This window comes from Phycicoccus sp. Soil803 (assembly GCF_001429685.1).
Taxonomy (GTDB): Bacteria; Actinomycetota; Actinomycetes; order Actinomycetales; family Dermatophilaceae; genus Pedococcus.
In genome coordinates this window covers 456,526-566,755 of sequence record NZ_LMST01000001.1, presented here as the reverse complement: position 1 = coordinate 566,755, position 110,230 = coordinate 456,526, and the positions used below count along the sequence as shown (strand labels likewise).

General features: G+C 71.1%; 116 protein-coding genes, 4 tRNA genes, 1 pseudogene and 1 riboswitch (2 of these 122 running past the window's edge). Of the genes and pseudogenes, 48 read left to right on the top strand and 73 right to left on the bottom strand.

From position 1 onward, the window contains the following. The 3 genes in view from mshA to ASG95_RS02690 are tightly spaced (at most 30 nt apart) and all read right to left on the bottom strand, a layout consistent with a single transcriptional unit that may run on beyond the window. Positions 1-363 carry the beginning of a D-inositol-3-phosphate glycosyltransferase gene (gene mshA, locus ASG95_RS02700; protein WP_057376470.1) on the bottom strand. 951 nt of this gene lie to the left of the window's left edge, so 363 of the gene's 1,314 nt are visible here — the first part of the coding sequence; its start codon is at positions 361-363; its stop codon lies beyond the left edge, outside the window. A gap of 30 nt (positions 364-393) precedes the next feature. After that, a complete protein-coding gene (locus ASG95_RS02695; protein ID WP_057376469.1) occupies positions 394-1,272 on the bottom strand; it encodes a hypothetical protein in 879 nt (292 codons plus the stop codon). Continuing rightward, positions 1,269-1,949, bottom strand: a complete 681-nt coding sequence (locus ASG95_RS02690) for a TetR/AcrR family transcriptional regulator (RefSeq protein WP_057376468.1) — start codon at positions 1,947-1,949, stop codon at positions 1,269-1,271. The genes ASG95_RS02695 and ASG95_RS02690 overlap by 4 nt, the downstream gene beginning before the upstream one ends. 56 nt (positions 1,950-2,005) lie before the next feature. Here ASG95_RS02690 and ASG95_RS02685 point away from each other — a divergent pair, with 56 nt between their 5' ends. Both ASG95_RS02685 and ASG95_RS02680 read left to right on the top strand, forming a co-directional pair. Then, on the top strand, positions 2,006-2,767 hold the full coding sequence (locus ASG95_RS02685; RefSeq protein ID WP_082592273.1) for a DUF4386 family protein: 762 nt from the start codon (positions 2,006-2,008) through the stop codon (positions 2,765-2,767). 101 nt (positions 2,768-2,868) lie between these two features. Next, positions 2,869-3,678, top strand: coding sequence for a hypothetical protein (locus ASG95_RS02680; protein ID WP_057376467.1), 810 nt, complete (start codon positions 2,869-2,871; stop codon positions 3,676-3,678). On the opposite strand, the gene ASG95_RS02675 is transcribed toward ASG95_RS02680, so the two are convergent. The 9 genes from ASG95_RS02675 to ASG95_RS02635 form a co-directional block, all read right to left on the bottom strand. Continuing rightward, a complete protein-coding gene (locus ASG95_RS02675; protein WP_082592272.1) occupies positions 3,660-4,049 on the bottom strand; it encodes a phosphomannose isomerase type II C-terminal cupin domain in 390 nt (129 codons plus the stop codon). The two genes, ASG95_RS02680 and ASG95_RS02675, sit on opposite strands and share 19 nt — an antisense overlap. A 55-nt stretch (positions 4,050-4,104) precedes the next feature. Then, a complete protein-coding gene (locus ASG95_RS02670; protein ID WP_056922081.1) occupies positions 4,105-4,440 on the bottom strand; it encodes a DUF2516 family protein in 336 nt (111 codons plus the stop codon). Positions 4,441-4,475: 35 nt separating this feature from the next. Continuing rightward, positions 4,476-4,901, bottom strand: a complete 426-nt coding sequence (gene dtd, locus ASG95_RS02665; RefSeq protein ID WP_056922080.1) for a D-aminoacyl-tRNA deacylase — start codon at positions 4,899-4,901, stop codon at positions 4,476-4,478. A gap of 6 nt (positions 4,902-4,907) precedes the next feature. Beyond that, complete coding sequence (locus tag ASG95_RS02660) at positions 4,908-5,888, bottom strand: asparaginase (protein ID WP_057376466.1); 981 nt, start codon at positions 5,886-5,888, stop codon at positions 4,908-4,910. 194 nt (positions 5,889-6,082) lie between these two features. Further along, positions 6,083-6,769, bottom strand: coding sequence for a hypothetical protein (locus ASG95_RS02655; RefSeq protein WP_057376465.1), 687 nt, complete (start codon positions 6,767-6,769; stop codon positions 6,083-6,085). Between the two features lies 1 nt (position 6,770). Beyond that, complete coding sequence (locus ASG95_RS02650) at positions 6,771-7,226, bottom strand: helix-turn-helix transcriptional regulator (RefSeq protein WP_056922077.1); 456 nt, start codon at positions 7,224-7,226, stop codon at positions 6,771-6,773. 220 nt (positions 7,227-7,446) lie between these two features. Continuing rightward, positions 7,447-8,298: a 3-keto-5-aminohexanoate cleavage protein gene (locus tag ASG95_RS02645; protein ID WP_057376464.1), complete on the bottom strand. Its 852-nt coding sequence runs from the start codon at positions 8,296-8,298 to the stop codon at positions 7,447-7,449. Positions 8,299-8,349: 51 nt separating this feature from the next. Next, positions 8,350-9,408, bottom strand: a complete 1,059-nt coding sequence (locus ASG95_RS02640; protein WP_057376463.1) for a folate-binding protein YgfZ — start codon at positions 9,406-9,408, stop codon at positions 8,350-8,352. Further along, the gene (locus ASG95_RS02635) at positions 9,393-9,809 is read right to left on the bottom strand and encodes a Fur family transcriptional regulator (protein WP_200961258.1); all 417 of its coding nucleotides are present in this window, start codon (positions 9,807-9,809) and stop codon (positions 9,393-9,395) included. The genes ASG95_RS02640 and ASG95_RS02635 overlap by 16 nt, the downstream gene beginning before the upstream one ends. Before the next feature lie 56 nt (positions 9,810-9,865). Between ASG95_RS02635 and ASG95_RS02630 the strand changes: the two genes are divergently transcribed. Further along, positions 9,866-10,888: an LCP family protein gene (locus ASG95_RS02630; protein WP_057376462.1), complete on the top strand. Its 1,023-nt coding sequence runs from the start codon at positions 9,866-9,868 to the stop codon at positions 10,886-10,888. Positions 10,889-10,925: 37 nt separating this feature from the next. Here the strand turns inward: ASG95_RS02630 and ASG95_RS02625 are convergent, their stop codons facing one another. After that, positions 10,926-11,534: a low molecular weight phosphatase family protein gene (locus tag ASG95_RS02625; RefSeq protein ID WP_057376461.1), complete on the bottom strand. Its 609-nt coding sequence runs from the start codon at positions 11,532-11,534 to the stop codon at positions 10,926-10,928. 9 nt (positions 11,535-11,543) lie between these two features. Further along, entirely contained in the window at positions 11,544-12,041 is a 498-nt protein-coding gene (locus tag ASG95_RS02620; protein WP_057376460.1) for an FABP family protein, read from the bottom strand. A 122-nt stretch (positions 12,042-12,163) separates the two neighbouring features. Here ASG95_RS02620 and ASG95_RS02615 point away from each other — a divergent pair, with 122 nt between their 5' ends. Further along, positions 12,164-12,532 carry a DsrE family protein gene (locus ASG95_RS02615; RefSeq protein ID WP_057376459.1) on the top strand — a complete coding sequence of 123 codons (369 nt, stop codon included), beginning with the start codon at positions 12,164-12,166 and terminating at the stop codon, positions 12,530-12,532. A 130-nt stretch (positions 12,533-12,662) separates the two neighbouring features. Here the strand turns inward: ASG95_RS02615 and ASG95_RS02610 are convergent, their stop codons facing one another. After that, entirely contained in the window at positions 12,663-13,520 is an 858-nt protein-coding gene (locus ASG95_RS02610) for a hypothetical protein (protein ID WP_057376458.1), read from the bottom strand. A 16-nt stretch (positions 13,521-13,536) separates the two neighbouring features. Further along, positions 13,537-13,797: a MoaD/ThiS family protein gene (locus tag ASG95_RS02605; RefSeq protein ID WP_057376457.1), complete on the bottom strand. Its 261-nt coding sequence runs from the start codon at positions 13,795-13,797 to the stop codon at positions 13,537-13,539. A 113-nt stretch (positions 13,798-13,910) separates the two neighbouring features. On the opposite strand from ASG95_RS02605, the gene ASG95_RS02600 reads away from it, so the two are divergent. Beyond that, complete coding sequence (locus ASG95_RS02600) at positions 13,911-14,615, top strand: response regulator transcription factor (RefSeq protein WP_056922068.1); 705 nt, start codon at positions 13,911-13,913, stop codon at positions 14,613-14,615. Positions 14,616-14,721: 106 nt separating this feature from the next. Here the strand turns inward: ASG95_RS02600 and ASG95_RS02595 are convergent, their stop codons facing one another. Beyond that, positions 14,722-16,605, bottom strand: a complete 1,884-nt coding sequence (locus ASG95_RS02595) for a bifunctional UDP-sugar hydrolase/5'-nucleotidase (protein WP_057376456.1) — start codon at positions 16,603-16,605, stop codon at positions 14,722-14,724. 100 nt (positions 16,606-16,705) lie between these two features. On the opposite strand from ASG95_RS02595, the gene mshD reads away from it, so the two are divergent. The 7 genes from mshD to pstB all read left to right on the top strand — a co-directional run bounded on the left by mshD (position 16,706) and on the right by pstB (position 25,169). Next, positions 16,706-17,677 carry a mycothiol synthase gene (gene mshD / locus ASG95_RS02590; protein WP_235543271.1) on the top strand — a complete coding sequence of 324 codons (972 nt, stop codon included), beginning with the start codon at positions 16,706-16,708 and terminating at the stop codon, positions 17,675-17,677. Positions 17,678-17,751: 74 nt separating this feature from the next. Then, a complete protein-coding gene (locus ASG95_RS02585; protein ID WP_082592270.1) occupies positions 17,752-20,013 on the top strand; it encodes an RNA degradosome polyphosphate kinase in 2,262 nt (753 codons plus the stop codon). Then, positions 20,010-20,966, top strand: a complete 957-nt coding sequence (locus ASG95_RS02580; RefSeq protein ID WP_057376455.1) for an NUDIX hydrolase — start codon at positions 20,010-20,012, stop codon at positions 20,964-20,966. Before ASG95_RS02585 ends, ASG95_RS02580 begins: the two co-directional genes overlap by 4 nt. 196 nt (positions 20,967-21,162) lie before the next feature. Then, the gene (gene pstS, locus ASG95_RS02575) at positions 21,163-22,290 is read left to right on the top strand and encodes a phosphate ABC transporter substrate-binding protein PstS (RefSeq protein WP_057376454.1); all 1,128 of its coding nucleotides are present in this window, start codon (positions 21,163-21,165) and stop codon (positions 22,288-22,290) included. Positions 22,291-22,394: 104 nt separating this feature from the next. Then, entirely contained in the window at positions 22,395-23,402 is a 1,008-nt protein-coding gene (gene pstC / locus ASG95_RS02570; RefSeq protein ID WP_056922065.1) for a phosphate ABC transporter permease subunit PstC, read from the top strand. Beyond that, positions 23,399-24,310 carry a phosphate ABC transporter permease PstA gene (pstA, locus tag ASG95_RS02565; protein WP_057376453.1) on the top strand — a complete coding sequence of 304 codons (912 nt, stop codon included), beginning with the start codon at positions 23,399-23,401 and terminating at the stop codon, positions 24,308-24,310. The genes pstC and pstA overlap by 4 nt, the downstream gene beginning before the upstream one ends. 82 nt (positions 24,311-24,392) lie before the next feature. Continuing rightward, a complete protein-coding gene (pstB, locus tag ASG95_RS02560) occupies positions 24,393-25,169 on the top strand; it encodes a phosphate ABC transporter ATP-binding protein PstB (RefSeq protein WP_057376452.1) in 777 nt (258 codons plus the stop codon). A gap of 107 nt (positions 25,170-25,276) precedes the next feature. Here the strand turns inward: pstB and ASG95_RS02555 are convergent, their stop codons facing one another. From ASG95_RS02555 to ASG95_RS02530, 6 genes are all read right to left on the bottom strand, one after another. Beyond that, positions 25,277-26,197: a hypothetical protein gene (locus ASG95_RS02555; protein WP_157581696.1), complete on the bottom strand. Its 921-nt coding sequence runs from the start codon at positions 26,195-26,197 to the stop codon at positions 25,277-25,279. A gap of 354 nt (positions 26,198-26,551) precedes the next feature. Next, positions 26,552-27,553, bottom strand: coding sequence for an inorganic phosphate transporter (locus ASG95_RS02550; protein ID WP_056922061.1), 1,002 nt, complete (start codon positions 27,551-27,553; stop codon positions 26,552-26,554). Between the two features lie 8 nt (positions 27,554-27,561). Further along, positions 27,562-28,188 carry a DUF47 domain-containing protein gene (locus ASG95_RS02545; RefSeq protein ID WP_056922060.1) on the bottom strand — a complete coding sequence of 209 codons (627 nt, stop codon included), beginning with the start codon at positions 28,186-28,188 and terminating at the stop codon, positions 27,562-27,564. 106 nt (positions 28,189-28,294) lie between these two features. Next, positions 28,295-28,519, bottom strand: coding sequence for a hypothetical protein (locus tag ASG95_RS02540; protein ID WP_057376450.1), 225 nt, complete (start codon positions 28,517-28,519; stop codon positions 28,295-28,297). Between the two features lie 500 nt (positions 28,520-29,019). Beyond that, the gene (locus tag ASG95_RS02535) at positions 29,020-29,667 is read right to left on the bottom strand and encodes a hypothetical protein (RefSeq protein WP_057376449.1); all 648 of its coding nucleotides are present in this window, start codon (positions 29,665-29,667) and stop codon (positions 29,020-29,022) included. A 61-nt stretch (positions 29,668-29,728) separates the two neighbouring features. Continuing rightward, complete coding sequence (locus tag ASG95_RS02530; protein ID WP_082592269.1) at positions 29,729-30,079, bottom strand: zf-TFIIB domain-containing protein; 351 nt, start codon at positions 30,077-30,079, stop codon at positions 29,729-29,731. A gap of 117 nt (positions 30,080-30,196) precedes the next feature. On the opposite strand from ASG95_RS02530, the gene ASG95_RS02525 reads away from it, so the two are divergent. Further along, a tRNA-Lys gene (locus ASG95_RS02525) sits at positions 30,197-30,272 on the top strand. A gap of 349 nt (positions 30,273-30,621) precedes the next feature. Here ASG95_RS02525 and ASG95_RS02515 read toward each other — a convergent pair. Beyond that, entirely contained in the window at positions 30,622-31,125 is a 504-nt protein-coding gene (locus ASG95_RS02515; protein ID WP_057376446.1) for an ArsI/CadI family heavy metal resistance metalloenzyme, read from the bottom strand. A gap of 78 nt (positions 31,126-31,203) precedes the next feature. Between ASG95_RS02515 and ASG95_RS02510 the strand changes: the two genes are divergently transcribed. Next, positions 31,204-31,581 carry a metalloregulator ArsR/SmtB family transcription factor gene (locus ASG95_RS02510; RefSeq protein ID WP_235543269.1) on the top strand — a complete coding sequence of 126 codons (378 nt, stop codon included), beginning with the start codon at positions 31,204-31,206 and terminating at the stop codon, positions 31,579-31,581. Positions 31,582-31,718: 137 nt separating this feature from the next. Then, positions 31,719-32,246, top strand: a complete 528-nt coding sequence (locus ASG95_RS02505) for a DinB family protein (RefSeq protein ID WP_057376445.1) — start codon at positions 31,719-31,721, stop codon at positions 32,244-32,246. 47 nt (positions 32,247-32,293) lie between these two features. Here ASG95_RS02505 and ASG95_RS02500 read toward each other — a convergent pair whose 3' ends face one another. Beyond that, entirely contained in the window at positions 32,294-32,974 is a 681-nt protein-coding gene (locus ASG95_RS02500) for a GNAT family N-acetyltransferase (RefSeq protein WP_057376444.1), read from the bottom strand. Positions 32,975-33,027: 53 nt separating this feature from the next. Next, positions 33,028-33,324, bottom strand: a complete 297-nt coding sequence (locus ASG95_RS02495) for a hypothetical protein (RefSeq protein WP_057376443.1) — start codon at positions 33,322-33,324, stop codon at positions 33,028-33,030. A 338-nt stretch (positions 33,325-33,662) separates the two neighbouring features. On the opposite strand from ASG95_RS02495, the gene ASG95_RS02490 reads away from it, so the two are divergent. From ASG95_RS02490 to ASG95_RS02480, 3 genes are read left to right on the top strand one after another with little or no spacing between them, the layout of a single operon-like run. Then, entirely contained in the window at positions 33,663-34,694 is a 1,032-nt protein-coding gene (locus ASG95_RS02490; RefSeq protein ID WP_057376442.1) for an iron ABC transporter substrate-binding protein, read from the top strand. A gap of 42 nt (positions 34,695-34,736) precedes the next feature. Continuing rightward, a complete protein-coding gene (locus ASG95_RS02485; RefSeq protein ID WP_235543260.1) occupies positions 34,737-36,230 on the top strand; it encodes an iron ABC transporter permease in 1,494 nt (497 codons plus the stop codon). Next, positions 36,227-37,300 carry an ABC transporter ATP-binding protein gene (locus ASG95_RS02480; RefSeq protein WP_056922044.1) on the top strand — a complete coding sequence of 358 codons (1,074 nt, stop codon included), beginning with the start codon at positions 36,227-36,229 and terminating at the stop codon, positions 37,298-37,300. Before ASG95_RS02485 ends, ASG95_RS02480 begins: the two co-directional genes overlap by 4 nt. Here ASG95_RS02480 and ASG95_RS02475 read toward each other — a convergent pair. Both ASG95_RS02475 and ASG95_RS02470 read right to left on the bottom strand, forming a co-directional pair. Continuing rightward, the gene (locus ASG95_RS02475) at positions 37,270-39,939 is read right to left on the bottom strand and encodes an AMP-binding protein (RefSeq protein WP_057376440.1); all 2,670 of its coding nucleotides are present in this window, start codon (positions 39,937-39,939) and stop codon (positions 37,270-37,272) included. The two genes, ASG95_RS02480 and ASG95_RS02475, sit on opposite strands and share 31 nt — an antisense overlap. 28 nt (positions 39,940-39,967) lie before the next feature. Further along, positions 39,968-40,813: an alpha/beta fold hydrolase gene (locus ASG95_RS02470; RefSeq protein WP_057376439.1), complete on the bottom strand. Its 846-nt coding sequence runs from the start codon at positions 40,811-40,813 to the stop codon at positions 39,968-39,970. Positions 40,814-40,890: 77 nt separating this feature from the next. Between ASG95_RS02470 and ASG95_RS02465 the strand changes: the two genes are divergently transcribed. From ASG95_RS02465 to ASG95_RS02435, 7 genes are all read left to right on the top strand, one after another. Then, a complete protein-coding gene (locus ASG95_RS02465) occupies positions 40,891-41,880 on the top strand; it encodes a pirin family protein (protein WP_057376438.1) in 990 nt (329 codons plus the stop codon). Continuing rightward, positions 41,877-42,947, top strand: a complete 1,071-nt coding sequence (locus ASG95_RS02460; RefSeq protein ID WP_057376437.1) for a hypothetical protein — start codon at positions 41,877-41,879, stop codon at positions 42,945-42,947. Before ASG95_RS02465 ends, ASG95_RS02460 begins: the two co-directional genes overlap by 4 nt. Before the next feature lie 47 nt (positions 42,948-42,994). Continuing rightward, positions 42,995-43,228 carry a hypothetical protein gene (locus tag ASG95_RS02455; protein ID WP_056922039.1) on the top strand — a complete coding sequence of 78 codons (234 nt, stop codon included), beginning with the start codon at positions 42,995-42,997 and terminating at the stop codon, positions 43,226-43,228. Positions 43,229-43,282: 54 nt separating this feature from the next. Further along, positions 43,283-44,335, top strand: coding sequence for a PHP domain-containing protein (locus ASG95_RS02450; RefSeq protein ID WP_057376436.1), 1,053 nt, complete (start codon positions 43,283-43,285; stop codon positions 44,333-44,335). After that, complete coding sequence (locus ASG95_RS02445) at positions 44,332-44,706, top strand: GntR family transcriptional regulator (RefSeq protein ID WP_082592267.1); 375 nt, start codon at positions 44,332-44,334, stop codon at positions 44,704-44,706. The genes ASG95_RS02450 and ASG95_RS02445 overlap by 4 nt, the downstream gene beginning before the upstream one ends. A 166-nt stretch (positions 44,707-44,872) precedes the next feature. After that, positions 44,873-44,945 (top strand) — tRNA-Glu (locus ASG95_RS02440). Positions 44,946-44,965: 20 nt separating this feature from the next. After that, positions 44,966-45,039, top strand: a tRNA-Asp gene (locus tag ASG95_RS02435). A gap of 91 nt (positions 45,040-45,130) precedes the next feature. On the opposite strand, the gene ASG95_RS02430 is transcribed toward ASG95_RS02435, so the two are convergent. The 8 genes from ASG95_RS02430 to ASG95_RS02400 all read right to left on the bottom strand — a co-directional run bounded on the left by ASG95_RS02430 (position 45,131) and on the right by ASG95_RS02400 (position 52,213). Then, a complete protein-coding gene (locus ASG95_RS02430) occupies positions 45,131-46,027 on the bottom strand; it encodes a TauD/TfdA family dioxygenase (protein ID WP_057376435.1) in 897 nt (298 codons plus the stop codon). Beyond that, complete coding sequence (locus ASG95_RS02425) at positions 46,024-47,397, bottom strand: LLM class flavin-dependent oxidoreductase (protein ID WP_057376434.1); 1,374 nt, start codon at positions 47,395-47,397, stop codon at positions 46,024-46,026. Before ASG95_RS02425 ends, ASG95_RS02430 begins: the two co-directional genes overlap by 4 nt. 50 nt (positions 47,398-47,447) lie before the next feature. Continuing rightward, positions 47,448-48,311, bottom strand: coding sequence for an ABC transporter permease (locus ASG95_RS02420; RefSeq protein ID WP_057376433.1), 864 nt, complete (start codon positions 48,309-48,311; stop codon positions 47,448-47,450). Next, entirely contained in the window at positions 48,311-49,156 is an 846-nt protein-coding gene (locus ASG95_RS02415; protein ID WP_057376432.1) for an ABC transporter ATP-binding protein, read from the bottom strand. Before ASG95_RS02415 ends, ASG95_RS02420 begins: the two co-directional genes overlap by 1 nt. Next, on the bottom strand, positions 49,153-50,199 hold the full coding sequence (locus tag ASG95_RS02410) for an ABC transporter substrate-binding protein (protein ID WP_057376431.1): 1,047 nt from the start codon (positions 50,197-50,199) through the stop codon (positions 49,153-49,155). The genes ASG95_RS02415 and ASG95_RS02410 overlap by 4 nt, the downstream gene beginning before the upstream one ends. Next, complete coding sequence (ssuE, locus tag ASG95_RS02405) at positions 50,199-50,774, bottom strand: NADPH-dependent FMN reductase (RefSeq protein ID WP_057376430.1); 576 nt, start codon at positions 50,772-50,774, stop codon at positions 50,199-50,201. Before ssuE ends, ASG95_RS02410 begins: the two co-directional genes overlap by 1 nt. 132 nt (positions 50,775-50,906) lie before the next feature. Continuing rightward, positions 50,907-51,011, bottom strand: a complete 105-nt coding sequence (locus tag ASG95_RS22290) for a putative leader peptide (protein WP_369820349.1) — start codon at positions 51,009-51,011, stop codon at positions 50,907-50,909. A gap of 29 nt (positions 51,012-51,040) precedes the next feature. Beyond that, positions 51,041-51,155: riboswitch (SAM riboswitch) on the bottom strand. A 131-nt stretch (positions 51,156-51,286) separates the two neighbouring features. After that, a complete protein-coding gene (locus ASG95_RS02400; protein WP_057376429.1) occupies positions 51,287-52,213 on the bottom strand; it encodes an NADP-dependent oxidoreductase in 927 nt (308 codons plus the stop codon). Positions 52,214-52,371: 158 nt separating this feature from the next. On the opposite strand from ASG95_RS02400, the gene ASG95_RS02395 reads away from it, so the two are divergent. Further along, positions 52,372-52,448 (top strand) — tRNA-Phe (locus ASG95_RS02395). A gap of 154 nt (positions 52,449-52,602) precedes the next feature. Next, positions 52,603-55,893, top strand: coding sequence for a response regulator (locus ASG95_RS02390; protein WP_057376428.1), 3,291 nt, complete (start codon positions 52,603-52,605; stop codon positions 55,891-55,893). A gap of 160 nt (positions 55,894-56,053) precedes the next feature. Here ASG95_RS02390 and ASG95_RS02385 read toward each other — a convergent pair whose 3' ends face one another. The 3 genes from ASG95_RS02385 to ASG95_RS02375 form a co-directional block, all read right to left on the bottom strand. Continuing rightward, positions 56,054-56,443, bottom strand: coding sequence for a hypothetical protein (locus ASG95_RS02385; RefSeq protein ID WP_057376427.1), 390 nt, complete (start codon positions 56,441-56,443; stop codon positions 56,054-56,056). Between the two features lie 121 nt (positions 56,444-56,564). Continuing rightward, on the bottom strand, positions 56,565-57,695 hold the full coding sequence (locus ASG95_RS02380) for a CaiB/BaiF CoA-transferase family protein (RefSeq protein WP_057376426.1): 1,131 nt from the start codon (positions 57,693-57,695) through the stop codon (positions 56,565-56,567). Positions 57,696-57,780: 85 nt separating this feature from the next. Beyond that, positions 57,781-57,969, bottom strand: coding sequence for a BldC family transcriptional regulator (locus ASG95_RS02375; RefSeq protein ID WP_056922026.1), 189 nt, complete (start codon positions 57,967-57,969; stop codon positions 57,781-57,783). Positions 57,970-58,208: 239 nt separating this feature from the next. Between ASG95_RS02375 and ASG95_RS02370 the strand changes: the two genes are divergently transcribed. From ASG95_RS02370 to ASG95_RS02355, 4 genes are all read left to right on the top strand, one after another. Beyond that, on the top strand, positions 58,209-59,336 hold the full coding sequence (locus ASG95_RS02370; RefSeq protein WP_235543257.1) for a Glu/Leu/Phe/Val dehydrogenase dimerization domain-containing protein: 1,128 nt from the start codon (positions 58,209-58,211) through the stop codon (positions 59,334-59,336). A gap of 221 nt (positions 59,337-59,557) precedes the next feature. After that, positions 59,558-59,755: a DUF3073 domain-containing protein gene (locus ASG95_RS02365; protein WP_056922025.1), complete on the top strand. Its 198-nt coding sequence runs from the start codon at positions 59,558-59,560 to the stop codon at positions 59,753-59,755. Between the two features lie 155 nt (positions 59,756-59,910). After that, entirely contained in the window at positions 59,911-61,401 is a 1,491-nt protein-coding gene (locus ASG95_RS02360) for a cytosine permease (protein WP_057376425.1), read from the top strand. Continuing rightward, the gene (locus ASG95_RS02355) at positions 61,398-61,940 is read left to right on the top strand and encodes a cysteine hydrolase family protein (RefSeq protein ID WP_057376424.1); all 543 of its coding nucleotides are present in this window, start codon (positions 61,398-61,400) and stop codon (positions 61,938-61,940) included. Before ASG95_RS02360 ends, ASG95_RS02355 begins: the two co-directional genes overlap by 4 nt. Here ASG95_RS02355 and ASG95_RS02350 read toward each other — a convergent pair. From ASG95_RS02350 to purM, 4 genes are all read right to left on the bottom strand, one after another. Then, positions 61,937-62,437: a hypothetical protein gene (locus tag ASG95_RS02350; RefSeq protein ID WP_057376423.1), complete on the bottom strand. Its 501-nt coding sequence runs from the start codon at positions 62,435-62,437 to the stop codon at positions 61,937-61,939. The genes ASG95_RS02355 and ASG95_RS02350 overlap by 4 nt on opposite strands. An 8-nt stretch (positions 62,438-62,445) precedes the next feature. After that, positions 62,446-62,955, bottom strand: coding sequence for a hypothetical protein (locus ASG95_RS02345; protein WP_057376422.1), 510 nt, complete (start codon positions 62,953-62,955; stop codon positions 62,446-62,448). A 157-nt stretch (positions 62,956-63,112) separates the two neighbouring features. Next, positions 63,113-63,604: a hypothetical protein gene (locus tag ASG95_RS02340; protein WP_057376421.1), complete on the bottom strand. Its 492-nt coding sequence runs from the start codon at positions 63,602-63,604 to the stop codon at positions 63,113-63,115. Between the two features lie 69 nt (positions 63,605-63,673). Beyond that, positions 63,674-64,789, bottom strand: coding sequence for a phosphoribosylformylglycinamidine cyclo-ligase (gene purM, locus ASG95_RS02335; protein ID WP_057376420.1), 1,116 nt, complete (start codon positions 64,787-64,789; stop codon positions 63,674-63,676). A gap of 96 nt (positions 64,790-64,885) precedes the next feature. On the opposite strand from purM, the gene ASG95_RS02330 reads away from it, so the two are divergent. Beyond that, positions 64,886-65,758 (top strand): hypothetical protein, encoded by an 873-nt coding sequence (locus ASG95_RS02330; protein WP_057376419.1) that lies wholly within the window; start codon positions 64,886-64,888, stop codon positions 65,756-65,758. 66 nt (positions 65,759-65,824) lie between these two features. On the opposite strand, the gene ASG95_RS02325 is transcribed toward ASG95_RS02330, so the two are convergent. From ASG95_RS02325 to ASG95_RS02315, 3 genes are all read right to left on the bottom strand, one after another. Beyond that, entirely contained in the window at positions 65,825-66,691 is an 867-nt protein-coding gene (locus ASG95_RS02325; protein ID WP_057376418.1) for a hypothetical protein, read from the bottom strand. A 220-nt stretch (positions 66,692-66,911) separates the two neighbouring features. Then, positions 66,912-68,456 (bottom strand): amidophosphoribosyltransferase, encoded by a 1,545-nt coding sequence (gene purF, locus ASG95_RS02320; protein WP_057376417.1) that lies wholly within the window; start codon positions 68,454-68,456, stop codon positions 66,912-66,914. Between the two features lie 63 nt (positions 68,457-68,519). After that, entirely contained in the window at positions 68,520-68,744 is a 225-nt protein-coding gene (locus ASG95_RS02315; protein ID WP_056922015.1) for a hypothetical protein, read from the bottom strand. A gap of 80 nt (positions 68,745-68,824) precedes the next feature. Between ASG95_RS02315 and ASG95_RS02310 the strand changes: the two genes are divergently transcribed. From ASG95_RS02310 to ASG95_RS02295, 4 genes are all read left to right on the top strand, one after another. Beyond that, the gene (locus ASG95_RS02310) at positions 68,825-70,450 is read left to right on the top strand and encodes a molybdopterin-dependent oxidoreductase (protein WP_057376416.1); all 1,626 of its coding nucleotides are present in this window, start codon (positions 68,825-68,827) and stop codon (positions 70,448-70,450) included. A 188-nt stretch (positions 70,451-70,638) separates the two neighbouring features. Next, complete coding sequence (locus ASG95_RS02305) at positions 70,639-71,271, top strand: fasciclin domain-containing protein (protein WP_057376415.1); 633 nt, start codon at positions 70,639-70,641, stop codon at positions 71,269-71,271. 25 nt (positions 71,272-71,296) lie between these two features. Then, positions 71,297-71,893: an ECF RNA polymerase sigma factor SigK gene (gene sigK / locus ASG95_RS02300; protein ID WP_235543255.1), complete on the top strand. Its 597-nt coding sequence runs from the start codon at positions 71,297-71,299 to the stop codon at positions 71,891-71,893. Further along, positions 71,890-72,672, top strand: a complete 783-nt coding sequence (locus ASG95_RS02295; RefSeq protein WP_057376414.1) for an anti-sigma factor domain-containing protein — start codon at positions 71,890-71,892, stop codon at positions 72,670-72,672. Before sigK ends, ASG95_RS02295 begins: the two co-directional genes overlap by 4 nt. A 108-nt stretch (positions 72,673-72,780) precedes the next feature. Here the strand turns inward: ASG95_RS02295 and ASG95_RS02290 are convergent, their stop codons facing one another. Further along, a complete protein-coding gene (locus ASG95_RS02290; RefSeq protein WP_057378677.1) occupies positions 72,781-73,644 on the bottom strand; it encodes an LLM class flavin-dependent oxidoreductase in 864 nt (287 codons plus the stop codon). 68 nt (positions 73,645-73,712) lie between these two features. Here ASG95_RS02290 and ASG95_RS02285 point away from each other — a divergent pair, with 68 nt between their 5' ends. The 3 genes from ASG95_RS02285 to ASG95_RS02275 all read left to right on the top strand — a co-directional run bounded on the left by ASG95_RS02285 (position 73,713) and on the right by ASG95_RS02275 (position 76,698). After that, positions 73,713-74,759, top strand: a complete 1,047-nt coding sequence (locus ASG95_RS02285; RefSeq protein ID WP_057376413.1) for a zinc-dependent alcohol dehydrogenase family protein — start codon at positions 73,713-73,715, stop codon at positions 74,757-74,759. 18 nt (positions 74,760-74,777) lie between these two features. After that, positions 74,778-75,581: a spermidine synthase gene (locus ASG95_RS02280; protein ID WP_057376412.1), complete on the top strand. Its 804-nt coding sequence runs from the start codon at positions 74,778-74,780 to the stop codon at positions 75,579-75,581. A gap of 82 nt (positions 75,582-75,663) precedes the next feature. Then, positions 75,664-76,698: a Gfo/Idh/MocA family protein gene (locus ASG95_RS02275; protein WP_057376411.1), complete on the top strand. Its 1,035-nt coding sequence runs from the start codon at positions 75,664-75,666 to the stop codon at positions 76,696-76,698. A 13-nt stretch (positions 76,699-76,711) separates the two neighbouring features. Here ASG95_RS02275 and ASG95_RS02270 read toward each other — a convergent pair whose 3' ends face one another. From ASG95_RS02270 to purS, 5 genes are all read right to left on the bottom strand, one after another. Beyond that, positions 76,712-77,104 (bottom strand): VOC family protein, encoded by a 393-nt coding sequence (locus ASG95_RS02270; protein ID WP_057376410.1) that lies wholly within the window; start codon positions 77,102-77,104, stop codon positions 76,712-76,714. 111 nt (positions 77,105-77,215) lie between these two features. Beyond that, a complete protein-coding gene (locus tag ASG95_RS02265; RefSeq protein WP_056922007.1) occupies positions 77,216-77,578 on the bottom strand; it encodes a sterol carrier family protein in 363 nt (120 codons plus the stop codon). A 260-nt stretch (positions 77,579-77,838) separates the two neighbouring features. Further along, entirely contained in the window at positions 77,839-80,154 is a 2,316-nt protein-coding gene (gene purL / locus ASG95_RS02260) for a phosphoribosylformylglycinamidine synthase subunit PurL (protein WP_057376409.1), read from the bottom strand. Further along, complete coding sequence (gene purQ, locus ASG95_RS02255) at positions 80,151-80,822, bottom strand: phosphoribosylformylglycinamidine synthase subunit PurQ (RefSeq protein ID WP_056922005.1); 672 nt, start codon at positions 80,820-80,822, stop codon at positions 80,151-80,153. Before purQ ends, purL begins: the two co-directional genes overlap by 4 nt. Then, positions 80,819-81,079 (bottom strand): phosphoribosylformylglycinamidine synthase subunit PurS, encoded by a 261-nt coding sequence (gene purS, locus ASG95_RS02250; RefSeq protein ID WP_056922004.1) that lies wholly within the window; start codon positions 81,077-81,079, stop codon positions 80,819-80,821. Before purS ends, purQ begins: the two co-directional genes overlap by 4 nt. A gap of 213 nt (positions 81,080-81,292) precedes the next feature. Between purS and ASG95_RS02245 the strand changes: the two genes are divergently transcribed. Continuing rightward, the gene (locus ASG95_RS02245; protein WP_057376408.1) at positions 81,293-81,709 is read left to right on the top strand and encodes a nitroreductase/quinone reductase family protein; all 417 of its coding nucleotides are present in this window, start codon (positions 81,293-81,295) and stop codon (positions 81,707-81,709) included. On the opposite strand, the gene ASG95_RS02240 is transcribed toward ASG95_RS02245, so the two are convergent. After that, complete coding sequence (locus ASG95_RS02240) at positions 81,710-82,618, bottom strand: phosphoribosylaminoimidazolesuccinocarboxamide synthase (RefSeq protein ID WP_057376407.1); 909 nt, start codon at positions 82,616-82,618, stop codon at positions 81,710-81,712. It lies immediately after the preceding gene. Between the two features lie 143 nt (positions 82,619-82,761). Here ASG95_RS02240 and ASG95_RS02235 point away from each other — a divergent pair, with 143 nt between their 5' ends. Then, the gene (locus ASG95_RS02235) at positions 82,762-84,237 is read left to right on the top strand and encodes an MFS transporter (protein WP_057376406.1); all 1,476 of its coding nucleotides are present in this window, start codon (positions 82,762-82,764) and stop codon (positions 84,235-84,237) included. A gap of 31 nt (positions 84,238-84,268) precedes the next feature. Here ASG95_RS02235 and purD read toward each other — a convergent pair whose 3' ends face one another. Further along, the gene (purD, locus tag ASG95_RS02230; protein ID WP_057376405.1) at positions 84,269-85,552 is read right to left on the bottom strand and encodes a phosphoribosylamine--glycine ligase; all 1,284 of its coding nucleotides are present in this window, start codon (positions 85,550-85,552) and stop codon (positions 84,269-84,271) included. 315 nt (positions 85,553-85,867) lie between these two features. On the opposite strand from purD, the gene ASG95_RS02225 reads away from it, so the two are divergent. Beyond that, positions 85,868-86,977, top strand: coding sequence for a helix-turn-helix transcriptional regulator (locus ASG95_RS02225; RefSeq protein WP_057376404.1), 1,110 nt, complete (start codon positions 85,868-85,870; stop codon positions 86,975-86,977). A 127-nt stretch (positions 86,978-87,104) separates the two neighbouring features. Next, positions 87,105-89,342: an ATP-binding domain-containing protein gene (locus ASG95_RS02220; RefSeq protein WP_057376403.1), complete on the top strand. Its 2,238-nt coding sequence runs from the start codon at positions 87,105-87,107 to the stop codon at positions 89,340-89,342. 44 nt (positions 89,343-89,386) lie between these two features. Here the strand turns inward: ASG95_RS02220 and ASG95_RS02215 are convergent, their stop codons facing one another. From ASG95_RS02215 to ASG95_RS02170, 10 genes are all read right to left on the bottom strand, one after another. Then, complete coding sequence (locus tag ASG95_RS02215) at positions 89,387-89,887, bottom strand: DUF402 domain-containing protein (protein ID WP_157581693.1); 501 nt, start codon at positions 89,885-89,887, stop codon at positions 89,387-89,389. Between the two features lie 43 nt (positions 89,888-89,930). Next, entirely contained in the window at positions 89,931-91,232 is a 1,302-nt protein-coding gene (locus ASG95_RS02210) for an adenylosuccinate synthase (RefSeq protein WP_057376401.1), read from the bottom strand. Between the two features lie 99 nt (positions 91,233-91,331). Beyond that, positions 91,332-92,171, bottom strand: a complete 840-nt coding sequence (locus ASG95_RS02205) for a hypothetical protein (RefSeq protein WP_057376400.1) — start codon at positions 92,169-92,171, stop codon at positions 91,332-91,334. A 213-nt stretch (positions 92,172-92,384) separates the two neighbouring features. Continuing rightward, the gene (locus ASG95_RS02200; RefSeq protein WP_056921994.1) at positions 92,385-92,789 is read right to left on the bottom strand and encodes a DUF3151 domain-containing protein; all 405 of its coding nucleotides are present in this window, start codon (positions 92,787-92,789) and stop codon (positions 92,385-92,387) included. After that, a complete protein-coding gene (gene fbaA, locus ASG95_RS02195) occupies positions 92,786-93,814 on the bottom strand; it encodes a class II fructose-bisphosphate aldolase (RefSeq protein ID WP_056921993.1) in 1,029 nt (342 codons plus the stop codon). Before fbaA ends, ASG95_RS02200 begins: the two co-directional genes overlap by 4 nt. A 135-nt stretch (positions 93,815-93,949) precedes the next feature. Next, entirely contained in the window at positions 93,950-95,245 is a 1,296-nt protein-coding gene (locus tag ASG95_RS02190) for an RNA polymerase sigma factor (RefSeq protein WP_235543253.1), read from the bottom strand. A gap of 4 nt (positions 95,246-95,249) precedes the next feature. After that, the gene (locus ASG95_RS02185) at positions 95,250-95,609 is read right to left on the bottom strand and encodes a YciI family protein (RefSeq protein WP_057376399.1); all 360 of its coding nucleotides are present in this window, start codon (positions 95,607-95,609) and stop codon (positions 95,250-95,252) included. A gap of 77 nt (positions 95,610-95,686) precedes the next feature. Beyond that, the gene (locus ASG95_RS02180) at positions 95,687-96,046 is read right to left on the bottom strand and encodes a YciI family protein (protein ID WP_057376398.1); all 360 of its coding nucleotides are present in this window, start codon (positions 96,044-96,046) and stop codon (positions 95,687-95,689) included. Positions 96,047-96,118: 72 nt separating this feature from the next. Then, the gene (locus tag ASG95_RS02175) at positions 96,119-96,811 is read right to left on the bottom strand and encodes a TrmH family RNA methyltransferase (RefSeq protein WP_057376397.1); all 693 of its coding nucleotides are present in this window, start codon (positions 96,809-96,811) and stop codon (positions 96,119-96,121) included. Continuing rightward, the gene (locus ASG95_RS02170; RefSeq protein WP_057376396.1) at positions 96,804-97,214 is read right to left on the bottom strand and encodes a VOC family protein; all 411 of its coding nucleotides are present in this window, start codon (positions 97,212-97,214) and stop codon (positions 96,804-96,806) included. Before ASG95_RS02170 ends, ASG95_RS02175 begins: the two co-directional genes overlap by 8 nt. A 79-nt stretch (positions 97,215-97,293) precedes the next feature. Here ASG95_RS02170 and ASG95_RS02165 point away from each other — a divergent pair, with 79 nt between their 5' ends. The 4 genes and pseudogenes from ASG95_RS02165 to ASG95_RS02150 form a co-directional block, all read left to right on the top strand. After that, a complete protein-coding gene (locus ASG95_RS02165; protein ID WP_082593009.1) occupies positions 97,294-98,223 on the top strand; it encodes an LLM class flavin-dependent oxidoreductase in 930 nt (309 codons plus the stop codon). A gap of 61 nt (positions 98,224-98,284) precedes the next feature. Continuing rightward, positions 98,285-99,595 carry an acyltransferase family protein gene (locus ASG95_RS02160; RefSeq protein ID WP_057376395.1) on the top strand — a complete coding sequence of 437 codons (1,311 nt, stop codon included), beginning with the start codon at positions 98,285-98,287 and terminating at the stop codon, positions 99,593-99,595. Between the two features lie 108 nt (positions 99,596-99,703). Continuing rightward, the gene (locus ASG95_RS02155; protein ID WP_057376394.1) at positions 99,704-101,635 is read left to right on the top strand and encodes a translation factor GTPase family protein; all 1,932 of its coding nucleotides are present in this window, start codon (positions 99,704-99,706) and stop codon (positions 101,633-101,635) included. A 134-nt stretch (positions 101,636-101,769) separates the two neighbouring features. Then, positions 101,770-102,261 (top strand): annotated as a pseudogene (locus tag ASG95_RS02150) (DedA family protein); the annotation flags it as partial. Between the two features lie 227 nt (positions 102,262-102,488). Here the strand turns inward: ASG95_RS02150 and ASG95_RS02145 are convergent. From ASG95_RS02145 to pyrE, 9 genes are all read right to left on the bottom strand, one after another. After that, positions 102,489-104,000 carry a multicopper oxidase family protein gene (locus ASG95_RS02145; protein ID WP_235543251.1) on the bottom strand — a complete coding sequence of 504 codons (1,512 nt, stop codon included), beginning with the start codon at positions 103,998-104,000 and terminating at the stop codon, positions 102,489-102,491. Then, positions 103,990-104,472 carry a hypothetical protein gene (locus ASG95_RS02140; RefSeq protein ID WP_057376392.1) on the bottom strand — a complete coding sequence of 161 codons (483 nt, stop codon included), beginning with the start codon at positions 104,470-104,472 and terminating at the stop codon, positions 103,990-103,992. Before ASG95_RS02140 ends, ASG95_RS02145 begins: the two co-directional genes overlap by 11 nt. Before the next feature lie 163 nt (positions 104,473-104,635). Then, positions 104,636-105,262 (bottom strand): response regulator transcription factor, encoded by a 627-nt coding sequence (locus tag ASG95_RS02135; RefSeq protein ID WP_057376391.1) that lies wholly within the window; start codon positions 105,260-105,262, stop codon positions 104,636-104,638. Further along, on the bottom strand, positions 105,259-106,488 hold the full coding sequence (locus ASG95_RS02130; protein WP_057376390.1) for a sensor histidine kinase: 1,230 nt from the start codon (positions 106,486-106,488) through the stop codon (positions 105,259-105,261). Before ASG95_RS02130 ends, ASG95_RS02135 begins: the two co-directional genes overlap by 4 nt. 7 nt (positions 106,489-106,495) lie before the next feature. Further along, entirely contained in the window at positions 106,496-107,203 is a 708-nt protein-coding gene (locus tag ASG95_RS02125; protein ID WP_235543249.1) for an ABC transporter permease, read from the bottom strand. Further along, positions 107,172-107,306, bottom strand: coding sequence for a hypothetical protein (locus ASG95_RS22190; protein ID WP_255358310.1), 135 nt, complete (start codon positions 107,304-107,306; stop codon positions 107,172-107,174). The genes ASG95_RS02125 and ASG95_RS22190 overlap by 32 nt, the downstream gene beginning before the upstream one ends. Then, a complete protein-coding gene (locus ASG95_RS02120) occupies positions 107,303-108,193 on the bottom strand; it encodes an ABC transporter ATP-binding protein (protein ID WP_057376389.1) in 891 nt (296 codons plus the stop codon). The genes ASG95_RS22190 and ASG95_RS02120 overlap by 4 nt, the downstream gene beginning before the upstream one ends. A 189-nt stretch (positions 108,194-108,382) precedes the next feature. Then, positions 108,383-109,072, bottom strand: a complete 690-nt coding sequence (locus ASG95_RS02115; protein WP_057376388.1) for a LemA family protein — start codon at positions 109,070-109,072, stop codon at positions 108,383-108,385. A gap of 46 nt (positions 109,073-109,118) precedes the next feature. Continuing rightward, on the bottom strand, positions 109,119-109,673 hold the full coding sequence (gene pyrE / locus ASG95_RS02110; RefSeq protein ID WP_056921979.1) for an orotate phosphoribosyltransferase: 555 nt from the start codon (positions 109,671-109,673) through the stop codon (positions 109,119-109,121). 126 nt (positions 109,674-109,799) lie between these two features. On the opposite strand from pyrE, the gene ASG95_RS02105 reads away from it, so the two are divergent. Further along, positions 109,800-110,230, top strand: partial view of a DUF3500 domain-containing protein gene (locus ASG95_RS02105; protein WP_057378674.1) — the beginning only. Its footprint extends 532 nt past the window's final position; 431 of the gene's 963 nt are visible here — the first part of the coding sequence; it begins with the start codon at positions 109,800-109,802; its stop codon lies off the right edge, out of view.

Below are 110,230 nucleotides of genomic sequence, written 5' to 3'. Positions count from 1 at the left end.
CGAGAGCCAGTAGTGCGAGTGGACCAGGCTGTAGTGCCCCTCGGGCTCGTGCGCGCCGGTGCGCATCACGCCGGCGGCGAAGGCGCAGAGCTGGCCGGGCAGGTCGTCCTTGCCGAGGCCTTCGTACGGCCCGGCCGTCACGTGGCGCACCGTGACGCCGGGCTCCATCTCGACGGTCGGCGGGAGGTCCGCGGTCGTGGTGCGGGTGAAGATCTCGACCTCGACGCCGCGCTTGGCCAGCTGGTGGGCGACCTCGACGACGTAGACGTTCATGCCCCCGGCGTCACCGGTGCCGGGCTGCTCCAGCGGGGAGGTGTGGACGCTGAGCATCGCGACGCGGTCGATGCGTTCGCAGCAGCCCATGTCGCGAGTCTGCCACGCGTCCCCGGACGCTTACGAGGTGGAGGTCGGTGCGGGGCGCGCCTGCGAGGAGACCGTGAGGAAGCACGCTGCGGTCCAGACGTGGATGTCGGTACGCCCGTCCTCGCGGATGTCGACGCCGCGGGCCACCCGTTGCGGACCCACCCCGACGTCCGTGCCGAGCAGCGTGGAGAACACCGCGCGCCCCTCGATCGTGTCGGGGTCCACCCAGTTGGCGGTCTTGCGCAGGTTCACGGCTGGCAAGCCCGGACGGATGCCGACCGTCAGCGGCTCGCGGTTGAGGTGCCAGACGACCCCGTCGGCGCCGCCGACCGACGCGCCGACCCGGATCACGCCACCGCCGGCCTCGATGCGCAAGGTCAGCGGGAGGGTCCGGGTCCCGTCACCGACCGTGCCGAAGTAGGTGGCCCGCCCGGGCAGGAAGTCCAGCTCGGTGATGCTGACGTTGTCGAACTGGTGCGTCACCCGCTCCTGCGTGTGCCCGTCGCCGCCGGTCGTGGCGCTGCCCTCGACGGCGGACAGCATCGACCCGCCGATGACGGTCTGCAGCAGGAGCGTGTTGTCGCGGCTTATCCGCAGGCCGTCGGAGTAGAGCGACACGGTCACCCCACCGCCCAGGGTGGCGACCCCCTTGGCGTCGTCCTTCACCGTGAGCAGGCCGGGCGGCACGTCGACGAAGCCCTCCCCGCGGCCGATCCAGCCCGGCACGTTGGTGGCCAGGCCCAGCAGGGCGAGGGCGGCCAGCGAGGCCACGAGCGCGACCATGCTGCGGCTGATGTCGCGCTCTCGCCAGTGCAGCTCGGGCCACCTGGGGGTCGACCACCTCCTCGACGCCGCGTGGTTCGACGGCTGGTTCGACGGCTGGTTCGACGGCTGGTTCGACGGCGTCATGGCGCGTCCGCCAGGGCGGCGAAGCCCTCCAGGAGACGGTCCACCGACCAGCGCAGCTGCGCCTCCCCCACCCACGCGGCCGCGGTGTCGCGGGTGGCCGCGGTCAGCGGGTGCGTCTCGGCCGGCACGAACTCCAGTCCCGCGCGCCGTCCTGCGATCCGCTCGGACTCGGGCGTGAGCGGCACCGTGCCGTCCGTCTCGGCCATGGCGAGGGCGGCGAAGCCGATCACCTGGACGATCAAGGTGTATGCCGCGCGGCTGGCCTGCGCGGGCGGCAGGCCGGCCTTGGTCAGCTCGCGGAGCAGCCCCTCGCCGAGCTCCATCGCCTGCGGTCCGTCCATCGGCGCGTTCATGAACAGCTGGGCCGCCCCCGGGTGCCGCACCAGGGCCGCGTGCACGTCGAGGCACAGCCCGCGGATCCGCGACTGCCAGGTGCCACGGCTCGCGCGGTGCGGGACCTCGGCCAGCACCGACTCGACGACCAGGCGCTCGAGGTCCTCCCGACTGCGCACGTAGGTGTACAGCGCATTGGGGTTGATGCCCAGCTCGGTGGCCACGGCGCGCACGGACAGCCCGGCCGCGCCTCGCTCGTCCAGCACCCGCAGGGCCGTCAGGGCGACCTGCTCGGTGCTGAACCCGCGGCGCGTCGAAGGTTTCTTCGGCGCAGGGGGTGACATGCGGCTACTGTACACCGTACAGTTTGCTGTACACCGTACAGAGAAAGGCGGACACCATGTCCCTCCAGTCAGCTCCCTCCCTTCCGTCAGTCCCCTCCGCGGGCCCCTCCTCAGGTCCCTCCTCACCGCTGGCCGTCGCCTCGGCTGTCGACTCCGACCTGGTGACCGTGCCGCGTCGGCGCACCGCGGTCCTCGTCGTGGCCGCGACGGTCACGCTCAACGCCGCCTTCACTGTGCTGGGCAGCGTCCTGGGCTACCCCGACGTGCTCGCCGAGCCGGCCGCCGACGTGCTGGCCCTCGTCGACGCGCACCGCACCGAGGTGGTCACGTGGTTCGCCCTGCTGACCGCCGGCGCGCTCCTCATCGCCCCGATCGCCCTCGGCCTGGCACCGGCGGTCGACCTCCGGTGGCGTCGCGCGAGTGTCGTGCTGGGCGTCGCGGCAGCCACCGCGCAGGCGATCGGCCTGAGCCGGTGGGTGTGGCTGGTGCCGTTCCTGGCCGAGCACCCGACCGCTGACGACGAGCAGACCTACCGCCTCGCGGCGACCGTCCTCGGCACGGGGCTCGGCGAGACCACCGGCTACCTCCTCACCGCGGCGTGGACCGTCACGCTCTGCCTCGGCGCGCGCGCCCTCCTCCCCACTGGCCTCCGCTGGGCCGGGGTCGCCTGCGCTGCCGCCATCGCGGTCGGCGCCCTCGTGCCCCTCGACGTCCCGGGCGCCGACACCGTCAACTTCATGGGGTACGTCGCGTGGTCGGTCTGGCTGCTCGTCCTCGCCGGCCGGATCCTGTGGCTGCGTCGCGGCCGCATCGCCTGACCCACCCCCGACGTGTTGCCACCTGTGCCTCACGGATCCCCCGATCGCGGGGCCTGGTGAGGCACCAGTGGCAACAAGTGGGCTGGCTCTAGGCTGCGGAGGTGGCTCGGCAGCGCCCGGTGGGCACCATCACCCGCGGCACCACCAACCCCAACCGGCTGCGACGAGTCGACCGCTGGCTCGCCGGCCCGCAGGCGTGGCGACTCCGCCGACCGGGGCCGGCGCCGGTCGTGGTCGACCTCGGCTACGGCGCCTCACCCGTGACGGCGGTCGAGCTGCACGACCGGCTCAGGCGCGTCCGGCGCGACGTCGAGGTGGTGGGCATCGAGATCGAGCCCGACCGGGTCGCGCTCGGCCAGCCGCTCGAACGCGAGGGCCTGTCGTTCCGGTTGGGCGGGTTCGAGGTGCCGCTGGACGGTCGCCAGGCGACCGTGGTCAGAGCCTTCAACGTGCTGCGGCAGTACGACGAGTCAGAGGTGGCCGCGGCCTGGGCCACCGTGCAGCAGCGACTGACCCCCGACGGGCTCCTCGTCGACGGCACCTGTGACGAGCTCGGTCGGCGCAGCGCCTGGATCGCCGTCGACCGGTCGGGTCCGGTGTCCCTCAGCCTGTCCTGGCGTCTGCGCGGGCTGGACCGGCCCTCCGACATCGCCGAGCGGCTGCCCAAGTCGCTGATCCACCGCAACGTCGAGGGCGAGGCCGTGCACGACTGGCTGCGAGCGCTCGACGAGGCCTGGCTCCGGGCCGCGCACCAAGCCAGCTTCGGGGTGCGCCAGCGCTTCCTGGCCGCCGTGGAGACGGTCCGTGCCGAGGGCTGGCCGGTCAACGACGGGCCCGCCCGGTGGCGGTTGGGCGAGGTCACGGTCGACTGGTCTGCCGTCGCCCCTGCGGGTCAGGCGTCGCGGGCGTAGTCGTCCTCGAGGCGGACGATGTCGGCCTCGTCGAAGTCGCCGTACGCGATCTCCAGCAGTCGACCGGCCTGCTCACCCTGGTTGGCCATCCGGTGCACGGCATTGCAGGGCACCCAGACGGCCTCACCGGGCTGTGCGGTCCAGGTGCGGTCCCCAACCGTCACGACGATCGGCACGTCGAGGACCTGCCAGAACTCGCCCCGGTGGTCGTGGGTCTGCAGCGACAGCCGGTGTCCCGGCTCGACCGTGATGATCTTGACGGTGACCCGCTCGTTGGAGACGAACTGCTGGAACTGCCCCCAGGGCCGGTGCTGCGTGAAGATCCCGTCGCGCGGATCGGGCATCTCGGTCACGTCGGTCCCCTCGGTCATGCTTGCCACTCTGTAACCTCTGCGATTCCGGCCCGGCCGGCGCCGCACCCCTCGGTCACCACGGTCCGTACGGTCCCATGTGCTGGCCCCCACCGCGACCACCGCTGACCTGTCGGAGCGCCGGTCGGACGTCAGCGAGGTAGATCCCTGCGGCCACGACGGCGATCAGGCCGATGGAGAAGGTCAGCTGGCTCCCCACCGACACGAAGCCGAGCAGGACGGCGATCCCGAGGACGATCGACCAGAACTGCTTGGTGCGCTTGCCCGCCGCGACGAACGCGTCCGGACGGTGTCGCACGCAGTCGACGAGGGCGAACACCTCGGCGGCGAAGGCGGCGAGCCCCAGCAGCAGGGTGACGATGCCCTGGGCGGTGAACAGTCCGTTGAACATGGGGACAGCCTAAGGGTCAGCAGACACCCGCACGATCAGACCTCGACGACCAGCGTGACCGGACCGTCGTTGACGAGCATGACCTCCATCATGGCCCCGAAGCGGCCGGTCGCCACCTCGATCCCGCGACCGCGCAGCGCCGCCACGACCGCCTCGACCAGCGGCTCGGCGACCGGGCCGGGGGCTGCGGCGCCCCACGACGGACGCCGCCCCTTGCGCGTGTCGGCGTACAACGTGAACTGGCTGACCACGAGCACCGGGGCACCCTCGTCGACCACGGACCGCTCGTCGCGCAGGATCCGCAGGTCGCCGATCTTGCGGGCGAGCGCCTCCGCCTGGTCGGGACCGTCGTCGTGGGTCACCCCGACCAGCGCCAGCAGCCCGGGGCGGTCGATCGACCCGACGACCTCACCCTCGACCGTGACCGAGGCGCTGGTCACCCGCTGCAGGACGGCGCGCACCGTGGCTCAGAGGTTGACGGCGACGATCGCACCGACAGGTTCGCCGTGGCCCAGCACCGGGGAGTGCTCGAGCTGCTCGAGCGCCGCCGACTCGACCCCGAGGCGCCGCAGGGCGGCCGCGAGGATGACCGGCTTGGCCCGCGGGTAACCGTCGGCGACCTTGACGGCGACGCCGCGCCCGTCGGCCAGCCCCACGGCATACACCGACTCGGCGCCGTCCTTGGCGATCAGTCCGGGCGTCGCCTCGATGAGGGCCGTGACGTCGCGTCCAGTGCCGCCGAGGTATGCCGGGTTGCCCCGGATCGCGTCGGCGACCTCCGCTTCGTGCGTGCCCGGCTCCGCGGCGGCCATCCGGCCGAAGGCGCGCGCGAGACCGGCCAGGGTCACCGCCATGACGGGCGCACCACAGCCGTCGACCGCGACCGCCGTGATCTCGTCGCCAGTCAGCTCGGCCAGGGTCTGGGAGATGGCCTGCTGGAGCGGGTGTCCGGGGTCGCGGTAGGTGGCGGTGTCCCAGCCGTTGACGACGCAGGTCGCCAGCATGGCGGCGTGCTTGCCCGAGCAGTTCTGGGTGATCGGGAGCTTGCCGCCACCGGCGCGCAGCACCGCCTCACGGGCCTCCTCGTTCACGGGGTAGTCCGGGGTGTTCTGGAGCGCACCCTCGGTCAGCCCGGCGGAGGCGAGCATCTCGCGCACCGCGGCCACATGGAAGTCCTCGCCCGAGTGGCTGGCCGACGCGAGCGCGAGGTGGGCGGGCGGCATACGCAGGCCTGCGCGCACCATCGCCAGCGTCTGGATCGGCTTGTTGGACGACCGCGGGAAGATCGGGTCGTCGACGGCGCCGAGGGCGAGCAGGTGGCTCCCGTCCGGTGCGGTCGCGACCACGGAGGCACGGTGGGCCGACTCCACGAAGCCACCCCGCACGTAGTGCGCGAGGACCGGGGCCTGGTCGAGGGCGGGCGGGGTCAGGGTATGCGGCGTGCTCACCGTCCGAGCCTAGCCACCGCCCCACCCCACCTCCCCTGCCCCACCTTTATCGGGTCTAGGGACAAGGTTGACCTTCACCCCGGAACCGTTCCGGGGTGAAGGTCAACCTTCCGGGGTGGAGCAGGTCGCGCCGGGCAGGCAAACGGCCCCCTCCCGGTGCACGGGAGAGGGCCGAATGGCTGGGGGGCGAAGCGTCAGTCGCCGACCTTCTTGGCGGCAGCGGTGCTGGCCTTCTTGGTGGCGGTGGCGGTCTTCTTCGCGCTGGTGGTCGCGCCCTTGGTGGCCGACTTGGTCGCGGCAGCCGACTTCTTGGTGGTGGTCGCGGTGCGCTTGGCGGCGGTGCGGGTCGCGGCAGCGGACTTGGTGACGGTCGCGGTGGCCTCGGTGGCCTCCTCGACGACGGAGTCGGCGATGGCGTCGGCGACGACGACGGCCTGCTTGCGGCCGGTGGTCAGCGTGGCCTTGGCCGAGCGCTGGATGTCGGTGGCGGACTTGCGCACCGTGGTGACGGCACCCTTGCCCAGGGCGAAGGTGGCCTCGGCCTGCGCGAGCAGGTCCTTGGTCGACTTCTGGGTGCGGACGCGCTTGACGAGCTTCTCGCCACGGGCGGCGACGGTCTCGTAGGTCTCCTGCGCCTTGCCGGCGATCTCGAGGCCGCGGTTGAGGGCGAGAGCGGGGAGCTCCTGCGCCTGCTCGGCAGCCTCGGTCACGCGCGCCTGGGCCTTGGCCTGGAGCTTGGTGGCGTCGAGGTCGATGCGCACCGCGCTGGCCTTGACGCGCGCGTCGCGGACCTTCTCCACGGCGAGGTCGGTCAGGCCGACTGCGGCGAAGACGGGGGTGGTGTCGATGACGTTCTTGCGGATGTCGGCAACGAGTGCCATGTCAATCTCCTTGTGTGCGAGGGGTCTTGGTGGACTGCTTTGAACGTGACTGCGTGGTCGAACGCCGACGGGGCGGTGCAGCCTCGGTGCCCACGAACGAGTCGTAGATGTCGAGGAGCGCTGCCTTCTGACGGTCGGTGAGCTGTGGGTCGGCGCCGATGACGGCCCTGGTGTCGGGCGCTGCACCGTGCGAGGCCGAAGCATCGCCGTGCCGCTCGTCGAGGATCCCGGCCCGGACGTAGAGCGACTCCGCCGAGACCTCGAGGCCCTTGGCGAGCTGCTGGAGGATCTCGGCGCTGGGCTTCTTCAGGCCGCGCTCGATCTGGGACAGGTAGGGGTTGGACACACCGGCGAGCTCGGAGAGCTGGCGCAGCGAGAGCCGGGCGGACTGACGCTGCTCACGCAGGTAGTCACCCAGGTTGTTGCCGCCCAGCGGCCCCAACGGAATTCGGCTCATGCCCCCAGTGTGCTTGCTCTAGTTAGCAAAATGCAAACTGAAGGTAGCGTGAGGGTGGTCACACGGCATACATCCACCGCCAGCGGCGCGCCCCAGGCGTCCTTGGCGCGCCCCAGCGTTATCGGGTGACCCGATAAAGGGCGGCTTCACCCCGGAACCTTTGTCGGGTGAAGGCGACCCTTGTCCCTAGACCCGATAAAGGTGGGACGGTTGGCGGGGGTCAGCTGCGGTCCTTGACCCCGAGCATCGTGCGCGCGTCGGCGGTCGACATCGCCGGGCGCTGCATCACCTCGGCCAGGTGGGCCGCCCGCTCGACGAGCTGGGAGTTGTGCTCGACCGGCACCCCTCGGGCGTAGACGACGTTGTCCTCCATCCCGACCCGCAGGTGCCCACCCGCGGCGAGCGAGGCGGCGGCCACCGGGAGGTGGCTGCGGCCGATGCCCGTTGCCGACCAGGAGGTGACCTCCGGCGGCAGCATCGCGACGCCTGCGAGCAGCGCGGCGGGCGTACCCGGCATACCTCCGGGCACCCCGGTCACGAAGTCGACGTGCACCTTGCCCCCGAACGGCAGGCCGTGCGTGTCGACGAGCCGGGCCAGCGACGCCACGTGCCCCAGGTCGAACAGCTCGAACTCGGGCACGACCTCGCGCTCCTGCGCCTGGACGTAGAGGTCGGACATGAACCCGTAGGGGTTGAGGAAGACGTCGTCGCCGAAGTTGGTCGTGCCACAGGTGAGGCTGCACGAGTCGGGCTCGGCGTCGAGCACGGTCAACCGTTGGTCGAGCGGGTCGTGCACGCTGCCTCCGGTCGACAGCTGGATGATCAGCGAGGTCTGCTCGCGCAACGCATCCACCGCGGCCTTGAGGTACCCGTGGTCGAGCGTCGGGCGGTGCTCACCGTCACGGATGTGCAGGTGGATCATCGCGGCGCCGGCGGCCTCGCAGGAGACCGCAGTCTCGACCAGCTCGTCGAGGGTGGTCGGCAGCTGCGGGAAGTCCGCCTTGGCCAGCTCCGCGCCGGTGGGCGCGACGGTGATGAGGGTGCCGGCGACGGAGCCTTTCGAAAGAGCCATGGCCGACATCATGGCAGCCGCCCGCCGCCAGACGGACCGGGGTCAGCGCAGCTACGGAGCGACGACCACGACCTGGCTGGCGCTGACCCCGGCGACATCGAGGACCTCGTCGACGGGGGTGTTGCGCTTGACCAGTGCGAGACCGATCGGGCCGTCCTCGAAGTGCCGCGCCACGGAGGTCAGCTGGCCCACCGGCCGGTCTCCTGCCAGCACCGCAGACCCACGATCGGGGAGCGTGTGGCCGGAGCCGTCGAGGTGGAGGAACACCAGGCGCCGCGGCGGGCGTCCGAGGTTGTGCACCCGCGCGACGGTCTCCTGCCCGCGGTAGCAGCCCTTGTGCAGGTGCACGGCGGTGCGGAGCCAGTCGACCTCGTGGGCGATCGTGCGGTGGTCGGTCTCGAACCCGAGGCGAGGGCGCCAGGCCGCGACGCGCAGCGCCTCGCTGGCCCAGGTGCCGGCCAGGTCGCGGTCGCCGACCGCGTCGGCCAGCGCCGTGCGCGGCACCAGCACCTCGCGCCAGGCTCGCCCGAGCGCCGGGTGCCCTTCGACCGGTCCGTATGCCGCGGTGTCACCGACCAGGTCGGGCCACGGGTCGCGCCACGCGAGGGCCTCCCCCGGCTGGGACTCGGCCGCCGAGGGCTCACCGAGGACCGCCCAGTCGGACGTCACGTCGGCGACCTCGACCCGGAGCATGAACCGCATCGAGTTGAGCCAGGTCGTGAGCGCCGGGGACTGTCCCGACTCGGTGGTGATCCAGGTGGTCTCACCGTCGTCGACGAGGTGGAGGTCGTGCTCCACGTGACCCTTGGGTGTCAGCACCAAGGCCTCGCGCGACTCGCGAGCGGGCAGGCCGGTCAGCTGCTGGCTGGTGATCGAGTGCAACCACGAGAGCCGGTCGGGTCCGGTGACGGTGACGACTCCTCGGTGGGAGAGGTCGACGACCGCCAGCCCCTCGGTGATGAGGCGCTGCTCCCGGAGCGGATCGCCGTAGTGCGCCGCCACACCGGCGTCCGGGCCGTCACCCTCGACGGCGCCCGACCGGTCGAGCAGCGCGGACCGGACCACCTCGGGCGCACCCGGGTCGGTCGTCGTGCCTAGCGCGTCGCGCATGTGCTGCACTCTCCGTGGATCGCCATGTGTGTCACGTCAGCAACAAAGCCCGAGCCGGCCAGAACATTCCCCGCGAAGCCCTCGGCGTACTCCTTGGGGCACTCCTGGACGGTGCCGCAGGTCCGGCACACGAGGTGGATGTGGTCGGCGTGGTCGGCCAGGTGGTAGCTGGGCGCCCGGTGGTCGAGGTGCGTGTGACCGACGATCCCCAGCGACTCGAGGGCCTCCAGGGCGCGGTAGACGGTCGAGGGTGCGAGCGCCTGACCGCCGTCGCCGGCCACGCCCGCGACGACGTCCTCCGGGGTCGCGTGACCAAGTCGCGCCACGGCGTCGAGCACCCGCTGGCGCTGGGGCGTCATCCGACGTCCCTCTGCCCGCAACCGCTCGCCGACGTCCTGCACCACCCCAGAGTACGGTCCTGCGCCGATCCCACATCGGCGATACCTACACTGTCCGGGTGCCAGACCAACTCGAAGCCACCGAAGACGTCGCCCAGGACGAGCCGAGGAAACCGCACCGCCTGCGCCGGGCCCTGGCGATCACCCTGGCTCTGGTCCTGCTGCTGGTCGTCGGCGGGGCCGCGGCATACGTGCTCTTCCTGAACCACACGGTCAGCAAGAACGTGAAGCACGACGCACTCCTCCCGACGCCCGGTGTGGACGGTGCCTCCGACGCCCCGACCAAGAACCCCGCGGCCAAGGAGGCCCAGAACATCCTGGTCATCGGTTCGGACGCGCGCTCGGGACTGGCCGGCGCGCGGTCCGACGTCATCGTGCTCATGCACGTCGCCGACGACCGCAAGTCCGTCACGCTCGTGCACTTCCCGCGCGACCTCTGGGTCTCGGTGCCGGGGCACGGCAAGGACAAGATCAACGCGGCGTTCGCGTACGGCGGCTCACCCCTGCTCGTGCGGACGCTGCAGGACCTCGTCGGGGTGCCGATCGACCACGTCGCGCTCGTCGACTTCGAGGGCTTCAAGAACATGACCGACGCGGTCGGCGGCGTGAACGTCTACGCCGAGGAGGCCAGCAACAGCCGCGGGTACTCCTTCCACAAGGGGTACAACCAGATGGACGGTGCGGCCGCCCTGGCCTTCGTCCGGGAGCGCAAGCAGCTCAGCGAGGGCGACATCTCCCGGGGCCGGCGGCAGCAGGCCTTCATCAAGGCGCTGATGCTCAAGTCGCTGAGCAAGGACGTGCTGACCAACCCCGTGAAGCTGGCGCAGTTCGTCGACGCCGGCACGTCCAACCTCACCGTCGACAACGGGTTCAGCGTGGCCGACATGCGCAGCGAGGCGATCTCGATGCGCAACCTGCGTGGCAAGGACATCGCCTTCGTGACCGCCCCGTTCAGCGGGTTCGGCACGTCGCCGGGCGGCGCGTCGATCGACGTCGTGGACGAGGCGGGGATGAAGACGCTGGGCGAGGCGCTGCAGAACGACGCCATGGACACCTACAAGGACAAGACGCACACGCCGTAGCGCGGGTTCGGGCCTGGGGGGTTCAGGGCCTGGGGGTTCAGGGCCTGGCGAGCGCCCGCACGACGGCGGGCAGCGCGGCCATGATCTGCCCCGTCATCTCCTCGAAGACCTGGATGGGTCGGCGGTAGGGGTCGACCACGTCCGCATCGGCGTCGGCGAGCGGAGCACCCATGCCACGCTGCCCGGCGGCCAGCTTCACCACCCGCGCCACGTGGTCCCGGGCCTGCTCGCCTCCCTCGGCTCCCTGGCCCCCATCGCCCCGCAGCTCCTCGTCGGTCAGCCCGGCCACGAGGTGGGCCAACTCCCGGAAGGTGAAGGTGTAGCGGACCGCCTTGGGGTGCAGCGTCATCACCTTGCCGCGGTGGGCGCGGGTGGCGGTGAGCACGAGGTCCGCGTCGGCGACCATCGCGGTGGTGAGGTCGCGCGCGACGAAGCCGTCCGCGGCATACCCCTGCGCTTCCAGGAGCGTCCGGGCCTGGGGCTCCATGGGATGGCCCGCCATGGCTCCCGTGCCACCGCTGCCGACCTCGATCGCGCCACGACCCCACGAGCGGTCAAGCTCGGACTGGAGCGCGCGCTCGAGGAACGGCGAGCGGCAGATGTTGCCGGTGCAGACCGTCAGGACCCGCCCCGGGGTCGGCGCCATGGGCCGGACCTAGCCGACGCGCTTGAGCTCGGCCGAGAGGTGGCTCTGCAGGGGCTGGCCGACGGCGGCCATGTCCATGGCCCACATGAGGTTCGAGTTGACCAGGCCGTAGAGACGGCTCGCGGCGTTGTATTCCTTGGCGTGCGGGCTGCGCAGGACGCCATCGGTGCGCAGCTCGATCTTGGCCGGCTCGGCCTTGCCGTAGTAGAGCTCCACGATCCCGGTCGGGTGGGTCAGCAGCAGCTCGACCTCGCCGTCGTCGAACGGTCGCCAGAAACCCAGCTCGGTCGCCAGAGGGCGCACCTTCTCGCCGGCGTCGTCGAGCAGCCAGGTGCGACTGTGCCACTCGAGGAACGGCCGACCGTCGTGGGACACCACCAGCTCCTGGCCGAAGTTGGCCGACTCGATGGTGGGGTAGCCGACCACGCCGGCGCCCTCCCAGCGGCCGATCAGCCAGGCCAGGGGGGCGAGCTCGCGGGGGAGGTCGGGGTCGAGGGTGAACTGCATCAGCGGGGCGTCTTGACCAGGCGGTAGACGACGAATCCCGCGAACCAGGTGATCACCACGGCGGTCAGGGCCAGGAGGGAGATGTAGAACGTGTGCACCCGCCAGATCGTAGCCTGTGCGACATGACTGCCTCCCGCGCGCTCGTCGTCAAGGTCACCTGCGGCACCGAGTCGCTCGAACGACTCAACCAGGCCTTCACCGTCGCGGCGACCGCCGTCGCGAGCGGGGTGCGGGTCAGCCTGTGGCTCACGGGTGATGCCGCCTGGATGGGGGTGCCGGGCCGGGCCGAGGAGGTCGAGCTCGCCCACGCTGCCGACCTGGCCGACCTGCGCGACGCGGTCCTCGCCGGTGGGACGGTGACGGTGTGCGGGCAGTGCGCCGCCCGTCGGGACCTCACCGGGGCCGATCTCGTGGACGGGGTGGTGATCCGGGGGGCCGCAGCCTTCGTGGAGGAAGTCACCGCCGAGGGCGCCCAGGCCCTCGTCTACTGACCAGCGGGCGGGCGCCTGAGGGCCAAAGCCAGGGGTATGCCGCGTGCCACCTCCCCCGGACGTGTTGCCTTCTGGTGGTCACCAGACCCTCAGAACAGGGGTTCGTGACCACCAGGAGGCAACACGTCGGTCAGGGGGTGAACCAGGGGGAGGACACCACGGCGTAGGCCACCACGCCGATCAGGAGCGACGACGTGGCCGCCGCAGCCAGCTGGGCTCTCGGCATCGCGGTCGCGGGCAGGGGGGCCAGCACCCGTCGGGCCGCGTGGGAGATCGCCGCCGCGAGCAGTCCGAGCAGGGCCGCCGGACCGGTCAGCAGGTCACCGGCGAGCACCGCGACGACGACGGCCGCGCCTCCCCCCACGAGCATGGCGATGAACAGCGCCCACTGCCGCAGCCGGGGGATCGAGACGCAGGGGTCGGCCAGGGCGCCGACGCCCAGCCCGGCCATGGTGGCGGCGAGGGCGTGCTCACCCTGCAGGACGTGCGGGATCGGGGCGAGGGCGGTGCCGGCCGAGATGATCGCTAGTCCGGAGGTCACGGCGGCGACGGACTCGGTGAGACGCGGCCGCCCGTCACGGCGCATCAGCTGGTGGAGGAACCCCACGATCACGCTCACCGCGAGCGCGGCAGGCATCCACTCGAGGTAGGGGTCGTCCCGGGTCGCCAGGGCCGTGCCGGTCATCAGGACGGTGCCGATCGCGAGCACGGCGGTGGTCCCGCGCGGGCTGGGCAGGCTCAGCAGCAGCGGCCATCCCCAGGCCAGCACGAACCCGGCGAGCGCGACGGCCAGGGCGACGAACTGGGGGCTGGCGTAGCCGGTCAGCGCCACCAGTGCCGCGAAGGCGACGGTCGCCGCGATCGACAGCGGACGCGCCACCAGGGCGCGGCGCGGGAGGGCCGGCTTCACGGTCTGCGCGTGGGCTCGGCGCTCTCTCCGGGTCAGCGGGACGGCAGGGTTGGGAGCCTGCTCGGGGACGTCGGACACAAGGGGCATCCTCGCATCACCCCCCGGCGAAGGGAGGCAGGACCTCCAGCACCGACCCGTCCGGGAGGTCGTGGTCGCGGTGCGTCGCGCGCCCGTCGAGGAGCAGGGTGCTGACCGCGGTGACCGCCGACAGCCCGGGGTGCAAGCCGTCGACAGCGGCCACGGCGTCCGCGACGGTCCGGCAGCCCCGGACGACGTCGGACTCCACGCCTGCTGCGGCCCGGGCACCGGCCCAGTAACGGACCGTGACCAGGGCGCTGTCGTTCGCACGCGGCATACCCACGCTCCTCTCCCGGGACGGTTCCGACGGTGGGCCCCACCTTTGAGACAAGGGTCTCACCATGTGTCCACACCCCCCGCAGGGGCCCCACAGCCGTATCCTTTCAAGGCATGGCCCGTCTGCTGCTGCTGACCAACGCCTTGGCGCCGAGCGCCGAGGTGCTGCCAGCACTGGGCCTGCTGACCCACCAGGTGCGGATCATCCCCGCCGAGCCGACCGCGCTGGTCGACGCTCCACCGTGCGACGCGGTGCTGCTCGACGCCCGGCGCGACCTCGCGGTGGCCCGCTCGCTGTGTCGCGTCCTGCGCGCCACGGGCATGTCGGTGCCGCTGATCGCCATCCTCACCGAGGGTGGGCTGGCCGGCATCACGGCCGAGTGGGGCGTCGACGAGGTGCTGCTCGAGTCCGCCGGCCCGGCCGAGGTCGAGGCCCGGTTGCGGCTGGCCGCCGGTCGGCTCCAGGACAACCAGGAGCCCGAGGACGTCCAGATCACCTCGGGCGAGGTCACCATCGACGAGGCCACCTACTCGGCCCGGGTCCGGGGCCGGCTGCTCGACCTGACCTACAAGGAGTTCGAGCTCCTCAAGTACCTCGCCCAGCACCCGGGCCGCGTGTTCAGCCGCGCCCAGCTCCTCCAGGAGGTCTGGGGCTACGACTACTACGGCGGCACCCGCACCGTCGACGTGCACGTGCGCCGGCTGCGGGCCAAGCTCGGCTCCGAGCACGAGGTGCTGATCGGCACCGTGCGCAACGTCGGCTACCGCTTCGTCCCGGCCGAGGAAGCCCGCGCCGACGAGGTCGGCGCCGACGCCTGAAGTCGCACCGAAAGTCGTTTTCGAGCAACAGAAGGCGCCCCTCCCGTTTTCGGGAGGGGCGCCTTCTTGTTGCGGTGTATGCCGTGTGGCTACCGGATCAGAACGATCAGTTCTTGGTGATCCGGGTCTCGGCCACCGGGCTGTACGGCGAGTTCGCCTGCAGGTAGCTCGCGAAGGCGTCGATGTCGAGCCCACCGAAGAACCGGCCGGTGCCGTCCCGGAAGCCGGGGAGGCCGTCGCCACCGTCTGCGACGAAGTTGTTCGTCACGATCCGGTAGGTCGCCGTGTCGCTGATCGCGGTGCCGTTCAGCGTGACCGGGCCGAGGACCCGGCTGCCGGTGGCGTCGCTGTAGCTGTAGGCGAAGCCCTTGGACACCTGGAGGATGACCGGCCGGGCAATGGTGTTCGGCGACGACTTGGCGCCACCGTTCCACTGCTCGAGCAGGATCTCCTTGATCTGGGCGCCGGTCAGCGTCATCGAGACGAGGTAGTTGTTGAACGGCTGGACCGAGAACGCCTCCTCGTAGGTGACCGCACCGGGTGCCTCGCCCCACGGGGAGTTGGCATAGGTCAGGTTGGTGCGGATGCCGCCCGGGTTCATGAACGCGATCGTCGGGACGTCGCCGTTGGTCACGACCGACGGGTCGGCGAGCTGGGCGTCGGCGATGAGGTCGCCGAGCTTGGACTCGCCACCGGCGTTGGCGGCCGTGGTGATGTCGCCGCTGATGGTGCCCAGGACCCGGCTGGCGACCGGCGCGATGAGCTGCTTGTAGTCGGTGATGATCTTGGTCTGCGCGGCGTCCTTGAACTGCGCGTCACGGGTCACGATGACGTTGCTGCCCGCGACCGAGCTGCGCACGATGTCCTGGGTGCGCCGGTCGAAGGTCAGGTCGGTCTCGGTGACCAGCCGCCCGAAGGACGAGGCCGAGGTGACCAGGCGCGGCTGACCGGCCGGGTCGGGGATGCTGCACACGTAGGGGGTGTGCGTGTGCCCGCTGACGATCACGTCGATCTGCGGCGAGAGCTGCTGCGCGATCGGGATGATCGGGCTGGCCGGGACGTTCAGGCCGGAGCTGGTGCCCGTCGGGCAGGCGGAGTCGTACTTGTTCTCGAGCCCGCTGAGGTGGGCCGTGCTGGCGGTGCGCGCCGGCACCCCACCCTGGTGGATGAGGACGACGATGGCCTTGACGCCTTCGGCCTCGAGCTGCGGCACGAGCGCGTTCGCGGTCTGCACCTCATCGGTGAACTCCAGGCCCTCGATGCCCGACGCGGTCACGATGTTCGGGGTGTCCTTGAGCGTCATGCCGATGAAGCCGATCTTGGCCCCCTTGAAGTTCTTGACCCAGGTGGCGGGGAGGATCGTCTGGCCGGTCGCCTTGTACTTCACGTTGGCGGCCAGGATCGGGAAGTTCGCACCCGTGAAGGTCTTGCCACCGGGGCAGGAGTCCTGGTTCGCGGCACCGTTGCCGTCGGGCAGGCACCCGCCGTCGGCCAGTCGCTGGAGCTCCTTGTAGCCCTCGTCGAACTCGTGGTTGCCCACGGCCGTGACGTCGAGGCCGAGGCTGTTCATCGCCTCGATGCTGGGCTCGTCGTGGAAGGCGGCCGACAGCAGCGGGGACGCACCGACGATGTCACCAGCGGCGACGGTCGCGGTGTAGGGGTGACCCGCACGCAGGGCCTTCAGGTGCCCGGCGAGGTACTCCACGCCACCGGCGTTGACCGTCTGCGGCGTCGCGGTGTAGGTGACGACACCAGTGTTCGGGTTGGTCGTCGACGTCTCGGTGTAGGTGTCCGAGGTGATGATGCGACCGCTCGAGCCGGACGGCGGCTCGAGGTTGCCGTGGAAGTCGTTGAACGACAGGAGCTGGATGTCGATCAGGGGTCCACTGGAGGCGGCCTGTGAGCTGCCACCGGTGAACGCTGCGCCGGTGGCTGCCAGGGCGGCCACCGCCACGACGCTGGAGATGCGCCGAGTGCGGGAAGAGGTCATGGATGCGTCCTTGTGCGGGAGGAGATACCGGCGGTAACCGGATCCGTGCAGGCTAAACGCGGATCGGCCCGGAGGGAAGATGCATGGTCCAATGCTTTTCGTGCCGTTATCTCCCGTCCGCCTCGCCGACACCCTGACGTCCGCCGAGGTCGCCCGCGTCCGCGAGATCCAGGCCGCGGCGACCGCCGCCGACGGGCTCAGCCCGCTGTCCGAGCAGCCGCTCCTCTCCCTCGGCGCACCGAGCGGTCGGGTCCGTCACCTCCTCGGGTATGCCGCGGAGCGGCTCACCGGGTATGCCCAGCTGGACGGCCCCACCGGACCCGACGCCTCGGCCGAGCTCGTCGTCGACCCGGCCGCCCGGCGGCAGGGCACCGGACGCGCCCTTCTCGACGCCGTGTTCGAGGCCGCTCCCGAGGCCCGGCTCTGGGCGCACGGGCGCCTGCCCGCGGCTGAGGCCCTCGCAACGAGCGCCGGGCTGGCGGCGGTGCGCGAGCTGCACAAGATGGCCCGCCCCCTCGGAGCGGCCGACCTCGCACCGGCCGCATCCGCACTGCCCGAGGGCTTCACCGCGCGCGCCTTCGAGCCCGGTCGGGACGAGCAGGCCTGGCTGGCGACCAACGCGGCCGCCTTCGCCCACCACCCGGAGCAGGGCCGGCTGACCCTGGCCGACCTCGAGGAGCGGATGGCGCAGCCGTGGTTCGACGCGGCCGGCTTCATCCTGGTGGAGGCGGACGCGACCGTCCTCGACGCTGCAGGTATCTCTCCGATTGGAGGGATAGCTGCGCCGCGTGTCGCGGCCTTCCACTGGACCAAGGTCGACCCCGAGCAGCGCTCGTCCGTGGACCCGGCCCAAACAGCAGGTGAGGTGTACGTGGTCGGGGTGCACCCGGCATACCAAGGGCGTGGGCTCGGGCGCCCGGTGACGGCCCTCGGGCTGGCCCACCTGGCCGGGCTGGGGCTGCCCGAGGTGGTGCTCTACGTCGACGGCGACAACCAGGCGGCGATACGCACCTACACGGGGCTGGGTTTCCGCAGCATCATGGTGGACGTGATGTACGCGCAGGCTGTTTGATCCGCACCAGGCCCACCGAGCACCAGCTGTTCACCAAGCACCATCTGTTAACCCAGCACTGTCAGGATGACGGCATGACTGTGACGACCCACCCCACGGACGAGGGCGAGATCTTCGACGGCGACGACGCCGGCCACGAGATCTCGATCGCGAGCGCGCAGCCGCGGGCCTCCAACGGGCGCTTCATGCGCATCGTCCACGCGGCGGGTGGACAGGACGACAGCGGCCTCCCGGCAGACCGGTTCCTCGACCGCGAGATCTCGTGGCTGCAGTTCAACGAGCGGGTGCTCCAGCTCGCCGCCGATGACACGGTGCCGCTGCTGGAGCGGGCCCGGTTCCTCGCGATCTTCACGTCGAACCTCGACGAGTTCTTCATGGTCCGCGTCGCAGGTCTCAAGCGCCGCATCGCCACCGGTCTCGCGGTCCGGTCGGCCTCAGGGCTGGAGCCGCGCGAGGTGCTCGAGCAGATCTCGCTCGTCGCCCACGAGCTGCAGGCCATGCAGACGGCGGTCTACAAGGACCGGGTGCAGCCCGCGCTGGAGGACGAGGGGATCTCCATCGTCCGCTGGGACGAGCTGAGTGACGCCGAGCGCGCCCTGCACTCCGACCTCTTCGCCGAGCGGGTCTTCCCGGTGCTGACCCCGTTGGCCGTCGACCCGGCGCACCCGTTCCCCTACATCTCCGGCCTGTCGCTCAACCTCGCCGTGGTGCTGGTCAACCCCAAGACCGGCAAGGAGCACTTCGCCCGCGTCAAGGTGCCACCGCTGCTGCCGCGCCTGCTGCACATCGAGCCCGAGAGCGGCGAGCCGTCGACCTCCGACCTGTTCAACACCCGGTTCGTGCCGCTCGAGGACGTCATCGCCGCCCACCTCGACATGCTCTTCCCCGGCATGGAGGTGCAGGAGCACTTCACCTTCCGGGTCACCCGCAACGAGGACCTCGAGGTCGAGGAGGACGACGCCGAGAACCTCCTCACGGCCCTGGAGAAGGAGCTGACCCGCCGCCGGTTCGGCCCGCCGGTGCGCCTCGAGGTCGACGAGACCATCGACGACCACGTGCTCGACATGTTGGTGCGCGAGCTCGGTGTCAACGACAGCGAGGTCTACCGGCTCCCGGCCCCGCTCGACCTACGCGGCCTCAACCTCGTCGCCGACCTCGAGCGCTCCGACCTGAGGTACGCGCCGTTCCGCGGGCAGATGCACCCCGACCTCGCGCCCGCGGAGAGCTCCAAGCCCTCCGAGATCCTGCCGATCGTCCGCGACAAGGACGTGCTCCTCCAACACCCCTACGACTCGTTCTCGACGTCGGTGCAGGCGTTCATCGAGCAGGCTGCGGCCGACCCCAACGTGCTGGCGATCAAGCAGACCCTCTACCGCACGAGCGGCGACTCCCCCATCATCGACGCCCTCATCGACGCCGCCGAGTCGGGCAAGCAGGTGCTGGCGATCGTCGAGATCAAGGCGCGCTTCGACGAGAAGAACAACATCTCCTGGGCCCGCAAGCTGGAGCATGCTGGGGTCCACGTCGTCTACGGCATCGTCGGCCTCAAGACCCACGCCAAGCTCTGCATGGTGGTCCGCCAGGAGCAGGACGGCAGCCTGCGGCGCTACTGCCACATCGGCACCGGCAACTACAACGGCAAGACCGCCCGCCTCTACGAGGACTTCGGACTGCTGACCTCCGACCCCCAGGTGGGCGACGACCTCGCGCGGTTGTTCAACCAGCTCTCCGGCTTCGCCCCGCGCCAGAAGTTCAAGCGTCTGCTCGTCGCGCCCCGGTCCGTGCGCTCCGGTCTGCTCGAGCGGATCGACGCAGAGGTCGACCACGTCGAGGCCGGGCGCGGTGGACTCGTCCAGCTCAAGGTGAACTCGATCGTCGACGAGCAGCTCATCGACGCCCTCTACCGCGCCTCGCAGGCCGGGGTGCACGTGGACATCTGGGTCCGCGGCATCTGCGCCCTGCGACCGGGCGTGAAGGGGCTGTCCGACAACATCGAGGTCCACTCGGTGCTGGGGCGGTTCCTCGAGCACTCCCGCGTGTTCCTCTTCGGTGGCGGTGGCGAGCCCGAGGTCTACATCGGGAGCGCCGACATGATGCACCGCAACCTCGACCGCCGCGTCGAGGCGCTGGTGCGGATCGCCGACCCGAAGCACGTCGCCGACCTGCAGTCCCTGCTCGCCCGGGGGATGAGCAACGACTACGCCCACTGGCGACTGACCGGTGACGGTCGCTGGACCCGCGTGCACCTGGACGAGGACGGCGAGCCGCTCACCGACCTGCAGAGCGCGATGATCGAGATGCACGCCAAGCGCCGTCGCAAGGCCCGCCGGCGTTGACCGCGCCCATCCCTGCCGCGGGCACCGTCCCGTGGCGTCGGCGACGGGGCCAGCTCGAGGTCGCGCTGGTCCACCGTCCCAAGTACGACGACTGGTCGTGGGCCAAGGGCAAGCTCGACCCCGGCGAGGACTGGCCGGTCGCAGCGGTCCGGGAGACCCGCGAGGAGACGGCGCTCGCCGTCGGTCTGGGCCGGCCGCTGCCAGGGTCCGAGTACACCGTGCTCGACGGCGCGGGGCAGCCCGCCACCAAGGAGGTCCGCTACTGGGCAGCCGAGGCGACCAGCCCAGCCGGGCCGTTGGAGAACGAGATCGACGAGGTCCGCTGGCTCGACGTCATCGCCGCCTCCGACCGCCTCGACTACGCACGGGACCGCGACCAGCTCCGCGCCATCGTGCGCGCCGACAACGCCGGCACGCTGACCACCTGGCCACTCGCCCTGGTGCGCCACGCCCATGCCGTGGGGCGGGGGTCGTGGGCCGCTGACGACCAGAAGCGCCCCCTCGACGACGTCGGCCGCGCACGGGCCGCGGACATCGCGCCCCTGCTCGCGGCATACGGCATCCGGCGGCTGGTGAGCTCACCGTCGCTGCGCTGCGCCGACACCCTGCGCCCCTACGCGGCGCAGCTCGGCGCGCCCTTGCGGACCAAGGACGGCCTCAGTGAGGAGGGGTATGCCGCGGAGCCGGCTCGCGCCGCACACCACCTCGGGCGGTTGGTCGAGAGAGGCACCCCGGCGGCCATCTGCAGCCATGGCCCGGTGCTGCCGGAGCTGCTGATGGCGCTGCTGGCGCTGGTCGACCCCGACGAGCCCGAGGCCGACCTCGCGAGCGCCGTGCTGCGGGCCGCCGCCCGCGACAAGATGGGCAAGGGCGAGGTCCTCGTGGCCCACTTCGCGGGCAGCGGTGCACAGGCCAGGGTGGTCGCCGTCGAGCGCCACCTGCCCCCTTCCTGACCGGTCACTGACCAGTCGTTCACCCCCTGCATCCCGGGGGGTCGGTGCGGCGACGTCGAATGTCTGGCTGGTGTTCACCGCGCGTTCACCCTGCACGGGCCACTGCGTCACTCTCCCTGCCTACCTTCGGGGCGTCGGGTACGAATGCCCGCCCCTGATTTCCATCCCTGATCCCCTGTGGAGAGGTTTGAACACCGTGAAGATCCAGCGCATCGGCCTCCTGGCCAGCGTGGCCCTGGTCGGCTCCCTCGCGCTCACCGCGTGCGGCTCCGACGACAACACCGGCTCCGACGGCAGCTCGTCCAGCTCGAGCGCCTCCGCCGGGGCGTCCGACTGCCCAGAGGGCGGCGGCACGCTGAACGCCGAGGGCTCCTCCGCTCAGAAGAACGCCATCGAAGAGGCCATCGCGTCGTTCCAGGACGCCTGTGAGGGCACCACGATCAACTACAACCCGACTGGTTCGGGCGCCGGCATCAAGCAGTTCATCGCCGGCCAGGTCGACTTCGCCGGCTCCGACTCGGCGCTCAAGACCACCGAGAAGGACGGCAAGATCGAGGCTGACGACGCGGCCGCCTACTGCGGCTCCCCCGCGTGGAACCTCCCGATGGTGACCGGCCCGATCGCCGTCGCCTACAACATCAAGGGCGTGGACAAGCTCGTCCTCACCCCTGCGGTCGCCGCCGACATCTTCAACGGCAAGGTGACCACCTGGAACGACAAGGCGATCGCCGCCCTGAACTCCGGTGTGACCCTGCCGTCCGAGCCGATCAAGGTCTTCTTCCGCTCCGACGAGTCCGGCACCACCGAGAACTTCACCAAGTACCTCAAGGCTGCTGCTCCCGACAAGTGGACCGCCGAGCCGGGCAAGGCCTGGACCGGCAGGGGCGAGGGCAAGCAGAAGTCCGACGGTGTCGCCGGTGCGGTGAAGACCACCGAGGGTGGCATCACCTACGCCGAGTGGTCCTACGCCAAGGACAACCAGCTGGGCATCGCCCAGATCGACAACGGTGGCGGCGCGGTCGAGCTCACCGCCGAGTCGGTCGGCAAGGCCGTCCTGGCTGCCAAGGCTGACGGCGAGGGCAACGACCTGCGCCTGAAGCTGGACTACGCCACCAAGGAGGCCGGTGCCTACCCGATCCTCCTGGTCACCTACGAGATCGTCTGCTCCAAGGGCAAGGACGCCAAGAAGGCGGCCCTGACCAAGGCGTTCCTCACCCACTTCGCCTCGGCCGAGACCCAGAAGGGCCTCGAGGACATCGGCTACGCGCCGCTCCCGACCGAGATCCAGACCAAGGTCGAGGCTGCCATCAAGGCCCTGTCCTGACCTAGATTCACCGGTATGCCGCGGGGCTGGCTCCCAGCCCCGCGGCATACCTGCTCCCCCACTCCCTGCTCCCACCCTCCTGCACCCCCGATCGTGAGGCACACGTGGCATCAGTGACCGGAGTCTCCGTCGCCGACGAGCTGCCCGGCCCGGACGGGCGAGGCCCCCTCAGTGGTGACAACGCAGGCACCGGTCGCTTGGGCGACAAGGCATTCGCCGCTGCGGCCAAGGGGTCCGGCGCGCTGGTCATCGGCCTCGTCACGCTGGTCGGTGTCTTCCTGCTGTGGCAGGCCATCCCGGCGATCGCCGACGACAAGGTCAACTTCCTGACGTCGCGCGAGTGGTCGGTCAGCGACAGCGACAACCTGCGGTTCGGCATCGTCGAGCTGCTCTGGACGACCGTCGCCGCCTCCACCATCGCGATGCTGATCGCGGTCCCGGTCGGGGTGGCGGTCGCGCTGTTCATCACGCAGTACTCGCCGCGGTGGCTCTCGCGCCCGGCGGCCAGCATCATCGACCTGCTCGCGGCCGTGCCGTCGATCGTCTACGGGCTCTGGGGCCTGAAGACCTTCACCCCGTGGTTCGACCCGTTCCAGATCTGGCTGTCCGACCACCTCGGGTGGATCCCGCTCTTCTCGCGCACGGGCACCAGCGGCACGATCCTGCTCATCGGCGTCGTGCTCTCCATCATGATCCTGCCGATCGTCACGGCGCTGTCGCGGGAGGTCTTCGCGCAGACTCCGGTCACGCACATGGAGGGCGCGCTCGCCCTCGGTGCCACGAAGTGGGAGATGATCCGCACCGCGGTGCTGCCCTTCGGGCGCCCCGGCGTGATCTCCGCCGCGATGCTGGCCCTCGGCCGCGCGCTGGGCGAGACCATCGCCGTGACCATCATCGTCTCGACCCTCCCGCAGGGCTCGAAGTGGACCTGGTCGCTGCTCAACGGTGGCGAGACCTTCGCCTCGCGGATCGCCAACAACGCCGGCGAGTTCGACTCGCCCGCCAAGACCGGGGCCTTCATCGCCGCCGGCCTGGTGCTGTTCGTCCTGACCTTCATCGTCAACGCGATCGCCCGCATCGTCATCGAGCGCAGGAAGGCCTTCACCGAATGAGCACCGACACCGTGGCCAAGGCTCCCGAGCGCGCGGCTCCCCCAGCGCTGGGACACCCTGCCCGTGGGCGCGCGTTCCGGGACCAGCTGGCCCGCGTGGTCATGTGGGTGGCCTTCCTCATCGCCCTGATCCCGCTGGTGTGGATCCTGTGGACCGTGCTGTCCAAGGGCGTCGGGCTCGTCCTCGACTCGCAGTGGTGGACCAACTCGCAGAAGGGCATCACCTCCCGACGCGAGGGCGGCGGCGCCGTCCACGCCATCCAGGGCACCCTGATCCAGGGCGTCACCACCTCGGTGATCTCCGTGCCGATCGGCGTGATGACCGCGATCTACCTCGTCGAGTACGGCCGTGGGAAGTTCGCGAAGGCGGTCTCGTTCATGGTCGACATCCTCACCGGTGTCCCGTCGATCGTGGCCGGTCTGTTCGTCTACGCGGTGTGGGTCACGACCTTCGGGTTCCAGCGGGTCGGCTTCGCGGTCTGCCTGGCGTTGGTGCTGCTGATGATCCCGGTCATCGTGCGGTCCACCGAGGAGATGCTCAAGCTCGTCCCCAACGAGCTGCGCGAGGCGTCCTACGCGCTCGGTGTCCCGAAGTGGAAGACCATCGCGCGGGTGGTCCTCCCGACCGCCTTCTCCGGCATCATCACCGGCGTGCTGCTCGGCCTGGCCCGCGTGATGGGCGAGACCGCGCCGCTGTTGATCCTCGGCCCCTACACCAAGTCGATCGCCACCGACCTGTTCGGCGGCTACATGGCCACCCTGCCCACGATGATCAACCAGGACCGCACCGAGAGCCTGCAGCCGGCCGTCGACCGGGTCTGGGCCGCGGCCCTGACCCTCATCCTCCTGGTCCTGATCCTCAACCTCGCCGGCCGGGTCATCGCCCGGTTCGGCTCCGTGCAGAAGTAGCTCCACCCCCTCCGCCCCCAGACTCCGCTCCACCCCCTGCCGGCCCGCACGGCATACCCATCCCGAAGGACGAAAGCACACCATGGCCAAGCGAATCGACGTCAGTGACCTGAACGTCTACTACGGCGCGTTCAAGGCCGTCGAAGGCGTGACGATGACGGTGGAACCGCGCTCGGTGACCGCGTTCATCGGTCCGTCCGGCTGCGGCAAGTCGACGTTCCTGCGCACCCTCAACCGGATGCACGAGGTGATCCCCGGCGGGCGCGTCGAGGGCAAGGTCATGCTCGACGACCAGGACCTCTACGCCCCGAACGTCGACCCGGTGGCCGTGCGGCGGACCGTCGGCATGGTGTTCCAGCGGCCCAACCCGTTCCCGACGATGTCGATCTACGACAACGTGGCAGCGGGCCTGCGGCTCAACGGCGTGAAGGGCAAGAAGAAGCTCGACGAGGTCGTGGAGAAGTCGCTCAACGGCGCCAACCTCTGGAACGAGGTCAAGGACCGGCTCAGCAAGCCCGGCGCCGGCCTGTCGGGTGGTCAGCAGCAGCGACTCTGCATCGCGCGGGCCATCGCGGTGGAGCCGCAGGTGTTGCTGATGGATGAGCCGTGCTCGGCCCTCGACCCGATCTCGACCCTCGCCATCGAGGACCTGATCTCGGAGCTGAAGAGCAAGTACACGATCGTGATCGTCACGCACAACATGCAGCAGGCGGCCCGCGTCTCCGACCAGACGGCCTTCTTCAACCTCGCTGCCACCGGCAAGCCGGGCAAGCTGGTCGAGGTCGACCACACCCAGAAGATCTTCAACAACCCGGGCGTGAAGGCCACCGAGGACTACATCAGCGGCCGCTTCGGCTGACCCGCCCCCGCCCCCCGCCTGTCCCGACTTCTGGCCACCCATGCGGCACCGGCCCTGGATTTCCGGGTCTCGGAGCCACACCAGCGGCCAGAAGTGCGGGGGGTCAGTCAGGCAGCCGGGAAGGCCGCGGACGACTCGGCCGGAGGCCAGCTCCACGGCTGCAGGGGTTCGTCGTCGTTGCTGCGCCAGAGACACCTGATCGACTGCGGACGAGCACGACGGCGCGCAGCGCTCAACGCCCGGCAGAGGCCCTCGCCGTAGTCGCGCAAGTCAGCGGTCCCCCACCGGGCGACGGCAAAGCCCAAGGATTCAAGGCCACGCTCGCGATCACGCTCGGCCAGGACGATCTCTGAAATCTGCTCGGCTGTGGCCTCCTCATCGGCCAGGTCTCCGCGGTACTTGCCGAGGCCGTCCGCCTCCCCGATCACCCCGGCTCCTCGCCACAGGTGGTCGACCCGTCCCACGAACGCGCCTTCCATGTCGTGGATGCGGATCTGGCTCTCCGGTACCGAGTAGCCGCGCCGGTGTGCCACGGCCACCGAAGCCGACTCGAGCCAGCTCTCCCGCCGACCATCGACCAGGCCCAGTCCCTCCTCCGCCAGCCGGATGCCGGGCCACCGCGTTTGGAATGCCCGCATCTCCCGCAGCTCCTCCGACTGGACCAACCCGTCCCGCAGGGCGGCATCGGCGATGGCAAGGGCATCGCGAAAGCGACTCTGCCGGAACGAGTCCACCACTGTCCTGGCGGGAGTGGTCAGCAGTACTCCGCGAGCCGTGGACACGTGGTCCGCGGGGAGTTTGGCCTGCAGCACCCGACGCCAGTCATCGGGATAGCTGGTCCGTGATGACTCACGCGCCGTGAGACTCACCTTGCCCACGGGGCCTTGCGGCCTGGGGAGACCCAGGGCGATGGCAGCACTGACATGGCTCACCACGGACTCGGGGATCGAGGCCTGCGCTGCGCGCGCCAAGGCAACGTGAAGCTCAGTCGGATCGAGCCGGAGCCACGGTTCGCGGACGGCATACACCGAGGGGGCCACCTTGATCACCTCGCGACGTCGCACCGCACCTGACAGTGCCGCGTGACTGAGCCCGGCTTCTCTGGCCTCCTGCCACAGGAATGGTTGCGGTAGGTCGATCCAGCGACGGGCGTCCGTGGTTCGCATGGTCGAGATCGTGGCCACTCACGCTGCACCTGGCGACGCGTGCGCCATCGCCTGTGGATCGTGTATGCCGCGAGCCCACCCCTGTGGACAGCCTCACCCACATTGGCGTGGCTACCCCCAAGCGACTTCGGGCCACCCATGCGGCACCACGGCCCGAGATCGCGCCCCACACCCGGCACCAGTGGCCAGACGTGCGGGGCGGGGGTGGGAGTGGGGTCAGACGAAGATGTTGATGATCAGGCAGCTGGCGGCGGCGACCAGGCCGGCGCCGGGGAAGGTCAGCACCCAGGCTCCGACGATGTTGCCGGCCACGCCCCACCGCACGGCGGACAGCCGCTTGGTCGCACCCACCCCCATGATCGCCGAGGTGATCGTGTGGGTGGTCGAGATCGGGGCGCCGAACGCCATGCCCGCGACGTAGAGGATCGCCGCGGCACTCGTCTCCGCCGCGAAACCCTGCGGCGGGTCGAGGTGGATGATGCGGCGGCCGAGGGTACGCATGATCCGCCACCCACCGGCATACGTGCCGAGGGAGATCACGACGGCGCTCATGACCAGCACCCACAACGGCACGCGTTCGCCGTTGTAGTGGCCGCCGACGGTCAGGGCGAGGACGACGACGCCGGCCGTCTTCGCGGCGTCCTGGAAACCGTGGCCGAAGGCCATCGCGGCAGCTGACACGGTCTGGGCGTAGCGGAAGCCACGCGTGACCCTGCCGGGCTGGGAGCGGCGGAAGATCCACAGGATGGAGGTCATCACGAGGAAGCCGAGGGCCAGCCCGACGATGGGCGAGAGGATCATCGGGATGACGACCTTCTCGAGGATGCCGGCCCACTTCACGTGCGCGCCGGCAGCCAGGGCCGCACCACCGAGACCGCCGATGAGGGCGTGCGACGACGACGACGGCAGGCCGAACCACCAGGTCAGCAGGTTCCAGCCGGTGGCCCCGATCAGGGCGGCGGCGCAGATGACGAGTCCTTCGTTGCCCGAAGGCGCCTCGATGATGCCCTTGCCGATGGTCGCCGCGACTTTGCCGAAGAAGTAAACCGTGACGCCACCGACCAGGTTGGCCACCGCGGCCATGAGGAGCGCCACCCGCGGCGTCAGGGCGCGGGTCGAGACCGAGGTCGCGATCGCGTTGGCCGCGTCGTGAAAACCGTTGGTGTAGTTGAAGCCCATCGCCAGGGCGATGACGATTCCTACCGGAAGCCAGTCCATGGGGAGGCTCAGGACTCCTTGACCGCGATGCTCTCGACCTTGTGGGCCACCTTCTCGAACGCGTCAGCGGCGGCCTCGAGCTCCTCGACGACCTCCTTGAGCTTCATGATCGTGAGAGTGTCTGCACCGAAGTCGCCGTTGAACAGCCCGGCCAGCAGGCGACGGTAGATCTGGTCGGCCTGGTTCTCGAGGCGGTTGATCTCGATCCAGTACCCGGACAGGTCCTTCATCGACCGCAGTCGCGGCATCGCGTCGGCGGTGAGCTCGGACATCCGCGACAGCACCTCGACCTGGTCGGACACGCCGGCCGGGAGGTCACCGATGCGGTAGAGCACGATCAGGTCGACCGCGGCATCCATCATGTCCATGCAGTCGTCGAGCGTGGACGCCAGCCCGTGGATGTCCTCGCGGTCGAACGGGGTGATGAACGAGCTGTTCACCTTGCGGATGATCTCGTGCGTCGCCTCGTCGGCGTCGTGCTCGATCTCGCGCATCCGCGTGGCGACGGCTTCACGCTCCGACGGGTCGACTCCGAGCAGCGTGGTCAGCTCACGGGAGCCGAGCACGAGGTAGGAGGCGGACTTGGCGAACAGGTCGTAAAAACTGTTCTCCTGGGGGGTGAGGCGAAAGCCCACGGTTCTCTCCGGTCACGCAAAGGGGGGATGGCCGTGGACGATGCTACGGGGAAGAACGCGTCAAAGCGCAACTCGGCCGGTCCGTCCCTCGGTCAGGGAGACCGGCTCAGGCGTTCAGCCGCTTCCCGGCGCGGTGCGGGTGCGGGACACCCTGCGCGTCCTCAGGGGACTTCTGGTGCCCGCGTTCGATCCCGAGGGCCTCGTCGATCTCGTCCTCGGTGAGCGGTCGCTCGCTGGCGGACGCGGCTACGACGAGATCGCCCACCAGCTCGATCTCGTTCTGCAGCGCATCATCGGTGAGGTCTGCACCGGCGCGCGGGTCGGTGGTCATGGGTCAAACGCTAACGGAGTGCCGGCGAAACGTGGCATCCAGTTTGCTATCTCTTGACCCGCCATGCCCGGGAACCACCCATCTGGGTCATACGACTACTCATCATGACTAGTCCAGACCGGCTATGCCGATTGATGGTTGCCAAGCGCACCGAAATCTGCGGCGGGGGTTCGGCGTGACCCCACGACCCCAACGTGCCTCGACGCGCAGGCGTGGGTATGCCGCGGAGCCGGCACGCAAAGGCCCGTCGCCACCCCTGGCGAGGCCTTCGCGAAGCCGTCCGGAACGCCGCCGCGAAAAGGCGAGCAGGCGGCATACCGAGGTGGCACGGAGGTGAACAGTGTGCGCGTCGGGCCGGGAGCGCCTCACGGCACGTGGCCGCTCGTAGCGGCTTGATTTGGGACCCGGGGCTACCGCGGCCCGACGCACGTCCGACTGTAACCCGGGTGGCCCGGATGTTGTTCCCCGAGAGGCGGGTTTGCTTGCCGGCAAGGGGCCGTTCAGATGAGTTCTCCGGCGTGCCAGAGGCGGGCGCCGACCTCGAGGTCCTCGGCCGTGGAGAGCATCGAGGCCGCCCGGCGGGTCTGGGCGCTCGCCGCCTCCGGGTCCTGGACGTCGGTGGTGTGCGCTCGGTCGGCGCGACCGGCCGCGACGACGCGACAGAACGCCGCGGCGCGTTGCAGCGCCACCGCGAAGTCGCCGGCGAACACCCCGCGCAGGATCGAGTCGGTCAGCTCGCGCAGCTCGGTCGGCCCGGGAGGCTCGGCCACCCCCGCCACGGCGTGGTTGACGTCGGTGAACCGGATGCCCGCCGCGTAGTCGGCGCTCGCCTCCTCCGGGCTGCGCTGCACCCACTCACGCAGGGCATAGAGGCGCCACAGGGCCCCGGGGAGGCTGCGGGCGGGGCGGTCGGCCCACAGCTCCGCCACGGTCGACAGGCCGAGCTCGTCGACCAGCGCGACCAACCGGGCCGTCAGGGCGGGGTCGTCGGTGGCGCGGCCGGTGCCGACGAGGACGGCCGCGGTCTCGTGGGCGATCTCGGTCACCTGCGCGGGGTCGGGGACCGTGCCGCCCTGCGCCTCCATCGCCGTGGGGCTGAAGAACGCGGGGCGGCGCGGACCGGGACGACCGCTGGGCTCGTTTTTCATCGCGCCCAGTCTCTCAGGTGGGGCCGACGGCGGCGGGGATCACCGGCCGCGGTCGACGGGCTCAGTCGAACAGCTCGCTGAGGAACGACTTCTTGCGACGCTGGCCGTAGCCCTGCTGCCCACCGTACGGAGCCTTGGACGTCGCGCGGTACGGCGCCTGGTAGCTCTGGGCCGGCGGCTGCTGCCACGCACCCTGCTGCTGCGGGGGTTGCGGGACGGGCGGCTGCTGCTGCTCGGGCGGGGCGGCGGCAGCCGGCGGCTGGTGCCAGGCGTTCTCGGCGGCCACAAGCGCCTCGAGCTCCCCGCGGTCGAGGAACAGGCCGCCACAACCCGTGCACTGGTCGACGTGGACCTGGTTGCGCTCGTAGCTGCGCATGTCGGAACCACACTTGGGACAGGTGAGGGTGCTCATGTCGGGCCAACGGCTCGGGGCGCGGACGGGTTCCGATCGCCGTGGGTGGCCCCGCCTGCCCAGCCGTTAGTCTGTGGCCGGTTCGGCACAGCGGTGGGTATGCCGCGTGGTCGGCCGGGGCCTCTAGCTCAATGGTTAGAGCTGCGGACTTTTAATCCGTAGGTTGTGGGTTCGAGTCCCACGGGGCCCACCAGCGGTGACGGCCGTGAGGTCACCGACGACCCCGGTCAGGACGGAGGCCCGAACCACCCTGCGTGGTTCGGGCCTCTTCCGTTCGGGCCTCTTCCGCTCGGGCGGGTCAGGCAGGGCAGCAGACGGGCTGCGGCACGCAACCTGCCGCGGCGGCTGGCCGGGGGGTGGCCAGCAGACGGACCTTCTCGCCCGCCTGAGCCAAGGCAGCCTGCCACTGAGCCAGTCCGCGGCGGGGACGGGCGGCGCGGGCCTGCGTGACGAGCCGGTGCTGGTCAGCCTCCCGGAGCAGGTCCTCTCGGTGCGCTTCGGCCATCAGGCCTGACAGGTAAGGGTGCATGACGGTTCTCCTTTCAGCAGCATGCCGCAGCGGGCTGCTTCTCCGTGGACTGGGTGGTGGACATGTCGTCGGCCGCGTCGGTCGCGCAGCAGGTCCCGTCGCCGGACACCTCCGACAGGGCGAGGCTGGTCTTGCCCTCCAGGTCGGGACGTGCGTCGTCCTTGACGGTGTAGACCTCCCACGGTTCGCTGCCCGGTCCGGTCACCCAGACCTTGTCCTGGACGGCGTAGCAACAGGTGGTGTTGTCCTCGATCCGGGTGGCGAGCCCGGCGTCGGCGAGACGGTTGGTCGCGGAGGCAACCAGGTCGGTGGACTCGACCTCGACGCCGAGGTGGTCCATCCGGGTGTCCTCGCCGGGCTGGCCCTCCAGCAGGACCAACTTGAGCGGCGGCTCGGCGATCGCGAAGTTCGCGTAGCCGGGACGGCGCTTGGCGGGGGTGGTGTCGAACAGACGTGAGTAGAACTCGATCGAGGCGTCGAGGTCGGCAACGCGGAGAGCCAGTTGAACGCGAGACATGGGGTGCTCCAATGAATAGATGAGTGTCTATGTGTCGCCACCTTGCCACCGCATATCGGCCTGTGTCAATATAGACGCGTGTCTAATTCTGTGATCGAGCTGCCAGTGATCCAGTCCGACCGCGCGCTAGCCTGCTGCGCCCCGCTGGCGCGCGAGCCCATGACCGCCGACCAGGCCGAACAGGTCTCCGGGCTGCTCAAGGCCATCGCCGACCCGGTGCGCCTGCGGCTGATGTCGCTGATCCTGTCCCACCAGGGCGGTGAGGCGTGCGTCTGCGACCTCAACGACGCGTTCGACCTCTCGCAGCCGACGATCAGCCACCACCTCAAGGTGCTGCACCAAGCTGGCCTACTCGACCGGGAGAAGCGCGGCACCTGGGTCTACTACAAGGCGAAGCCCGAGGCGCTGTCGGCGATGAACACCCTGTTCGCCACGGCAGGTCGCCAGCTCTCCTGAAAGCATCGGAGTCCCCACCGCAGCGGACACACCCCATGGATCGCGGCACACTCGTCAGACATTCATTGCTCGCTCAGAGCGCGGGGCCGCCCGCGGCCTACCGTTGCTTCAGGACGACCGACGACCTGGAGGCTGCCGTGGACCCCGAGGAGATCTGCTCGGAGCTGGACCGGGTACGCGCCGACTTTCGAGACCTGGTCGACACAGCCACGATCGCCGAGCTTCGACAGCCGAGTGATGGCACCAAATGGACGAACGAGCAACTGCTCTTCCACATGCTCTTCGGCTACTTGCTCGTGCGAAACCTGCGCCTCCTGGTCCGCGCCTTCGCGCGCCTGCCTGATGGCGCCTCAAGACGGTTCGCAGCGCTGCTGAACGCCGGCACCCGGCCCTTCCACGTCGTCAACTACCTCGGGTCCCTCGGCGGCGCACGTGTCCTGGGCTACAGCGGCATGGAGCGACTCATGGACCGGGTCATCACTGGTCTGCAGAAATCGCTCCGCCGACAGTCGCCAGCCTCGCTCGACCAGGGCATGCACTTCCCGCTCGGCTGGGACCCGTACTTCAAGGAAGTCATGACCCTTCGCGACGTCTACCACTACCCCACCCAGCACTACGACCACCACAGACGACAACTCACGCTGGCTTCGACCCGAAGCGACTGACCGGCCCCCTCGCCTTCGAGCCGTCGACGCGACGCTCCACCGTCCGCTCACCTCGGGACCGCATGATCGCCGCTCCGCGGGTCTCCGAGGAACATCGGCAGGGCTTCCTCCACACCAGAGACCTCGACCTCGCCCTTGTCGGCGTTCGCCCCCCACAGCTCGGACGTCAGGCGCAGGCGATCGGAGACGACGACCTCCTCACCGCGACGATCGCGCGAGATGCCGTCAGGTAGATAACCCAGCTTGCGGGACACACCCTGTGACTTGTGGTTGTCCTGGAACACCTCGGTCGTGGCATCCGTGGCGCCGAGGTGGTCGAAGGCCAGCGACAGGAGGGCCGTGCGAGCCTCGGTGCCGTAGCCCTGTCCCTGCCAGGCGAGACCCAGCCAGCTCGACGTGGTGACCTCGCGGTTGACGCGGAAGTCCCCGGCGCGCAGGGAAGCGACACCGATCGCTTCCCCAGTGTGGAGGAAGACGCCCAGCCCGAGACGCCAGGAGTCGGGCGTCCACGACGCGAGCGCCGACCAGTGCGAGCCGAGCACGGAGCGGGCCCGCTCCTCGGGGCTGCCCTCCGCCCACGGGGTCAGGAACGGCCGCTCGTCCTCGCCGTGGACGCCATCGGCAGCCACCCGGGCCAGGGCTTCCAGCTCGGAGTCAGTGGGGAGCCTGAGCACCAGCCGCCCGGTGGACAGGGTCAGGCCGAAGGTCGGCCAGAGGTCGGCGAACATGACCGCCATCCTGCCCAGTCAGGAAGCCCGGGCGCCTCCCGATTCTTGCCCGATCAGGTGCCGGCGCAGGAGTGACCCAGCGCGATGGAAGCCACGATCGACCAAGTGCCGATACCGAGGGCCAGGACCGCGAAGGACGTGGTCGACCACCGCACGAACAGGTAGGCCGTGGCCAGGCCGGCAGGCATCGGCACTCCATCGAGCGCAGCCTGTTGCGCGCGGTGGACGACCAGTGCGATCGCCACGATGACCAGCCCGCCCGCGCCCGCGGCGAGGACGTCGGTCAAGGTCCGTTGGTTACCGGCGAAGAAGGCGAAGACGCCCCAGCCCAGCAGGGCACCGCTCCACACCCTCCTGATGGTCCTCTCGCGTCGACTCGGAGTGGGGCGGCGTTGTGGCGGCGCCCATGCGATCCAGGCCAGCATTCCAAGAGCCACCCCGAGGCCGAACCCCATCAGCGTGCTGACGAACAGCCACTCCGGCCCCCCGGACTCCCAACACGACCCCACGGGCACCAGTGTGCCCGGTCGCACCCGCTCCCCACGGACAAACACGGAAGCGAGCCACGCGGCATACCTCGTGAAAGCGGGGGGTCTCGGCGAGCAGCCGGGAGGCTGTAGCCTTTGGTTAGGTAAGGCTTCCCTTGGCGACGCTGGACGCGTCGCCGGACGACCCCAGGAGAACTCGCGTGGCCCTTCGACGATCCATCCTCGCTGCACTCGGCGTGGTGAGCCTGGTGGCCCTCACGGCCTGCGGCGACGGCACCCTCGAAGCCGGCAAGAACCTCGACCCCGACAAGCTGACCATCTACAGCGCGCAGCACGAGAACCTCACCCAGGCCTGGGCCGAGAAGTTCAAGGAGGACACCGGGATCGACGTCCAGATCCGCTACGGTAACGACTCCTCGATGGGCAACCAGATCGTCCAGGAGGGCACCAAGTCGCCCGCCGACGTCTTCCTCACCGAGAACTCCCCGGCGATGACGACCGTGCAGGACGCCGGACTGCTGGCGACCGTCGACCCCGCGACCGAGGCTCAGGTCGGCAAGGCCTACGCCCCGAGCAGCAAGCAGTGGATCGGCATCGCGGCCCGCTCCACGGTGCTGGTCTACAACCCCAGCAAGATCACCGAGGCCGAGCTGCCGAAGTCGATCATGGACCTGCAGGACCCCAAGTGGAGCGGCAAGTGGGGCGCCGCGGCCGGTGGCGCCGACTTCCAGGCCATCGTCTCCGCGATCGTCGCGACCGAGGGCGAGGCCAAGGCAGCGGCCTGGCTCAAGGGCCTCAAGGACGGCGGCAAGATCTACCAGAACAACATCGCCGTGATGAAGGCCGTGAACGCCGGCCAGGTCCCCGTCGGGATCATGTACCACTACTACTGGTACCGCGACCAGGCCCTCACCAAGGCCGGCAGCAAGAACACCAAGCTGCTCTACTTCCGCCACCAGGACCCGGGCGCCTTCGTGAGCCTGTCGGGCGGCGCGGTCCTCAAGGCGAGCAAGCACGCCGCCAACGCCCAGAAGTTCCTGGCCTTCGTGACCAGCGCCGAGGGCCAGAAGATGCTGGCCACCAGTGACGCCAAGGAGTATGCCGTCGGCAACGGCGTCGCGTCCGACCCGGCCCTCGAGCCGCTGCCCTCCTTGCAGGCGCCCGACCTCGACCCGTCCACGCTCAACGGACCCAAGGTCATCGAGCTCATGACGAAGGCGGGCATCCTCTAGGTGGCCCGCTCCGTCGGGGGGACACGCTCCCCCGTCCCGGTCGTGGTCACGAGCCTCGCGGTCGCAGTGCTGTGCCTGCTGCCGCTCGGGGTGGTCGTGGCCGCGAGCATCGACGTCGGGTGGGACGCCGCGCGCACCCTGCTGTGGCGTCCGCGGGTGGCCGAGCTCCTGCGCAACACGACCGCCCTGGTCGTGCTGACCGTGACGGCCACGACCCTCCTCGGCCTCAGCACCGCGTGGCTCGTCGAGCGGACCGCGCTGCCGGGCGCCCGGGTCTGGCGGGTGCTCATGGTGTGCCCGCTCGCCGTCCCGGCCTTCGTCAACAGCTACGCCTGGGTCACCGTCCGACCCGACCTCGAGGGCCTGCGCGGCGCCGTCCTGGTGACGACGTTGTCCTACTTCCCCTTCGTCTTCCTGCCGGTGTCGGCAGCCCTGCGCAGCCTCGACCCGACCGTGGAGGAGACCGCCCGGTCGCTGGGGCTCGGGCCCTGGCGTGCCTTCCTGCGCGCTGTCCTGCCCCAGCTGCGCCACGCCACGCTCGGCGGGATGCTCCTGGTGTCGCTGCACCTGCTCGCCGAGTTCGGGGTGCTGGCGATGCTGCGCTTCCCGACCTTCACCACGGCCATCCTCGAGCAGTTCCAGGTCGCCTTCAGCGACAGCGCCGGGAGCCTGCTCGCCCTGGTCCTGATGGGCCTCTGCCTCGGGCTGCTCACGGCCGACCAGCTCCTGCGCGGCACGAGCCGCCAGGCCCGGGTCGGCCGCGGCGCCGCCCGGCGCCCGGTGCGTGCGGCCCTGGGGCGCTGGAAGGCCCCGGCGCTGGCCCTGATGGGCGGTCTCACGGCGGCGGCCCTCGGCGTCCCCGTCGCGAGCCTGGCCCGGTGGCTCGCAGCCGGGGACCCCACCTTCGATGGGCGGACCTGGCTCGTGACGGTCGGCAGCACCGTCGGGTTGGCGCTCGTGGCGGGCCTGCTCACGGTCGTGGCGGCGTTCCCCGTCGCCTGGCTGATCAGCCGGCGCAGGTCCTGGCTGAGCATCCTCACCGAGCGGGCCACGTATGTCGCGTCGTCACTCCCCGGGGTCGTGGTCGCCCTCGCGCTGGTCACCTTGACGATCCGGTACGCGCGACCGGTCTACCAGACCAGCATCGTGCTCGTCGCGGCATACGCGATCCTCTTCATCCCGCGCGCGATGGTGAGCATCCGCGCCTCCATGGCGCACGCCCCGGAGGAGCTCACCCAGGCGGCGCGCGCCCTGGGCGCCGGCCCGGTCCGCACCTTCGCCCGGGTCCTGCTCCCCCTCACGCTGCCGGGCGCGCTGGCCGGCTTCGCGATGGTGTTCATCGCGGTCTCGACCGAGCTGACGGCGACGCTGATCCTCGCGCCGACCGGTGTGCGCACCCTCGCGACGGCGTTCTGGAGCGCCAGTGAGAGCATCGACTACGCAGGCGCCGCGCCGTATGCCGCGGCACTGATCCTCGTGTCGACACCCGTGACCTACCTGCTGCTCCACCGTTCCGATGAGGAGCCTGACCTGTGACCACGCTTCTCGTGCGCGGCGTGCGTGCCACCTATGGGCGCACGGAGGTCCTGCACGGCATCGACCTGGTCGTCCCCTCGGGGTCGACGACCGCGATCCTCGGGCCGTCCGGCTGCGGCAAGACCACCCTGCTGCGCGTGGTCACCGGGTTCCAGCCGCCCACCGCCGGGTCCGTCGTCCTCGACGACGAGACCGTAGCCGGCGACGGGGCGTGGACGCCGCCCGAGCGCAGGCGGATCGGCTACGTGGCCCAGGAGGGCAACCTCTTCCCGCACCTCTCGATCGCGGCGAACGTGGCATTCGGGCTTCCCCGGGCCGAGCGGAAGGACACCGATCGGGTCGCCGAGCTGCTCGGCCTCCTCGGGCTCGACCCCGGTCTGATGGGACGGCGTCCCGACCAGCTCTCCGGTGGCCAGCAGCAGCGGGTGGCCATCGCCCGTGCCCTCGCCCCGCGACCGCGGCTGGTCGTCCTCGACGAGCCGTTCTCCTCCCTCGACACCGGCCTGCGCGCCGCCACCCGCGAGGCAGTGGCCGAGGCCCTGCACCACGAAGGGGTCACCGTCGTCCTGGTCACGCACGACCAGGCCGAGGCGCTGTCCTTCGCCGACCAGGTGGCGATCATGCACGAAGGTCGCCTCTCGCAGGTCGGGAGTCCCGTGCAGGTGTATGGCGCGCCGGCCGACCGCCGTTCGGCGGAGTTCCTCGGCGAGGCGCAGTTCGTGAGCGGGATCGTGCGCGGCGACCGGGTGGAGTGCGCGCTCGGGGAGCTCGCGCTCGACGGCCGCGCGCCAGAGGGGTCGGTCGACGTCCTCGTCCGGCCCGAGCAGCTCCGACTGGTCAAGGCGCCGGGCGGCCGTCGGGCGGAGGTCGTGTCGACCACCTACTTCGGCCACGACGCGCTGGTCACCCTCGACCTCGTCGACTCCGACGGCCACCCGGGACTGCGGCTCACAGCCAGGGTCAACGGGTTGGAGGCCTGGGCTGCCGGCACCCCGGTGTCCGTGGACGTGGTCGGACCCGTGCGCGCCTTCGTCGACGGTCAGGCCGGGACGGTGCCGAGCCCGGGCTGAACCTCGGACCCGACCGCCGCTGGTCGGCGCGACCAGCGGCCTGCGCGCAGGCGGGCCCAGGCCGAAGCAGCCACGCGGCTCGCCACGGTCGAGGTCCAGCCCCAGGCCTTCCAGTAGGCCAGCCCCACGACGAGCGAGGCCACGACGGCGAGGCCGGAGTTCACGGGCATCACGTGCGGGTAGACGACGAAGTGCGTCAGGTAGACGAACAGCGACGCCGACGCCACGGCCGACACTGCACCGACGGCTCGGGCCGGCACCGGGAGGGTCGGCACCCAGATCAGCACGAGCACGCCGGCGGTGATCGTCGCCGCCCGGCCGGGCATGGTCGGCCAGAATCCCGGCAGCGTCAGCACCGGGACGGCCGAGACGAGGAGGCGCTGCCACGTCGTCGTGGCCCGGCTGACCGCCCAGCCGGTGGCGAACAGCCACAGGAGCACCAGCGCGTTGGCACCCCGGTAGGGGCCCGCGTCAGGGATCACCACGGCATACCTCGTCAGCAGGCCGAGCCCCACCAGGGCCATCGGCACCGCGAAGGGGTGGCGGCGCTCCAGACGATCGAAGCCGGGCACGAGACAGAGCAGGGCAGACCCGAGGAGCAGCGCCACGAGGGCCTCGATGAACCAGAAGTGCCAGTGCGGCCCCCATCGGGCCCAGTCCCCCAGCACCTGGTTGAGCATGAGGACGTTGCGCCAGTCGTAGGTGCCGACGAAGAGCGCCACGAGCCCGATCCAGAGAGCGCTGGGAGCCCAGATGCGCACGACGCCCTGGACGATCCTCGTCGCCCGCTCCCGGGGCGGTCGGCCGGTCAGCTGGAAGCGGGCGAGGTTGTAGCCCGCGATGACGAGGAGCGTGTGGGCTCCTCCGGGCAGCTCGGCGAGCTTCGTGTGGTTGGCGAGGATGAGGATGACCGCGAGCGCCCGGATGACGACGTTGGTCTCCAGCCGTCGCCAGCGGGCTCGCCGGTCGGAGTCCAGCTGCGTCGTGATCGGGTCCACCAGCTCGGCCGGGGTGAGCCGCTGCCAGTGCGCGGGGAGCGTCCCGAGGACTTCCTCCAGGCGCACGGACACCTCCACGTAGGAGAGTGAGTCACCCCCGAGGTCGACGAAGCTGGTCCGGGCGCTCGCGTCCGGCCGACCCAGGAGGTGACGGTAGAGGGCGACGACCAGGGCGCACCGGTCCCTGCCACCGGAGTCGACCACGTCGGCGACGTCGGCGAGCCGGCTGCGCATCGCGGGGTAGTCGGGCTTGCCGGTGGAGAGGACCGGGATCTCGCACCCGTCGAGAACCACCACTGCGGTCCGCGGGAGTCCGTGCCGCTGGGCCGTCACGGCGAGCAGCGACTCCGCGTGGTCGGGACGTGGCGTCACCAGGCCCAGCCGACCGTCGAGGTCGACGCAGCGCACCGGGGTGCTGTCGTCACCGAGGTCGCGCTCGAGGTGGTCGAGGTCCAGCCGCAGCCCGAGCACCTTCGCGACGCGGCTGCGGCGACCGACGACCCGCACCACGCCGGCGTCGTCCACCGTCCCGAGGTCTCCGGTGCGCAGCTCGTGCACCTCACGACCACGGGCCAGGTCGGCCGGCGAGGTCGCGTAGCCGAGCATGACGTTGGGGCCGGTGTAGACCAGCTCGCCCACGCCCGGCGCAGCCGCCCGGGTGGCGGCCTGCTCGAGGGGCTCGACCCGGAAGGCCCCGCCGGGAACGGCGACCCCGACCGCGTCGGGATTGGTCGTCGCGAGCGCGGGCGACAGCACGGCCATCCGCGCCGTGGCCTCGGTCTGCCCGTACATCGTCGAGAACCGCCAGCCACGCTCCGCCGCCAGCGCCCGGAACCGGGCCGCCGTCGCGACGGGGAGCGCGCCCCCCGCCTGGGTCAGGGTGCGCAGCCCGGGCAGGTCCAGCTCGGCCAGCCCGACCCGCTCGAGGAGCTCGTAGGTGTGCGGGACGCCCGACAACCCCGTGGCCCCCGACCGTCGGACCAGGTCCCAGTAGCAGGGGTCGACCACGGAGAAGTCGCTGAGGACGAGGCTGGCCCCACACGCGAGGTGGCTGTGGACCACCGAGAGCCCGTAGCTGTAGTGGACCGGCAGGCTGGCCATCGCGCGGTCGCGGTCGGTGAGCGAGAGCGCCTGGACGATCGAGGTCGCGTTGCTGTCGAGGTTGTCGTGCGACAGCCGCACCAGCTTGGGCGACCCCGTCGACCCGGAGGTCGTCAGCAGCAGCGCCAGGTCGGGGTGCAGGTCGTGCTCGGGCGCGTCGTCCTGGGCCGTGACCGTCCAGGCCGAACCGGTCCGCCGCACCACGCTCCCCGGGCGGTAGCGCTGGACCAGCCCGGCCACGTGGTCAGGCCGGTCGCCGGGGACGAGCAGCACCACGTGCCCACGGCTCAGGGCGGCCAGGTAGGTGACCAGCCAGTCGACACTGTTCTCGGCCGCCATGAGGACCAGCTGGCGGGTGGCGGGGAGCTGCTCGGCCGCGTCCCGCACGGCGGCTGCCAGACCGACGTAGGTGAGGTCGCCCGTCGGGGCGTACACCGCAGCCCGGTCGCCCCACTCCTCGAGCCGCTCGACGAAGGCGACGCGGGCTCGCGCCGAGTCGGCCCCGCGAGTGGCGTGGTGGGAGGCGAACGCGAGGGACACGCGGGTGACTATATTAGGGTTGGCTTACCTAACCAAGTCGGCCGGCTCGGGCCAGGGACTCGACCACGAGGGCCCCGAACTCCGCTGGGTAGGTGAAGGGGTTGTTGTGCGACCCCGGCAGCACGACCGCCCGGCTCCAGCCACCGGCCAGGCCTGCGAGCAGGTCGAGCCAGTCGCGTGGCGCGAAGCTGTCGGCCTCACCGGCCGTCACGATGAGGGGCGCGGTGAGCAGGCCCACCCGCCGGTCGGTCGGGTGGCGTCGTCCCGACTGCACGATGCGCGCGAGGTCGGTGCGGACCCGGGCGACGTCCTTCAGCACCACGAGCTCCTTGGGCGGGTCCTTGAGGTATGCCGTGAGGGCGGCGGGGACGAGCCAGCGCAGCCTGCGCTGGTCGGGGGTGAAGGTCGGGCCGCCCATCACGAGCGCAAGGTCGGGACGGGTCCGCTGGACCCTCAGCACGGCCTCCAGCGCCACCTGCGAACCGGTGGAGTGGCCGACCACGACGATCGGCCGGTCCTCCTGACGCGAGAGCCAGGCAGCGGTGAGCTCGGAGAGCCCGGCGATGGTCGGGACCGCCCGCTGGGCGCGCCGACCACAGTGACCGCGCCAGGCCAGGGTGTCGAGCAGCGCCGTCTCCAGATCCTGGGTGGCCAGGTGGCGGGCCAGGGGCAGCAGGTAGCGCGGCAGCCCAAGCCCGGGGACCAGCACAGCCAGCCCGGGTCGGATCGGCCTCGAGTCACCGGGCGTCCGCTGCGAAGGCCTCGGCACTGTCACGGTCCGAGGCGTGAACCTGCGGACCCGCAGCCACGTGCCATCGACTCGCTCCCACTGCGTCGACTCCAGGACGCCGGACGCCGCGTCGTCACTGCTCATGGGGGTGTGCTCCGCGGGTCGTGGGGCTGGCTCGATGCTCCCCCAGACAACCACACCCGCGGTGCGACACTGGCTTCGTGAGCAACGTCGAGACGCAACCGCAGGAGACCGTCTGCCCCACGACGCCACCCGCTGACGGAGTGGAGATCCTCGAGCCCCGCGACGTGCCCCTCGGCGGGCCCCGCGCGATGACGGTCCGGCGCACCATCCCCCAGCGGCAGCGCTCCCTCATCGGCGCCTGGTGCTTCGCCGACCACTACGGCCCCGACGACGTGGGGGCGACGGGTGGGATGGACGTGCCACCGCACCCGCACACCGGGCTCCAGACCGTGAGCTGGCTCTTCACGGGCGAGATCGAGCACCGCGACAGCCTCGGCTCGCACGCCCTGGTGCGGCCCGGCGCCGTGAACCTCATGACCGGTGGCTACGGCATCGCGCACTCCGAGGTGTCGACGCCGGGCACGACCATCCTGCACGGCGCGCAGCTCTGGGTCGCCCTGCCCGAGGCACATCGCAACGCCCCCAAGGACTTCCAGCACCACGAGCCGACCCCGACCCGCGTCGACGGCGCCATCCTCAGCGTCTTCCTCGGCAGCCTCGCCGGACAGACCTCCCCGGTCGAGACGTTCACCCCACTGCTCGGTGCGGAGGTGACCGTCGACGCCGGTGCGACCGTCGAGCTCGGTCTCGACGCGGCATACGAGCACGGGGTGCTGGCCGACAACGAAGGGCTCACCGTCAACGGCACGGCCACCCCGCGCAGCGCCATGGCCTACCTGCCCACCGACACCCCAGTGCTCCAGCTCACCAACACCACCGGGGCACCGGCGCGTGTGCTGCTCCTCGGCGGTCCGCCGTTCGACGAGGAGATCGTCATGTGGTGGAACTTCGTGGGCCGCAGCCACGAGGACATCGTCGCTGCGCGCGACGAGTGGATGGCCCACTCCGCGCGGTTCGGCGAGGTGGAGGGGTATGCCGGTGACGTCCAGCACCTGCCGGCTCCCCCGATCCCAGCCGTGCGGATCCGCCCTCGGGGCAACGCTGCCCGCACCTCCCGGGACTCGTGAAGCAGCTGTTGCGCGAGCGATGGCGGCTCGTCGCCATGGCCGGTGCGCTCGCTGTCCTCCTCCTGCTCGGGTTGCTGCTCCAGCTCCTCTCACCGAGGACCACCGGGGTGGCGGGCGACTGGTCGGCCAAGACCGTCGACGGTGCGGTGGTCGCCGGGCGTGCGGTGGTCAGTGACGACCACACCGCGCTCGACCTGCGCAGCGGCAAGACGGTCACGCTGGGCTCGGTCCGCGGCGGCGTGGCCTACGTGGCGGACGACCGACTCGTCATCGCGAGCCCCGGACAGGTCGACTCGGTCGGGCTCGATGCCACCGCCCGGTGGACCTGGCGGGCAGCCGCCGGTGAGACGGTCTCCCCCGTCGCGGCCGGTCGCGGCGGCACGGTCGTCCTGGCCTGCCCCACGAAAGGCCCCTGCCGACTCGTCGGGCTCGACCCAAGGGGCAACGAGAGCTGGTCTTCCAAGGGGGTGGAGCGACGCGACCCGCTGCCGGCCGGCCCCCTCCCCCGGGTGGACGCGACCAGCGCTGGCGGTGGCGTGCTGGTGACCGACCCGGCGAGCGGTCGGGCCGCCCTGCAGCCCGGGCGGTCGTTCGTGGCCCTCCCCGACGGACCGGTCGTCACCGAGGTGGTCCAGGACGGAAAGTGCGTCATCGCCGCCTACGCCAGCGCGGACCCGGCGTGGACCCGCGTGCTGCCGCGCTGCCCGGCGGCCGAGACTCCGCGGCTGTCCGCCGACCCCACCGACCCGGCCGTCGTGACCGTCACCTGGCCGTCCACGACCGCCCGCCTAGACCTCGCGACAGGGAGGCCTGCGAGCCCTACGCCACGCAGCAGGGGCACGGTCGTCGCCCGAGGAGATGGCCTGACCGCGACCACCTCCCGGAAGTCGTTGCACACCAACCCGTTTCGGTGGGGCCGGCGGGTCACACTGCTGCAGCTGGTCGACGACCGGTCCGGCGACGTCCGCGCCCAGGTGGTGTCCGACCACTCCCTCGCCCTGCTCCACCTCGACGGGTCCTCCGTCGTGGTGCGCGACGGCGACGAGGTCATCCGCTACCTGCTCTGACGAGTCGGTCGTGCCACGACTCGGGCCGGGTGGGGCAGACTGGCCACATGAGTCCCACCCCGGGCAACCGCCCCACCGGCATCGCCGCCTTCGCCCCGATCATCGTCGCCGTCTGCGCGATCGTCATCGTGCGCGAGGTGGTCGAGGCGGTGCTGCCCGACCTCAGCTCGTGGATCGCCTTCATCATCGCCCTAGCCGTCGGCTGGCTCGCCTACGCAGGGGTGGAGCGGTTGTACGACCGGCGCAACGACCGGTCCAACGGTCCGCGCGACCAGTCGTGAGCCGTGGCGGCGGCCCACCGCCGCCCTGTCGTCGGAGTACCTAGACTCGACCGCGTGGTCGCCGCCGTCGAACCCCTCACCGCCCCCGTCGAGCCCGACGAGGCCCTGAGGCGCATCGCCTTCCTGCTCGAACGCGAGCGAGCCGGCACCTACCGCGTGGAGGCCTTCCGCAAGGCCGTCGTCACGGTCCGCGAGACACCCGAGGAGGAGCTCCGCAGCCGGCACGAGGCGGGGACCCTGCAAGACCTGGCCGGTATCGGCAAGTCGACCGCCGCGGTGGTGAGCGAAGCCCTGGACGGTGAGCTCCCGGCATACCTGGAGACGTTGCAGGGCAAGGCGAAGCCGCTCGCCAAGGGCGGCGTGGAGCTGCTCGCCAGCATCAAGGGCGACTGCCACTCGCACTCCAACTGGTCGGACGGCGGGAGCCCGATCGACGAGATGGTGCTGACGGCGGTGGAGCTGGGCCACGAGTGGCTGGTGCTCACCGACCACTCGCCCCAGCTCCGCGTCGCGAACGGCCTCACCGCCGAGCGGCTCACCAAGCAGCTCGGCATCGTCGAGGCGATCAACGCCTCGCTCGGCGGCCAGTTCCGGCTGCTCAAGGGGATCGAGGTCGACATCCTCGACGACGGCGCCCTCGACCAGACCGACACCATGCTGGGCAAGCTCGACCTGGTCACCGCCAGCGTGCACTCGAAGCTGAAGATGAACCGGGCCCCGATGACCAAGCGGATGGTCACGGCGGTGTCCAATCCCCGTGTCAACGTCCTCGGCCACTGCACCGGCCGGCTCGTCGAGGGGTCCCGCGGCACGCGGCCGCAGTCCGACTTCGATGCGCGAGCGGTCTTCGAGGCCTGCGCCCAGCACGGCACCGCGGTGGAGATCAACAGCCGTCCGGAGCGGCGTGACCCTCCGGACGACCTCATCCGGCTCGCGATGGACCTCGGGTGCCTGTTCGCGATCGACTCCGACGCGCACGCGCCCGGACAGCTGGAGATGAAGGCCTACGGCTGCGAGCGCGCCGAGGCCCTGGGCATCGACCCCGACCGGATCGTCACCACGTGGGACGCGGACCGTTTGCTGGACTGGGCCGGGGCGCGCGCATGAGCGGGCTGCTGGTCACGGTCGATCCCGAGGCCGCCGAGCCCCCCTATGAGCAGGTGCGGGCCCAGCTCGCCGGCCTGATCGGCCGCGGGAGCCTGGCCGAGGGCGACCGGCTGCCCACCGTGCGAGCCCTGGCCGCAGACCTCGGGCTGGCGGTCAACACCGTGGCCCGCGCCTACAAGGAGCTGGAGGCGGAAGGGCTGGTGACCACGCGGCGACGGGCCGGGACGGTCGTGGCGGCGGGCTCCCAGCCGCTCGACGTCGCCCTCAACCGCAGCGCCGCCGAGTACGCCATCCGGGCCAAGCGAGCCGGGCTCAGCGAGTCAGCGGCCGTCGACCTGGTCCGCGCCGCCCTGCGCGAGGCGCGCGCCTGACCGGCCACGCGGCATACCCTCGGGTCGCGGGGGCAGGCGGGGCGCGGCCGCACGGCCCGCGGCGCCCACGGACCCGTTTTGGTTATCCGGGCGGTCTGCCCTTATGCTTTCGCGAGTCCTCGACGGATCCGCGCCTGGCGCTAAACGGCGGGGGGCCGTTGAACTGGTCCCCATCGTCTAGCGGCCTAGGACCCCGCCCTTTCACGGCGGTAGCACGGGTTCGAATCCCGTTGGGGATACGCATCACCAGCACCACCAAGGCCCCGTAGCGCAGTTGGTTAGCGCGCCGCCCTGTCACGGCGGAGGTCGCCGGTTCGAGCCCGGTCGGGGTCGCCCCACACGAAGGGCCCGCACGAGAGTGCGGGCCCTTCGGCATCTCCCTGGTTCGGTGCGGGTCCGGGCTCAGCCCCCGCGTCTCCGGAAGTCAGCCGGTGTAGTGCGAGGCATCGCCCTCGATCACGCGGCTGCGCTCCCCGGTCAGGCCGACCGGCACGTCACCGGCCACGGTCACGCGGTGGAGCTGGCGCGGAAGGCGGTCGTAGTTGTCGATCGCGTAGTGCTGGGTGATCCGGTTGTCGAAGATGACCAGCTGGTCGGGCTCCCACGCCACTCGGACGACGTTCTCAGGTCGGCTCACGTAGGACTGGAACAACCGGATCAGGTCCCGGCTCTCGGACACCGACAACCCGACCAGCCGCTGGGCGAAGCCGCCCAGGTAGAGACCCTTCTCCCCCGACTCCGGGTGGACGCGCACCACGGGGTGGGCGGTGCGGAAGGCGAGCGAGGTGAACTCCTCCCGGTTCTGCCTGGTCTGCTCGTCGAGGGACTCCTCGGGCTGGGCGTAGTCGTAGTCGTTGGTGTGGATCGCCCAGAGCGAGTCCGCCAGCAGCCGGAGCGGCTCCGGCAGGTCGCGGTAGGCGGCACCGGTGTTGGCGATGAGCGTCTCGCCGCCGTGCGGCGGCACGACCTTGCTCGACAGGGTCGTGGCCTTCGGTGGGGCCTGCACGAAGGTGACGTCGGTGTGCCAGTGGTTGGCGACGCCCTTCTCGCTGTCGACCGGCAGCACGCGCGGGGCGCCGGGAGCGGACGCGACCGTGGGATGGGCAGTGGTGAGCTCACCGAACCGCGCGGCGAACCGCTCCTGCTGCTTGTCCGTGAGCGGCACACCCCGGAAGACGAGCGCCTTGTGCTCGAGCAGGGCCTGGTTGAGGAACTCGACCGTCTCGGCGTCCAGCTCGGCAGCGGGGTCGACCCCGATGATCTCGGCGCCGATGCGCCCCGTGAGCTTGCGGACGTCCCGGTCGGTGGCGATGGCGGTCATGCGGCGTTCTCCTTCGTGTCGGCGTGCGAGGGGTGGTGCTGGGTGTTGGGGTTTGCCGGGCGGGCCAGTCCGTAGTGGTCGCGCAGGGTCTGGCCCGTGTACTCGGTGCGGAACAACCCGCGCCGCTGCAGTTCGGGCACCACGAGGTCGACGAAGTCGTCGAGCCCGCCAGGCAGGGTCGGGGGCATCACGTTGAAGCCGTCGGCGGCCCCCTGCTCGAACCACTCCTGGATCTGGTCGGCCACCTGGGTGGCGGTGCCGGCGAACACCCGGTGCCCGCGTCCACCCGCCAGCCGCTCGATCAGCTGGCGCACCGTGAGGCCCTCGCGGGCGGAGAGGTCGAGGACCAGCTGCTTGCGGCTCTGGTTGCCCTCGGTGCCGGCGTCGACCGGGGGCAGCAGCCCATCGAGATCTGCGTCGGTCAGCTCGTGGTCGAGCATGGCCGACAGCTGCGCCAGCCCGTAGGCCGGGTTGATCAGGGCGTTGAGCTCGGCCTCCTTGGCCTTCGCCTCCTCCTCGGAGCGGCCGATCACCGGGCTGATCCCGGGGAGGATCAGCAGGTCCTCGGGCCGTCGTCCGTGCACGCCGAGGCGTCCCTTGAGGTCAGCGTAGAAGTCCTGCGCCTCCCCGAGCGTCTGCTGGGCGGTGAACACCGCCTCGGCGAAGCGGGCGGCGTACTCCTTGCCCGACTCACTCGACCCGGCCTGCACGAGCAGCGGGTAGCCCTGGACCGGACGGCGGATGTTGAGCGGCCCGCGCACCTCGTAGTGCTCGCCGCGGTGGTCGACCGGTGTGATCAGCTCGGTGTCGGCATAGACCCCCGAGGCCTGGTCGGCGATCACCGCCTCGTCGTCGAACGAGTCCCAGAGCGCCTGCGCGAGCTGCACGAACTCGGTTGCCCGCGCATACCTCGCTGCGTGGTCGGGCCGGTCGGTGAGACCGAAGTTGCGGGCCTCGTCCTGCCCGGCGCTGGTCACGATGTTCCATCCGGCCCGACCGCCGCTGAGGTGGTCGAGCGAGGCGAACGCGCGGGCCAGCGTGTAGGGGTGGTTGTAGGTCGTCGACGCCGTGGCGATCAGCCCCACGTGGCTGGTCGACGCGGCGAGCGCGGCCAGCAGGGTGAGTGGCTCGAAGGCGCTGTGCGTGTTGTGTCGCACCTTGCCGTGCAGGGCCACGCTGTCGGCGAAGAACACCGAGTCGAGCCGGCCCCGCTCGGCGGTCCGGGCGATGTCGACGTAGTGCTGGAGGGTCAACGCCCGGGCCGGCTCGACGTCAGGGTGACGCCAGGCCGCCTCGTGGTGTCCGGTGGACATCAGGAAGGCGTTGAGGTGGAGCTCTCGGCGGGGTCGTGCCCCAGGTGTCGGAGACATGGATCTGGTTACCTTTCGAGGAGTTTCGAGTGGACGGTGGCGGCCGGGTCTTAGCGAGCCGCGGCCGCGACGCGCCACCGGGAGAAGTGCCGCTCCAGCCGCACCAGGACCGTGTTCACGAGGAGGCCGAACACCGAGACGGTGAGGATGCCGGCATACATGTCCGGGATCTGGAAGCTGCTCTGGGCGTTGACGATGAGGTAGCCGAGCCCCGCCTTCGCCCCGACCATCTCGGCCGCGATGAGCACGAGGATCGACGACGTGCCAGCCATCCGCACGCCGGTGAAGATCGTCGGCACCGCCGACGGCAGCACGACCTTCTGGAACAACGCGAGGCTGCCCAGTCCGAGCGACCGAGCTGCCCTCACCAGGAGCGGGTCGACGGTCCGCACGCCGGCGATCGTGTTGAGCAGGACCGGGAAGAAGCTGGCGTAGGCGACGATCGAGATCTTGCTGGTCTCGCCGATGCCGAGGAGCAGCACGAAGACCGGCAGGAGGGCGAGCGCCGCGGTGTTGCGGAACGCCTCGAGCAGCGGGGTGAGGAACTCCCGCAGGCCGTCGTACCAGGCGACCACCAGCCCGAGGGCGATCCCCGCCACCACGGCGAGGCTGAACCCCACCGCCGACCGGGTCAGGCTGGCCGCCACGTGCTGCTGGAGCTGCCCGCTCTCAGCCAGCCCCCACCAGGCCCGCAGGACCTCGTGCAGTGGCGGCAGGAAGACCTTGCGGGCGGGGTCGAGCAGGTACTGGGTGCCGAACTCCCACAACAGCAGGAACAGGACCACGGCCGCCGAGCGGCGGACGAGCCTGCCGACGCTGCGCGTCAGGCCATGCCCCCTGGTATGCCGCGCGGGGGCGGTCGGCGCGACCGTCACCGCTTGCGGGGCTTCTGCTTCCAGGATCGCAGTGCTCATCACGCTGCCCTTTCTGTGCCGTCTGGCTGGATCTTGAGGTGGCCGGCGTCCTGCGCGCGCCGCACCTCGTCGTGCAGGAGCTCCCAGACCTCGTGCCGGTAGTGGACGAAGCGGGGGTCGGAGCGCAGGTCGGTGGTCGCCGCACGGTCCCCGAGGTCGATGTCGACCAACGCCTTCAGGCGTCCGGGGCGCGAGCTCAGCACTGCGACCCGCTGCCCGAGGTAGACCGCTTCCTCGATGCCGTGCGTGATGAAGACGACCGTGGTGCCCGTGGGCCGCCAGATCCGCAGGAGCTCGTCCTGCAGCTGCTCGCGGGTCTGGGCGTCCAGGGCTGCGAACGGCTCGTCCATGAGCAGGATCCCGGGCCGGTAGGCGAGGCTTCGGGCGATGGCCACCCGTTGCTTCATGCCCCCGGAGAGCTCGTGCGGGTAGCGGTCCTCGAAGCCTTCGAGGCCGACCAACGCGAGGTTCTCGCGGGCTCGCTCGACCCGCTCGCCGCGGCCGAGCCCCTGCTGCTCGAGACCGAAGGTGACATTGGCCAGGGTCGTGCGCCAGGGGAAGAGCGCGTACTGCTGGAAGACGATCCCGCGGTCCAGCCCGGGACCGGTCACCTCCTCGCCGTCGACGAGGACGCTCCCCCGGGACGGCCGGCTGAGCCCTCCGAGGAGGTCCAGGAGAGTGGTCTTCCCGGAGCCGCTCGGGCCGACCAGGGTCAGGAACTCACCGCGCGGCACCTCCAGCGAGACGTCCTCGAGGGCCACGAGGGTGCGCGCCTGCGGTTGGTCGCGGGTGGGCCGCAGCGCGAACTCCTTGCTCACCCCCCTGAGCTCGATGTGCGCGCTCATGACGCGTCCTGGGCGAGCTCGTTGAACTCGTTGGTGTAGAGCTTGCTCGGCTGCAGCTCACCCGCGGTGAGGATGCCGCTGTCGACCAGCCACGGCTCCCAGCGGGTGAAGTCCTCGTCGCTGATCACGCCGCCCTTGCTGGGGATCCCTACGCTCTTCCAGTACTTGAGGTTGTCGGTCTTCTCGTTGCGTGCACGCTTCTCGATGATGCTCGTGAACCGGGCGATGACCTCCGCGCGAGGGGTGCTGCGCTCCCACTCGATCGCCTTCGCGACCCCGGTGACGAACTCCTTGGCGGCGGCAGGGTGCTTCGCGATGAAGTCGTCACGAAGCACGTACTGCCCGCCGTTGAAGGCGCCGAAGAGGGCGTAGTCGCTGAAGAGCGAGCGCAGCCCGCCCGTGGCGATGGCGTGGTCCTGGAGGACCCCGGAGAGCGTGCCCACGTCGACCTGCCCCCGCCGGACGGCCAGCTCGGTGTCGTTGGGCGGCAGCGGCACGAGCTGGACGCGGTCGATCTCCTGTGGCGTCAGCCCGTTCTTCTTCAGGTAGGTGTCAATCACTGCCTCGGCATGCGCGCCGAGGGTGTTGACCGCGATCTTCTTGCCGATCAGGTCCCGCGGGGTGCGGATCGGGCTGTCCTCCTTGACGTAGAAGCCGTTGAAGGACTTGGCGTCCTCGCCGTAGTAGTTCACGACGGCCTTGACCGGCGCCCCGGCCTTGATGAGCTTGACGACCGCGCCGGAGAAGGCACCGCCGACGTCGGTCTGGCCGGTCGCTGCCGACTGGATGTCCTGGGGACCGCTGGTGGTGTTGCCGACCCACTTGAGCCTGATGGTCGGGAAGTAGCCGAGGTCGGCCGCGAGCTCCTGCAGCCCGACCGCGTTGGCCGAGCCCTGGTATCGCACGGTCACCGGGCCCTTGCTCTCGGTGCTCGCCTCGCTCGAGGGCAGCGCGCAGGCCCCCACGAGGGTGAGCGGCAGGACTCCGGACGCCAACGCCACGAGCGGGCGGTGCGGGAGGGAGGAACGATATGTGGTGCGCATCAGGCCACCGCCTCACGCGGCTCGGCACCTGCGGCGACGAGCGAACGGCCGGCCACCGTGTCGAGGAAGACGGCGGTCACCTCGCGAAGCGGACGGTGGGCCACCTCGTCGATGAGCACCTCGCCGCCCTCCACCAGGGTGACGTGGTCCGCGAGGACGAACCAGCCGGGGGTGATGCTGCTCGGAGCCAGGCTCGCCAGCACGGGGCGCAGGGCGTAGTCGACGACGAGCACATGCGCCGGGGTGCCACCGGTCGCCACGGGCAGGACCACCTTGCCGCGCAGGGCGAACTGCGGGAGGAGGTCGAGGAAGGTCTTGAGGAGACCGCCATAGGCCGCCTTGTAGACCGGGGTCGAGACCACGACCGCGTCGGCCGCCTCGAGGGCCGCGACGGCGCGGGCGATGTCGGGGTCGTGGGCGTTGCCGCGCAGGAGCGGCTCGGCGGGGAGGTCGCGCAGGACGACCGGGACGACGACGTGGCCCGCTCGCTGCAGCTGGCGGGCGATGTCGGTGAGGACGGCGTCGGTCTTGGACGTTCGGTTGGGACTGCTGGAGATGGTGGCTATGACAGCCATGGGACAGGTCCTTTCGGGCATAGGTCATCACCGGTCCTGCGGCGGGATGCGCAGAACCGTTGCGGGAGAGCAGGATTCGTCAGAGGCCGTCGTCTGGATGCAACGACGGGCGCCGAGAGTCGAGGAGACGCGTCAGTGGTGACAGAGCGCGCTGGAGACCCTGAGCAGGTCGACGTGCCTGCGCAGGACACGGTGGCAGGAGCGATCGGCTCGCTGCCTGGATCCGTTGTCCTTCATGGGTTTTCCGTCCTCGTGGAGGCCCGAGAGCCGCGCGCTTGCGACAACCGTGCGATTGTCGCCAGGTCCTCACCCGGAGCACCCCGCCGCGAGTGGGAGGGTTGCCGTCCAGCAAGCCGGGGCTGTGCGCTGGAACTCGTGACCTGAGATGAAGGTAGCCCCTCAGGTATTACCTATCAAATAAGTAGGATATTGCTCTCGCATGCTGGGACGACGAAGGGCGTCCACGCACGAAATCGCATGCGTGGACGCCCTTTTCGAAGTCTCGGCCGAGCTCAGGCAGTGCTGACCTCGATGGCGATCTTGCCGCGCACGTGACCGGTCTGGCTCAGCTCGAAGGCCTTCGGCGTATCGGCCAGCTGGAACACCTCCGCCACGGGCACGGTCAGCTTGCCGTCGTCGGCGAGGTCGCCCAGCGCGGTCAGGTCCTCGGCGTTCGGCCGCACCCACGCGGAGATGCCACCGGCCTCGGCCACGGTCCCGTCGGCGATGGACCCGTGTCGGCCACCGTCTTTGAGGACCGCCTGGGTGGTCTCCAGCACGCCGCCGACGAAGTCGGCCACGACGTCCACGCCGTCGGGCGCCAGCTCACGGACCCGCTCGGCCAGCCCATCGGCATACGACACGGGCTCGACACCGAGCCCACGAAGGAACTCGTGGTTGCCCTCGGAGGCGGTGCCGATGACGCGCGCACCGAGCGCGCGGGCGATCTGGACCGCGAACAGGCCGACACCGCCTGCGGCGGCGTGGACCAGCACGGTCTCGCCTTCCCTGAGCCCCAACCGCGCCAGCAGCTGGTATGCCGTGAGGCCGGCGAGCGGGAGCCCGGCGGCCTGGTGCCAGTCGAGTGACTTCGGCTTGCGGGCGACGGTGCGCACCGGTGCGGTGACGAGCTCGGCGAACGTGCCGCCCTGCACCCAGTCCTTGCGGGCGTAGGCGATCACCTCGTCACCGACGGACCACTCGGGGGTGTCGAGACCCACGGCCTCGACGACTCCGGCGACGTCCCAGCCGGGGATCGCGGGGAAGCTCACGACCAGGAGTCCGTCGAGGTAACCCTTGGCCACCTTCCAGTCGACGGGGTTTACGCTCGCGCTGCGGACACGGATCAGCACCTCACCCGGACCGACCTTGGGGTCGGGCACATCGGTGAGCTGGAGGGTGTCGGGGTCGCCGTACTCGGCGTAGGTGATTGCCTTCATGCCCAGCGCAACTTCGTTGCACACGCGGGTATTCCGCGAATGCACCCGGGTGTGAGTTAGCCCGGGCGATCGGCTATGATCCTGCAGTCGCGACGGTCACCCGGGCTTCGGCACGAGGCCGCCGCGATCGCATGTCCGCCGCCACGGACGTGCGACACGGCCAGGTAGCTCAGTTGGTACGAGCGTCCGACTGAAAATCGGAAGGTCGGCGGTTCGACCCCGCCCCTGGCCACCACCGAAGCCGCAGGTCAGCACATCGCTGGCACTGCGGCTTCTCTGTGTGCCCACGGCCCCGAACGGACGCCGGACGCGCTGGCGCGATGAGCCCCATGTAGGGCGAATCGAGTGTTCGAGTGGGTTTCCACAGGCAGATGCAGCAAACTCGCTGTGTGCAGGATCCACAGCTCGGCCACCTCGGCGCGTCCCCCGGCGCCGATATCGGAGACCTCCGGGACCTCCGCCACGTCAGCAGCCTCGGCGACCTCAGCCGATGGCTCGTCGAGGCGTCGCCGGACGGCCTCTGGGTCTTCGACGACGAAGGTCACACCGTGCTGGCCAACGCCCGCATGGCGGCGATGCTCGGTCGCTCCCCCGAGGAGATGCCGGGGCTGTCGGTGTTCGAGACCCTCGACGAGGAGGGCCAGGCACAGTTCGAGCACCACCTGAAGGACCTGGAGACCAGCCGCGAGAGCGGCAGCAACCTCGAGTGCAGCCTGCTGCGCAAGGACGGCGAGCGGTTCTGGGCCCTGGTCAGCCACACCCCCATCAACGACGACGACGGCCACCACGTCGGGTGGCTGCACCGGGTGACGGAGTACAGCCACCAGCGTCGCCTCATCGACACCCTCCAGCGCCGCGAGACCCAGCTCGCCGAAGCCCAGCGGATCGCCAAGATCGGCAGCTGGGAGTGGGACGTCGTCAACGACGTCGTCACCTGGTCGGACGAGCTCTACCGGATCTACGGCGTCACCCCCGACGAGAGCTTTGTGCCCAACTACCAGGGTTTCCTCGACCGGATGCACCCTGATGACCGCGACGTGGCAGCCAACGCGGTCCAAGGGGCTCTGGAGGGGGATGGCCAGTTCGAGTTCGACGCCCGGATCTTCCGGGGAGACGGCTCGATCGCGTGGATCAGGGGCCGCGGCCAGGTCGGCACCGACGAAACCGGCGCGGTCATCCGCATGGGCGGCACGTCGCAGGACATCACCGACACCAAGGACGCCGAGCAGGCCCTGGCGCTGTTGACCGCGATGGCCACCGCCGCCAACGAGGCCACCACGCTCGCCGAGGTGATCCCGCAGATCGTCGGGCTGGTGACGACCCACACCGGGTGGCAGTCGGTGGCCGCCTGGGTCGTGGACGCGGACGACAACCTGGTCCCGGTCCTCGCGGACACGCGCCCGGTCCCGGACGAGGACCTCGTGGAGGCCCAACGACTGGCCCACGAAGCGGTCCGCTCGCGCTCCCCCCACGCCTCGCTCACGACCGAGGGCACGAGCCTCGTGGCGGCGCCCGTCGTGGCCGAGGGCCGGGCCGCCTGCGTCATCGTCATGGACACCCGCGCCAACACTCCCCCGACCGAGACCGACGGCCTCACCGTCGCCCGGGCGACCTCGATCTTCGCGCGGGTCGCGGAGCGCGAGCTGGCCGCCGAGAAGCTCCGGCAGGCGCGCGACAACGCGGAGAGCGCGTCGCTCGCCAAGTCCGAGTTCCTCGCGACGATGAGCCACGAGATCCGCACCCCGCTCAACGGCGTGATCGGCCTGTCCGAGCTCCTGGGGCGCACCGAGCTGACCACCCACCAGCGCCGGCTCGCCGACGGGATCGACGGCGCCGGTCGCGCCCTGCTCGCGCTCGTCAACGACATCCTCGACCTGTCCAAGATCGAAGCCGGGCGGCTCGAGCTCGAGGCGGTCGACTTCGACCCCCGGGCCATCGTCGAGCAGAGCACCACGCTGATGGCCGAGCGGGCCCGCGCCAAGGACCTCGAGCTCGCCGTGACCTGCCTGCCCGACGTGCCGCACGCGGTCTGTGGCGACCCCGTCCGCTTCGGCCAGGTCATCTCGAACCTGACCTCCAACGCCGTGAAGTTCACCTCCAGCGGCGAGGTCGTCGTGCGGGCCAGCGTGGAGTCCACCCACGAGGACGGCAGCACGGTGATCCGGGTCGAGGTCAGCGACACCGGCAGCGGCATGACCCCGGAGGTCAAGGAGCGTCTCTTCACGGCGTTCTCCCAGGGCGACAGCTCCACCACCCGCGAGTACGGCGGGACCGGCCTCGGGCTGGCCATCAGTCGCCAGATCGTCGAGCAGATGAACGGCGAGATCGGGGTCAACAGCGAGTCCGGCTACGGCAGCACATTCTGGTTCACGGCGCGATTCGCGCCGGCCGAGGAGCTCGACGAGAGCCGGCCGCCGCTCCCCGACGTCGCGGGACTGCGGGTCCTCGTCGTCGACGACAACGAGACCAACCGCTTCATCCTCGAGGAGCAGCTGGCCGGGTGGTCCATCGAGGCCGCCATCGCCGCCTCAGGCGTCGAGGGCCTCGGCCTGCTCGACGACGCCCACCGTCGCAACGTGCCCTTCGACATCGTGCTGCTCGACTACGTCATGCCCGGCGTCAACGGGGAGCAGTTCGCCCGGATGGTCAGGGGAGACGGCCGCTTCGCCGAGACCCGGATCGTCCTGCTGACCTCGGCGATGGACCTCGACCCCGACGTGCTGTCGTCGGCGGGCATCGACGTGTCGCTGACCAAGCCCGTCCTGCCGTCCAGCCTCCTCGACACCCTGGCCGACGTGGCCGGCGACCGCGCCGGGACGCTCGGCCCCGACGAGGAGGCCGAGGGCGCGGCCGGGCGTTCCGCTGGCCGGCCGGCCAGCGGCTCGCGGGGCCACGTCCTCGTCGTCGAGGACAACGAGGTCAACCAGCTGGTCGCCGTCGGCATCCTCGAGAGCCTCGGGTATGCCGTGACCGTCGCCGAGAACGGGTTGGCCGGCTACTACGCCTTCCAGTCCGCCGACGGCACCTTCGACGCCGTGCTGATGGACTGCCAGATGCCGCAGATGGACGGCTACGACGCAACTCGGATGATCCGGTCGTTCGAGGACGACCAGTACCGCACCCCCATCATCGCCATGACGGCAGCGGCGATCGCCGGCGAGCGCGAGCGGTGCCTCGAGTCGGGCATGGACGACTTCCTCACCAAGCCGGTGGACGTGACCCTGCTGCGCGAGGCGCTCGACCGCTGGGTGCCGGCCTCGGGCGAGACCGTGGTCGACGACCAGGCGCCCGACAGCCGTCGGCTCGCGTCGCTGGCCGACACGACGGTGCTCGACGTCGCCAGGCTGGAGGAGCTCCTCGACCTCGACCCCGGCGACCCCTCGATGCTGCTGCGGTTCATCGACCGGTTCGGGCCCAACGCCCGAGCCACCCTCGCCGGGATGCGTGAGGCCCGTGAGGCAGAGGCCCCCCACGAGCTCGGTCGGTTCGCGCACGCCCTCAAGGGGAGCGCGGCCAACCTCGGCGCCACGCGGCTCGCCGAGCTCTGCAAGGAGGTCGAGGACCTCGGCGAGGACGGTGTCTTGGTCGAGCAGCCGGCTCTCGTGGGCGTCGAGCGTGCCCTCGATGCCGCGGTGAAGGCGCTCGAGTCGTTCGCCGTGGTCCTGCGCCGCCAGTCCTGAGGGTTCCCCACCGACAGGACGAAGCCGCCGGTCACAGGGGGAGTGACCGGCGGCTTCGTTGAAAGGGACTTACTCGTGCTGCCAGGTTCCCGTCTGGCTCATGGGCGGGTCTGGGTCCTGCATCGACGGATCACCTTGGGGGTTGGCGACCCGACGTTTCTCAAGCCGACTGCGGGGTGTCCGCATTCACCTGCTGGCCGGCGCTGGTGAGGTACTGGCCGGTGCGGGCGCCGAGCGCCAGGCGGCGTCGCACCTCGCGCATCAGCTCGTCGTTGGTGGCCAGCATCAGGGCCTCGTCGTGGTCGATGCCACCCATGACCGAGAGGCCGGAGCCCTCCGCGGCGCGCAGGGCGATCTCGCGCACGGAGACGCACAGGGCGCGGGACAGAGCCAGCATGTCGTCAGGCTGCGGCCACTCCGGGAGGACCGGGGAGTCGAGGATTCCCTCGAGCGTCCACTCGTCCAGGCCCGTCCGCGTGGCGAGCGTCGCGCGGCTCCATCCGAGGACGCGGAGCTGCTCCTGGAGGAAAGTGCCGAGGCTGTTGATCACGATGGCTCCAATGGGGGTTGTGAGGGCTACCCCCTGATAGAAGCGCGAAATCGACCCCCGGAACCATTTTTTTGCCATCCCTTGACCATTGTCTCCTCCGTTCGGCGGACAGTGCCTCCCCCTAACGTGTCAAGCCCAGCTTGCGCGCTACGACGTCGGTATGAGCCCCTGGTTCTGGGGCGGGTGTGTCTGCCGTGGTGGGAGTGGCCGAAAACCGGGGGGCGGGGGCCGGTTGGACCAGGTCCGGGGAGTCGGGGACGGCGGCATACACACCCCTCGCGGACAGGTGCGGGTCGCTGCGGGCCTCCACCACCGTGAGCACCGGTGCCACGCACGCATCGAGATCCGCGAAGACGGCCACCCACTCGGCGAGCGGCTTCGTCGCGATGCGGTCGGCGAACAGCGCCGCCACCCGGGGCCACTGCTCGGCCTCGAGCTGGGCCGCGCCGACCTCGGCAGGATCCACGCCCAGTCCACCCAGGAACCGGTCGTAGAAGACCGGCTCGATCGCCCCGACCGCGAGCCAGCGGTCGTCGGCGGTGCGGTAGCAGCGGTAGAACGGAGCACCCCCGTCGAACAGGTTGGCGCCGCGCGCCGCCGGCCACAGCCCCGACCCCAGCATCGACTGGTGCATCGCCGTCATCGCGGCCACCCCGTCGACGATCGCCGCGTCGACGACCTGGCCCTGCCCCGACTCGCGGGCGTGCCACAGCGCGGAGACGACCCCCAGCGCCAGCAGCATGCCGCCGCCGCCGAAGTCGCCGAGCAGGTTGAGCGGGGGGACGGGTCGCCCGTCGGCGCCGGCGAAGGCGTCGAGCACCCCCGCGACCGCGAGGTAGGTGAGGTCGTGGCCGGCCAGCGCGGCATACGGGCCGTCCTGGCCCCACCCGGTCATCCGGCCGTAGACCAGCCCGGGGTTGCGCTCGAGCGCGACGGAGGGCCCGAAGCCGAGGCGCTCGGCCACTCCGGGGCGGAAGCCCTCGATGAGGATGTCCGCGCGGTCGACCAGCGCGAGCACCACGGCCAGGCCGTCGGGGGACTTGAGGTCGGCCACGACCGACTGCCGGCCCCTGAGCAGCACGGCATGGGTGGGTCGCAGGTCCTCCCCGGGCCGGTCGACACGCACGACATCGGCACCCAGGTCGGACAGCATCATCGCCGCGAACGGCCCCGGACCGATGCCGCCGACCTCGACGACACGAACCCCTGCGAGAGGGCCTGGACGGCGCGACGAGTCGGCCCTCGAATCCATGGGACCGACCGTACCGTCGCTCACCCGAGGTGAGCTCACTGGACGAGGCTGCGCGCCGGGCCCTGCTCCCGACGCGCCCCCTCGGTCAGAGGACGTCTGAGAGCAGTGCGCGAACCTCGACTTCGCGGTAGCGGCGGTGGCCGCCGAGGGTGCGGATGGAGTTGAGCTTCCCTGCCTTCGCCCAACGCGTCACCGTCTTGGGATCGACCCGGAACAGGGATGCCACCTCCGCGGGGGTGAGCAACTTCTCGACCTCAGTGGTGCGAGTAACCATGACATAACTCCTAGTGCAGGGGACGTCCTCCAATAATCGGACAAGCAGGACGCTTTGGGAACATTCCAACCGGGTCATCCGATATGGCCCGTTGGGACTAGTCACAGGACCACCCTGTGACCGGCCCGGGGCGCAATCCGAGGGGCTGGGGCCCAATCATGGGGCCTACGCTGGACCTGGCGCGCGATCCGCGCCGACACCCCGCCCCTGCGCCTCACCGAGCTCAAGGAGTCACCACCGTGACCGCGTCCTCGTCGCCCCTCCCCAGCCTGACCACGGCCCCACCCGCCCCGTCCCCCACGGACACCTCCGCGCACGAGCAGGTCGTCTTCTGCCACGACCGGCAGACCGGGCTGCGGGCCATCATCAGCATCTACTCCACGGCACTCGGGCCGGCCCTGGGCGGCACGCGGTTCTACCCCTACGAGAGCGAGGACGCGGCCCTGGCCGACGTGCTGCGCCTCTCCAAGGGCATGGCCTACAAGAACGCCGTGGCCGGCCTCGACCTCGGCGGCGGCAAGGCCGTCATCATCGGCGACCCGGCCACGGACAAGACCCCCGACCTCCTGCGCGCCTACGGCCGCTTCGTCGAGTCCCTCGGTGGCCGCTACGTCACCGCCTGCGACGTGGGCACCTACGTGGCCGACATGGACGTGGTCAGCGAGACCACCCGGTTCGCCACCGGCCGGTCCGAGGCCAACGGCGGAGCCGGCGACTCGTCGGTGCTGACCGCCTTCGGCGTCTTCCAGGGCCAGCGTGCCGCCGCACAGCACCTGTGGGGCGAGCCCACCCTCAAGGGCCGCACCGTGGGCATCGCCGGGGTGGGCAAGGTCGGGCGCATCCTCGCCGGCCACCTCCTCGAGGACGGCGCGCACGTCATGGTGACCGACGTCAACGAGCAGGCGCTCGCCGCGCTCAAGGCCCAGCACCCCGAGATCGAGGTGGTCGCCGACACGGCCACCCTGGTCACCTCCGACATCGACGTGTACGCGCCCTGCGCGCTGGGCGGCGCCCTCGACGACACGACCGTCGAGACCCTGCGCGCCACCGTGGTCTGCGGCGGGGCCAACAACCAGCTCGTCAGGGAGGGCGACGGTGGGACCGCCGACCGCCTCCGCGAGCGCGGCATCACCTACGCCCCCGACTTCCTCGTCAACGCCGGTGGCGTGATCCAGGTCAGCGACGAGCTGCACGGCTTCGACTTCGAGCGCGCCAAGAAGGGCGCCACGGCGATCTTCGACCACACCCTCGAGGTGCTCCGGACGGCCGACGAGCGGGGGATCACCCCCGCCGCGGCCGCCGACCACATCGCCGAGGAGCGGATGGCGGCCAAGCAGGCGGCCGGCATCTGGCTGCCCGCGCGCTGAGCGCCGGGGGCCAGACCTGCCGTTCCGCGGGTCAGCCCGAGCCGAAACGGGTGTTTTCGACGAGGTGAGACGTGGGTCTCGCCACAGAACTTGCGCCGCTCATGTAGCGTTGACCCCACGACATATACACGATTCCCGGGACCGCTCCGCGGAGCCGAGGCACCGAACAGGTGACTCGACTAGGTGATGCCGTCCCGGCAGACGCATGAGGGGGTCACGCCATGGGGCGCGGCCGGGCTAAAGCCAAGCAGACCAAGGTTGCTCGGGAGCTGAAGTACTTCTCTCCCAACACCGACCTGACGGCACTTGAGCGAGAACTGCACGGGTCCTCCTACGCGGAGCCGGAACCTGTTTCCGACAGCTCCGTGGGCGAGGACGAGTACGACGAGTACGGAAAGTGGGCCTCGGGTCAGCGATGACCTGACGACCTGACTGACCACCACCTCATGCGCGGGCCTTCGGGCTCGTGTGTCACCTCCGTCGCGCTGCGGCGTGCGGCGATGTCGCTGTGCCCTTCAGGTGATGGTGCCGTGGCGCCTCGGTCGGTGCGTGTCCTGAGAGCTACGCTCGCGTCATGAGCACAGACACGCGCGCTGAGACGCAGCGCCTGGGCGTGGAGACGACTGGCATCGAGATCATCGACGAGGCCGCCCGCACCGCCCGTCCGAAGGACCTCTTCTGGCCGTGGTTCGCGGCCAACGTCTCGGTCTTCGGGATCAGCTACGCCGGCTTCGTGCTGGGTTTCCAGATCTCGTTCTGGCAGGCCGTGCTGGTCACCGTCGTGGGTGTCGTCGTGTCTTTCCTGCTGTGCGGGCTGATCGCGATCGCCGGCAAGCGTGGCTCGGCACCGACCATGATCCTGTCGCGCTCGGCCTTCGGCGTGACCGGGCAGAAGGTGCCCGGCGTGATCTCCTGGCTGACCTCGATCGGGTGGGAGACCTTCCTCGCCATCCTGGCCACGCTGGCCACCGCGACGATCTTCAAGCAGCTCGGCTGGGGCGGCGGCACGGGCACCAAGGTCGTGGCGTGCGTCGTCGTGGCCACGCTCATCGTGGCGGCCTCGGTGGCCGGCTACCACATCATCATGAAGATGCAGTCGTACCTCACGTGGATCACCGGCATCGCGACGATCGTCTACATCGCGCTGACCATCGATGACGTGGACCTGTCCGCCGTCAACGCCCTGCCGAGCGGCTCCACCGGGGCCGTCATCGGCGCCCTGGTCCTGGTCATGACCGGGTTCGGCCTCGGCTGGATCAACATCGCCGCCGACTGGTCGCGCTACCAGCGACGCGACGCCTCGGGCGCCTCCATCGTCGCCTGGAACACCTTCGGTGGGGCGCTCGCCCCCACGGTCCTGGTCATCTACGGGCTCCTGCTGGCCGGTTCCGACCAGAAGCTGCGCGACGGCATCCAGGCCGACCCGATCGGCACGCTCGCCACGATCCTGCCGACCTGGTTCCTGCTGCCCTTCCTCGTGGCCGCGATCCTCGCCCTCGTGAGCGGCGCGGTGCTCGGCATCTACTCGTCGGGCCTGACCCTGCTGTCCCTCGGTGTGCGGATCCCGCGACCGCGGGCGGCCTTCATCGACGGGGTCATCCTCACGGTGGGCACGATCTGGGTGGTGTTCTTCGCCGAGAGCTTCATCAACCCGTTCCAGTCGTTCCTCATCACGCTCGGCGTCCCGCTCGCGGCGTGGGCCGGGATCATGATCTCCGACCTCGTGCTGCGCAAGCGCGACTACGACGACGACGCCCTGTTCGACGTGCGCGGCCGCTACGGCTCCTGGGACTGGACCTCGATCGGCACCATGGTCGTCGCGACCGTGCTCGGCTGGGGCCTGGTGGTCAACAGCTTCGCCGGGGACGCGTCGTGGAACAACTGGCAGGGCTACCTGCTCGAGCCCCTCGGGCTGGGCAAGTTCGTCGACGACCCGGCCGGTCCCTACTGGGAGGGCAACTGGCCCTACGCCAACCTCGGGGTCCTCCTCGCCCTGGTCCTCTCGTTCCTGGTCACCCTGGTCCTGCGTCGCCGCACCGTCCGTCGTCAGGAGGCCGGCACGTGACCGATCGCCGGTGGCTCGTGGCGATCGACCTGCAACGCGTCTTCGGTGACCCGGCCAGCGCCTGGCGTGCTCCCCGGTATGCCGCGGCCGCGGCCAACGTCGCGCGCCTCGCCCCCGCCTTCGGCGAGCGGGCGGTGTTCACCCGGTTCGTGGCCCCGGCCACGCCGACCGGGGCGTGGGTGCCGTACTACGAAGAGTTCCCGTGGGCACTCGAGCCCGCCGACAGTCGGCTCTACGAGCTGACCGACGACATCGCTCCCCTGGCCACCCGCACCGTGGTTGCCACGACGTTCGGGAAGTGGACCGACGACCTGCGCCGGGTGGTCGGCGAGCAGCCTTCGCTCGTGGTCGCGGGGGTGGCGACCGACTGCTGTGTGATCTCCACGGTCCTGGCCGCCGCCGACGCGGGCGCGTCGATCACGGTCGTGACCGACGCCTGCGCCGGGTCCACCGACGACAACCACCAGAAGGCGTTGGACGTGATGTCGCTCTACGCGCCGCTCGTCACGCTGGCGACCACCGACGAGGTGCTCGGCTAGAAGCCCAGGCCGCCAGCACCGACACCGGTCTGGGCCGCGTGGATCCGCGCCAGCTCGCGGGCTGTGTTCACCTGTACCCCGTTCGCCTCGTGTGCGCCGTCGCCGCCGTGGTCGACGCCCGACTCCCGCGGCCCCGGGTCGGAACCGTCCCACGCGGCATACCCGCTGAAGAGGCCGAAGGCCGCCTCGGCCTGGTTGACGGCGTCGGCGAGCGCGTGCAGGACGGTCGGGTCGCACGCGTCGAGGAAGGCCCTGGGGTCGCGACGCTCACCGATGCTGACGAGCCGCGCGATCGCGCCGGTGTCGCCCGGAGCCAACCGCTGTCCGGCGACGAGTCCGTCGCGGACGGCGGCCAGGACCAGCGCGCACTGGCTGTCGTCGAGGTGGTCGAGCGCCTCGTGGTGGGCGGCCTGGAGGGCGTCCAGTGGCGCGGTCCGCAAGAGGAAGCGGTACTGCCTGACGGTCTGGTCCTCCGGGTGGTGCGCCTGTGTCCCCATGCCTGATGCTAAGGGCTGGCGAGGCTCCGTGGGGCCCCGATCGACGCGGTCTGGGGCGCGACGACGATCATCGAGCTGGTGGCCTGGCGCACGACCGGAGCAGTGTGGGCGCGGGTGGGCAGGCGCGGCTCGGGGTCGGCACCGTCCCAGCCGCCGTATCCCTCGAGCAGGGGCTCGGCGTCCGGATGGGTGGTCACCCGGTGGGCCAGGCGCTCGAGGGCGGCCTCCGTCAGCGCACCCGCGATGATGCCGGGGGCCTGCACCTCCGCCGTGCAGAGCAGCTCGGCGAGGCCGGCGATGTCGTCGACGGTGAGCTCGCGGCCGTTGAGGGTGCGGTCCTGGCTGGTCCGGAGGATGTGCGCGCGGATGAGGACGTCGAGCGAGGCGAGCGCCTCGCGGTGGACGCCCACCAGCGCATCCAGGTCAGCGGTGCCGAGCAGGTAGCGGTACTGGCGCACCTGCGGACGCTCCACCGGACCGACCGGCTCGGCAGGCGCGCGACGCTTGAAGATTCCCACGAGTCCGACGGTAGGCAGCACCGGCCTGGATCGGCTCACCCAGAATGCATTCTCGGACTCCTGCAGACGGATGAGGCGTGGGCGGCGTAACGGTGCAGAGTGGACAACCCGAACAGGGGCAAACCGGTGCGGATCGGGCCGGACGGGACATCAGGCGTCAGACGCCTCCGAACGCCGCGTCCGGCGAGCTCGGGCCCCCGGTCGCGGTCTTGTAGCTGACGTGACTCGTCAGCACGTCGTGCCAGTGCTCGCCGAAGCCGCCGTCGGCCCACTCCGTCTCGTCCATGAGGTCGGGCTCGGCGCCGTCCCACGCGGCATACCCACCGAACCGGCCGAACATCGCCTCGCTCAGGATGACTGCCCCGGCCAGCGGGGTCAGCACCGCGCGCGGACAGGCAGCCAGGAAGTCACCCGGCCGGCGGCGCTCACCGAGCACGACCAGGTGGGCGAGCCGCCGCACGTCGTCGGGGTCGAGGCGCGCGCCGGCGACCAGGCCCTCCTGGACGGCGCGCAGCACGACCGAACGACGCGAGCGCCACATCGGCTCCAGGGCCTCGACGTGCCCCGCCTCGAGCGCGTCGAGGGGGGCGGTGCGCAGGAGGAAGCGGTACTGGCGCACCGTCTGGTCCTCGTCGTCAGGAGCCCACACAGGCTGACGGTAGCCCCGCGTGACGCCGAACGGAACCCGTTCGTGAGCCGGCCGGGAGGGACCCGTTCGTCAGCCGGCCGGGTGGTCCCCGACGAGCTGGACGGCGCCGCCCTCGACGCCCTTGGCGCCGCGGACCACCTCGTGGGCGTCGTCGACGACGGCGTCCTCGGCTGCGGTCACCTCGCCGAGCGTCCACGCCGGTATGCCGCGTGCTTCAAGCTCGCGCGTGGCCGCGTCGACCTGGTCGGCCGGGAGCATCGCGACGAAGCCGACCCCCATGTTGAGGGTGCGCTCGAGGTCGGCGCGCGGGACCTGGCCGAGCGAGCCGATCGTCGAGAAGACCGCCGGTGGGGTCCAGGTGGAGCGGTCGAGCCGGGCGAAGACGGTGGGCGGGAGGACCCGCGCGAGGTTCGCGACCAGCCCTCCGCCAGTCACGTGGGACAGCGCGTGGACGTTGATCCCGTCGGTGCGGATGAGGTCGAGCAGGTCGGCGGAGTAGACCCGCGTCGGGGTCAGCAGCTCCTCGCCGAGGCTCTGCCCGAAGTCGTCGACATGGCGGTCGAGCTGCCAGCCCGCGGAGCCGATCACCTTGCGCACCAACGAATACCCGTTCGAGTGGAGCCCGCTGGAGCCGAGCGCCAGCACCACGTCGCCGGGCACCACGCGATCGGGACCCAGCACATCGGCATACTCCACGACGCCGGTCGCGGCACCGGCCACGTCGTACTCGTCGGGCTCGAGCAGACCGGGGTGCTCGGCGGTCTCGCCGCCCACCAGGGCGACCCGCGCCTGCTCGCACGCAGCGGCGATGCCGGTGACGATGGCGGCGATCCGCTCGGGGACGACCTTGCCCGTGGCGATGTAGTCGGTCATGAACAGGGGCTCGGCGCCGCACACGACGATGTCGTCGACGACCATGCCGACGAGGTCGAAGCCGATGGTGTCGTGCCGGTCGAGCGCCTGGGCGATGGCGACCTTGGTGCCCACGCCGTCGGTGCTGGTGGCCAGCACCGGGTGGGTCATCCGGGCGATCGCCGAGGCGTCGAACATGCCGGCGAAACCACCCAAGCCGCCGAGCACCTCGGGACGGGTGGCCCGGCGGACGGACGCCTTCATCAGCTCGACTGCCTTGTCACCGGCCTCGACGTCGACACCGGCGGAGGCATAGGTGATCGGCTCGCTCACCCGCCCAGCCTAGTGCGCTCGGGCAGACGTATCAGACGCGGCCGTGGGACCCTCCTCTTCAGTGGTGCAGGGACCGTTCTCACGAGGGGATCAGCCATGTCCACGAGCTACCAGTTCGACCTCCTGCGCACCTACCGGTACCTGCGGCTGGCCATGGTGCTCCTGGTGCTGCTGCTCTTCGTCTCGGTGACGATGTACATCAACTCGGCCAGTGGCCAGATGCTCCAGTCGATCAGCGCCTCGTACTACACACCGGTGCGCGCCGTCTTCGTCTCGAGCCTCTGCGCGATCGGGACCTGCCTGATCGTCTACCAGGGCAACACCGACGTGGAGGACGTGCTCCTCAACGGGTCGGGGTTCTTCGCGTTCATCGTGGGGTTCGTGCCGACCCGGCCCGAGGACAAGTGCGTGGCGAGCGCGATCCCCCAGGACGTGCGCGACGCGATCAGCAACAACGTCACGGCCCTGATGGCCATCGCCGTGGGCGCGTTCGTCATCGTGATGGGGATCCAGGTGTTCGCCACACCGGCCTCGGAGAAGGCCCTCTCCAAGGGGGCCGGGGCCGCGCTGGCGTTCTCGGTCGTGGCGTTCCTGGGCCTGGCCGGGTTCTACGCCTTCAACCGGGGCGCCTTCATGTGCCACGGCCACAACACCGCTGCGATCCTGCTGTTCGTCGCGATCGTGGCGGTCGTGTTCGTCAGCGCTCGCGGCCTGGCCCGCAAGCAGGCCAACGAGGACGGCCGGCCGGTGCGGGCCCACTTCTGGAACCGCTACTTCTGGGGGTTCGTGCTGATGGTCGTCTCGATCGCCGTCATCGCGATCACCGGGCCGTGGCTGGGCTGGCTCGACCACTGGGTGTTCTGGCTCGAGGCCGCACTGATCGCCCAGTTCGGGACGTTCTGGCTGACCCAGACCCTCGAGCTGTGGCGCGAGCCCAGGCGCGAGGACGCCCCCGTCGCCGGCGCCTGAGGGATCCTCGCCCTCCTCCCGCTTCGATGTAAACCCGCCGGGATTCACCGGCGGGTTTACATCGAATCAGCTGGCTCTGCGGTGCCCCAACGCTGCATGCGCGGCGCAGACCTGGTCCATGAACCGGTCCGGAGCCAGGCGCAGACCCATCAGCGTCATCCGTAGGACCCGATCGCCGCTGATCACGAGGGCGTTCTGGCGGAAATGGTCGTCGGTCGGAGCGACTCCCCACTGGTGCTGCGAACCGTCGATCTCGACGACCAGCCCAACGTCCTCCCAGAACACGTCGAGGTAGGCGCGCATCACCCCCACCGTCCGGACCGCCTGTCGGGTGGGTTCGGGGAGGCCACGTGCGCGGCACAGCGCGGCAAAGTCCAGCTCCCCGAGGCTCTCCGCTCCGTTGGCGATGTCCTTGGCCACGGCGGAGATGAAGGCACGGCGGGTCCGTCCGCGGACAGCCTTGGCTGCCGCGACGAGCTGGTGACCGGTGACGAGTCGTTGCTGCACCGGCATCACCAGCGCCAGCGCCGCCTGACGGTTGCTGACAGCCCAGTGGGCGGCTCGCACCGCTGCCACTGCGGGGGTGGTGCGCGGGATCCCCCCGGCGGCGAGCTCACCGTCGATCCGTCGGACCACCTTGTGCAGGACGAGGTCGTCCACCTGTGGCACGTGGGCGTTGTGCCGCACGGACACGTGGACCCGATCATCGTGGAATCCCGACAGCCCTGCCGCCTGCAGCGCAGTCACACCGTCGAGCACCGCGACGCGGATGCCGACCTCCCAGAGTGCCCGCCACCGACGAGCCTCGGGGCCGAGGATGGACGTGTGCAGGGCAATCGTCTGGCGACCATGAGGTGCCCATCGCCGTGCCACGACCTGACGGGCGACCGCGTCGCGATCCCAGCCGTGGGCCCGCAGCTCCGCCCGGGACATCACCCCGTCCCTGGCCGACCGTCTGAGTCCGTCGAAGTCGGTCCGTGCTTGTCGGCGCCCTCCCCAACCCATCGCCCGATCTTGGCGAAGCCGCTCGACCCAGCCGCCGACTTGTCCACACCCTCGCCGGTTCGATGTAAACACGCCGGAGATCACCGGCGTTTTTACATCGAACCGGGGGGAAGAGGGGAACCGGGGGAAGAGGGGAGGGGAGGGGACGTCAGGGGCGGGTGAGGGCGTCCTCGGCGCCGCCGCTGACGCCGAGGGACACGCCCTCCACGTCGACGTCGATGGGCAGCGTCTCGAAGAGGTTCTTGCCCAGCCGGCTCGCGTCGGGCAGCTCCAGCGGGTACGTGCCGGTGAAGCACGCGGTGCACAGGGAGTCGCCGGGCTGCTCGGTCGCCGCGACCATGCCCGCCTCGGAGATGTAACCCAGGGAGTCGGCGCCGATCGACGTGCACACCTCCTCGACCCCGATGCCCGTGGCGATCAGCTCGGCACGGGTGGCGAAGTCGATGCCGTAGAAGCAGGGCCACCGCACGGGCGGGGACGAGATGCGCACGTGGACCTCGGCGGCCCCGGCTTCGCGCAGCATCCTGACGAGGGCGCGCTGGGTGTTGCCGCGCACGATGGAGTCGTCGACCACGACGAGGCGCTTGCCCTTGATGACCTCGCGCAGCGGGTTGAGCTTGAGCCGGATGCCGAGCTGGCGGATGGTCTGCGACGGGGCGATGAAGGTGCGCCCCACGTAGGAGTTCTTGACCAGGCCCTGGCCGTAGGGGATGCCGGACTCCTGTGCGTAGCCGATCGCGGCCGGGGTGCCCGACTCGGGTGTCGGCATCACGAGGTCGGCCTCGACGGGGTGCTCACGGGCCAGGGCGCGACCCATCTCGACCCTCGACTCGTGCACCCCACGCCCGTTGATCGTGGTGTCCGGTCGCGCCAGGTAGACGTACTCGAAGACGCAGCCCTTGCGGTCGGTCTCGGCGAACCGCTGGGAGCGCAGGCCGTCCTCGTCGATGATGATCAGCTCGCCCGGCTCGACCTCGCGGATCAGCGACGCGCCGACGATGTCGAGCGCGGCCGTCTCGGAGGCCACCACCCAGCCCCGCTCGAGGCGACCGAGCACCAGCGGGCGGATCCCCTGGGGGTCGCGGGCGGCATACAGGGTGTGCTCGTCCATGAAGACGAAGCAGAAGGCGCCGCGGAGCTTGGGCAGCAGGTCGAGCGCCGCTGCCTCCAGCGAGCGGTCGGGGTCGTCGGCCAGCAGTGCCGTGACCAGCGCGGTGTCGGTGGTGTTGCCGCGACCGAGCTCGCCGCCGTCGGCTCCGTAGCCCTCCGCACGACGTTCCTGGACCATCTCGCGCAGCTCCGCGGAGTTGATCAGGTTGCCGTTGTGGGCCAGCGCGACCGTCGACTCGGCATGTCCGCCGAGCGTGGGCTGGGCGTTCTCCCAGGTGGAGCCACCGGTGGTCGAGTAGCGGCAGTGCCCGACGGCCAGGTGTCCGCGCAGCGAAGCCAGCGAGCGCTCGTCGAAGACCTGGGACACCAGCCCCATGTCCTTGTAGACCAGGATCGAGCGACCGTCGGAGGTCGCGATGCCGGCCGACTCCTGTCCGCGGTGCTGCAGGGCGTACAGGCCGTAGTAGGTCAGCTTGGCGACATCCTCGCCGGGGGCCCAGACACCGAAGACCCCGCAGGCGTCCTGCGGGCCCTTCTCGCCGGGAAGCAGATCATGCGAGAGCTGTCCGTCGCCGCGTGCCACGTGCCCCAGTCTCCCACAGTCCCCGGCGGCCACGTCCCCCTGTCCGGGCGCGCCGCACGGTGATCAGGTGCGTCGGTCGAGCAGCACGGCCAGGACGGCCGCCAGCAGCGCGAACAGGGCCGCGCCTGCCACCCCGAGGAAGAGCACGGCGCTGGTCACGCTGTAGTCGTGGCCGTAGGTCGTCTCGTCGTCCCGGAAGTACGCCAGCGCCGACCCGACCACGAAGCCGAGGATGGCTCCGGTCGCGATGAAGGCGACGAAGTTCGGGTAGCGGCGGGTGGGAGGCACGTGCTCACGCTACCCGCGTCACCATCCCGTAATGGGGTCGGGCACCCCATCCGCCAGGCGTGCGAGTACGAATAGCAGGTATGGAACACCACTCACCACCCGGCACCAACAGCCAGCGCGCCAGGTATGCCGTCGGCGGCGTGCTCGCGGCTGCGGCCGGTATGGCGGTGGGTCACCTCGTGGCGGCGTTCGTGAACCCTGCTGCGTCCCCCGTGCTCGCTGTGGGCTCGACCGTCATCGACGCGACGCCAACGCCCGTCAAGGAGTGGGCGGTCCAGAACTTCGGCACCGCCGACAAGCCGATCCTGCTGGGCAGCGTCACCCTCGTGGTCGTCATCGCCGCCGCGGCGATCGGGCTGGTCTCCAGGACCAGGCCGAGCCTGGCCAACATCCTCGTCGTCGGGCTGGCCTCGCTGGCCGGCCTGGCCGCGTGGTTCCGCCCCGCGTCGGCGCCCTTCGACATCGTGCCCGCGTTCGCGACGGCCATCGTCGGCGTCCTCACCATCACCGGCCTGCGGACCCTGATCCCGAACCTGCCCACCGCCGGCGCCGTGAGCAGGTCGTCCAGCTCGACTGCGCCCAGCAAGGGGGACTCCAAGCCCGAGTCGCCGCTGGACCACACGGCATACGCGAAGGGGTCGGCCGGGGCACCGGCCCGACGCAACTTCCTCCTCGGCGCCGCAGGGGTCACGGTCGGCGCCGCGGCGCTGGGTGCCCTGGGCCAGAACCTCGCCGTTCCAGCCACCGACCCGGCCTCGATCGCCCTGCCCAAGCCGCAGAACACCCTCGAGGCGCTCCCCACCGGACTCGAGGGCAAGGTCAAGGGCATCACCCAGTTCCGCACGCCGATCGAGGAGTTCTACCGGGTCGACACGGCCTTGGTGATCCCGCGGATCAACGTCGCGGACTGGAAGCTCGAGATCGACGGCAAGGTCGACAACAAGCTCACGATCACCTTCGACCAGCTGCTCACGATGCCCATGATCGAGAAGGACATCACCCTCAACTGCGTCAGCAACGAGGTCGGCGGCCCCTACATCTCCTCCGCGCGCTGGCTCGGCGTGCGGGTGCGCGACCTGCTGGAGCACGCCGGCATCCAGGACGGCGTCGACCAGATCCTCAGCGAGTCCACCGACGGCATGACCATCTCGACCCCGGTCGAGGCGCTGACCGACGACCGCGACGCGATCATCGCCGTGGCGATGGACGGTGCGCCCCTCCCTGCGCGGCACGGGTTCCCGGCGCGCCTGGTGACGCCGGGTCTCTACGGCTTCGTGGGCGCCACCAAGTGGCTGACCAGGCTGACCGCGACGACGTATGCCGCGGAGCAGGCTTACTGGACCAAGCGCGACTGGTTGACCGACGGCACCGTCAAGACCCAGGCGCGGATCGACACGCCCGCAGGTCTCGCGACCCAGCCCGCCGGCAGGATCGCGGTCGGCGGCGTGGCCTGGGCCCAGCGCCGCGGCATCACCGAGGTCGAGGTCCGGGTCGACGACGGTCCCTGGCAGAAGGCCACCCTCGGCCCCGACGGCGGGACCGACTACTGGCGTCAGTGGTTCTGGGTGTGGGACGCCACGCCCGGCCGGCACGACCTGACGGTCCGCGCGAAGGACGGCACCGGTGCGTTCCAGACCGAGCAGCGGGCCGACCCGTTCCCCGGTGGCGCCTCCGGTTGGCACTCGATCGTCGTCCTCATCTCCTGACCCGGGAGCCCCCAACCCCTGCGCACGGCCCGACCGCAGCTCCCGGTCGGGCCGTGAGCTCGTGGAGGCCGCATGCCGCTAGGACACGAATTCCCAACTGGCAGAAAAAGATTCGAAACGGCCCAATCCACCCTCTGGGCAGGTCCGAATACCGGGTGTCAGAGAGTCCACACCAAGGAGCCACCATCATGCGTCTCGCACGCCGCAGCACCATTGCAGCCTTCGCCCTCGCCCTTCCGCTCGGCCTGGCCGCCTGTGGGAACTCCGGTTCCGACACCGCAGCCTCGCCCACCTCGTCCGCGCCCAGCTCGTCCTCGAGCTCGTCCTCCTCCACCACCGAGGACATGACCGCAAAGCCGTTCGGCGCCGGCTGCTCCGCGGTCCCCGCGGACGGCAAGGGCTCGTTCTCCGGCATGGCCACCGACCCGGTCGCCACCGCCGCCAGCAACAACCCGGTCCTGTCGACCCTGGTCACCGCGGTGACCGAGGCCGGTCTCGGCGAGACGCTGAACTCGGCCAAGGACATCACCGTCTTCGCCCCGAGCAACGATGCCTTCGCCGCCGTGCCGAAGGCCACCATGGACGCCGCGATGAAGGACCCCAAGGGTCTGCTGACCAAGGTGCTCACGAACCACGTGGTCCCCGGCAAGCTCACCCCGGAGATGCTTGCCGGCGAGCACAAGACCCTCGGCGGCGGCACCATCAAGGTGACCGGCTCCGGTGAGTCGTTCAAGGTCGGCGAGGCCAACGTGATCTGTGGCAGCGTGCAGACCGCGAACGCCACGGTCTACATCATCGACGGCGTCCTGCTCCCCGGCTGAGACTGAATCAGCGATGATGGTGCCCATGGCAGCAACCCCCTCAGGTCCTCAACCCTCCTGGGGTGGTGCTGCCGTGGGCACCGACCTTGCCGGCCTCCTCCGAGCCAGCGCCCAGGGTGACGAGAACGCCTTCGCCCAGCTGTACGACGCGGTGGCCGCCCGGATCTACGGGTTGGTGCTCCGAGTCGTGCGGGATCCGGCGCAGTCACAGGAGGTCGCGCAGGAAGCCTTGCTGGACATCTGGCGCACCAGCGCCCGGTTCGACCCCGCGCGGGGCAGCGCGGTGAGCTGGATGCTCACCATCGCGCACCGCAAGGCGGTCGACCGGGTGCGGTCCGCGCAGGCGTCCACCGACCGCGAGGACACCTACGGCTCACGGAACCAGGAACGCACCTACGACGAGACGGCCGAGACGGTCGAACGTCGCCTGGACGCCCAACGAGTACGCAGTGCCCTGGACTCGCTCACCGAGACCCAGCGCAGCGCGGTCGAGCTTGCCTACCTCGGTGGCTACACGCACACGGAGGTGGCCTCCCTCTTGGGGGTGCCGCTCGGCACCGCCAAGACCCGAATACGCGACGGACTCATCCGCCTGAGAGACAGCATGGGGGTGCAATCATGAGTGCAGACATCCACGGACTGGTCGGTGCCTATGCAGTCGACGCCATCGACGAGCAGGAGCGCATCGCCTTCGAGCTGCACCTCGCCGAGTGCCCCGAGTGCCAGGCGGAGGTCGCCAGTCTCCAAGAGGCAGCGAGCCACCTGTCCCTGATGAGCGAGACCGCGCCACCCTCGTCGATGCGTGACTCCGTGCTGGCCGGCATCCGCCAGGTCCGGCCCCTCCCCCCTCTCGAGGCGCAGTCCGGTGGCCCAGTCGCCTCTGGGCCCGTTGGCGGTTCCTCGCCCACGGCTGACGCGCCGACCCGGACTGGGTCCGACGTCGTCCAGCTCCGCCCCCGCCGTCGGGTCACCGCGTGGCTCGCAGCCGCAGCCGCCGCCGCGGTCCTGCTCGTCGGTGGCATCAGCTGGAGCCCGTGGGACGACGGCACGGGTGGCACCGTCACCGAGCAGGTGCTCGCGGCCAGCGACGCCCAGCGCTACGAGAAGGTCATCGGTGGCGCCAAGGCGACCATCGTGCGCAGCGCCTCGCTGGGCAAGGCGGTCATCATCGCCGACCACATGCCGTCGGCGCCCGACGGCAAGGACTTCCAGCTCTGGCTCGACCAGCCCAACCGGGGCATGGTCAGCGCCGGGGTGATGCCCCACGGGGCGGCCGACACGGTGACCGTCCTGCTCGAGGGCGACGCTGCGACGGCGACCGGCGCGGGGATCACCCTGGAGCCGGCTGGTGGCTCTCCCGCACCGACGACCGCACCGGTGGCGCTGTTCAGCTTCACGTAGCAGCAGCGTCACCTGACCCCACCCGACTTCTGGCCACTCGTGCCGCACCGCAGGGCCATCCGGCCCCTCAGGTGCGAGCTGGGTGGCCAGAAGTGCGTGGGGGCGCGCCTACCGCAGGGACGGCAGGAGGCCGGCGACCTCGTTCAGCACCGCCTCGCTGCCGGCATACACGCCCTCGGCCCTGGGCCAGTGCGTCACGACGTCGGTGAACCCGAGCTCGCGGGCCCGTCCCACCAGCTCGACGAAGAGCCCCGCGCTCTCGAGCGAGAAGCGCGGCGCCCCGTCGAGCGAGAGGTAGCGGTCCAGCGGCTCGGCCCGTCCGGCATCCGCCTCCGTGGCGTCGAGCCGGGCCGACAGCTCCGCGATCCCGCTCCACCACTCGTCGAGGGTGTCGCCGCCCTTGCCATAGGTCACCCAGCCCTGGCCGAGCCTGGCCGCCAGCCGTAGTGACCGCGGCCCGTTGGCGGCGACCACGAAGGGCACCCGGGGCTGCTGCACGGACCCGGGGAGCGTGCGGGCGTCGACCGTGCGGTAGTGCGCCCCGGCATGGTCGACGTGGTCCTCGCGGAACAGCCGGTCGAGCACCTCGACGAACTCGTGGAACCGGTCCACCCGCTCCTTGACGGTCTGCTCCTCGCCCAGGATCCGCGAGTCGAGGTCACCGCCCGTCCCCAGACCACACAGGAGGCGACCACCCGAGATGTCTTCCAGCGCAAGGAGATCCCGCAGGAAGACATACGGGTGGCGGTAGTTGGGCGAGCTGACGAAGGTGCCGAGCTTGATCGTCGAGGTGACCGTCGCCGCCGCCGTCAGCGTGGGCAGCGCCCCGAACCACGGCGAGTCGGGCAGGCCCGCCCACACCAGGTGGTCGTAGGTCCACGCGTGGTCGAAGCCGTACTCCTCCGCCCGCCGCCACAGCGGGGCGGCCTCGGTCCAGTGGTGTTCGGGGAGGATGGTGATACCAAAGCGCATGCGGCGAGCGTATGCCGCGTGGTCACCACGCGGCATACCCCTCCTGCCTGCGTGGGAGGCTGGGGGGCATGAAGGCCACCATCCTCAACGCCCCCCGCGACATCCGGGTCGAAGACGTGCCGGACCCGACCATCGTCAAGCCGACGGACGCCCTCGTGCGGGTGACTGCCGCCTGCGTCTGTGGCAGCGACCTGTGGCCGTACCGCGGCATCAACGACGTGACCGAGCCGACGCGGATCGGGCACGAGTTCGTGGGGATCGTCGAGGAGGTCGGCGCGGAGGTGCGCGGCCTGCGCCCGGGTGACTTCGTGGTGGCGCCCTTCATGTACTCCGACAACACCTGCCCGCACTGCCGGGTGGGCATCCAGTCGCGGTGCTCGGCGGGCGGGTTCTGGGGCGGCAACGACCGGGACGGCGCCATGGTGGATGGCGGGCAGGGCGAGTACGTGCGCGTGCCGCTGGCCGACGGCACGCTCGTCTCGACGCGGGAGGTGCCGGACGACAGCCTCGTCCCGAGCCTGCTCAGCCTGTCGGACGTCATGGGCACCGGCTGGCACGCTGCGGTCGCCGCCCGGGTCCAGGAGGGTGACACGGTCGTGGTCGTCGGCGATGGGGCCGTCGGGCTCAGCGGCGTGCTGGCCGCACAGCGCATGGGGGCCGACCGGATCATCGCCATGTCGCGGCACGAGCCACGCCAGCGGATCGCCCGAGAGTTCGGGGCCACCGACATCGTCGAGGCGCGCGGCGACGACGCCGTCACCGCCGTGAAGGAGCTCACCGACGGTGTGGGCGTGGACGCGGTGCTCGAGTGCGTCGGCACCAACGAGTCGATGTCCACGGCCATCGCGGCCGCCCGGCCCGGCGCGACCGTGGGGTATGTCGGCGTGCCGCACGGGATCGAGTACCCGGTGCGGGACCTGTTCGTGCGCAACGTCGGCATCGCCGGCGGCATCGCGCCGGCCCGTCAGTACCTGCCGCAGCTGCGCGACGACGTGCTGTCCGGGGCGATCAACCCGGGGCTGGTGTTCGACCTCGAGGTGCCGTTGTCCGAGGTGGCCGAGGGCTACGCGGCGATGGACGAGCGCCGGGCCATCAAGTCGCTCGTCCGGCCCTGACGGCGGAGGACCGACACGGTGCAGGACTTCCGGATCGAGGTCGACGAGCACGGCGGTAGCACGGTGCTCGTCGACGGCTATCCGCAGTCCTACGTGAGCCTCGACGACCCCGAGCTGCTGGTCTTCGGCTACGTCCAGCACCTCGGTGCCGTCCTCGACTCCCTCCCTGACGGGCCGGTCGCGGTGACCCACGTCGGCGGTGCCGCGATGACGCTGCCCCGCTACGTGCAGACGACCCGGCCGGGCTCGCCACAGATCGTCCTCGAGCCCGACGCCCCGCTCACCGAGCAGGTGCGCAAGGAGCTGCCCCTCCCCCGGGGCCACCGGATCCGCGTGCGTCCCCAACCGGGGCGCGAGGGCGTCACGGCCCTCAAGGACGCGAGCGCTGACGCCATCGTCGTCGACGCGTATGCCGAGAGCCAGGTGCCAGCCGACCTCACCAGCTCCGAGTGGTTCGCCGAGGCGGCTCGGGTGCTGCGACCGGGTGGGGTGCTGGCCATGAACGTGGCCGACGAGCCGGACCACCGGCACGCGGCGCGGGTGCTGGCCGGTCTGGCCCAGCACCTCCCCCACACCGCCGCCATCGCGCAGGTCGACATCTGGAAGCGACGGCGGTTCGGCAACCTCGTGCTGGTCGGGTCGCGACAGCCGCTCTTGCTGGGCTCGATCATCCGCAGCGTGGCGCGGGGCGCCTTTCCCAGCACGGTCTTGGAGGGGGGCGCCCTGGCGCGGGCGCTGGGCTCAGGGCGGCCGTTCTCCGACACCGACGCGGCGCCCTCGCCCCGGCCGCCGACCGCGCCCGGCGAGTGGCGGATCCGCTGACCGACCCGAGAGCAGTGCCGCTCGGCTGTCACCTGATGGGACGGCCGGTGCGCATCCCGCTCCGAGCGCCGATGATGGGCCGATGCCCTCGCTGACGCTGCCCACGCCTCGCACCCCGGACCCACACGACGCTCCGGCCCTGCGCTGGGGGATCCTGGCGCCCGGCGGTATCGCCCACTCGTTCGCCACCGCCCTGCGCGCGGCATCCGGGCAGCAGCTCCAGGCCGTCGCGTCCCGGAGCCTGCCGCGCGCCCAGGCCTTCGCCGACGAGTTCGGGGTCACGGCGGCATACGGGGCCTATGACGAGCTGGTCGCCGACCCGGACGTCGACGTGGTCTACGTTGCGTCCCCGCACTCCGAGCACCGCGCCCAGGCGATGCTCGCGACAGCTGCTGGCAAGCCGGTGCTCGTCGAGAAGGCCTTCGCCCGCAACGCCACCGAGGCCCGCGAGATCTTCGAATCCGCCTCTGCTGCTGGCGTTTTCGCCATGGAAGCGATGTGGACCCGGTTCCTCCCGCACATCGACGTCGTACGTCGGTGTCTCGAGGACGGTCTCCTCGGCGAGGTCCACACCGTGCACGCCGACCACGGGCAGCGCCTCTACCCCAACGGACCCGCACGGCTGTCCGAGCCCTCGCTCGCCGGCGGCGCGATGCTCGACCTCGGGATCTACCCCGTGTCGTTCGCCCACTTCGTGCTCGGCGACTTCGTCGACGTGACCGCCAGTGGTCGACGCACCGACAAGGGCGTCGACTCGCAGGCCTCGATCGGGGTCACCAGCAGTCGCGGGGCCATGGGCGTGCTCGGCACGACGATGCTGACGAAGACGCCCACGACGGCAGCCGTGTGCGGTACCGAGGCCCGCCTGGAGATCGACGGCGACTTCTACGCCCCGAAGGCCGTCGTCCGCCTGGTCGGGAACGACGGGACCGAGCTCGACCGGTTCACCAACGCGGACACCCAGCACGGGCTGCACTTCGAGGCTGCGGAGGCGGCCCGTCAGGTCAGCGCCGGGGCGAGCGAGTCACCACTCCTGCCTTGGGCCGAGACGCTCACGATCATGGACGCACTCGATGACGTCCGTGCCCAGATCGGCGTCCGCTTCCCCGGCGAGTAGGCGCCGCGAGCACCTAGAAGGTGTCGCCTCGACGCCAGGCCATCTCCTGCAGCTCGAACGAGTTGCCGTCGGGGTCGGCGAACTCCGCGCCCTTGACCCCACCCCCGAAGTCGTGGACCTCGCTGACTTCGACCCCGCGCGCGACCAGCTCGGCCCGGGCCGCCTCGATGTCCTCGACGACCAGGTGCAGACCTCGGATGCTGCCCGGCTCACCCTGGTAGACCTCGAGCCCCGTCCCGAAGCCGATCGAGCAGCCCGACCCCTCGGCCGTGAGCTGGACGACCCGGATGCCATCGGCGGGCTGCACGTCGACGTCCTTCGTGAAGCCCAACGTGCCCTCGTAGAACGCGATGGACCGCTCGACGTCGGCGACGGGCAGCGGGACCAGCTCGAGCTTCATCTGCATGGGTCGACCCTTCTCGGAGTGTTCGGCTGCGGCTGATCGTCGCACGACCCGGCGTCGATCCGTGCCGGGTGGGGTGCGGGCGCGGGAGGCGGGCGGGGGTGCGGGCGCGGGTCAGGCGAGGGGGAGGTATGCCGCGAGGTCGGCCCGGTGGCCGCTCACCCGGAGCGTGCCGGACTCCCAGGCACCGTCCCAGGTCAGCGCGCCGGTGGCCACCGCGAGCCAGGTCTGGGCGTCGGTCTCGACGACGTTCGGGGGCGTGCCGCGCGTGTGGGTCGTGCCGGTGATGCACTGGACCGCCCCGAACGGCGGGACGCGCACCTCGACGCTGCGCCCCGGCGCGACGACGGAGAGCTCCTCCAGCGTGTAGCGCACGGCGGTGGCCAGGTCAGCCCGGTCGGTTTCCGACCCGTTGGCCCGCCAGACCGACACCGCGGCACGTCCGGCGGCGACGGGAACTCGGCGGCGCGGCGGCATACCGGCATCGTCGCACGGCCCACCCACACTCGATGACCCGCGGCACTGTGAGCTGTTCGGCTTACGAGAATGGGTACTTCTACCCATGGCGGGTGTCGGAGCCCCGACGTACTGTTCAAGGCGGGGACACACAGGGGACGAACGGCCCGGGCGCGCGGGGGATGCGCGACCGGGCCGCTCGCATGTTCCGGCACTGTCCCCGGTTCGAGGTGGTCCACGACCGGAATCCGGTCGTGGACCACCTCGAACCGGAGCGGCTGTCAGCCGCCGAAGACGTCCCGCATGGTCGCGGTGTGCGCCGTCCGCAGCTCGTCGAGCGAGACCGTGAACTGGCCCTGGACGTCGAGGCCGTCGGTCTCGTCGTCCACCACCCCGATCCGGGCGTGGACCTGGCCGCGCGCGGTGCACATGTCGGTGAACCGCACTTCCTCCGAGCGGGGCACCGACACGACGACGCGCGCGGTGGACTCGCTGAAGAGGGCGGTGAACGCGTCGATGCCGTCGCGCTCGCACACCGCGTCGAGCCAGATCCGGGCGCCGGTGCCGTAGCGCATGGTCGCCTCCGCCAGCCCGATCGCCAGACCACCGTCGGACAGGTCGTGGGCCGCGTCGACGAGGCCGTCGCGGCTGGCGTTGACGAGGATCTCGCCGAGCAGCTGCTCCGCGCCCAGGTCCACGACCGGCGGAAGGCCGCCGAGGTGACCGTGCACCACGTGCGCCCACTCGCCACCGGCCAGCTCGTTGCTGGTGGTGCCGAGCAGGTAGATGACCTGTCCGGGCGTCTTCCACCCCGAGGGGGTGCGCCGGGCGACGTCGTCCATGACCCCCAGCACGCCGATGACCGGAGTCGGGTGGATCGCGACATCGCCGGTCTGGTTGTAGAAGCTGACGTTGCCGCCGGTGACGGGGATGCCCAGGGTCTTGCAGCCCTCGGCGATGCCCTTGACCGCCTCGCGGAACTGCCACATCACGCCCGGGTCCTCCGGCGAACCGAAGTTGAGGCAGTCGGTCACCGCCAGCGGGGTCGCCCCGGCCGTGGCGACGTTGCGGTAGGACTCGGCCAGCGCGAGCTGCGCCCCGGCGTAGGGGTCGAGCTTGGCGAACCGACCGTTGCAGTCGGTCGACACCGCCACACCGCGACCGGTCTCCTCGTCGACGCGGACCACACCCGCGTCGTCGGGCATGGCGAGCGCCGTGTTGCCGAGCACGTAGCGGTCGTACTGGTCGGTGACCCACGACTTGTCGCACAGGTTCGGGGAGGCGAGCAGGGTGAGCAGGTCGGACTTGAGCCCGAGGCCGTCCACGGGACGTCCGAGCGTGTCAGTGCCGTTGTCCTGCAACGCATCGAGGTATGCCGGCCGCTCCAGTGGGCGGTGGTAGGTCGGGCCCTCGTGGGCAACCGACCGCGGCGGGACGTCGACGATGACCTCGCCGTGCCAGGTGATGACGAGGTGGTCCCCGTCCGTCACCTCACCGAGCACAGTGGCCTCGACGTCCCAGCGGTCGGTGATCGCCATGAACTCGTCGAGCTTGCCGGGCTCGACGACGGCCATCATGCGTTCCTGGCTCTCCGACATGAGGATCTCCTCAGGTCGCAGCGAGGCGTCGCGCAGGGGGACGCGGTCGAGCTCGATCTGCATGCCGCCGTCACCGTTGGACGCCAGCTCACTGGTGGCGCAGGACAGGCCCGCACCGCCGAGGTCCTGGATCCCGTCGACCACGTGCGCGGCATACAGGTCGAGGCAGCACTCGATGAGCACCTTCTCCGCGAAGGGGTCGCCGACCTGCACCGCGGGGCGCTTGGTCGGGCCACCCTCGTCGAACGTCTCGGACGCCAGCACGGAGACGCCACCGATGCCGTCGCCACCGGTCTTGGCGCCGAACAGGATCACCTTGTTGCCGACCCCGGAGGCCTTGGCGAGGTGGATGTCCTCGATGCGCATGGCGCCGATGCAGAGCGCGTTGACGAGCGGGTTGCCCTGGTAGCAGTCGTCGAAGACGACCTCGCCACCGATGTTCGGCAGGCCGATGCAGTTGCCGTAGCCACCGACACCCGCGACCACGCCAGGGAGCACGCGCTGCGTGTCGGGGTGGTTGAGGTTGCCGAACCGCAGCGGGTCCATGATCGCGATCGGGCGGGCACCCATGGACATGATGTCGCGGATGATGCCGCCGACCCCCGTGGCGGCGCCCTGGTAGGGCTCGACGTAGGACGGGTGGTTGTGCGACTCGACCTTGAAGGTCACCGCCCAGCCATCGCCGATGTCGACGACGCCGGCGTTCTCGCCGATGCCGACGAGGAGCTTCTCGCGCATCTCGTCGGTGGTGTTCTCGCCCCAGAGGGAGAAGTGCACCTTGGAGGACTTGTAGGAGCAGTGCTCCGACCACATCACCGAGTACATCGCCAGCTCGGCGCTGGTCGGCCGCCGACCGACGATCTCGCGGATGTTGGCGTACTCGTCGGCCTTGAGCCCGAGCTCGACCCACGGCTGGTCGACGTCGGGGGTCTGCGCCGCGTGGGCGACCGTGTCGAGGACGGGCTTGTCGACCTGGGCGGTCGTGGGGTGCGCGGTCATGCGGTGGCCAGTGCCTTCAGGACGGAGGTGAAGAACGGGAGCCCGTCCGTCGATGGGCCGTAGCCCTCCTCGATGGCGTGCTCGGGGTGGGGCATCAGGCCCACGATGTTGCCGCGGTCGTTGGTGATGCCCGCGATGGCGCGGTATGAACCGTTGGGGTTGTCACCGGCATACCGGAAGACCACCCGACCCTCGCCCTCGAGCTCGTCGAGCGTGCGCTCGTCGGCCACGAAGCCACCCTCGCCGTTCTTGAGGACGATGGTGATCTCCTGGCCGGCCTCGAAGTCGGAGGTCCAGGCGGTGGCGGCGTTCTCGACGACCAGGCGCTGGTCGACGCAGTTGAACTTGCGGTGGTCGTTGCGGATCAACGCGCCCGGGAGAAGGTGCGACTCGCAGAGCACCTGGAACCCGTTGCAGATCCCGATCACCGGCAGGCCACCCTGGGCGGCGGGGATCAGCGCGTCCATGACGGGGGCGAAGCGGGCGATCGCACCGCAGCGCAGGTAGTCGCCGTAGGAGAAGCCTCCGGGAAGGATGACCGCGTCGACGCCCTTGAGGTCGGCGTCGCCGTGCCACAGCGTGACCGCCTCGGCGCCGACGGCGCGCACGGCGCGAGCCGCATCACGGTCGTCGAGCGAGCCCGGAAAGGTGACGACCCCGACCTTCACTGGTCGGGGTCCTCGGATGCCCGGACGCTCACGACGTCCTCGATGACGGGGTTGGAGAGCAGCTTCTCGGCCGCCTCAGCCGCCGCTGCGAGGTGCTCGTCGGTCACCTCGCCGTCGACCGTGAGGACGAAGCGCTTGCCCTGCCTCACGTCGGTGAACTGCTCGAAGCCGAGCCGGGGAAGAGCCCCGTTCACGGCCTGCCCCTGGGGGTCGAGGATCTCTGGCTTCAACATGACGTCGATGACGACGTGGCCCATTCGGGTGTCTCCTGGGTTGCAGCGGGGTGGTGCGGGGAAGGGAGCACGCGCAGTCTATCCGCGCCCGGGCGGTGGGTATGCCGCGCGGTCACCTCCCGGACGGACGAGGCTGAACTCGAGCGAAACCCCCTCGGACCGGTCACCGCACCGGGTCGACCACCCGGGGGGCTCGACCCCCTTTCCCGCAGCCCTGCCGAGCGGGACACTCGAGCCATGTCGATGGCGCAACGATCGACCCGCATCGGCGCGTGGATGTACCGCCGCCTGAACGGTCGCGCCATGGGCGGCACGGAGGCCGCACCCGTCGTCATGCTGACCACCGTCGGGCGCCGGAGCGGCACGCCGCACTCGACCTGCGTCCGGGCGATCCGGCGGCCGGGCGGCTACCTGGTGTGGGGCACCGGGTCGGGCAGCCCGCGTGACCCCGACTGGTTCCGGAACCTGCGGGCGGCCGGCGAGACCGAGCTGCAGGTCCGCAGCGAGTGCCTGCCGGCCTCGGCGCGCGAGCTGCACGACGGCGAGCGGGACGAGGCGTGGAACGACGTCATCCTGGCCACGCTCCCGGGGGTGGCGAAGTACGCCCGCAAGGCTGGGCGAACCATCCCCGTGGCGATGCTGACTCGCCGCTGATCAGGCCGAGAACGTCCGTCCCGTCAGCCGCTCGTAGGCCTCGACGTACTTGGCGCGGGTGCGCTCGAGGACGTCGCCGGGCAGGGGCGGCGGGGCCTCCCCGGAGGACTTGTCCCACCCGCTCGCGGGCGAGATCAACCACTCGCGCACGAACTCCTTGTCGAAGGACGGCTGGGTGTGGCCGGGCTCCCACTGGTCGGCCGGCCAGAACCTCGACGAGTCGGGGGTGAGGACCTCGTCGGCCAGCACCAGCTCGTCGCCCTCGATCCCGAACTCCACCTTGGTGTCAGCGATGAGGATGCCGCGGTCGGCCGCGATCTCGTTGCCACGGGCGAGGATCCGGGTGGTCAGGTCGCTGGCGCGCTGGGCGGTGCGCGCGCCCACGGCAGCCACGACATCGGCATACGGCATCGGCTGGTCGTGCTCGCCCACGGGCGCCTTCGTCGACGGCGTGAAGATCGGCTCGGGGAGCCGTGAGCCGTCGACGAGGCCGTCGGGGAGCCGCACCCCGCTGACGTGGCCGTCGGCCTGGTACTCGCGGAGACCGCCGCCGGTGAGGTAGGCGCGGGCCACGCACTCGACCGGCAGCATCTCGAGCCGGCGCACCAGCACCGCACGGCCCGCCACTTCGGAGGGCACGTCGGTCGAGACGACGTGGTTGGGCACCAGGTCCTCCAGCTGCTCGAACCACCAGAGCGACAGCTGGGTCAGGACCGCGCCCTTGTCGGGGATCGGGGTCTCGAGGATGAAGTCGAAGGCCGAGAGCCGGTCGCTGGCGACGAGCAGCAGCTGGTCGTCGCGAGGCACGCCGGAGGCGTCGAGGGGGGCGTAGAGGTCGCGGACCTTGCCCGAGTAGACGTGGGCGTAGCCGGGGAGGTCGACGGGCGCGCCGGGCTGGGAGGACGTCATGGCCGACATCCTCCCAGCCGTCGTCCACCTGGTGCCGCCTGGTAGGCACGAAGGCCGGAGTTCGGCGCCACGTGCCCACCTCCGAGCAACAGGTGGGTGAGCCCACTTGACTTGAAGTTCACTTCAACTTCCAGAATCTGCCCATGCCCACCGCCACTCCCGACGCCATCCACACAGACACCCCGGCTCGACCCGCCTCACTGCTGGACCGCGCCCACCTGCCGTTCGCCGTGGGAGCCGTGGCGCTGGTGACCCTCGGGGCGTTCGAGAACCGCGCCACCATGACGGTGCTGCCCACCGTCGCCCGCGACCTCGACGGGCTGTGGCTGTTCGGGGCAGCGAGCGCAGCACCCCTGGTGTCGTTCGTCGTCGCCACGGTGGTCGCCGGCGCGTGGGCCGACCACCGTGGGCCGGTGCGCCCGCTCCAGGCCGGGATGCTGGTCTTCACCGCGTCACAGGTCGCCATGGCCCTGGCGCCGGGGATGGCCGTCTTCGCGGTGGGTCGGTTCGGGTCGGGGATCGCCGAGGCGCTGATGGACGTCTCGCTCACCGTGCTGCTCGCCCGCACCATGCCCGAGGAGCTGCGGGCCAAGGTGTTCGCCGCCTTCGCCGCGGCGTGGGTGCTCCCCTCGTTGGTCGGCCCGCCGATCGCGGGACTGCTCACCGAGGTGCTGTCGTGGCGGTCGGTGTTCGGCCTGGGCGTCGCCCTCCTGCCGTTCGCGTGGTTCCTCCTGCGCCCGGCCATGGGCGCGGAGGATGCCGTGGGCGACGAGGGCGGCGCGACCGAGCCGAGCAGCGAGCCGAGCAGCGAGCCGGCCAGCGGGCCCACCAGCGAGGCCGGGACCCCTTGGACCCCTCGCGAACACCGCGCCGTCCGGGCCGCTGCCCTGGCTGCGGCGGGCCTCGCGGCACTGACCGCGGGCGGCTCCCTGCTGGGCCGCTCCGGTCCCGTCGAGGCGCTCGGCCTGGCGCTCGTGCTGGTCGGCACCGCCTGCACCGTGCCGGCGGTCCGCACCGTCCTGCCGGCCGGGACGCTGCGGTTCGCCCGCGGCATACCGGCGCTGGTGGCGTTGCGCGGACTCGTCGCCGCAGCGTTCGGCACCGCCGGGAGCCTCCTTCCCCTCATGCTGACCACCATCCACGGCCTGGGGCCCGCCGCCGCAGGGACGAGCCTCACCGTGACCGGTCTGTCCTGGGCGGCCGGCTCTCAGCTGCACGGTCTCGACGTCGTGCAACGACGGGTGCCCGCGGTTCGGCGCCTGGCCGTGGGCTTCAGCCTCATCACGGTCGGCGTCCTCGGGCCCGCCCTCACGAGCCTCGACGCCCTGCCGGTCGTCATCGGGCTGGCGCTCTGGGGCGTCGCCGGGCTCGGGATGGGGATCGTGTCCCCCACCCTCTCGACCCAGCTGCTGCTCTTCGCTCCGGTGCGCGACCAGGGTCGGATCACGGCCGCCTCGAGCCTCACGGCGTCCGTCGCCCAGGCGATCGGGCTGGCCGCAGCCGGCGCCCTCATCGCGTGGCAGGCACCCGACCTGCCGGGCTGGTTGTTCGCCACCACGATGACCGCCTGCGCAGCCGTCGGTGCGGTGGGGCTGGCCGCAGCACGGCGCGCGGGGTGAGGCAGTGCGGCGCGCCGCGCGGCCTGAGGCGTCAGCCGACGTGCAGCTCCTCGCGCTCGGCCGCGAGCGCGATGTCGGTGCGGTGGTGCGAACCCTCGAGCTCGATGTGGTCGACGGCCTCGTAGACGCGTTCCCTCGCCTGGGCGAGGCTCTCGCCAAGCGCCACGACCGACAGGACGCGGCCTCCTGCAGACACGAGCGTTCCGTCGTCGCCGCGCGCGGTGCCCGCGTGGAGCACGTAGGTCGTCGGCACCTCAGAGGCCTCCTCGATCCCGGCTATGGGGTCACCGGTGCGCGGCGTGCCGGGGTAGTTGTGCGAGGCCACCACGACCGTCACGGCATGCTGGTCGGACCAGTGCAGCGCACCCACGCCGTCGAGGTCGCCGCTCGCCGCCGCCTTGAGCAGGCCGCCGAGCGGGGTTTGCAGGCGGGCCAGCACGACCTGGGTCTCGGGGTCGCCGAAGCGGGCGTTGAACTCGATGACCCGCGGGCCACGCGACGTGACGGCCACCCCGATGTAGAGCACCCCGGCGAACGGCGTGCCGCGTCGCGCCATCTCGTCGACCGTGGGCTGCGCGACCCGGGTGACGAGCTCGTCCACCAGCGATCCGGGGGCCCAGTCCAGCGGGCTGTAGGCGCCCATGCCGCCGGTGTTGGGGCCCTGGTCCTCGTCGAAGACCCGCTTGAAGTCCTGGGCCGGGGCGAGGGGGACGACGGTGCTGCCGTCGCAGAGACAGAACAGCGAGACCTCGGGTCCGTCAAGGAACTCCTCGACGACGACCACTCCCCCGTCCTTGGCCAGGCACGCCTCCGCGTGGGCGAGCGCCTCCGCGCGGTCGTTCGTCACGACGACACCCTTGCCCGCAGCGAGCCCGTCGTCCTTCACCACGTGGGGCGCACCCAGTGCGTCGAGCGCGTCGGCGACCTCCTCGAGGGTGGTGCAGACGCGGGCCATCGCGGTCGGCACGTCGGCCGCTGCCATCACGTCCTTGGCGAAGGACTTGCTGCCCTCGAGCTGGGCGGCCTCGGCCGACGGCCCGAAGGCCAGCAGGCCGGCGTCGCGCACGACGTCGGCGACCCCCGCGACGAGGGGCGCCTCGGGGCCGATCACGACTAGGTCGACGGTATGCCGCCGGGCCAGCTCCACGATCCCCTCACCATCGAGGACTCCACCGGGAAGCGCCTCGCAGAGCGCGATCGCGTCCATCCCCGGGTTGCCCGGGGCCACGATGACCGCATCGACCTCCGGGTCGGCACCGAGGGCCTTGACGATGGCGTGCTCGCGGGCACCGGAACCGATCACGAGAACCTTCACGGGTCCAGCGTAGAGAGTTCGACCCGGAGTGGCCCGACCGGGACGCGGGACGGGCCGACGCGGGACGGGCCGACCGGGACGCGGGGCGGCGGCGCCGGACATGAGTGCGCGGCGCCCCGGGGAGGCAGGGGGGACATCTCCCGGGGACGCCGCGCAGCCGACGTGCGGTCGCCTGGCGGGGGAACCTGCAACCATGCACGTGGGTCGACGTGGTCGACTGGATCAAGAGTGGACCATCGTTGGCCCGTAGGTAAAGCCCACACGTGTCGGACTTGCGCCATTGACGGAATCTCGCCAGAGGGCAACCATGTGGGCATGTCGGACGACAGTCGGACGGACGAGGCCACGCACGCGGCGGCCGCGGGGGTCACCGACGCGGTCCTCACCAACGGGCTCAGCCCCGGCTTCGGCAGTGGCCGCGGCTCCAAGGCCGCGACGGGGGTGGGCGCCGGTCTCGACCTCGACGTCGACGTCGACGAGGTGGAGGGCACCGTCACGCGCGTCTTCCTCGCGGTCCTGCAGCACCAGGAGCCCACGAGGTCCCTGCTCATCGCACAGGGGATGAAGGCGCCCCTGGTCGACCACTCCCTCGACGTCCTCGGCAGCCGGGGCCTGATCCGACTCCGCCCGGGTGGAGCCATCGAGGTCATCCCCCCGGACATCTCGCTGCCCGCCCTGGCCCTCGACTACGAGCGACGGGCTCGCGAGACCCGATCAGCCGCCCATGAGCTCGCGCAGGTCTACTTCCAGGCGAGATCGGCCTCCCGGACCCCCGACGTCGGGACGGTGCGGATCCTCAACTCCCTCGAGGAGATCGCGGCGGTCACGGCGGAGGCGGTCGCTGCCGGCACGTCGCAGATCCGCACCTTCCGTTCGCTCTCACCGCGCACCCGGGCCCTCTTCGCCAGCCCGCTGCACAGCCACGAGGAACCGAGCCGCGGGGTGGGCGGCAACGTGCTCGACTACACCACCGTCTACGACACCGACGTCCTCGAGATCGACGGCGCTCTCGAGATCCTCGAGGCGCGCGAGCGGGGCGGCGAGCGCTTCCGGTTCACGTCGGCGGTGCCGTTCTCTGCGGTGATCGTCGACGAGATGGTCGCGATCGTCGACGTCAGCGCCTTCGACCCCTCGGGTTTCGGCTCGGCGGTGATCCGGGCCCGGTCGATGGTGCTCGCCCTCATCGCCCTCTCCGACCACCTCTGGGACCTCGGGTCACCGCTCTCGATCGGTGGGGTCACCGAGCGCCGCGACCAGCTGATCCTGTCGCTGCTCGCCGCGGGGGCCCCCGACGCGACGATCGCCCGGCAGGCCGGCGTGTCCCAGCGCACCGTCGAACGGCGGGTCAGGGCGCTGATGGACCAGCTCGGCGCGGGCACCCGATTCCAGGCCGGCGTGCAGGCCGCGCGCCGCGGAATGGTCTAGTGCGCGGCAAGGCCCGTCCTGCTCGCTAGACTCGTGCGTTCTCCGTGTGGGGACAGGCGGCACGACAGCGCCGGCAGACGGCGCCGGCAGGGCGCGCCATCAACGACCAGCCAGAAAGCAATGCACCGTGACGGGATCGGACCACTCGAGCACGCAGTCATCGAGCTCCAGGGCGTCCAGCGCCGAGGTCGCCCGTGAGATCGCCATCGAGCAGGCTCACGTGGATCTCGTCTACGCCGAGCTCACCAAGGCCCAGGCGCGGGCCGGTCTCATCGAGGCCGACGGCCTCGCGCGTGGTCGCACCGACCGCACCGGCGACGTGCGCGACGAGGAGCTGACCGGGCTGTTCGAGCGCGATGCCCTCGTCTTCAACGCCGCCCGTCGACGCTCGACCCTCGACACCCAGTACGAAGGCCTCGTGTTCGGCCGGCTCGACCTCGACCACGCCCTGTCCGACGAGGGCAAGGCCGCCGACCGCGAGACGCGCTACATCGGCCGCCTCGGGGTGCGCGACGACGACTACGAGCCCCTGGTGGTCGACTGGCGCGCTCCCGCCGCCGCCGCCTTCTACCGCGCCACCCCGGTCGAGCCCATGGACGTGCTGCGCCGCCGGGTGCTGCGCTGCAAGGGCCCCGACGTCGTGGGGGTCGAGGACGACCTCATGGTTCCCGAGGCACCCGACGACCTCGTCGTGGTCGGCGACGGCGCGCTCCTGGCCGCGCTGACCCGCAGCCGCGGCGCCCAGATGCGCGACATCGTCGCGACGATCCAGCGCCACCAGGACGAGGCCATCCGCGCCTCGGCCCGTGGCATCACCGAGATCACCGGCGGACCGGGCACCGGCAAGACCGTCGTCGCCCTCCACCGCGCGGCCTACCTGCTCTACTCCGACCGGCGCCGGTTCGAGTCCGGCGGCATCCTCGTCGTCGGCCCCTCCTCCGCCTACACGGCATACATCGAGCGGGTGCTGCCCTCGCTCGGCGAGGAGTCGGTCGTCCTGCGCTCGCTCGGCGACGTCGTCGACGGCGTCACCGCCACGCGGCTGGACACCCCGGAAGCCGCCGCCATCAAGGGCTCGCTGGGGATCCGCCGCCTGCTCGCCCGCGCCGCGGCCGACGCGCCCCCGGACGCCCCCCAGTCGTTCCGGGCCTTCGTCAACGGCAAGGCGGTCCGGGTCGACGCCCCGGTCCTCGACCGCATCCGGGCCCAGGTGCTGCGCAACCACCAGCGCAACCTGTCGGCCAAGGCCGTCCAGAGCGCCCTGGCCGAAGCGGCCTGGGCCAGCGTGCGCGACGGCGACCGGGCCGAGTTCATGGACCGCTTCGAGGACCACCTCGAGGTCGACGCCTTCCTCGCCGCCTGGTGGCCGCAGGTCGACCCCCGCGAAGTGCTGCTCTGGCTCGCGGACCCCGAGCGGGCCCGCCAGCACGGCCACGGTGTGCTGTCGCCACAGGAGTGCGACGTGTTCGCCGCCTCGGTGCAGCACGCCCTCGAGCTCGGCAGCTGGTCGGCCGCCGACGCCGCCCTCATCGACGACCTCGCCGCGCGGCTCGGTCCGGTGCAGGACGGACCCGCCGAGGAGCGCGGGTTCTACGAGATCGAGGAGTTCGAGGACGTCTCGCAGTTCGGCGTCGCCGAGGTGCGGGCCGGGGTCGACTCCCGAGCGGTCGGCACGAAGTCGTCGCGTACCGCCCCCACCGACCCCCGTGAGCTGCTGCTGCAGGGTCGCATCGAGGGCCCCGGCGAGTACGCCCACGTCCTCGTCGACGAGGCCCAGGACCTGTCCCCGATGCAGTGGCGCATGCTCGGCCGCCGGGGTCGCTACTCGTCGTGGACCGTGGTCGGCGACGCAGCCCAGGCGTCGTGGCCCGATGCCGTCGAGGCAGGCCGGGCCCGGGAGGAGGCGTTCGGCACCCAGGAGCGCCGGCTCTTCCACATGGACACCAACTACCGCAACGCGCGGGAGATCTTCGACTACGCGGCCAAGGTCGTGCGGGCCCACGTGCCCGACGCCGACATCCCCCAGGCGGTCCGGGAGACCGGCGTCGACCCGGTCGACGTCACCGTCGCCCCGGGCGGCTGGTTCGCCGCCGCCACGGCGGCCGTCGAGTCACTCCTCGACGAGGTGGAGGGTTCGATCGCCGTCATCACCCCGGCGAGGTATGCCGCGGAGCTGGCCGAGCTGGGCTCGCTCAGCGACCGGGTCGGAGTCATCGACCCGATGTCCACGAAGGGCCTCGAGTACGACGCCACGGTCATCGTCGACCCCGACGAGATCGCCGCGGAGTCACCCGGCGGGGTGCGGGTCCTCTACGTCGCACTCACCCGGGCCGCCCACCGCATGACCGTCCTGCGCCCCGCCTGATCCGCACCCCGTCGCCAGCCCATGCACAAGGCGAGTTGGCGCCGTCAGGACTGGATGGTCCTGAACACTGCCCGCCACGGGTCGGCCGTGTCGCTCGCCAGAAGCGTTGCGCCCGAACGGATCTCGTGGCTGACTCGGGCACACTCGGCCTCGGCAGCGGCCACCAGCTCGGGCGGGTAGCCGTAGGCGACCTGGTGCTCCGCGAACTCGTCCTCGTCGTCGACGTACCAGCTGCCGTCGAACCGCCGGATCACGTCGAGGTCGAGGTCCACCGCGGTCACGAGGTCACCGTCCCAGACCGATGGGGTGGTGATGTCGACGTAGAGCTCGAAGGCCTGCTCGGGGTGCTCGGTGTAGAACATCGCCGTCATGCCCCGGTCGGGCGGGACGAGGAGGACGTTGTCGGTGACGCTCACGAACGACTTCGGCCCGCCGGCCCACTGGTTGCCGACCGGGTCACCCAGCCAGTCGCCGTGCTCGTCGGCACCGAGGTAGACGAGCTCGGCGCCGTGGTGCCGCTTGCCGCCCCACTTCGTGAACCGCACGCGCACCGAGGAGCCGGGCGCGGGCCTCGCCCCGCCCACCCGTTCAGGCGCCGAGCAGCGAGTGCCGGCTGATGATCTCGTCGCGTCCCGGTCCGACCCCGATCGCCGACACGCGGGCGCCGATGAGCTCCTCGAGGCGCAGCACGTAGGCCTGCGCGTTGGCGGGGAGCTCCTCGAAGGTGCGGCAGGTCGAGATGTCCTCCCACCAGCCGGGCAGGTCCTCGTAGATCGGCTTGGCGTGGTGGAAGTCGGTCTGGTTGACCGGCATCTCGTCGTGCCGCACGCCGTCGACGTCGTAGGCGACGCAGATCGGGATGGTGTCCAGCCCGGTGAGCACGTCGAGCTTGGTCACGACGAAGTCGGTGACGCCGTTGATGCGGGTCGCGTAGCGACCGACCACGGTGTCGACCCAGCCGCAGCGGCGCGGGCGGCCGGTCGTGGTGCCGAACTCGGCCCCGGTCTTGCGCAGGAACTCGCCGTTGGCGTCGTTCAGCTCGGTCGGGAACGGGCCCTCACCGACGCGGGTCGAGTAGGCCTTGAGGATCGCGATGACCGTGGAGACGCGGGTCGGCGGGATCCCGGACCCGGTGCAGGCTCCCCCGGCGGTGGCGTTGGACGACGTGACGAACGGGTAGGTGCCGTGGTCGACGTCGAGCAGGGTCGCCTGACCGGCCTCGAGGAGCACGGTCTTGCCCTCGTTGAGGGCCTGCTCGAGCACCAGGGAGGTGTCGGCGACCATGGGACGCAACCGCTCGGCATACCCGAGCAGCTCGTCCATCACCTCATCGACCTCGACGGCACGCCGGTTGTAGATCTTGGCGAGGATCTGGTTCTTGTAGGCCAGCGCCGCCTCGACCTTCTGGCGCAGGATCTTCTCGTCGAAGAGGTCCTGTACGCGGATGCCGTTGCGCGCCATCTTGTCGGCGTAGGTCGGACCGATCCCGCGACCGGTCGTGCCGATCTTGCGCGAGCCCAGGAACCGCTCGGTCACCTTGTCGAGCACCCGGTTGTAGGGCGCGATGATGTGGGCGTTCGCGCTGACCAGCAAGCGCGACGTGTCGACACCGCGAGCCTCGAGGCCGTCGAGCTCCTCGAACAGCACGGCCAGGTCGACCACGACGCCGTTGCCGATGATCGGGGTGCAGGTCGGCGTGAGGATGCCGGACGGGAGCAGGTGCAGCGCGTACTTCTCGCGCTTGCCGTCCTTCTCGATGACGATGGTGTGGCCGGCGTTGTTGCCGCCGTTGAACTTCACGACGTAGTCGACGTCGCTGCCCATCAGGTCGGTGGCCTTGCCCTTGCCCTCGTCGCCCCACTGGGCGCCCACGAGCACGATTGCCGGCATACCCGCACCTCTCCGTGTCTGTGTCGGTGTCCGCGCGTCCGTCGAACTGGTCATGCAGCAGGCCCCGCGGTGTTCGCACGGGGCCCGTACCGGGAAAGGCTACCGGTCGCGGTCCCCCACCGGGGAGTCGAGACCACCCGTGGACGCCGCCAGGCCGAGCTGGAAGCGGGTCTGCACGCCGTGCGCGGCCATCAGCCCGGCCACCCGGCGCCGCACCGTGCGCAGGCTGCAGCCGAGGTAGCGGGCGATCGACTCGTCCTTAAGGCCGAGGCCCAGGAGCTTGAGCAGCCGCTGGTCGTCGTCGTGCTCGTCGCCGGGCGCCACCGGCAGGGCGCGGTCGAAGGCCCGGTCGAACAGCTGGATGAAGGCCGCGATGAGCATGGGGTCGCGCACCATGACGTAGCTGGACTCCGGGTTGCCCCACTCACTCACGGCGACCAGCGAGTGCTCGTCGAAGATCGCGAACTCGCTCGGCGGTGACAGCGAGAGCCGCTGCTCCTCGCCGGCCGCCGCGAACGAATGCACCCACGTCCGGCCCGGCTCGGTGTCCATGATGTCCATCGGGTAGATCGTGCGTTGCCGGAAGCGCCCCTCGGCCAACAGGTCCTGGTTGAGCCGGTAGTTCTCCTGCTCGATGCCCGCACCTGCGTCGATCACCATGGTGCAGACCCGGCTGAGGTCGGTCGTGTGCTCGATCAGGTAGCGCAGCATGGGGGCGGCCATCTCGGCCCCCAGTGGTTCGAGCGCGTGACCCGCCTGGGCCGGTCGGGCCAGCCCGCGCTGGGCGGTCAGCTCGTAGAGCGCGTAGCGCACCTCGGCGAGCTCGGCCCGCCTCTCGTCGAGCTGCGCCTCGCCGCGCTCGAGGATGCCCATGAGCCGGTCGAAGGGATCGGTGAGCAGCCGCTCGACCTCGTGGGCACGGTCGTTTCCGCTGGTCACAGGTCTCCCCCACCCCGGGAACGGCATCATCTGTCCTTTGACAGCATAGTGCCACCCTAACCGCGCCACGGTCCTGCAGAATGGCGGGACGCCGCTCGTCAGGCGGGTAGGGGACGACATTGACGGGTAGCCACGTGGACCTCGGTCCACGGCAGGGGGCGACGCCGGGGGACTGGATCCACAAGGGTCCGGTCCCCCGGCGTCACTGTCGTCCTAGAGGCCGAGCTCGCGCGCGCCGGTCATCGAGGAGTCACGCAGGAACTGCGCGCACCGCAGCTCCTCCTCGGTCTCACCGATCGCGCCGGCGGCGCGGGACAGCGCGGCGAGCGCGCGCAGGAAGCCGCGGTTCGGCTCGTGCTCCCACGGCACCGGGCCCTGGCCGCGCCAGCCGTTCTTGCGGAGCGAGTCGAGCGCGCGGTGGTAGCCGGTGCGCGCGTAGGCGTACCCCTCGACGGTGCGTCCGTCGGCGAGCGCGTCCTCGGCCAGGGTCGCCCACGCCAGCGACGACGTCGGGTAGGCCGCGGCGACCTGGTCGGCGGCGACACCGTCCTCGAGCTTCGCGGCAGCGGGGTCGACGGGGAGCCGGGTCTCGGGGATGCCGAGGAGGTTGTCCGTCATGCGTGGGTGCCGGCCGAGCGCAGGTTCTGGCAGGCCTCGACGACGCGGGCCGCCATGCCGGCCTCGGCCTCCTTGCCCCAGGCACGCGGGTCGTACTGCTTCTTGTTGCCGACCTCACCATCGACCTTCAGGACGCCGTCGTAGTTGGCGAGCATGTAGCCGGCGACGGGGCGGGTGAAGGCGTACTGGGTGTCGGTGTCGACGTTCATCTTCACGACGCCGAAGTCGACCGCGGCGGCGATCTCCTCGGCGGTGGATCCGGAGCCGCCGTGGAAGACGAGGTCGAACGGACGGGCGTCGGCGCCGAGCCCGAGCTGGTTGGCGGCCGCCTCCTGGGCGGTCTTGAGGATCTCGGGGCGGAGCTTGACGTTGCCCGGCTTGTAGACCCCGTGGACGTTGCCGAAGGTGAGGGCAGTCAGGTAGCGGCCGTTCTCGCCGGCGCCGAGCGCCTTGATCGTGGCCACCGCGTCCTCGGGCGTGGAGTAGAGCTTGTCGTCGATCTTGCCCTCGACGCCGTCCTCCTCCCCACCGACGACGCCGACCTCGATCTCGAGGATGACGTGGGCGGCCTTGGCCAGGTCCAGCAGCTCACGAGCGATCTCGAGGTTCTCGTCGAGCGGCACCGCGGAGCCGTCCCACATGTGCGACTGGAACCAGGGCGTGCCGCCGGCGGCGACCCGCTCGGCGCTCGCGGCCAGCAGCGGGCGGACGAAGCCGTCGAGCTTGTCCTTCGGGCAGTGGTCGGTGTGCAGCGCGATGTTGACGTCGTACTTCTTGGCGACCTCGTGGGCGTAGGCGGCGAGCGCGATCGACCCGGTGACCATGTCCTTGACCGTCGGGCCCGAGAGGTACTCGGCGCCGCCGGTGGAGACCTGCACGATGCCGTCGCTGCCCGCCTCGGCGAAGCCACGGATCGCGGCGTTGAGGGTCTGCGACGACGAGATGTTGATCGCCGGGTAGGCGAACGAACCGGCCTTGGCGCGGTCCAGCATGTCGGCGTACACCTCGGGGGTGGCGATGGGCATGGAAAGTCTCCTTCGACTGGTGCGTCTGGGCTCGAAGCGTGGGCCTGGCGTCGCCGCCGATCCTTTCACGACCGGCGCGGACCGGGACACCCGTGTCTCAGGCTGGTCGTCCCGCAACCTGGGCGACCGGGGTGCTCAGGTGGTGGGGAAGCGGAGGGCGGCCCTGCGTGCCCGGAGCAGCGCGCGCTCGGCGTCGTTGCCACAGCGCTCGATGGCGAGGGCGTATGCCGCGTCGGCGGCTTCCACGTCGCCGGCACGGGCGAGCAGCTCGGCCCGGACGGACGGCAGCCGGTGGCTGTGGGCGAGGTCGTCGTCCAGGCCCGCCAGCGCGGCCAGGCCCTCGCGCGGGCCGTGGGCCTCTGCGACAGCCACCGCCCGGGCCAGCCGGGCACTCGGGGTGGGCGACAGCGCCACGAGGTCGTCGTACCGCGCCACGATGCGGTCCCACCGGGTCGCCTCGGCGGTCGGCGCGGTCGCGTGCTCCACCGCGATCCTGGCCTGCACGGCATACCCGGCGGCCTGGACGGTGAGCGGCCCGGTGAGGGCAGGCGAGGAGGCGAGGGCCACCCCTTCGGCGATCTCGTCGCGGTGCCAGCGGGACCGGTCCTGGTCGGGGAGCAGGACGATCGCGCCGTCGCCGTCGACGCGGGCGTCACGGCGCGAGTGCTGCAGGAGCATCAGGGCGAGCAGGGCGACCAGTACCGGCTCCTCGGGTCGCAGCCCGAGGACGACACGCACGAGGCGGATCGCCTCTCCCGCAAGGCCGGTGCGCAGGGCGTCGGGGCCCGATCCGGGGGCGTAGCCGGCCGTGAAGGCGAGGTAGGCGGTCTGCGCCACGGCGTCGAGACGGTCGGGCAGCACGTCGGAGGACGGCACCGCGAAGGGGATGCCGGCGGTGACGATCTTGCGCTTGGCCCGGGTGACGCGCGCGGCCATGGTGGGCTCCGGCACGAGGAAGAGCCGGGCGATGTCGGCAGTGCTGACGCCGAGCACGAGCCGCAGGGCCAGGGCGCTGGCGGCCGCGGGGTCGAGGGCCGGGTGGGTGCACATCAGCACCAGGCGCAGGAGGTCGTCCTCCACCAGGTCCCCGGGGTCGGCGAGCACGGGCGACCCCTCCTTCCCTTCGGCCTCCACGACGAGCAGGGGCACCTTGCGCTGGGCCATGGACTCGGCCCTCAGGCGGTCCAGGACCCGCCGCCGGGCCGCTGTGTGCAGCCAGGCGACGGGGTTGTCCGGGGTGCCGTCACGGGCCCACCGGCGGGCCGCCGTCTCGACGGCATCGCCGAGGGCGTCCTCCACGAGGTCGAGCCGCCGGAACCGCGCGAGGAGCAGCGACGTCAGTCGTCCCCACTCCTCGCGCACGACCGTCGCCAGCACCTCGGCGGATGGTTCCGAGGGTGCCGGCGGTGGCCCGCCCTGCCCGGTGGTCACCGACTCACAGGCTCTCGTAGCCCTCCACGCCGACCACGGAACGGATCTCGAGGGTGTAGGCCCGGGGCAGCAGCTTCGCCGCCGCGATCGCGGCATCGAGGTCGGGCAGCTCGACGTCGTAGTAGCCGCCGATCTGCTCCGTCAGCTCCACGAAGGGGCCGTCGGTGACGACGTCGGACGAGCCGTCGCGCCTGATCGTCGTCGCCAGGTCGGCATCGCTCAGCGCCCCGCTGGAGAGCCGCCGGCCGTGCTGCTGGACGTACTCCTCGAAGGCGCGGTGCGCGTCGAAGTACTCCTGGCGCACCGCCTCGTCGGCGCCGTCCCAGTGGCCCGGCTCGTAGGCGATCAGGACGACGTACCTCACGTCTCGCGGTCCTCGGGCTTCACGACGCGACGCACCTCGACGCCGTCACTCAGCACGACGTACTCGGTCATGGTGGATCACATCCCCATGGTGGGGCGGATCTCGATGGCCGGGTGGAACGGCGTGGACATCAGCCGGCCGCACACCTGGCCGAGGTCGTCGAGGTCGTCGGTCTCGACGAGGTAGTAGCCGCCGACCTGCTCGGCGCTCTCGGCATAGGGGCCCTCGGTGAGGGTGACCTGGTCGATCCCGTCACCGCGGGCGACGCGGGTCTGCGTGGACGGCGTGAGCTGGGCCCCGCCGAGCAGCTTGTGCCCGCGCTGGGCGAGCAGCCCGGCGAAGTCGCCGTGGGCCTGGTCGAGCTCCTGCCGCTCCTGCTCGGTGGCCGCCGCGTAGCGGGACTCCGAGCTGGGCAGGAGGACGAGGTACTGGGTCATGGCTGTTCCTCTCATCGATGGGTTCGTCCGGTGGTTCCGGTGCTTCCACCCTGATGACGAGCGAGCGGGGTGCTATTCGACAGCCTGCCCGAAGATGTTGCGTCGCACCCAGGCATGCATGGCAATTGCCGCGGCGGCGCCCGCGTTGATCGACCTGGTCGACCCGAACTGCTCGATGTGCAGCACCACCTCGCAGGCCTCGCGCATGGGCGCGGAGAGCCCGGGGCCCTCCTGCCCGAAGACGAGGACGCACTCCCGGGGCAGGTCGTAGGTCTCGAGCGGCAGGGAGCCGGGCAGGTTGTCGATCCCGATCAGGGGTATGCCGCGTGGCCGGGCCTCCGTCGCGGCCCCCGCCCCAGCGGTCCCCACCTCGGCGGCCCCCGCCCCAGCGGCCCAGGCCACCAGGTCCGCGACGGTCGGGTGGTGGTGCTCGTGCTGGTAGCGGTCGGTGACCATCGCCCCGCGACGGTTCCAGCGCCGCTTGCCGACGATGTGGAAAGCCTTGGCGTTGAAGGCGTTCGCTGTCCTGATGACCGAGCCGATGTTGAAGTCGTGACCCCAGTTCTCGACCGCGACGTGGAAGTCGTGACGGTGGGTGTCGAGGTCGGCCACGATCGCGTCGTGCCGCCAGTAGCGGTAGGTGTCGACCACGTTGCGACGGTCGCCGTCCCGGAGCAGCTCGGGGTCCCAGTGGTCGCCGTCCGGCCACTCCCCCGGCCACGGCCCCACCCCGACCTCGTCAGGGGTGCTCGTCGCGTCAGCCATCGAGCTCCTGGAAGAGGGTCAGCTGGACCCCGGCCGGACCCTCCAGCCGCGAGTTGAGCGAGCGCCACGGGGTCTCCGTGGGCGGCGCGATGAGCTCGGCACCGGCTGCGACGGCCGTGGTCGTGGCGGCCTGGGCGTCGTCGACCTCGAGGGCGACCCGGAGGTGCGGTGCCACCCGTCGGCCGACCTCGACCGCGTCGATCATCTCGACCTGGGCCGTGTTGGAGAGCTCGAGCGTCGCGCGCCCCGCTTCCAGGATCGACACCTGGGCCCCACCGTCACCCGCGTAGGCCTCCTGGACCGGCATACCGATGACGTCGCGGTAGAACCGCAGCGCCTCCTCGTAGTCCTCCGCGTGCACCACCAGCCGCAGCTGGCGGACCCTGCCCTCCTGGGAAGTCATGGACCAAGCCAACCACGAGGCCGGGGGTCCGGACCCGCACGGACTCCGGGGTGTCAGCGAGCGGTGTCACGATGACGTGATGGCACCCCGACTCGGCGTCGCGTTCGTCCCCAGCCTGCCCCCCGAGGCGCTGTTGCCGTTGGCGCGGGCCGCCGACGAGCACCTCGACGACCTCTGGGTGTGGGAGGACTGCTTCAAGGAGAGCGGCATCGCGAGCGCGACGGCCGCCCTCGCCTCGACGCAGCAGGTGCGGGTCGGCCTCGGGCTGATGCCGGCGCCCCTGCGCAACGTCGCCCTGACCGCGATGGAAGTCGCCACCCTGCACCGGCTCTTCCCCGGCCGGTTCGTGCCGGGCGTGGGTCACGGGGTCCAGGACTGGATGGGCCAGGTCGGCGGCCGGGCGGCCTCGCCGATGACCCTCCTGGAGGAGTACCTCACCGCGTTGCGACGACTCCTCGACGGGGAGGAGCTGACGGTCGACGGTCGCTACGTGCACCTCGACCGGGTGCAGCTCGACTGGCCACCAGAGCCGGGCACGGTGTTGATGGCCGGCGGTTCCGGGCCGCGCACGCTCGACCTGTGCGCCCGGCTCGGCGACGGAGTGCTGCTCGCCGCGGGTCTCAGCGAGACCGAGCTGGCGGGTGCGGCCGACCGCGCCCGGGCCGCCTCGGGCGACCCTGACGTCGAGGTGGTCTACTCGGTCGTCGCAGCCGCCGGGCCTGAGGCGCAGGCCCGCGCCGATGCCGACCTGGCCCTGTGGGGCGTGGCCGCCGACCCCACGCGCACCGCCGCGGGGGCCCCCGAGGACATCGCCGCTTCGGTCCGGCGCTCGGCCGACGCCGGCGCGACGACCGTGGTCCTCCAACCGACCAGCGACGTGACCGACGTGACTGAGCTGGTCGCCCTCGTCGAGATGATCGGCCGTGAGGTCCGCCCGCTCCTGCGCCGAGCCGGCGGCGGCACACCAGCGCTCCACGGCGCTCGTGGCCTCGGGAAGGGCTCGGAGTGACCATGCCGGGTGGGCGCTGCTACTCAGGCGGCGACCTGCCCCGGGCCGTCACGCTCGACCCATGGACGCCCGCGCCCTCGCTGCCGCCACCCCTGCTGACCGCAACCGCGTCGTCGACTTCCTGCGCGCGTTCGCCATCGTGACCGTCGTGCTCGGCCACTGGCTGATGGCCGCGGTGATCGTGCAGGACGGCACGCTCGTCCCGAACGCCGTGCTGAACATCGCCCCGTGGAGCCATCCCCTCACCTGGTTCTTCCAGGTGATGCCGCTGTTCTTCATCGTCGGCGGCTACGCCAACGGCCGGTCCTGGCGCTCGGCCCGACGGCGCGGCGACACCTACGCCACGTGGCTCCGGGCCCGCCTCCAACGCCTCGCCGCACCCGTGCTCCCGCTCCTCCTCGTGTGGCTGGCGATCGCCTCGATCGCGTATGCCGCGGGCGTGCCCGGCGCGACCCTGCGCACCGCGTCGCAGGTGGCCCTGGTGCCGACCTGGTTCCTCGCCGCCTACATCGTCGTGGTCGCGGTGGCTCCGCTCCTGCTCTCGGTCTGGGGGCGGTTCGGCTGGTGGAGCGTCGGTGCCGGGCTGCTCCTGGGCGGTCTGGTCGACTGGTGGAGCATCGCCGGCGACAACCACTGGATTGGCTTCGCCAACTACCTCGTCGTCTGGGCCACGGTGCACCAGCTCGGGTTCGCCTGGCTCGACGGCTCGTTGGCGGGTCGGCGACGGCGGGTCGCGCTCGCCGGCGTCGGTCTCGTGACCCTCGTCTGGGCCGGCCCCTACCCGATCTCGATGATCGGGGTCGACGGGGCGGTCCTCAACAACTCCTATCCGACCCGGGTCACGCTGGCGTTCCTCGGCATGGTGCAGGCCGGTGTGGTGCTCCTCGCCGAGCGACGGCTGGCCCTCCTGCTGGAGCGACCGCGGGTGTGGGCCGTTGCCGTCGTCGTGAACCTGCGCATCATGTCGCTCTACCTCTGGCACCTCACGGCCATGGTGCTGGTCATCGGAATGTCCTTGCTGGCAGGGGGTTTTGGGCTACGGCCCGTCCCGCTCAGCGGGTCGTGGTGGGTGACGCGGCCGGTGTGGTTCGCCGTCCTCGCCACGGTGACGTCCGGGCTGGTCCTGGTCTTCGGCCGGTTCGAGAAGCCGGTCCGCGACCTTCGCCCCGCGCCCGCCGTGTGGCGTCCGGCCCTCGCGACGGCGGCCGTCTGCGGCGGCCTCGGCGTGATTGCGGCGTCGGGCATCGTCTCGCGCGACGGCGTGCACTGGGTGTGGCCGCTGCTGCCGGTCGCGGCAGTCATCGGACTCGGCGTCGTGCCCCTGCCCCAGCGAAAACCGGTTGCCCCGCAAGACCCGGCTCTGTTGCCATGAAGGAGTCCGACCGCCGACCACCAGCAGTGCCCACGAGAGGAATGCGACCGATGCGAGCAGCTTTCACGTCCCGCCAGGTACCCACCTACCGAATGGATGTGAAGGCCAGTGCGAGCTGGACGCAGGAAGACCCTCTGCCTGGGGATCGTCGCGCATGTTGACGCCGGCAAGACCAGCCTGACCGAACGAGTCCTCTTCGAGGCCGGTGTGCTCGACCACCCCGGCAGCGTCGACGCCGGCGACACGCAGACCGACAGCATGGCGCTGGAGCGTCAGCGCGGCATCACCATCCGGTCTGCCGTCGTCTCCTTCGACTGGCGGGCGACGACCGTCAACCTCATCGACACCCCAGGCCACTCCGACTTCATCGCCGAGGTGGAGCGGGCGCTGACCGTGCTCGACGCAGCGGTGCTCGTCGTGTCGGCGGTCGAGGGGGTGCAGGCGCAGACCCTCGTGCTGATGCGCGCCCTGCAGCGTCTCGGCCTGCCCGTCGTCCTCTTCGTCAACAAGGTCGACCGCGCCGGAGCCGACCCCGACCGGGTCCTCGGCGAGGTGACCACCCGGCTCAGCCCGGAGGCCTTCGCCCTCGGGCAGGTGAGTGGCGCGGGCACCCGCGGCGCGGCATACCTGCCGTTCGAGGTGGGGACCACCGAGCTCGGCGAGCTGCGCAGCACGGTGCGCGGCGCGACCGCCCACCCCGTGCTGTTCGGGTCCGCGATCACCGGCGCGGGCGTGACCGAGCTGCTCGACGCCCTCACGACCCTGCTCCCCGTGGCGGCACCCGTCCCGTCGGCCGTGTCCGGCACTCCTGGGCCGCCGAGCGGCACCGTCTTCAAGGTCGACCGCGGTGAGGGTGGGCGCACCGTCCTGGCCCGGGTGCGCTCGGGATCGCTGCGGCTGCGCGACCGCGTCGAGGTCGACGGGCGGGCGGCGGAGAAGGTCACCGGCCTGCGGCTCTTCGACCGGGGCCGGCTGGTGAGTGTCGACGAGGTGCCCGCCGGCCGGATCGCGGCAGTGACCGGATGGTCGTCGGCACGCATCGGTGACCGGTTCGGGCCGGTTGGCGCGACTCCTGGCGCAGTCGCGCAGTTCGCTCGGCCGACCCTCGAGACCGTCGTGGACGCGGTGCGGCTCAGCGACGTCGTGGGGATGTACTCCGCGCTCACCGAGCTCGCCGACCAGGACCCGCTCATCGACCTGCGTCGCGACGACGGCCGACGGGAGATCGCCGTCTCGCTCTACGGCGAGGTGCAGAAGGAGGTCATCGCGGCGGTGCTGGCCGAGGAGTACGGCATCGAGGTGACGTTCCGGCCGACGACCAGCATCTGCGTCGAGCGCGTCGTCGCTCCCGGCGCGGCCGTCCAGCTCATCGGCACGGCGCCCAACCCGTTCCTCGCGCAGGTGGGGCTGCGCGTCGAGCCGCTGCCGGTGGGCGCGGGCCACGAGTTCGCCCTCGAGATCGAGCTCGGGTCGATGCCGCCCGCCTTCTTCACCGCCGTGCGCGAGGGCATCGCGGCGACGCTCGAGGAGGGCGTGCACGGCTGGGCCGTCCCCGACGCGCGGGTCGTGATGACGCACTCGGGCTACTACCCGCGGCAGAGCCACGCGCACGCGACGTTCGACAAGGCGATGTCGAGCACCGCCCAGGACTTCCGCAGCCTGACCCGGCTGGTGCTGGCCGAGGCCCTGGTGCGGGCCGGCACCGTGGTCTGCGCGCCCGTGCACCGGTTCGAGCTCGAGGTGCCGGAGGACACGCTCAGCTCGGTGTTGGGCGAGCTGAACCGGCACCGGGCCGTGCCGCTGGAGACGACCCTGCGCGGTCGCTCGGCCGTGCTGGTCGGGGAGGTGCCGGCCGACGCGGTCCACGGCGTGCAGCAGCGCATCCCGCACCTGACCCGTGGCGAGGGCGTGTTCACCTCAGGGCTGGACCACTACGCCCCGACCACCGGGGCCCCGGCCGAGCGCAGCCGCGCCCAGCCGGACCCGTTCGCTCAGATCGGGGACTGGTCGCGGATCCAGCGCAGCTGGCCGGCCGGCTGAGGCCCCGGTCTTTGATGGGTTGACCCCACCCTGGTGTGGTCGACCCATCAAAGACTCGGGAGGGGCGGGGCCTCAGCGTCCGCACAGGTGAGGATTCGGGCAGTGCCGACGCCACGGCATACCCTTGACGCGTGATGACCCCCACCCTCGGCCCTGACTGGATGGACCCCCAGTGGCTGCTCGAACGCTTCGGCAGCCAGTTCTTCTGGGTGAGCGCCGCCATCGTCTTCATCGAGTGCGGCCTGCTCTTCCCGATCCTCCCTGGCGACTCGCTGCTGTTCGCGGTGGGGCTGTTCATCGCGGAGGGGTCGATCGACATCAACATCGTGGTGGCCTGCCTGCTCCTGACGGTGGTGGCCTTCGCGGGCAATGTCGTCGGCTACGAGATCGGCCGCGCCGTGGGGGCTCCGCTCTACGAGCGTGACGGCCGTTTCCTCAAGAAGAAGTACTTCGACGAGACCCACGCGTTCTTCGAGAAGCACGGCGCGAAGGCCCTCGTGCTCGGCCGTTTCGTGCCGATCGTGCGCACCTTCATCACCGTCGTCGCCGGGGTGGGTCGGATGGACCGCCGCCACTTCTTCGTGTGGAGCGGTGTGGGGGCGGCGCTCTGGGCGACCGGCGTCACGCTGCTCGGCTACTTCCTGGGCAACGCGTTCCCGGTCCTCAAGGACCACCTCGAGGTGGCCATCCTCGCGATCGTGGCGGTGTCCGTGATCCCGATGGCGGTCGAGGTCATCCGAGCGCGTCGTGGGCGCACGGCCACCGAGGCCATCCTCGAGGAGACCGGCGAAGCCGTGGAGGACCTGCGCGACGACCGCGTCTGACGGTCCGTCTGCGACAGCCGCAAGCGCAGCTACTCCGGGGTGTTGGGGGTGTCTCGCCCCAGCCGGAAGCGGGTGGTCACACCTTCGTACATCAGGTGGGCCGTCAGCCCTTCCTTGGCGTGCGGCAGGTTGTGGCAGTGGTCCAGCCAGATGCCCGGGTTGTCGGCGACGAAGGCCACATCGAAGGTCTGGTTGTTGCCCACCTCGAGGCTGTCCGTCCACCACGGGCTGCCGGTGGCCTTGACCCCGTCGCGGGCGAGCACCACGACGTGGTGACCGTGCAGGTGCATCGGGTGGGTCTCGCCTGAGTGGTTGTCGATGTGCATGACCGCGACGTCACCCTCGGCGACCATGAACATCGGCGCACCCGGGAACATCTTGCCGTTGACGGTCCAGTGCACGCCTGGCCTGCCGTTCACGAACCCCGGACGCCGGCCGATGCTGTAGGTGAACCTCCGGTCGGGGTGGTCCACGTCGAGCCCGAGCGGTGCCGGTGAGCCGTAGGTCAGCAGGTCCACGACGCCGGTCGGCGCGCGCATCGCAGGGGTCGCGGGCGCGGCGCTCCCGGCCGGCCCGAGCACGAGGGCGGCTCCGCCCATCTCGACGCGGACCGCGGCCCCGGAGGCAGGCACCCGGACCCTGAGGTCGACCCGCCCGCCGGCCGCGAGGGCCACCTTGGCGCCCTCGACCGGCGTGGGCCGGTTGACGTCGGTGCCGTCGACCGCCGCGACCTCGAAGGTCGCACCGCTCACCCACACCGGCATGATCCCGTTGTCGGTGTTGATGATCCGCACCCGCGCCGTCTTCCCGGCGGGCACCTCCACCGGCACGTCACCGGAGCGTCCCTGCACCGCCCGCCGACCGGCATACAGGTGCGCCAGGCCGACCACGTCGACGTCACCGCCGATCCCCCCTCGCGGGGTGACCACCACGGCGCCGAGCAGACCCTTGATGACCTGCTCGTGGGACACCTGGTGCGAGTGGTACCAGTACGTGCCGACCTGCATGGCCCGGAACCGGTAGACGTGCCGCCCGCCGATCGGGACCGCGTCCTGGGTCACGCCGGCCACACCGTCCTCGGCGTTCGGCACGTCGATGCCGTGCCAGTGCAGGGAGGTGCCGTCCGGCACCGACTCGTTGACCAGCGTGACCTGCACGAGGTCACCTTCCTGGGCGCGGATCGTGGGCCCGGGCGTGGTGCCGTTCAGGGTGTATGCCGTGAGCGTCGGGCCGCCGGGAACGGTCACCTTCTGCCGGCGCGCGGTCAGGGTCACTTCGACGTCCGCGGAGTCCTGGTCGGGCTCGACCAGGGTCGTGACGTCGCGCCCGCCAGCGGCGCCCGGCAGGTGGCCGTGGGCGAGGGCGGCGCCCCCGCCGACGTCGACGAGGCCCATGGTCATCACGGAGTAGGACGCGGGCACCAGGCTGGCCGCCCACAGCCAGGCCAGCGGCAGCAGCACCACGAGGGCAGCGGCGAGCGCGGCGACCAGGCGGACGCGCGCTCGCCGACTGCCCCGACCTGCCGTCGGCTCAGACGGCAACGCGCTGCGCGGACTCGCTGTCAGCTGGCCTCGCCACCACCGACGAGCGCGAGCGGATGCCGGTCCAGGCAGCCACGGAGAACAGCGCCAGGGCGTTGAGCCCGTGCAGTGCGCCCAGGACGGCGACGGCGTGGCCGAAGAGGCCCAGCGTCACCTGCAGCACGACCAGCGCGAGGACGCCGAAGGCGAACGCCATCCCGCGCGGCACCTTGGCGAAGAAGGACGAGATGACCAGGAGCAGCGCCAGCGCCGGGATGACCATCATGCCGTTCATGCCGTGGAGGAGGAACGCCTGGAACTCGGGGAAGGGAGCCGCCCCACCCTCGATCGCGTCCTCGAACGTCGCCTTGTCCACGACCCCACCGTCGTCGACCCACAGCCCCAGTCCAGCGTCGCCGTAGACGATGAACATGGCCTGCACCGCCACCTCGATGGCCACGAGGAAGGCGAGTACCCGGTAGACCTTGCGCATTGCGAACCCCTCTCACCCTGCGGGGCCGTGCGGGACCCCGTCGACCACCCATGGTGGCGTGGATCGGCCCGGAAGGGGACCGGTTTCCGGTACTAGCGCAGGTGGCCCGGACGAACCGGACCAAACCGGTGCGACTCACCCGTGGGGGTGGCGGCCGGCTCGCTCAGAGCTCGATCTGCCCGCTCTTGTATGCCGCGGTGACGGCCGCCGTGCGGTCGGTCACGCCGAGCTTCTCGAAGGCCCTGAGCAGGTGGGTCTTCACGGTCGCCTCGCCGATGTGCAGCTCGCGTCCCACCTCCGCGTTGGACATCCCCTTGGCGACGCACTGGAGCACCTGGGCTTCCCGGTCGGTCAGGGCCGGGGTGGCGGGAGCGCGGAGCCGGCTCGCCAGTCTCGCCACGACCGGCGGGGCGAGCACGGTCTCGCCACGAGCCGCGCGACGAATGGCGTCGGCCAGGGTCTCTCGAGGGGCGTCCTTGAGCAGGTAGCCGTTGGCACCGGCCTCGACGGCGCGGACGATGTCGGCGTCCGTGTCGTAGGTCGTGAGCACCAGCACGGCCGGCGCGGGAGGACTGGCCAGCATCTTGGCCGTCGCCTCCGGGCCGTCCATCACGGGCATCCGCAGGTCCATCAGCACGACGTCCGGGGCGAGCCTCGCGGCGAGCAGCACGGCCTCGGCGCCGTCGGCGGCCTCGCCGACGACCTCGAAGTCCGCGTGTTCCGAGAGCATCGCGACCAGGCCCATCCGCACCACCGGGTGGTCGTCGACCACCAACAACCGCAACGTCATCGGGGCACCTCCACCCTCAGCCTGGATCCCTCGCCGGGGGCGCTGTCGACGTCGAAGCGCCCACCCACCTCGGCCGCCCGGGCGGTCGCGCCGTCGAGCCCGTAGCCGCGCGCCTCGGCTCCGGGTGCGAAGCCGATCCCGTTGTCGGACACCGCGAGCGCGACGGGGCCGTCCGGCTCGTAGGACAGCGCGACCTCGAACGTCGTGGCGCCGGAGTGCCGTCGCACGTTGGACAGCCCCTCCTGTGCGGTCCGCAGCAGCACGACCTCGGAGTTCGCAGGGAGCACGACCGGCTCACCTTCCACCCGCAGGGTGCCCGTCATGCCGCTCTCGGCCGAGACCGCGTCGACCAGCCGTTGCAGCGCCTCCGACAGCGTGCGGGACTGCAGGTGGCCGGGCGTCATCTCGGCCACGATGAGCCGGGCCTCCGAGAGGTTGTCGGCGGCGGTCAGCTCGATCAGGTGCAGCCGCTCGCGCACCGCCGCCAGGTCGCCACGGTCGAGGGCGAGCTCGGTCGCCCGGGCGAGGGTCACGACCGACGTGAACCCCTGGGCGAGGGTGTCGTGGATCTCGCGGGAGATCCGCTCGCGCTCTCCCGCGACGCCCTGGGCGCGCTCGGCGGCGGCCAGCTCGTCCTGGGTGCGCTTGAGCTCGTCGATGGTGCGGGCGCGGGTGTCGGCCTCGTTGATGATCCGGTCGATGAACAGGCCGAGGGTCAGCGACAGCACCAGCATGATCACCGTGCTGATGGCGATCCCCACGAAGTCGTCGCCGGTGCGCGGTCCCTGCCAGAGGCGCGCGACCCCGATCCCGACCACGGCCAGGATCACCGTCACGGCCGCCTTGTTGCGGGGCAGGATCGCCCAGGTCTGCGGGAAGAGCCCGAAGGACAGGATCCACGCCGTGCCCGTGCCGTCCAACGCCAGCAGGACGATCATCAGCCCCCACGCGACGGCCAGGTAGGTGAGGCCGGCCCGCGCGTCACGCTCACCCATGCCACGGCGGCCCCACACGGCATACGCGGCACCGATGGCGACCACGCACCCGATCCGCCAGACGAGGTACTGCTGGTCCTCCGCCAGCATCACCACGATGGTCGTCACGACGAGGACGGCGAACAGGCCGTGCCACCAACGCAGCTGGCCGCGCCACATCTCGTCGAGGTCGTCCGAGGACGACCCCTGCTCCGAGCCGCAGTCAGCGGGCCCGATGCCGTCGGTGCTCACGGGACCATCATGTCGTGCCGCGCTTGGTCCAGCGGAAGGTCCGGGCACACACGACCAGGCCGGCGACCAGCCAGACAGCCAGCACGAGGGAGGTGCGGCCGTGCTCCTTGGTGCCGGCCATCTCCCGGGTCTGCCAGTCGTCGGGGAAGAAGACCGAGCGCATGCCCTGGGCGATCCACTTGAGCGGGAAGAGGGACGCCACCTGCTTCAGCCACTCGGGCAGGTCGGTGAAGGCGAAGTAGACGCCCGAGATGAACTGCAGGATGAGGGTCGGCGCGATGACGATGGCGCCGACCGAACGCGACGAGGAAGCCAATGAGGCGAAGGCGATCCCGAGCACGGTGCCGGACGCGACACCCAGCAGGAACACCCACACGAAGGTCGCCCAGCTCCCGGCGTCGCCGGGCAGCTGCACCCCGAACCCGAGCTTCGCGACGGCGATGAGCAGGGCGAACTGCGCGAGGCTGGTGCTGGCCACGAGCCCGACCTTGCCGAGGAAGTAGGCGACCGGCGGCATCGGGGTCGACCGCAGGCGCTTGAGGGTGCCGTCGTCCCGCTCGATCGCGACGCTCAGGGCCATCGACTGGAAGCTGGTCAGCATCACCCCGGCCGCGACCATCCCCGGGAGGAAGAACCGGGCTGCGTTCACCCCGGCGGCCTCGGCGTCGCCGTCGCCGAAGCTGTCACCGAAGATCACCGAGAACATGCTGAGCATGAGGATGGGGAAGACGAAGGAGAAAGAACACCGCCTCCTTCTCGCGGAAGTACATCTTCAGCTCGAGGACCGTGCGGTCCCAGCCGATGGCGACGGCGTTCACGCGACGACCTCCAGCTCGGGCTCGCTGCCGGTGGCGGCGAGGTGCGGTGCGATCAGGGAGAGGTAGGTGTCCTCCAGCGACGGCCGGGTCACGGTCAGCTTTGGCACCTCGCCGAGCTCCGCGCCGAGCCGGGAGACGAGCTGGGTCGGCGTGCTCGTCTGCTCGGTATGCCGCGTGCCGGCCGCGTCCTCCCAGGTCACCGTTGCCAGCGAGGACGACCGGCCACCGAGGTTGGCCGGGGTGTCGACGGCGAGCATGCGACCGGCGGCGATGACGCCGACCCGGTCGGCCAGCTGCTCGGCCTCGTCGAGGTAGTGGGTGGTCAGCAGGATCGTGGTCCCGCCGTCCGCGAGCGACCCGATCAGCTCCCAGAAGTCGCGGCGGGCCTGGGGGTCGAACCCGGTCGTGGGTTCGTCGAGGAAGAGCAGCTCGGGGGTGCCGACGATGCCCAGTCCCACGTCGAGGCGGCGGCGCTGGCCACCGCTGAGCTTGCCGATCCGGTCACCGGCCTGGTCGGTGAGCCCGACGGCGGCGAGCACCTCGTCGACGTCGCGGGGGTTGCGGTAGACCTTCGCGGTGCTGGCGAGGGCCTCGCGCGGGGTGATGAGGTCGAGCCCCGTCGTGGACTGGAGCACGATGCCGAGGCGGTTGCGCCAGGCCAGCCCTGCCGTCTGCGGGTCCTCGCCGAGCACCGAGACGGTGCCACCGTCACGCTTGCGGAAGCCCTCGAGGATCTCGACGGTCGTGGTCTTGCCCGCGCCGTTGGGGCCGAGGAGGGCGAACACCTCTCCGCGTTCGATCTGCAGGTCGATGCCGTCGACCGCGGCGCGGTCGGCATAGGTCTTGCGCAGGTCGGTGACGCGGATCGGTGCCTGGGGTGCTGACATGGCTCCAGCCTGCCCGCACTCGGGGCGATCGCGTCAGCCCCGCGCGGTTGACCCGCCGTCCACCATCCGGTTGACCCACCCCCGCCGCCCCATCTTTATCGGGTCTAGGGACAACGTTGACCCTCACACGGGTTATGAACCGGTGCGAGGGTCAACGTTCTTGCCAGACCCGATAAAGCTGTGACTGGGTCAGGGCTGGGTGGGGGGAGGCGTCTCGGCGGGAGGCGTGGGCGTGGGCTCGGCCGCAGCGGGCGGGGTCGCGGGGGCGCCGGCTGGCGTGCCCCCGGCATACCCGCTGGGCGGTGGGATGGTCGCGTCACGCTGGCCGAAGTCGACCTTGACCGGGTCGCGCTCCTCACCCTCGACCTCGAAGTACTCCGCCCGGCCGATGTTGAACAGGCCCGCGACGATGTTGGACGGCACGGTCTCGACCTTGGTGTTCAGCTCGCGCACGTTGGCGTTGTAGTAGCGCCGCGCGGAGGCGATCCGGTCCTCGGTGGAGGTGAGCTCCTGCTGGAGGGCCAGGAAGTTCTGGTTGGCCTTGAGGTCGGGGTAGGCCTCGGCGACGGCGATGAGGCGGCCGAGCGCCTGGCTCAGCAGCCCCTCGGACTGCGCCTGCTGGGCAGGGCTCTGGCCACCCGCCATCGCGGCCGACCGCGCCTTCATGACGTCCTCGAGGGTGCCGCGCTCGTGGGCGGCGTAGCCCTTGACCGTCTCGACGAGGTTGCCGATCAGGTCATGGCGCCGCTTGAGCTCGACGTCGATCTGGCGCCAGGCCTCCTGCACGAGGTTGCGCAGCTTGATCAGCCCGTTGTAGACGCCGACCGCCCACAGCGCGACCAGGACGAGCACGACGGCGATGATGATCCAGACCCACATGAGCGAACCCCTTGTCTTGTGCGGCGGTCTCGTTCTGCAGTGCAGCCTAGGCCAGACCGAGTTCGTCGAGGCCGTAGACGAAGCGGTACTCGATCCCCGCGTCCGCGAAGCGCTCACCCGCACCGGTCGCCCGGTCGGCGATGGTCGCGATGGCCACGACCTCGGCGCCGGCCTCGCGAGCCGCCTCCACCGCGTCGATCGGCGAGTTGCCCGTGGTCGTGGTGTCCTCGACCACCACCACGCGGCGACCCTCGATCGACGGCCCCTCGATGCGCTGCTGGAGGCCGTGCGCCTTGCCGGCCTTGCGCACGACGAACGCGTCCTTGCGATCGCCCGCGGCCGCGCTGGCATGCAGGATCGCGGTGGCGACCGGGTCGGCACCCAGGGTCAGCCCGCCCACGGCGTCGTAGTCCAGGTCGGCGATGAGGTCCCGCATGACGATCCCGACGAGGGGCGACGCCTCGCCGTCGAGGGTGATGCGGCGCAGGTCGACGTAGTAGTCGGCTTCCTTGCCGGACGACAGCGTCACCCGGCCGTGCACGATGGCCTTCTCCTTGATGATGTCGAGCAGGCGGGCGCGGGCGGCGGAGGTGTCGGTCACGGTTCGTGAGCCTACCGAGCAGGCGGTGGGGTATGCCGCGTGGCCGGCCACGCGGCATACCGAGGCTCCGGGGCGACGCCCCTTGCACACCTTGCGAGGACGCCCCGGCTGCCTAGGGTGAAGGACATGGCCACGACCTCGCCGCAGCTCACCAGCCGCATGGCAGACGCCGCCTCCCGCCTCGTTGACTCGCTCGGGCCCGAGCAGCGGGAGGCGCTCGCCGCCGACCTCGGCGACCCGGCCTTCCGCGAGTGGTCCTACCTGCCCGGCCCCCGTGCGGGCCTGGTGCTCGGCGAGCTCACCGGCACGCAGCGGGACGCAGCCCTGGCCCTGCTCGACACCGGGTGCAGCGCCGGCGGCGCACAGACCGCGCGGGCCGTCATCGAGCTCGACCTGATCCGCAGGCAGCTGGGTGGCGGCGATCCCCGGCCGGGCGACGACCGGTTCTGGTTCCGGGTGTTCGGCGACCCGTCGACCGGCGTGTGGGCCTGGCGGGTCAACGGCCACCACCTGGCCGTCCACGTCACGGTCGCCGGTGGCGAGCTCACCGTGACACC

What these genes read in the sequence shown, in the direction of transcription:
- ASG95_RS02625 (WP_057376461.1), bottom strand. Translation starts at nt 11,534, where the DNA reads ATGGCGCCGACCCCGGGGCGGGTCCTGACGGTCTGCACCGGCAACATC.
- ASG95_RS02295 (WP_057376414.1), top strand. Translation starts at nt 71,890, where the DNA reads ATGAGTGCAGACATCCACGGACTGGTCGGTGCCTATGCAGTCGACGCC.
- ASG95_RS02605 (WP_057376457.1), bottom strand. Translation starts at nt 13,797, where the DNA reads ATGCCGCGTGCGAACGACAGCGCCCTGGTCACGGTCCGTTACTGGGCC.
- ASG95_RS02415 (WP_057376432.1), bottom strand. Translation starts at nt 49,156, where the DNA reads ATGAGCGCGCACATCGAGCTCAGGGGGGTGAGCAAGGAGTTCGCGCTG.
- ASG95_RS02305 (WP_057376415.1), top strand. Translation starts at nt 70,639, where the DNA reads ATGCGTCTCGCACGCCGCAGCACCATTGCAGCCTTCGCCCTCGCCCTT.
- ASG95_RS02470 (WP_057376439.1), bottom strand. Translation starts at nt 40,813, where the DNA reads ATGAGCAGTGACGACGCGGCGTCCGGCGTCCTGGAGTCGACGCAGTGG.
- ssuE (WP_057376430.1), bottom strand. Translation starts at nt 50,774, where the DNA reads ATGGCTGTCATAGCCACCATCTCCAGCAGTCCCAACCGAACGTCCAAG.
- ASG95_RS02640 (WP_057376463.1), bottom strand. Translation starts at nt 9,408, where the DNA reads ATGCGCGACGCGCTAGGCACGACGACCGACCCGGGTGCGCCCGAGGTG.
- purL (WP_057376409.1), bottom strand. Translation starts at nt 80,154, where the DNA reads ATGACCGCGCACCCCACGACCGCCCAGGTCGACAAGCCCGTCCTCGAC.
- ASG95_RS02430 (WP_057376435.1), bottom strand. Translation starts at nt 46,027, where the DNA reads ATGACCGCCATCGCCACCGACCGGGACGTCCGCAAGCTCACGGGGCGC.
- ASG95_RS02290 (WP_057378677.1), bottom strand. Translation starts at nt 73,644, where the DNA reads ATGCGCTTTGGTATCACCATCCTCCCCGAACACCACTGGACCGAGGCC.
- ASG95_RS02325 (WP_057376418.1), bottom strand. Translation starts at nt 66,691, where the DNA reads ATGTCCCGGGCGGAGCTGCGGGCCCACGGCTGGGATCGCGACGCGGTC.
- fbaA (WP_056921993.1), bottom strand. Translation starts at nt 93,814, where the DNA reads ATGCCCATCGCCACCCCCGAGGTGTACGCCGACATGCTGGACCGCGCC.
- ASG95_RS02350 (WP_057376423.1), bottom strand. Translation starts at nt 62,437, where the DNA reads ATGGGGACACAGGCGCACCACCCGGAGGACCAGACCGTCAGGCAGTAC.
- ASG95_RS02135 (WP_057376391.1), bottom strand. Translation starts at nt 105,262, where the DNA reads ATGACGTTGCGGTTGTTGGTGGTCGACGACCACCCGGTGGTGCGGATG.
- ASG95_RS02275 (WP_057376411.1), top strand. Translation starts at nt 75,664, where the DNA reads ATGCCCTCGCTGACGCTGCCCACGCCTCGCACCCCGGACCCACACGAC.
- ASG95_RS02600 (WP_056922068.1), top strand. Translation starts at nt 13,911, where the DNA reads ATGGCCCGTCTGCTGCTGCTGACCAACGCCTTGGCGCCGAGCGCCGAG.
- ASG95_RS02265 (WP_056922007.1), bottom strand. Translation starts at nt 77,578, where the DNA reads ATGCCGCCGCGCCGCCGAGTTCCCGTCGCCGCCGGACGTGCCGCGGTG.
- ASG95_RS02375 (WP_056922026.1), bottom strand. Translation starts at nt 57,969, where the DNA reads ATGGTTACTCGCACCACTGAGGTCGAGAAGTTGCTCACCCCCGCGGAG.
- ASG95_RS02400 (WP_057376429.1), bottom strand. Translation starts at nt 52,213, where the DNA reads ATGAAGGCAATCACCTACGCCGAGTACGGCGACCCCGACACCCTCCAG.
- ASG95_RS02690 (WP_057376468.1), bottom strand. Translation starts at nt 1,949, where the DNA reads ATGTCACCCCCTGCGCCGAAGAAACCTTCGACGCGCCGCGGGTTCAGC.
- ASG95_RS02535 (WP_057376449.1), bottom strand. Translation starts at nt 29,667, where the DNA reads ATGAAAAACGAGCCCAGCGGTCGTCCCGGTCCGCGCCGCCCCGCGTTC.
- ASG95_RS02380 (WP_057376426.1), bottom strand. Translation starts at nt 57,695, where the DNA reads ATGGATTCGAGGGCCGACTCGTCGCGCCGTCCAGGCCCTCTCGCAGGG.
- ASG95_RS02540 (WP_057376450.1), bottom strand. Translation starts at nt 28,519, where the DNA reads ATGACCACCGACCCGCGCGCCGGTGCAGACCTCACCGATGATGCGCTG.
- purS (WP_056922004.1), bottom strand. Translation starts at nt 81,079, where the DNA reads ATGGGCCACGTCGTCATCGACGTCATGTTGAAGCCAGAGATCCTCGAC.
- ASG95_RS02125 (WP_235543249.1), bottom strand. Translation starts at nt 107,203, where the DNA reads ATGCTCAGCATGTTCTCGGTGATCTTCGGTGACAGCTTCGGCGACGGC.
- ASG95_RS02140 (WP_057376392.1), bottom strand. Translation starts at nt 104,472, where the DNA reads ATGCGCAAGGTCTACCGGGTACTCGCCTTCCTCGTGGCCATCGAGGTG.
- ASG95_RS02500 (WP_057376444.1), bottom strand. Translation starts at nt 32,974, where the DNA reads ATGTTCGCCGACCTCTGGCCGACCTTCGGCCTGACCCTGTCCACCGGG.
- pstA (WP_057376453.1), top strand. Translation starts at nt 23,399, where the DNA reads ATGAGCACCGACACCGTGGCCAAGGCTCCCGAGCGCGCGGCTCCCCCA.
- ASG95_RS02160 (WP_057376395.1), top strand. Translation starts at nt 98,285, where the DNA reads ATGGACGCCCGCGCCCTCGCTGCCGCCACCCCTGCTGACCGCAACCGC.
- ASG95_RS02235 (WP_057376406.1), top strand. Translation starts at nt 82,762, where the DNA reads ATGCCCACCGCCACTCCCGACGCCATCCACACAGACACCCCGGCTCGA.
- ASG95_RS02420 (WP_057376433.1), bottom strand. Translation starts at nt 48,311, where the DNA reads ATGAGCACTGCGATCCTGGAAGCAGAAGCCCCGCAAGCGGTGACGGTC.
- ASG95_RS02330 (WP_057376419.1), top strand. Translation starts at nt 64,886, where the DNA reads ATGTCCACGAGCTACCAGTTCGACCTCCTGCGCACCTACCGGTACCTG.
- ASG95_RS02655 (WP_057376465.1), bottom strand. Translation starts at nt 6,769, where the DNA reads ATGGCACTCGTTGCCGACATCCGCAAGAACGTCATCGACACCACCCCC.
- ASG95_RS02365 (WP_056922025.1), top strand. Translation starts at nt 59,558, where the DNA reads ATGGGGCGCGGCCGGGCTAAAGCCAAGCAGACCAAGGTTGCTCGGGAG.
- ASG95_RS02410 (WP_057376431.1), bottom strand. Translation starts at nt 50,199, where the DNA reads ATGCGCACCACATATCGTTCCTCCCTCCCGCACCGCCCGCTCGTGGCG.
- ASG95_RS02685 (WP_082592273.1), top strand. Translation starts at nt 2,006, where the DNA reads ATGTCCCTCCAGTCAGCTCCCTCCCTTCCGTCAGTCCCCTCCGCGGGC.
- ASG95_RS22290 (WP_369820349.1), bottom strand. Translation starts at nt 51,011, where the DNA reads ATGAAGGACAACGGATCCAGGCAGCGAGCCGATCGCTCCTGCCACCGT.
- pstB (WP_057376452.1), top strand. Translation starts at nt 24,393, where the DNA reads ATGGCCAAGCGAATCGACGTCAGTGACCTGAACGTCTACTACGGCGCG.
- ASG95_RS02165 (WP_082593009.1), top strand. Translation starts at nt 97,294, where the DNA reads ATGGCACCCCGACTCGGCGTCGCGTTCGTCCCCAGCCTGCCCCCCGAG.
- ASG95_RS02310 (WP_057376416.1), top strand. Translation starts at nt 68,825, where the DNA reads ATGGAACACCACTCACCACCCGGCACCAACAGCCAGCGCGCCAGGTAT.
- ASG95_RS02425 (WP_057376434.1), bottom strand. Translation starts at nt 47,397, where the DNA reads ATGTCTCCGACACCTGGGGCACGACCCCGCCGAGAGCTCCACCTCAAC.
- ASG95_RS02595 (WP_057376456.1), bottom strand. Translation starts at nt 16,605, where the DNA reads ATGACCTCTTCCCGCACTCGGCGCATCTCCAGCGTCGTGGCGGTGGCC.
- ASG95_RS02170 (WP_057376396.1), bottom strand. Translation starts at nt 97,214, where the DNA reads ATGACTTCCCAGGAGGGCAGGGTCCGCCAGCTGCGGCTGGTGGTGCAC.
- ASG95_RS02120 (WP_057376389.1), bottom strand. Translation starts at nt 108,193, where the DNA reads ATGTCAGCACCCCAGGCACCGATCCGCGTCACCGACCTGCGCAAGACC.
- ASG95_RS02200 (WP_056921994.1), bottom strand. Translation starts at nt 92,789, where the DNA reads ATGACGGACAACCTCCTCGGCATCCCCGAGACCCGGCTCCCCGTCGAC.
- ASG95_RS02650 (WP_056922077.1), bottom strand. Translation starts at nt 7,226, where the DNA reads ATGAGCCGAATTCCGTTGGGGCCGCTGGGCGGCAACAACCTGGGTGAC.
- ASG95_RS02670 (WP_056922081.1), bottom strand. Translation starts at nt 4,440, where the DNA reads ATGTTCAACGGACTGTTCACCGCCCAGGGCATCGTCACCCTGCTGCTG.
- ASG95_RS02515 (WP_057376446.1), bottom strand. Translation starts at nt 31,125, where the DNA reads ATGTCTCGCGTTCAACTGGCTCTCCGCGTTGCCGACCTCGACGCCTCG.
- ASG95_RS02455 (WP_056922039.1), top strand. Translation starts at nt 42,995, where the DNA reads ATGAGTCCCACCCCGGGCAACCGCCCCACCGGCATCGCCGCCTTCGCC.
- ASG95_RS02585 (WP_082592270.1), top strand. Translation starts at nt 17,752, where the DNA reads ATGACTGTGACGACCCACCCCACGGACGAGGGCGAGATCTTCGACGGC.
- ASG95_RS02360 (WP_057376425.1), top strand. Translation starts at nt 59,911, where the DNA reads ATGAGCACAGACACGCGCGCTGAGACGCAGCGCCTGGGCGTGGAGACG.
- ASG95_RS02240 (WP_057376407.1), bottom strand. Translation starts at nt 82,618, where the DNA reads ATGACGTCCTCCCAGCCCGGCGCGCCCGTCGACCTCCCCGGCTACGCC.
- ASG95_RS02615 (WP_057376459.1), top strand. Translation starts at nt 12,164, where the DNA reads ATGACTGCCTCCCGCGCGCTCGTCGTCAAGGTCACCTGCGGCACCGAG.
- sigK (WP_235543255.1), top strand. Translation starts at nt 71,297, where the DNA reads ATGGCAGCAACCCCCTCAGGTCCTCAACCCTCCTGGGGTGGTGCTGCC.
- ASG95_RS02115 (WP_057376388.1), bottom strand. Translation starts at nt 109,072, where the DNA reads ATGTGGGTCTGGATCATCATCGCCGTCGTGCTCGTCCTGGTCGCGCTG.
- ASG95_RS02530 (WP_082592269.1), bottom strand. Translation starts at nt 30,079, where the DNA reads ATGAGCACCCTCACCTGTCCCAAGTGTGGTTCCGACATGCGCAGCTAC.
- ASG95_RS02175 (WP_057376397.1), bottom strand. Translation starts at nt 96,811, where the DNA reads ATGGCTGACGCGACGAGCACCCCTGACGAGGTCGGGGTGGGGCCGTGG.
- ASG95_RS02550 (WP_056922061.1), bottom strand. Translation starts at nt 27,553, where the DNA reads ATGGACTGGCTTCCGGTAGGAATCGTCATCGCCCTGGCGATGGGCTTC.
- ASG95_RS02620 (WP_057376460.1), bottom strand. Translation starts at nt 12,041, where the DNA reads ATGCAGTTCACCCTCGACCCCGACCTCCCCCGCGAGCTCGCCCCCCTG.
- ASG95_RS02645 (WP_057376464.1), bottom strand. Translation starts at nt 8,298, where the DNA reads ATGGCTCTTTCGAAAGGCTCCGTCGCCGGCACCCTCATCACCGTCGCG.
- ASG95_RS02695 (WP_057376469.1), bottom strand. Translation starts at nt 1,272, where the DNA reads ATGACGCCGTCGAACCAGCCGTCGAACCAGCCGTCGAACCAGCCGTCG.
- ASG95_RS02210 (WP_057376401.1), bottom strand. Translation starts at nt 91,232, where the DNA reads ATGCCGGCAATCGTGCTCGTGGGCGCCCAGTGGGGCGACGAGGGCAAG.
- ASG95_RS02270 (WP_057376410.1), bottom strand. Translation starts at nt 77,104, where the DNA reads ATGCAGATGAAGCTCGAGCTGGTCCCGCTGCCCGTCGCCGACGTCGAG.
- ASG95_RS02675 (WP_082592272.1), bottom strand. Translation starts at nt 4,049, where the DNA reads ATGACCGAGGGGACCGACGTGACCGAGATGCCCGATCCGCGCGACGGG.
- ASG95_RS02285 (WP_057376413.1), top strand. Translation starts at nt 73,713, where the DNA reads ATGAAGGCCACCATCCTCAACGCCCCCCGCGACATCCGGGTCGAAGAC.
- ASG95_RS02445 (WP_082592267.1), top strand. Translation starts at nt 44,332, where the DNA reads ATGAGCGGGCTGCTGGTCACGGTCGATCCCGAGGCCGCCGAGCCCCCC.
- ASG95_RS02245 (WP_057376408.1), top strand. Translation starts at nt 81,293, where the DNA reads ATGTCGATGGCGCAACGATCGACCCGCATCGGCGCGTGGATGTACCGC.
- ASG95_RS02180 (WP_057376398.1), bottom strand. Translation starts at nt 96,046, where the DNA reads ATGACCCAGTACCTCGTCCTCCTGCCCAGCTCGGAGTCCCGCTACGCG.
- ASG95_RS02225 (WP_057376404.1), top strand. Translation starts at nt 85,868, where the DNA reads ATGTCGGACGACAGTCGGACGGACGAGGCCACGCACGCGGCGGCCGCG.